General features: G+C 58.9%; 107 protein-coding genes and 2 tRNA genes (2 of these 109 running past the window's edge). 41 read left to right on the forward strand and 68 right to left on the reverse strand.

The window, feature by feature from the left end:
* The 3 genes in view from FBY12_RS18645 to FBY12_RS18655 are tightly spaced (each overlapping or abutting the next) and all read left to right on the forward strand, a layout consistent with a single transcriptional unit that may run on beyond the window.
* Positions 1-180, forward strand: partial view of an efflux RND transporter periplasmic adaptor subunit gene (locus tag FBY12_RS18645; RefSeq protein WP_145254796.1) — the final stretch only. 924 nt of this gene lie to the left of the window's left edge; the window shows 180 of its 1,104 coding nt (coding positions 925-1,104); the start codon falls outside the window, past its left edge; its stop codon occupies positions 178-180.
* The gene (locus FBY12_RS18650) at positions 177-1,244 is read left to right on the forward strand and encodes an efflux RND transporter periplasmic adaptor subunit (RefSeq protein ID WP_145254799.1); all 1,068 of its coding nucleotides are present in this window, start codon (positions 177-179) and stop codon (positions 1,242-1,244) included. The genes FBY12_RS18645 and FBY12_RS18650 overlap by 4 nt, the downstream gene beginning before the upstream one ends.
* The gene (locus FBY12_RS18655; protein ID WP_145254802.1) at positions 1,241-4,294 is read left to right on the forward strand and encodes an efflux RND transporter permease subunit; all 3,054 of its coding nucleotides are present in this window, start codon (positions 1,241-1,243) and stop codon (positions 4,292-4,294) included. The genes FBY12_RS18650 and FBY12_RS18655 overlap by 4 nt, the downstream gene beginning before the upstream one ends.
* A 95-nt stretch (positions 4,295-4,389) precedes the next feature.
* Here the strand turns inward: FBY12_RS18655 and FBY12_RS18660 are convergent, their stop codons facing one another.
* The 12 genes from FBY12_RS18660 to FBY12_RS18715 form a co-directional block, all read right to left on the reverse strand.
* Complete coding sequence (locus FBY12_RS18660) at positions 4,390-5,019, reverse strand: bifunctional 2-polyprenyl-6-hydroxyphenol methylase/3-demethylubiquinol 3-O-methyltransferase UbiG (RefSeq protein ID WP_145254805.1); 630 nt, start codon at positions 5,017-5,019, stop codon at positions 4,390-4,392.
* A 112-nt stretch (positions 5,020-5,131) separates the two neighbouring features.
* The gene (locus FBY12_RS18665; RefSeq protein ID WP_092275030.1) at positions 5,132-5,776 is read right to left on the reverse strand and encodes a methionine ABC transporter permease; all 645 of its coding nucleotides are present in this window, start codon (positions 5,774-5,776) and stop codon (positions 5,132-5,134) included.
* Positions 5,766-6,887, reverse strand: a complete 1,122-nt coding sequence (locus tag FBY12_RS18670) for a methionine ABC transporter ATP-binding protein (protein WP_145254807.1) — start codon at positions 6,885-6,887, stop codon at positions 5,766-5,768. Before FBY12_RS18670 ends, FBY12_RS18665 begins: the two co-directional genes overlap by 11 nt.
* 2 nt (positions 6,888-6,889) lie before the next feature.
* A complete protein-coding gene (locus FBY12_RS18675; protein WP_145254810.1) occupies positions 6,890-7,699 on the reverse strand; it encodes a MetQ/NlpA family ABC transporter substrate-binding protein in 810 nt (269 codons plus the stop codon).
* A 121-nt stretch (positions 7,700-7,820) separates the two neighbouring features.
* On the reverse strand, positions 7,821-9,179 hold the full coding sequence (locus tag FBY12_RS18680; RefSeq protein WP_145254813.1) for an LLM class flavin-dependent oxidoreductase: 1,359 nt from the start codon (positions 9,177-9,179) through the stop codon (positions 7,821-7,823).
* Positions 9,179-10,372 (reverse strand): SfnB family sulfur acquisition oxidoreductase, encoded by a 1,194-nt coding sequence (locus FBY12_RS18685; RefSeq protein ID WP_145254816.1) that lies wholly within the window; start codon positions 10,370-10,372, stop codon positions 9,179-9,181. Before FBY12_RS18685 ends, FBY12_RS18680 begins: the two co-directional genes overlap by 1 nt.
* A 34-nt stretch (positions 10,373-10,406) precedes the next feature.
* Positions 10,407-11,648, reverse strand: coding sequence for an SfnB family sulfur acquisition oxidoreductase (locus FBY12_RS18690; protein WP_121731700.1), 1,242 nt, complete (start codon positions 11,646-11,648; stop codon positions 10,407-10,409).
* 448 nt (positions 11,649-12,096) lie between these two features.
* Entirely contained in the window at positions 12,097-12,861 is a 765-nt protein-coding gene (locus FBY12_RS18695) for a hypothetical protein (RefSeq protein ID WP_145254819.1), read from the reverse strand.
* 498 nt (positions 12,862-13,359) lie between these two features.
* On the reverse strand, positions 13,360-14,115 hold the full coding sequence (gene tcyN, locus FBY12_RS18700) for an L-cystine ABC transporter ATP-binding protein TcyN (RefSeq protein WP_121731698.1): 756 nt from the start codon (positions 14,113-14,115) through the stop codon (positions 13,360-13,362).
* Positions 14,116-14,119: 4 nt separating this feature from the next.
* Positions 14,120-14,785 (reverse strand): cystine ABC transporter permease, encoded by a 666-nt coding sequence (gene tcyL, locus FBY12_RS18705; protein ID WP_145254824.1) that lies wholly within the window; start codon positions 14,783-14,785, stop codon positions 14,120-14,122.
* A complete protein-coding gene (gene tcyJ / locus FBY12_RS18710) occupies positions 14,785-15,585 on the reverse strand; it encodes a cystine ABC transporter substrate-binding protein (RefSeq protein WP_121757466.1) in 801 nt (266 codons plus the stop codon). The genes tcyL and tcyJ overlap by 1 nt, the downstream gene beginning before the upstream one ends.
* Positions 15,586-15,845: 260 nt before the next feature.
* The gene (locus FBY12_RS18715) at positions 15,846-16,838 is read right to left on the reverse strand and encodes a D-cysteine desulfhydrase (RefSeq protein WP_145254827.1); all 993 of its coding nucleotides are present in this window, start codon (positions 16,836-16,838) and stop codon (positions 15,846-15,848) included.
* 191 nt (positions 16,839-17,029) lie between these two features.
* Here FBY12_RS18715 and epsC point away from each other — a divergent pair, with 191 nt between their 5' ends.
* The 3 genes from epsC (at position 17,030) to FBY12_RS18730 (ending at position 21,162) form a co-directional block, all read left to right on the forward strand.
* A complete protein-coding gene (gene epsC / locus FBY12_RS18720; RefSeq protein ID WP_121731696.1) occupies positions 17,030-17,968 on the forward strand; it encodes a serine O-acetyltransferase EpsC in 939 nt (312 codons plus the stop codon).
* 418 nt (positions 17,969-18,386) lie between these two features.
* Positions 18,387-20,342 carry a choline transporter BetT gene (betT, locus tag FBY12_RS18725; RefSeq protein ID WP_178111783.1) on the forward strand — a complete coding sequence of 652 codons (1,956 nt, stop codon included), beginning with the start codon at positions 18,387-18,389 and terminating at the stop codon, positions 20,340-20,342.
* Positions 20,343-20,760: 418 nt separating this feature from the next.
* Complete coding sequence (locus tag FBY12_RS18730) at positions 20,761-21,162, forward strand: type II toxin-antitoxin system HicB family antitoxin (protein ID WP_145254832.1); 402 nt, start codon at positions 20,761-20,763, stop codon at positions 21,160-21,162.
* Positions 21,163-21,278: 116 nt separating this feature from the next.
* Here the strand turns inward: FBY12_RS18730 and FBY12_RS18735 are convergent, their stop codons facing one another.
* Positions 21,279-22,319, reverse strand: a complete 1,041-nt coding sequence (locus FBY12_RS18735; RefSeq protein WP_145254835.1) for a LacI family DNA-binding transcriptional regulator — start codon at positions 22,317-22,319, stop codon at positions 21,279-21,281.
* Positions 22,320-22,526: 207 nt separating this feature from the next.
* Between FBY12_RS18735 and FBY12_RS18740 the strand changes: the two genes are divergently transcribed.
* From FBY12_RS18740 to mgrA, 3 genes are all read left to right on the forward strand, one after another.
* A complete protein-coding gene (locus tag FBY12_RS18740; protein ID WP_145254838.1) occupies positions 22,527-24,773 on the forward strand; it encodes a TonB-dependent receptor in 2,247 nt (748 codons plus the stop codon).
* A gap of 1 nt (position 24,774) precedes the next feature.
* Entirely contained in the window at positions 24,775-26,094 is a 1,320-nt protein-coding gene (locus tag FBY12_RS18745) for an LLM class flavin-dependent oxidoreductase (protein ID WP_145254841.1), read from the forward strand.
* Between the two features lie 152 nt (positions 26,095-26,246).
* Complete coding sequence (gene mgrA, locus FBY12_RS18750) at positions 26,247-27,284, forward strand: L-glyceraldehyde 3-phosphate reductase (protein ID WP_145254843.1); 1,038 nt, start codon at positions 26,247-26,249, stop codon at positions 27,282-27,284.
* A 705-nt stretch (positions 27,285-27,989) separates the two neighbouring features.
* Here mgrA and tauD read toward each other — a convergent pair.
* From tauD to FBY12_RS18785, 7 genes are all read right to left on the reverse strand, one after another.
* The gene (gene tauD / locus FBY12_RS18755) at positions 27,990-28,832 is read right to left on the reverse strand and encodes a taurine dioxygenase (protein ID WP_145254847.1); all 843 of its coding nucleotides are present in this window, start codon (positions 28,830-28,832) and stop codon (positions 27,990-27,992) included.
* Between the two features lie 142 nt (positions 28,833-28,974).
* Positions 28,975-29,808 (reverse strand): taurine ABC transporter permease TauC, encoded by an 834-nt coding sequence (gene tauC / locus FBY12_RS18760; RefSeq protein ID WP_121731689.1) that lies wholly within the window; start codon positions 29,806-29,808, stop codon positions 28,975-28,977.
* Positions 29,805-30,599 (reverse strand): taurine ABC transporter ATP-binding subunit, encoded by a 795-nt coding sequence (gene tauB, locus FBY12_RS18765; protein WP_109504347.1) that lies wholly within the window; start codon positions 30,597-30,599, stop codon positions 29,805-29,807. The genes tauC and tauB overlap by 4 nt, the downstream gene beginning before the upstream one ends.
* Positions 30,600-30,614: 15 nt before the next feature.
* The gene (tauA, locus tag FBY12_RS18770) at positions 30,615-31,592 is read right to left on the reverse strand and encodes a taurine ABC transporter substrate-binding protein (protein ID WP_145254850.1); all 978 of its coding nucleotides are present in this window, start codon (positions 31,590-31,592) and stop codon (positions 30,615-30,617) included.
* A gap of 546 nt (positions 31,593-32,138) precedes the next feature.
* Positions 32,139-33,722, reverse strand: a complete 1,584-nt coding sequence (gshA, locus tag FBY12_RS18775) for a glutamate--cysteine ligase (protein WP_121731687.1) — start codon at positions 33,720-33,722, stop codon at positions 32,139-32,141.
* A gap of 271 nt (positions 33,723-33,993) precedes the next feature.
* Positions 33,994-34,377, reverse strand: a complete 384-nt coding sequence (locus FBY12_RS18780) for a PaaI family thioesterase (RefSeq protein WP_092274967.1) — start codon at positions 34,375-34,377, stop codon at positions 33,994-33,996.
* Positions 34,377-36,701: a Tex family protein gene (locus tag FBY12_RS18785; protein ID WP_145254853.1), complete on the reverse strand. Its 2,325-nt coding sequence runs from the start codon at positions 36,699-36,701 to the stop codon at positions 34,377-34,379. Before FBY12_RS18785 ends, FBY12_RS18780 begins: the two co-directional genes overlap by 1 nt.
* Positions 36,702-37,060: 359 nt before the next feature.
* Between FBY12_RS18785 and ompR the strand changes: the two genes are divergently transcribed.
* Both ompR and FBY12_RS18795 read left to right on the forward strand, forming a co-directional pair.
* The gene (gene ompR / locus FBY12_RS18790; RefSeq protein ID WP_092274961.1) at positions 37,061-37,801 is read left to right on the forward strand and encodes a two-component system response regulator OmpR; all 741 of its coding nucleotides are present in this window, start codon (positions 37,061-37,063) and stop codon (positions 37,799-37,801) included.
* A gap of 102 nt (positions 37,802-37,903) precedes the next feature.
* Positions 37,904-39,217, forward strand: coding sequence for an ATP-binding protein (locus tag FBY12_RS18795; RefSeq protein WP_092274958.1), 1,314 nt, complete (start codon positions 37,904-37,906; stop codon positions 39,215-39,217).
* Between the two features lie 404 nt (positions 39,218-39,621).
* Here FBY12_RS18795 and rimK read toward each other — a convergent pair whose 3' ends face one another.
* The 3 genes from rimK to FBY12_RS18810 form a co-directional block, all read right to left on the reverse strand.
* Complete coding sequence (gene rimK, locus FBY12_RS18800; protein WP_121731683.1) at positions 39,622-40,527, reverse strand: 30S ribosomal protein S6--L-glutamate ligase; 906 nt, start codon at positions 40,525-40,527, stop codon at positions 39,622-39,624.
* On the reverse strand, positions 40,524-40,943 hold the full coding sequence (locus FBY12_RS18805; RefSeq protein WP_371927498.1) for an ATP-dependent zinc protease: 420 nt from the start codon (positions 40,941-40,943) through the stop codon (positions 40,524-40,526). The genes rimK and FBY12_RS18805 overlap by 4 nt, the downstream gene beginning before the upstream one ends.
* A gap of 77 nt (positions 40,944-41,020) precedes the next feature.
* The gene (locus FBY12_RS18810; RefSeq protein WP_145254856.1) at positions 41,021-41,800 is read right to left on the reverse strand and encodes an EAL domain-containing protein; all 780 of its coding nucleotides are present in this window, start codon (positions 41,798-41,800) and stop codon (positions 41,021-41,023) included.
* Positions 41,801-41,915: 115 nt separating this feature from the next.
* Between FBY12_RS18810 and FBY12_RS18815 the strand changes: the two genes are divergently transcribed.
* On the forward strand, positions 41,916-42,323 hold the full coding sequence (locus FBY12_RS18815; RefSeq protein WP_092274946.1) for an RNA-binding S4 domain-containing protein: 408 nt from the start codon (positions 41,916-41,918) through the stop codon (positions 42,321-42,323).
* A 45-nt stretch (positions 42,324-42,368) separates the two neighbouring features.
* Here the strand turns inward: FBY12_RS18815 and FBY12_RS18820 are convergent, their stop codons facing one another.
* Entirely contained in the window at positions 42,369-43,169 is an 801-nt protein-coding gene (locus FBY12_RS18820; RefSeq protein WP_145254859.1) for a phosphatase PAP2 family protein, read from the reverse strand.
* A gap of 102 nt (positions 43,170-43,271) precedes the next feature.
* Here FBY12_RS18820 and hslO point away from each other — a divergent pair, with 102 nt between their 5' ends.
* Both hslO and FBY12_RS18830 read left to right on the forward strand, forming a co-directional pair.
* Positions 43,272-44,174 (forward strand): Hsp33 family molecular chaperone HslO, encoded by a 903-nt coding sequence (gene hslO / locus FBY12_RS18825; RefSeq protein WP_145254862.1) that lies wholly within the window; start codon positions 43,272-43,274, stop codon positions 44,172-44,174.
* 182 nt (positions 44,175-44,356) lie between these two features.
* A complete protein-coding gene (locus FBY12_RS18830; protein ID WP_092274937.1) occupies positions 44,357-45,898 on the forward strand; it encodes a phosphoenolpyruvate carboxykinase in 1,542 nt (513 codons plus the stop codon).
* Positions 45,899-45,972: 74 nt separating this feature from the next.
* Here FBY12_RS18830 and FBY12_RS18835 read toward each other — a convergent pair whose 3' ends face one another.
* The 5 genes from FBY12_RS18835 to FBY12_RS18855 all read right to left on the reverse strand — a co-directional run bounded on the left by FBY12_RS18835 (position 45,973) and on the right by FBY12_RS18855 (position 49,057).
* Positions 45,973-46,245, reverse strand: coding sequence for a type II toxin-antitoxin system RelE/ParE family toxin (locus FBY12_RS18835; protein ID WP_121731679.1), 273 nt, complete (start codon positions 46,243-46,245; stop codon positions 45,973-45,975).
* Entirely contained in the window at positions 46,245-46,688 is a 444-nt protein-coding gene (locus FBY12_RS18840; RefSeq protein WP_145254865.1) for a hypothetical protein, read from the reverse strand. Before FBY12_RS18840 ends, FBY12_RS18835 begins: the two co-directional genes overlap by 1 nt.
* A gap of 147 nt (positions 46,689-46,835) precedes the next feature.
* Positions 46,836-47,132, reverse strand: a complete 297-nt coding sequence (locus FBY12_RS18845; RefSeq protein WP_145254868.1) for a hypothetical protein — start codon at positions 47,130-47,132, stop codon at positions 46,836-46,838.
* Between the two features lie 375 nt (positions 47,133-47,507).
* The gene (locus FBY12_RS18850; protein ID WP_145254870.1) at positions 47,508-48,638 is read right to left on the reverse strand and encodes a hypothetical protein; all 1,131 of its coding nucleotides are present in this window, start codon (positions 48,636-48,638) and stop codon (positions 47,508-47,510) included.
* Positions 48,639-48,775: 137 nt separating this feature from the next.
* On the reverse strand, positions 48,776-49,057 hold the full coding sequence (locus FBY12_RS18855) for a hypothetical protein (RefSeq protein WP_121731676.1): 282 nt from the start codon (positions 49,055-49,057) through the stop codon (positions 48,776-48,778).
* Positions 49,058-49,521: 464 nt separating this feature from the next.
* Here FBY12_RS18855 and FBY12_RS18860 point away from each other — a divergent pair, with 464 nt between their 5' ends.
* The 3 genes from FBY12_RS18860 (at position 49,522) to FBY12_RS18870 (ending at position 53,408) form a co-directional block, all read left to right on the forward strand.
* Positions 49,522-51,450, forward strand: coding sequence for an ATP-dependent DNA helicase RecQ (locus FBY12_RS18860; RefSeq protein ID WP_145254872.1), 1,929 nt, complete (start codon positions 49,522-49,524; stop codon positions 51,448-51,450).
* Between the two features lie 171 nt (positions 51,451-51,621).
* The gene (locus FBY12_RS18865; RefSeq protein WP_145254875.1) at positions 51,622-52,848 is read left to right on the forward strand and encodes a 3-hydroxyacyl-CoA dehydrogenase; all 1,227 of its coding nucleotides are present in this window, start codon (positions 51,622-51,624) and stop codon (positions 52,846-52,848) included.
* Between the two features lie 140 nt (positions 52,849-52,988).
* A complete protein-coding gene (locus FBY12_RS18870) occupies positions 52,989-53,408 on the forward strand; it encodes a thioesterase family protein (RefSeq protein WP_101209297.1) in 420 nt (139 codons plus the stop codon).
* A 66-nt stretch (positions 53,409-53,474) separates the two neighbouring features.
* On the opposite strand, the gene FBY12_RS18875 is transcribed toward FBY12_RS18870, so the two are convergent.
* The 4 genes from FBY12_RS18875 to FBY12_RS18890 form a co-directional block, all read right to left on the reverse strand.
* Positions 53,475-53,960, reverse strand: coding sequence for a glycine zipper domain-containing protein (locus tag FBY12_RS18875; RefSeq protein WP_092274912.1), 486 nt, complete (start codon positions 53,958-53,960; stop codon positions 53,475-53,477).
* 346 nt (positions 53,961-54,306) lie between these two features.
* Entirely contained in the window at positions 54,307-56,655 is a 2,349-nt protein-coding gene (locus FBY12_RS18880; RefSeq protein ID WP_145254878.1) for an FdhF/YdeP family oxidoreductase, read from the reverse strand.
* Positions 56,652-57,491: a formate dehydrogenase accessory sulfurtransferase FdhD gene (gene fdhD / locus FBY12_RS18885; RefSeq protein WP_145254883.1), complete on the reverse strand. Its 840-nt coding sequence runs from the start codon at positions 57,489-57,491 to the stop codon at positions 56,652-56,654. The genes FBY12_RS18880 and fdhD overlap by 4 nt, the downstream gene beginning before the upstream one ends.
* 94 nt (positions 57,492-57,585) lie before the next feature.
* A complete protein-coding gene (locus tag FBY12_RS18890; RefSeq protein WP_145254886.1) occupies positions 57,586-58,473 on the reverse strand; it encodes a LysR family transcriptional regulator in 888 nt (295 codons plus the stop codon).
* A gap of 136 nt (positions 58,474-58,609) precedes the next feature.
* Between FBY12_RS18890 and lysM the strand changes: the two genes are divergently transcribed.
* Complete coding sequence (lysM, locus tag FBY12_RS18895) at positions 58,610-59,053, forward strand: peptidoglycan-binding protein LysM (protein WP_145254889.1); 444 nt, start codon at positions 58,610-58,612, stop codon at positions 59,051-59,053.
* A gap of 58 nt (positions 59,054-59,111) precedes the next feature.
* Here lysM and yrfG read toward each other — a convergent pair whose 3' ends face one another.
* A complete protein-coding gene (gene yrfG, locus FBY12_RS18900) occupies positions 59,112-59,774 on the reverse strand; it encodes a GMP/IMP nucleotidase (protein WP_092274894.1) in 663 nt (220 codons plus the stop codon).
* A gap of 233 nt (positions 59,775-60,007) precedes the next feature.
* Between yrfG and nudE the strand changes: the two genes are divergently transcribed.
* Positions 60,008-60,574, forward strand: a complete 567-nt coding sequence (nudE, locus tag FBY12_RS18905) for an ADP compounds hydrolase NudE (protein WP_092274891.1) — start codon at positions 60,008-60,010, stop codon at positions 60,572-60,574.
* Complete coding sequence (gene cysQ / locus FBY12_RS18910) at positions 60,571-61,398, forward strand: 3'(2'),5'-bisphosphate nucleotidase CysQ (RefSeq protein ID WP_145254892.1); 828 nt, start codon at positions 60,571-60,573, stop codon at positions 61,396-61,398. The genes nudE and cysQ overlap by 4 nt, the downstream gene beginning before the upstream one ends.
* Positions 61,399-61,535: 137 nt before the next feature.
* On the opposite strand, the gene FBY12_RS18915 is transcribed toward cysQ, so the two are convergent.
* The 7 genes from FBY12_RS18915 to rfbB are packed head-to-tail and all read right to left on the reverse strand — an operon-like array spanning position 61,536 to position 68,629.
* Positions 61,536-61,991, reverse strand: coding sequence for a YiiD C-terminal domain-containing protein (locus tag FBY12_RS18915; RefSeq protein WP_145254895.1), 456 nt, complete (start codon positions 61,989-61,991; stop codon positions 61,536-61,538).
* A 39-nt stretch (positions 61,992-62,030) separates the two neighbouring features.
* Positions 62,031-63,425 (reverse strand): sigma-54 dependent transcriptional regulator, encoded by a 1,395-nt coding sequence (locus FBY12_RS18920; protein ID WP_121731666.1) that lies wholly within the window; start codon positions 63,423-63,425, stop codon positions 62,031-62,033.
* Positions 63,422-65,230 carry an ATP-binding protein gene (locus FBY12_RS18925; RefSeq protein WP_121731665.1) on the reverse strand — a complete coding sequence of 603 codons (1,809 nt, stop codon included), beginning with the start codon at positions 65,228-65,230 and terminating at the stop codon, positions 63,422-63,424. Before FBY12_RS18925 ends, FBY12_RS18920 begins: the two co-directional genes overlap by 4 nt.
* A 36-nt stretch (positions 65,231-65,266) precedes the next feature.
* Positions 65,267-66,136 (reverse strand): dTDP-4-dehydrorhamnose reductase, encoded by an 870-nt coding sequence (rfbD, locus tag FBY12_RS18930; protein WP_145254898.1) that lies wholly within the window; start codon positions 66,134-66,136, stop codon positions 65,267-65,269.
* The gene (gene rfbC, locus FBY12_RS18935) at positions 66,133-66,678 is read right to left on the reverse strand and encodes a dTDP-4-dehydrorhamnose 3,5-epimerase (RefSeq protein ID WP_145254900.1); all 546 of its coding nucleotides are present in this window, start codon (positions 66,676-66,678) and stop codon (positions 66,133-66,135) included. The genes rfbD and rfbC overlap by 4 nt, the downstream gene beginning before the upstream one ends.
* A complete protein-coding gene (gene rfbA, locus FBY12_RS18940; RefSeq protein ID WP_145254903.1) occupies positions 66,675-67,550 on the reverse strand; it encodes a glucose-1-phosphate thymidylyltransferase RfbA in 876 nt (291 codons plus the stop codon). Before rfbA ends, rfbC begins: the two co-directional genes overlap by 4 nt.
* Positions 67,547-68,629, reverse strand: coding sequence for a dTDP-glucose 4,6-dehydratase (gene rfbB, locus FBY12_RS18945; RefSeq protein ID WP_145254906.1), 1,083 nt, complete (start codon positions 68,627-68,629; stop codon positions 67,547-67,549). Before rfbB ends, rfbA begins: the two co-directional genes overlap by 4 nt.
* Positions 68,630-68,804: 175 nt before the next feature.
* Here rfbB and FBY12_RS18950 point away from each other — a divergent pair, with 175 nt between their 5' ends.
* The 4 genes from FBY12_RS18950 (at position 68,805) to FBY12_RS18965 (ending at position 74,417) form a co-directional block, all read left to right on the forward strand.
* The gene (locus tag FBY12_RS18950; RefSeq protein WP_145254910.1) at positions 68,805-71,717 is read left to right on the forward strand and encodes an aminotransferase; all 2,913 of its coding nucleotides are present in this window, start codon (positions 68,805-68,807) and stop codon (positions 71,715-71,717) included.
* Between the two features lie 249 nt (positions 71,718-71,966).
* Positions 71,967-72,845, forward strand: a complete 879-nt coding sequence (gene aguB / locus FBY12_RS18955) for an N-carbamoylputrescine amidase (RefSeq protein WP_145254913.1) — start codon at positions 71,967-71,969, stop codon at positions 72,843-72,845.
* 5 nt (positions 72,846-72,850) lie between these two features.
* On the forward strand, positions 72,851-73,957 hold the full coding sequence (aguA, locus tag FBY12_RS18960; RefSeq protein WP_145254916.1) for an agmatine deiminase: 1,107 nt from the start codon (positions 72,851-72,853) through the stop codon (positions 73,955-73,957).
* Between the two features lie 247 nt (positions 73,958-74,204).
* Positions 74,205-74,417 carry a hypothetical protein gene (locus tag FBY12_RS18965; protein WP_145254919.1) on the forward strand — a complete coding sequence of 71 codons (213 nt, stop codon included), beginning with the start codon at positions 74,205-74,207 and terminating at the stop codon, positions 74,415-74,417.
* Between the two features lie 131 nt (positions 74,418-74,548).
* On the opposite strand, the gene FBY12_RS18970 is transcribed toward FBY12_RS18965, so the two are convergent.
* Positions 74,549-76,651: a TonB-dependent siderophore receptor gene (locus FBY12_RS18970; protein WP_145254922.1), complete on the reverse strand. Its 2,103-nt coding sequence runs from the start codon at positions 76,649-76,651 to the stop codon at positions 74,549-74,551.
* A 502-nt stretch (positions 76,652-77,153) separates the two neighbouring features.
* Between FBY12_RS18970 and FBY12_RS18975 the strand changes: the two genes are divergently transcribed.
* The 5 genes from FBY12_RS18975 to FBY12_RS18995 all read left to right on the forward strand — a co-directional run bounded on the left by FBY12_RS18975 (position 77,154) and on the right by FBY12_RS18995 (position 80,882).
* The gene (locus tag FBY12_RS18975) at positions 77,154-78,440 is read left to right on the forward strand and encodes an OprD family porin (protein WP_121731656.1); all 1,287 of its coding nucleotides are present in this window, start codon (positions 77,154-77,156) and stop codon (positions 78,438-78,440) included.
* A gap of 229 nt (positions 78,441-78,669) precedes the next feature.
* On the forward strand, positions 78,670-79,416 hold the full coding sequence (locus FBY12_RS18980; protein WP_092274851.1) for a 2OG-Fe dioxygenase family protein: 747 nt from the start codon (positions 78,670-78,672) through the stop codon (positions 79,414-79,416).
* A gap of 13 nt (positions 79,417-79,429) precedes the next feature.
* Complete coding sequence (locus FBY12_RS18985; protein WP_178111784.1) at positions 79,430-79,867, forward strand: GNAT family N-acetyltransferase; 438 nt, start codon at positions 79,430-79,432, stop codon at positions 79,865-79,867.
* Positions 79,864-80,580 (forward strand): AzlC family ABC transporter permease, encoded by a 717-nt coding sequence (locus tag FBY12_RS18990; RefSeq protein WP_092274848.1) that lies wholly within the window; start codon positions 79,864-79,866, stop codon positions 80,578-80,580. The genes FBY12_RS18985 and FBY12_RS18990 overlap by 4 nt, the downstream gene beginning before the upstream one ends.
* Positions 80,559-80,882, forward strand: coding sequence for an AzlD domain-containing protein (locus FBY12_RS18995; protein ID WP_092274846.1), 324 nt, complete (start codon positions 80,559-80,561; stop codon positions 80,880-80,882). Before FBY12_RS18990 ends, FBY12_RS18995 begins: the two co-directional genes overlap by 22 nt.
* Here FBY12_RS18995 and FBY12_RS19000 read toward each other — a convergent pair.
* The gene (locus FBY12_RS19000; RefSeq protein WP_092274843.1) at positions 80,793-81,719 is read right to left on the reverse strand and encodes a LysR family transcriptional regulator; all 927 of its coding nucleotides are present in this window, start codon (positions 81,717-81,719) and stop codon (positions 80,793-80,795) included. The two genes, FBY12_RS18995 and FBY12_RS19000, sit on opposite strands and share 90 nt — an antisense overlap.
* A gap of 488 nt (positions 81,720-82,207) precedes the next feature.
* On the opposite strand from FBY12_RS19000, the gene FBY12_RS19005 reads away from it, so the two are divergent.
* The 4 genes from FBY12_RS19005 to FBY12_RS19020 all read left to right on the forward strand — a co-directional run bounded on the left by FBY12_RS19005 (position 82,208) and on the right by FBY12_RS19020 (position 84,000).
* A complete protein-coding gene (locus FBY12_RS19005; RefSeq protein WP_145254925.1) occupies positions 82,208-82,498 on the forward strand; it encodes a type II toxin-antitoxin system RelB/DinJ family antitoxin in 291 nt (96 codons plus the stop codon).
* Positions 82,464-82,778, forward strand: a complete 315-nt coding sequence (locus tag FBY12_RS19010; protein WP_121731653.1) for a type II toxin-antitoxin system YafQ family toxin — start codon at positions 82,464-82,466, stop codon at positions 82,776-82,778. Before FBY12_RS19005 ends, FBY12_RS19010 begins: the two co-directional genes overlap by 35 nt.
* 134 nt (positions 82,779-82,912) lie before the next feature.
* Positions 82,913-83,323 carry an MbcA/ParS/Xre antitoxin family protein gene (locus tag FBY12_RS19015; RefSeq protein ID WP_145254928.1) on the forward strand — a complete coding sequence of 137 codons (411 nt, stop codon included), beginning with the start codon at positions 82,913-82,915 and terminating at the stop codon, positions 83,321-83,323.
* Entirely contained in the window at positions 83,323-84,000 is a 678-nt protein-coding gene (locus FBY12_RS19020) for an RES family NAD+ phosphorylase (protein WP_145254931.1), read from the forward strand. Before FBY12_RS19015 ends, FBY12_RS19020 begins: the two co-directional genes overlap by 1 nt.
* 136 nt (positions 84,001-84,136) lie before the next feature.
* Here FBY12_RS19020 and FBY12_RS27685 read toward each other — a convergent pair whose 3' ends face one another.
* A complete protein-coding gene (locus FBY12_RS27685; protein ID WP_178111775.1) occupies positions 84,137-84,277 on the reverse strand; it encodes a hypothetical protein in 141 nt (46 codons plus the stop codon).
* Here FBY12_RS27685 and FBY12_RS28030 point away from each other — a divergent pair.
* The 5 genes from FBY12_RS28030 to FBY12_RS19045 all read left to right on the forward strand — a co-directional run bounded on the left by FBY12_RS28030 (position 84,230) and on the right by FBY12_RS19045 (position 86,795).
* Entirely contained in the window at positions 84,230-84,523 is a 294-nt protein-coding gene (locus FBY12_RS28030; protein WP_371927499.1) for a transcriptional regulator, read from the forward strand. The two genes, FBY12_RS27685 and FBY12_RS28030, sit on opposite strands and share 48 nt — an antisense overlap.
* Positions 84,513-84,797: a DNA-binding transcriptional regulator gene (locus tag FBY12_RS19030; RefSeq protein WP_178111776.1), complete on the forward strand. Its 285-nt coding sequence runs from the start codon at positions 84,513-84,515 to the stop codon at positions 84,795-84,797. The genes FBY12_RS28030 and FBY12_RS19030 overlap by 11 nt, the downstream gene beginning before the upstream one ends.
* Before the next feature lie 374 nt (positions 84,798-85,171).
* On the forward strand, positions 85,172-85,393 hold the full coding sequence (locus FBY12_RS19035) for a 4-oxalocrotonate tautomerase family protein (RefSeq protein WP_145254937.1): 222 nt from the start codon (positions 85,172-85,174) through the stop codon (positions 85,391-85,393).
* Positions 85,390-86,046 (forward strand): DsbA family oxidoreductase, encoded by a 657-nt coding sequence (locus FBY12_RS19040; RefSeq protein WP_145254940.1) that lies wholly within the window; start codon positions 85,390-85,392, stop codon positions 86,044-86,046. Before FBY12_RS19035 ends, FBY12_RS19040 begins: the two co-directional genes overlap by 4 nt.
* 38 nt (positions 86,047-86,084) lie before the next feature.
* On the forward strand, positions 86,085-86,795 hold the full coding sequence (locus FBY12_RS19045) for an SDR family NAD(P)-dependent oxidoreductase (RefSeq protein WP_145254943.1): 711 nt from the start codon (positions 86,085-86,087) through the stop codon (positions 86,793-86,795).
* Between the two features lie 125 nt (positions 86,796-86,920).
* On the opposite strand, the gene FBY12_RS19050 is transcribed toward FBY12_RS19045, so the two are convergent.
* The 4 genes from FBY12_RS19050 to FBY12_RS19065 form a co-directional block, all read right to left on the reverse strand.
* Positions 86,921-87,241, reverse strand: coding sequence for a helix-turn-helix domain-containing protein (locus FBY12_RS19050; protein WP_109503230.1), 321 nt, complete (start codon positions 87,239-87,241; stop codon positions 86,921-86,923).
* A 438-nt stretch (positions 87,242-87,679) separates the two neighbouring features.
* A complete protein-coding gene (locus FBY12_RS19055) occupies positions 87,680-88,366 on the reverse strand; it encodes an MAE_28990/MAE_18760 family HEPN-like nuclease (protein ID WP_145254946.1) in 687 nt (228 codons plus the stop codon).
* A gap of 3 nt (positions 88,367-88,369) precedes the next feature.
* The gene (locus FBY12_RS19060; RefSeq protein ID WP_145254948.1) at positions 88,370-89,512 is read right to left on the reverse strand and encodes a DUF262 domain-containing protein; all 1,143 of its coding nucleotides are present in this window, start codon (positions 89,510-89,512) and stop codon (positions 88,370-88,372) included.
* Positions 89,513-89,574: 62 nt separating this feature from the next.
* The gene (locus tag FBY12_RS19065) at positions 89,575-90,909 is read right to left on the reverse strand and encodes a site-specific DNA-methyltransferase (protein WP_145254952.1); all 1,335 of its coding nucleotides are present in this window, start codon (positions 90,907-90,909) and stop codon (positions 89,575-89,577) included.
* A gap of 198 nt (positions 90,910-91,107) precedes the next feature.
* Here FBY12_RS19065 and FBY12_RS19070 point away from each other — a divergent pair, with 198 nt between their 5' ends.
* Positions 91,108-91,707: a BRCT domain-containing protein gene (locus tag FBY12_RS19070; RefSeq protein WP_145254955.1), complete on the forward strand. Its 600-nt coding sequence runs from the start codon at positions 91,108-91,110 to the stop codon at positions 91,705-91,707.
* A 179-nt stretch (positions 91,708-91,886) separates the two neighbouring features.
* Here FBY12_RS19070 and FBY12_RS19075 read toward each other — a convergent pair.
* The 7 genes from FBY12_RS19075 to FBY12_RS19105 form a co-directional block, all read right to left on the reverse strand.
* A tRNA-Thr gene (locus tag FBY12_RS19075) sits at positions 91,887-91,962 on the reverse strand.
* Between the two features lie 77 nt (positions 91,963-92,039).
* On the reverse strand, positions 92,040-92,864 hold the full coding sequence (locus tag FBY12_RS19080; protein WP_145254958.1) for an FkbM family methyltransferase: 825 nt from the start codon (positions 92,862-92,864) through the stop codon (positions 92,040-92,042).
* 332 nt (positions 92,865-93,196) lie between these two features.
* The gene (locus FBY12_RS19085; protein WP_145254961.1) at positions 93,197-94,429 is read right to left on the reverse strand and encodes a methyltransferase; all 1,233 of its coding nucleotides are present in this window, start codon (positions 94,427-94,429) and stop codon (positions 93,197-93,199) included.
* On the reverse strand, positions 94,410-95,099 hold the full coding sequence (locus FBY12_RS19090) for an ABC transporter permease (RefSeq protein WP_145254964.1): 690 nt from the start codon (positions 95,097-95,099) through the stop codon (positions 94,410-94,412). The genes FBY12_RS19085 and FBY12_RS19090 overlap by 20 nt, the downstream gene beginning before the upstream one ends.
* A complete protein-coding gene (locus FBY12_RS19095; RefSeq protein WP_121731642.1) occupies positions 95,096-95,791 on the reverse strand; it encodes an ABC transporter permease in 696 nt (231 codons plus the stop codon). The genes FBY12_RS19090 and FBY12_RS19095 overlap by 4 nt, the downstream gene beginning before the upstream one ends.
* Before the next feature lie 77 nt (positions 95,792-95,868).
* Positions 95,869-96,633, reverse strand: a complete 765-nt coding sequence (locus tag FBY12_RS19100) for an ABC transporter substrate-binding protein (RefSeq protein ID WP_145254967.1) — start codon at positions 96,631-96,633, stop codon at positions 95,869-95,871.
* Positions 96,634-96,646: 13 nt separating this feature from the next.
* Positions 96,647-97,420, reverse strand: a complete 774-nt coding sequence (locus FBY12_RS19105; RefSeq protein WP_092274801.1) for an ABC transporter ATP-binding protein — start codon at positions 97,418-97,420, stop codon at positions 96,647-96,649.
* 562 nt (positions 97,421-97,982) lie between these two features.
* Between FBY12_RS19105 and gabP the strand changes: the two genes are divergently transcribed.
* Entirely contained in the window at positions 97,983-99,374 is a 1,392-nt protein-coding gene (gabP, locus tag FBY12_RS19110; RefSeq protein ID WP_145254970.1) for a GABA permease, read from the forward strand.
* Between the two features lie 73 nt (positions 99,375-99,447).
* Here gabP and vapC read toward each other — a convergent pair whose 3' ends face one another.
* From vapC to FBY12_RS27930, 13 genes are all read right to left on the reverse strand, one after another.
* A complete protein-coding gene (gene vapC, locus FBY12_RS19115) occupies positions 99,448-99,855 on the reverse strand; it encodes a tRNA(fMet)-specific endonuclease VapC (RefSeq protein ID WP_145254974.1) in 408 nt (135 codons plus the stop codon).
* Positions 99,855-100,085, reverse strand: coding sequence for a type II toxin-antitoxin system VapB family antitoxin (gene vapB, locus FBY12_RS19120; RefSeq protein ID WP_121731638.1), 231 nt, complete (start codon positions 100,083-100,085; stop codon positions 99,855-99,857). Before vapB ends, vapC begins: the two co-directional genes overlap by 1 nt.
* Positions 100,086-100,263: 178 nt before the next feature.
* Positions 100,264-100,740 carry a hypothetical protein gene (locus FBY12_RS19125; protein WP_145254977.1) on the reverse strand — a complete coding sequence of 159 codons (477 nt, stop codon included), beginning with the start codon at positions 100,738-100,740 and terminating at the stop codon, positions 100,264-100,266.
* Positions 100,741-100,746: 6 nt separating this feature from the next.
* A complete protein-coding gene (locus tag FBY12_RS19130) occupies positions 100,747-101,157 on the reverse strand; it encodes a hypothetical protein (RefSeq protein WP_121731636.1) in 411 nt (136 codons plus the stop codon).
* Between the two features lie 37 nt (positions 101,158-101,194).
* On the reverse strand, positions 101,195-102,169 hold the full coding sequence (locus FBY12_RS19135; RefSeq protein ID WP_145254980.1) for an alpha/beta fold hydrolase: 975 nt from the start codon (positions 102,167-102,169) through the stop codon (positions 101,195-101,197).
* Between the two features lie 55 nt (positions 102,170-102,224).
* Complete coding sequence (locus FBY12_RS19140; protein ID WP_256663337.1) at positions 102,225-103,877, reverse strand: ATP-binding protein; 1,653 nt, start codon at positions 103,875-103,877, stop codon at positions 102,225-102,227.
* A gap of 34 nt (positions 103,878-103,911) precedes the next feature.
* On the reverse strand, positions 103,912-104,952 hold the full coding sequence (locus FBY12_RS19145) for a YhcG family protein (protein ID WP_145254983.1): 1,041 nt from the start codon (positions 104,950-104,952) through the stop codon (positions 103,912-103,914).
* A 269-nt stretch (positions 104,953-105,221) separates the two neighbouring features.
* Positions 105,222-105,572, reverse strand: a complete 351-nt coding sequence (locus tag FBY12_RS19150) for a hypothetical protein (protein WP_145254986.1) — start codon at positions 105,570-105,572, stop codon at positions 105,222-105,224.
* 124 nt (positions 105,573-105,696) lie between these two features.
* Positions 105,697-105,772: transfer RNA gene (locus FBY12_RS19155), tRNA-Phe, on the reverse strand.
* Between the two features lie 103 nt (positions 105,773-105,875).
* On the reverse strand, positions 105,876-106,148 hold the full coding sequence (locus FBY12_RS19160; RefSeq protein WP_145254989.1) for an oxidative damage protection protein: 273 nt from the start codon (positions 106,146-106,148) through the stop codon (positions 105,876-105,878).
* Positions 106,145-107,212: an A/G-specific adenine glycosylase gene (mutY, locus tag FBY12_RS19165; RefSeq protein WP_123511222.1), complete on the reverse strand. Its 1,068-nt coding sequence runs from the start codon at positions 107,210-107,212 to the stop codon at positions 106,145-106,147. Before mutY ends, FBY12_RS19160 begins: the two co-directional genes overlap by 4 nt.
* Positions 107,209-109,440 carry an AsmA family protein gene (locus FBY12_RS19170; RefSeq protein WP_145254992.1) on the reverse strand — a complete coding sequence of 744 codons (2,232 nt, stop codon included), beginning with the start codon at positions 109,438-109,440 and terminating at the stop codon, positions 107,209-107,211. Before FBY12_RS19170 ends, mutY begins: the two co-directional genes overlap by 4 nt.
* Before the next feature lie 71 nt (positions 109,441-109,511).
* Positions 109,512-109,640: a hypothetical protein gene (locus FBY12_RS27930; RefSeq protein ID WP_256663338.1), complete on the reverse strand. Its 129-nt coding sequence runs from the start codon at positions 109,638-109,640 to the stop codon at positions 109,512-109,514.
* 221 nt (positions 109,641-109,861) lie between these two features.
* On the opposite strand from FBY12_RS27930, the gene FBY12_RS19175 reads away from it, so the two are divergent.
* Positions 109,862-111,384, forward strand: partial view of an OFA family MFS transporter gene (locus tag FBY12_RS19175; protein ID WP_121731629.1) — the 5' portion only. 142 nt of this gene lie beyond the right edge of the window; 1,523 of the gene's 1,665 nt are visible here — the first part of the coding sequence; the start codon lies at positions 109,862-109,864; its stop codon lies beyond the right edge, outside the window.

Genomic DNA, 111,384 nt, shown 5'->3' on the forward strand with positions numbered 1-111,384 from the left:
AAAGCGCAATTGCACAACGTCACTGTCGGCCGCTACCTGACCGGCAAAGTCATCGTCAGCGACGGCCTCGACGCCGGGCAGAAAGTCATCATCGCTGGCGGCCAACTGCTGCACCCGGGAATGAAAGTGGAAATCGCCGAAAACACCTACAAGGATCTGGCACCGGGGGCCGACCAATGAAGCGCCTGATGCTGCTGTCTGCCGGCCTGCTGCTGGCCGCGTGCTCGAAAGAAGAGGCGCCGCCGGAGCCGGTGCGCCCGGTGCTGTCGATTGAAGTCAAAGCGCTGAATCAGGAAGATCTCGGGCGGTTCGCCGGGAGCATTCAGGCGCGTTACGAAAGCAATGTCGGTTTCCGCATTCCGGGGCGGATCGCCAGCCGCGAGGTTGATGTCGGCGCCGAAGTGCAGAAGGGCGCGTTGCTCGCCACCCTCGACCCGACCGATCAACAGAACCAGTTGCGCGCCGCCGAAGGTGATCTGGCGCGGATTCGCGCGCAGTTCATCAACACTCAGGCCAACGCTCGGCGGCAGCAGGAATTGTTTGATCGCGGGGTAGGCGCGCAGGCGCAACTGGACATCGCCCAGACTGACCTGAAAACCACCCAGGCCTCGCTCGATCAAGCCAAGGCGTCGGTCGATCAGGCCAAGGACCAGCTCACCTACGTGCAACTGCGCGCCGATCACAAAGCCATCGTCACCGCGTGGAACGCCGAGGCGGGGCAGGTCGTCACTGCCGGCCAGCAAGTGGTGACGCTGGCGCAACCGGACATCAAGGAAGCGGTGATCGACCTGCCCGACAGCCTCGTCGATCAGTTGCCGACGGACGTGGTGTTCCAGGTCGCCTCGCAACTGGACCCGAGCATCACCAGCACCGCGATCATTCGTGAAATCGAACCGCAGGCACAAAGTGCGACCCGTACCCGCCGCGCGCGGCTGACGCTGACCGACACGCCGCCAGGCTTCCGCCTCGGTACGGCGATCAGCGTGACAATCAGCTCGGCGATCAAACCACGCCTCGAACTGCCGATCAGTGCGCTGCAAGAGGTCGATGGCAAAACCCGCATCTGGGTAGTCGATCCGCAGAGCCAGACCGTTGCCCCGCGTGACGTCAGCCTGATCAGCCGCACCGATTCCACCGTGGTCCTGGCCAACGGTGTGAAGTCCGGTGAGCGCGTGGTCAGTGCCGGTGTGAACAGCCTGAAACCCGGGCAAAAAGTCAAAATCGACGAGGAAAGCCCGCGATGAAAGGGAGTTTCAACTTATCCGAATGGGCGCTCAAACATCAGTCGTTCGTCTGGTATCTGATGTTCGTCGCGCTGCTGATGGGCGTGTTCTCGTACATGAACCTTGGCCGCGAGGAAGACCCCTCGTTCACCATCAAAACCATGGTCATTCAAACCCGCTGGCCGGGCGCGACCCAGGAAGAAACCCTCAAGCAGGTCACTGACCGCATCGAGAAAAAACTCGAGGAACTCGATTCCCTCGACTACGTGAAAAGCTACACGCGACCCGGTGAATCGACGGTGTTCGTGTACCTGCGCGACACCACCAGCGCCAAGGACATCCCGGAAATCTGGTACCAGGTGCGCAAGAAGATCAACGACATTCGCGGCGACTTCCCGCAGGGCCTGCAAGGGCCGGGGTTCAACGACGAGTTTGGCGATGTCTTCGGTTCGGTGTATGCGTTTACCGCCGACGGCCTGTCGATGCGCCAGTTGCGCGATTACGTCGAGCAGGTGCGCGCGGCGATTCGCGATGTGCCGGGGTTGGGCAAAGTCGAGATGATCGGCGAGCAGGATGAAGTCCTGTACCTGAACTTCTCGACGCGCAAACTCGCGGCGTTGGGCATCGATCAGCGTCAAGTGGTACAGAGCCTGCAATCGCAGAACGCGGTGACCCCGGCCGGCGTCATCGAGGCCGGGCCGGAGCGCATTTCGGTGCGCACTTCCGGGCAGTTTGCTTCCGAGAAGGACCTGGCCGACGTCAACCTGCGGCTCAATGATCGCTTCTATCGACTGGCCGATATCGCTGAAATCAGCCGTGGTTATGTCGACCCGGCGACTCCGCAATTCCGCTTCAACGGTCGCCCGGCCATCGGTCTGGCGATTGCGATGAAGAAGGGCGGCAACATTCAGGAATTCGGCAAGTCGCTGCACCAGCGCATGACCGACCTGACCGCCGACCTGCCGGTGGGCGTCGGCGTCAACAACGTCTCCGATCAGGCTGCGGTGGTGGAAAAAGCCGTCGGCGGGTTCACCAGCGCGTTGTTTGAAGCCGTGGTGATTGTGTTGATCGTCAGCTTCATCAGCCTCGGCGTGCGCGCCGGTCTGGTGGTGGCGTGCTCGATTCCGCTGGTGCTGGCGATGGTTTTCGTCTTCATGGAATACAGCGGCATCACCATGCAGCGGATTTCCCTCGGCGCGCTGATCATCGCCCTCGGCCTGTTGGTGGACGACGCGATGATCACCGTCGAGATGATGGTCACGCGCCTGGAAATGGGCGAAACCAAGGAGCAGGCGGCCACGTACGCCTACACCTCGACCGCGTTCCCGATGCTCACCGGCACGCTGGTGACCGTCGCCGGTTTTGTGCCGATCGGCCTCAACGCCAGTTCCGCCGGTGAGTACACCTTCACGTTGTTCGCGGTAATCGCCGTAGCGATGCTGGTGTCGTGGGTGGTCGCGGTGTTGTTCGCCCCGGTGATCGCCGTGCACATCCTCAGCGCCGAAGTGAAGCCGCATTCCGCCGAGCCTGGGCGCATTGGCCGCGCGTTCAACGCGAGCATGTTCTGGGCCATGCGTCATCGCTGGTGGGCCATCGGCATCACCATCGCGTTGTTCGCAGCGTCGGTGTTTTCCATGCAATTCGTGCAGAACCAGTTCTTCCCGTCCTCGGACCGGCCGGAGATTCTGGTTGACCTCAACCTGCCGCAAAATGCCTCGATCGAGGAAACGCGCAAGGCTGTGGACAGGCTCGAAGCGACGTTCAAGGACGACCCGGACATCGTGCGCTGGAGCACTTACATCGGCGAAGGTGCGATCCGTTTCTACCTGCCGCTCGACCAGCAATTGCAGAACCCGTACTACGCGCAATTGATCATCGTCAGCAAAGGCCTGGAGTCGCGCGCCGAGTTGAGCCAGCGCTTGCGCGAGCGGCTGCGCAAGGACTTCGTTGGTATCGGCAGTTATGTGCAGGCGCTGGAAATGGGCCCGCCGGTAGGGCGGCCGATCCAGTACCGGGTCAGCGGCAAGGACATCGATCAGGTGCGCAAACACGCCATCGCACTGGCCACCGCGCTGGATCAAAACTCGCACATTGGCGAAATCATCTACGACTGGAACGAGCCGGGCAAAGTCCTGCGCATCGACATCGCCCAGGACAAGGCGCGGCAACTGGGGCTGTCGTCGGAAGACGTGGCCAACCTGATGAACAGCATTGTCGTGGGCTCGCCGATCACTCAGGTGGACGATGACATTTACCTGATCAACGTCGTCGGGCGCGCCGAGGATGCCGAGCGCGGCACGCCGGAAACCCTGCAAAACCTGCAGATCGTCACGCCGAGCGGCACTTCGATTCCGCTGCTGGCGTTCGCCACGGTGCGTTATGAGCTGGAACAACCGCTGGTGTGGCGTCGCGACCGCAAACCGACGATCACCATCAAGGCTGCGGTGCGCGACGAGATCCAGCCGACCGATCTGGTGAAACAGCTGCAACCGACCATCGACAAATTCGCTGCCGATTTGCCGGTTGGTTACAAGGTCGCCACCGGCGGCACCGTCGAGGAAAGCGGCAAGGCGCAAGGGCCGATTGCCAAGGTTGTGCCGCTGATGCTGTTTTTGATGGCGACGTTCCTGATGATCCAGTTGCACAGCGTGCAGAAGCTGTTCCTGGTCGCCAGCGTCGCGCCGCTCGGGTTGATTGGCGTGGTGTTGGCGCTGATCCCGACCGGCACGCCGATGGGCTTTGTGGCGATCCTCGGGATTCTCGCGTTGATCGGCATCATCATCCGCAACTCGGTGATTCTGGTGACGCAAATCGAGGCGCTGGAGAAGGAAGGCCTTGAACCGTGGGATGCGGTGTCGCAAGCCACCGAGCATCGTCGTCGGCCGATTCTGCTGACGGCGGCGGCGGCGAGTCTGGGGATGATCCCGATCGCCCGCGAAGTGTTCTGGGGGCCGATGGCCTACGCGATGATCGGCGGGATTATCATCGCGACGCTGCTTACGCTGCTGTTCCTGCCGGCGCTCTACGTTGCCTGGTACAAAATCCGCGAACCGAAGAAAGACGCGCAATAGGCGAGCGCTTCGCGCTTATCGCGAGCAAGCTCGCTCCCACAGTTGCCTGCATTCCTCTGTGGGAGCGAGCTTGCTCGCGATGGCGTCTTTTCAGGCTACGCCGGCTTACGCCAGACACTCGCCAACCATGGCTGTTGCTCGCGCGGCAATCCTGCCGGCCGGTAGTAATGCTCCAGTTCGACAAACCCGGCCTCGGTCAGCAACGCCTGCCATGCCGGCAAATCGTGATAAGCGCCGTAACGCGGACCGTTCCAGCCTTCCTGATTGGCCCCGCGCGGATTGGAGCTGAACAACACGCCAGCCGGTTTCAACGCCGCATGCAGCTCTTTCAATACTCGCGGCAATTCCTGGCGCGGGATATGAAACAGCACGGCATTGGCGAAAATCCCGTCGAAGCGTTCGGCCGGCAGATCGAGCTTGAGAAAGTCCTGCTGCCAGACCTCGCAACCGCTGTCCTCGCGGGCCATCTGCGCAAATTTTTCCGAACCGTCGAGGCCGACGGCGATGTGACCCATGCGCGTGAACGTCTGCAAATCCCGCCCCGGCCCGCAGCCGAAATCGAGGATGTTCAACGGTGCGTCAGCCTGAATATGCCGCAGCAGCGCATCGATGTTCTGCCGCACATCATGGTCGCGCGTGCCCTCGCGAAAACTCTCGGCCACCGAGTTGTAGTGGCCGAGCGTCGTGGAAGTGATTTGCTGGAGGTCGTCGGGGGACTGTTTCATGGTCGGCTGCGCAGGCAATTGGGATTTGCCGAATATACGCCATCAACCTTGGGGCTGCTGCGCCGCCGAACGGGGGCAAGCCCCCTCGCCACAATCAGTGTTTGCAACGGGGCTAGCGTTTATTCAGCCCTTTCGCCAAGCGATCCCCGCCGAGCTGAATAATCGCCACCAACACCACCAGCAGCACAATCACCGTCAGCATGATCTGGCTGTCAAAACGCTGATAACCGTAGCGATAGGCAATGTCCCCCAGCCCGCCAGCGCCAATCGCCCCAGCCATGGCCGAGGAGTTGATCATCGTCACCAGCGTAATGGTGAAACCGCCAACAATCCCCGGTAGCGCTTCGGGCAACAGCACGTGCCAGACGATGTGCCAGCGACGGCAACCCATGGCTTGCGCAGCCTCGACCAAACCGTGATCGACTTCGCGCAAGCTGACTTCGGCGATGCGCGCAAAAAACGGCGTGGCGGCAATGGTCAGCGGCACCACGGCGGCCCAGACGCCATACGTGGTGCCGACGATCAGCCGGGTGAACGGGATCAGTGCGACCATCAGAATCAGGAACGGAATAGAGCGGAACAGGTTCACGAACGCGCCCAGCACGCGGTTCAGCGTCGGTGCTTCGTAGATGCCGCCCCTGGAGCTGGTGACTAGAATCACCGCCATCGGAATCCCCGCCAGCAGCGCAATCAACGACGACACGCCGACCATCAGGAAGGTGTCGATAAAACCTTGCAGCAAACGATCAAACCACATAACCGACGACCTCCACGTGCTGCGCCCACTGACTGGCGCGCTGGCGTAATTGCTCGGCGCTGGCCGACGCGCCTGTCACCGCCAGCAGCAATTGCCCCAGCGCATGTCCCTGAATCCGCTCGACGCCGCCCTGCAGCAAGCGCACGCGGCCACCGAGCGCGCCGAACAGCGCCGCCAGGTCCGGCTCATCGGTGGCACTGCCGGTGAATTGCACACGCAACACCAGCGCCGCGTCTGCCGACTGCGGTTGTGCGCTCAAACGGCTTTGCAATTCTTCCGGCAGCGCGTGTTGCAGCGGCGCGAGCAAGGTCTTGCTGACTTCGTGCTGCGGGTTGCCGAAAACCTCCCACACCGGGCCTTGCTCGACGACGCGGCCATGTTCCAGGACGACGACGCGGTCGCAGATATCGCGGATCACCGCCATTTCGTGGGTAATCAGCACGATGGTCAAACCGAGGCGCTGATTGATCTCGCGCAGCAGGCCGAGGATCGATTGGGTGGTTTCCGGGTCGAGCGCCGAAGTCGCCTCGTCGCACAGCAGAATCTGCGGGTCGTGCACTAACGCGCGGGCGATGCCGACACGTTGTTTCTGCCCGCCGGACAGCTGCGCCGGGTAGGCCTTGTGTTTCTCTTGCAGGCCGACCAGTTCGAGCAATTCGCGGACTTTCTTTTCGCGTTGATCCTTGGGCACACCGGCCACTTTCAGCGGCAATTCGACGTTCTGCCAAACGGTCTTGGCCGACATCAGGTTGAAGTGCTGGAAGATCATGCCGATGCGCCGACGCAGCGCCACCAGGCGGTCTTCGTCGAAGTCGCCGATGTCGATCTGATCGATCAACACGCGGCCGCTGCTCGGTTGCTCCAGACGATTGATTGTGCGAATCAGCGACGACTTGCCAGCGCCGCTGCGGCCGATAATGCCGAACACTTCACCGCGCTGGATCGCCAGGTCGATGCCGTGCAACGCCGCCACCGGACCTTGCTTGCCGTTGTAGGTTTTGCCCAGGCCGATGAAGCGCACGTGGGCACTATTGAGGTCCGGGTGCAGTTCGGTTTGTGCGGCTTTTTGAGGCTCCGGAATATCCAGTCGCCGTTGGATCGCGGCCGTCATGCTCAGCTTTCCCAACCGGCTTGATAGAGCTTGCCGTGGGCCTTGTCGAGCGCAGCGCGGACGGCCGACGAATGCTGGTAAATGTCGACAAATTTGATCAGGCGCGGGTCGGTTTTGCTTTTCGGCTGGATCACGAACTGGATCACGTATTCCTTGTGATCGAGGCCATCAAACAGCAGCGCCGAACCGGCATCGAAAGTCTTCGCCAGGCGAATGTAGGCCGGGTAACCCTGAACCAGATCGGCGTCGTCGTAAGCGCGTACCAGTTGCACGGCTTCGACCTGGAGGATTTTGATTTTCTTCGGGTTGGCGATGATGTCTTCTTCGGTGGCTTTGTAGCCGACGCCCGGTTTCAGCGTGATCAAACCGGCCTTGGCCAGCAGCTGCAAACCGCGACCACTGTTGATCGGGTCGTTGGCGATGGCGACGCTGGCGCCTTCCGGCAGCTCGTCGAAGCTTTTGTATTTTTTCGAGTAGAGGCCGACGTTGTTGATGATCCCCGGTGCAAACGGCACCAGGTCAAAACCGGCAGCGGTTTTCGCGTTTTCGAGGAACGGGATGTGCTGGAAGTAGTTCACGTCGATGTCGCCGGCAGCGAGGCTGACGTTCGGTGCGATCCAGTCGGTGAACTCGACCAGCTCGACTTTCAGGCCTTGTTTGGAAGCCTCTTCGACAGCGGCTTCCAGCGGAATAGCGAACGCCGCAGTGGTGCCGACTTTCAGCGGCGCGTCGGCGGCGAACGTGATGGAGCTGAAGAGGCCGAGGGCCATGGCCAGTGCTTTGACTGGGTGGGAGAGGAGCTTCTTGGTCATGATGGTTATTCCAGTCAGGGCATTGAATTTTTGGTGTTTGGTAGGGCCTCTTCGCGGGCAAGCCTCGCTCCTACAGGGGATTGCGGTGCCCTTGTAGGAGCGAGGCTTGCCCGCGAAGCTTTTAGCGGCGGAACGCGGCGCCGGTGTGTTGCTGCGGCAGATGCGCTTCACCGTGGAACAGCTTCTCGCGCAGGCTGCCGCTGTCGTAGGCGGTTTTGTACGAGCCACGACGCTGCAACTCGGGGATCACCAGGTCGATGAAATCGACGTAACTTTCCGGCGTGACAATCCGCGTCAGGTTGAAGCCGTCCAGGCCGGTTTCGGCGATCCACGATTCCAGCTCATCCGCCACTTGCTCAGGCGAGCCGACCACGGTGATATAGCGGCCACCGAGGGCGTGTTGCTCAAGCAATTTGCGTCGGGTCCAGTCATTGTTTTGCAGATTTTTGGTCGCCGACTGAATCGCGTTGCTCTTCACGTACTGGATCGGTTCGTCGATCGCGTACTCGGAAAAATCGATCCCGGTCGACGCCGAAAAGTGCGCCACACCGGCCTCCGCACTGGCGTAGCTCAGGTACTCGGCGTGCTTCTTCCAGGCCAGTTCTTCGGTGGCGCCGACAATCACGTTCAACCCCATGAACACCTTGACGTCCTCGGGATTGCGCCCGGCCTCGACCGCGCTGGCGCGGACCTTGTCCACCTGTACTTTGGTCGACGGTTTGTTCTGGCCGCTGATGAACACGCATTCGGCATGGCGCCCGGCGAACAGCAAACCGCGCTCCGAACTGCCGGCCTGAAATAACACTGGCGTGCGCTGCGGCGACGGTTCGCAGAGGTGATAACCCTCGACCTCATAGAACTCGCCTTTGTGCTCGACCTTGTGCACTTTCTCCGGTTGCGCATAAATCCGCTGCTTGGGATCGTTGAGCACTGCGTCGTTTTCCCAACTGCCTTCCCAGAGTTTGTAGAGCACTTGCAGGTATTCGTCGGCCTGATCGTAGCGACGGTCGTGTTCGACCTGTTCGCTCAAACCCATGGCTTTGGCGGCGCTGTCGAGATAACCGGTAACGATGTTCCAACCGACCCGTCCACGGCTCAAATGGTCCAGCGTCGACATGCGTCGGGCGAACAGATACGGCGGTTCGTACGTCAGGTTGGCGGTGAGGCCGAAACCCAGGTTTTTCGTCACTGCCGCCATCGCCGAGACCAGCAACAACGGGTCGTTGACCGGCAACTGGATCGACTCTTTCAACGGCACGTCCACCGAGTTTTGATAGACGTCGTACACGCCGACGATGTCGGCGATAAACAACCCGTCGAATAGTCCGCGCTCGAGCAACTGCGCCAGTTCGGTCCAGTATTCGAGGGTTTTGTATTGGGTCGAGGTGTCGCGTGGATGTGTCCACAAACCGTGGTTGATATGGCCGACGCAGTTCATGTTGAACGCGTTGAGCAGGATCTTCTTTTTCGCCTCGGCCATCAGATAGTCCCCCGCAGCGGCGGGTTTTCATCGTTGAGGTAGTAATTGCCCACCGCGTGATATTTCCAGCGCACCGGGTCGTGCAGCGTGTGCACCCGCGCGTTGCGCCAGTGGCGGTCGAGGCCATGCTCGATCAGCGTTGCCTGGCTGCCGGCCAGTTCGAACAAGGTGCTGCCGGCGGCGAGGGAGATTTCGGTGCTGATGGCGCGAGCCTCGGCGACTGCAATCGAGGCGGCGGCCACGGTTTGCGCGTTGGGGTTGGCTTGCGCCTGGTCGAGAAATTCACCCGAGCGTTCGAGCAGCGCTTCGGTGGCGTGCAGACGAATGCTCAAGTGGCCGAAGCTCTTGATCGTCAGCGGATCGTCGATGGCTTTTTCGTGGGTGGCGTCGATCCACGGCCGGGTTTTGGTGCGCACAAAGTGCAGCGCATCTTCATACGCGGCGCGGGCGATGCCGGTGTCGATGGCGGCGTGAAGGATCTGCGCCAACGGGCCGACGGTGGTCGGGCGTTCGTAGGCGCTTTGAAACGGAATCACGTCTTCGGCGGCGACGTAGACGTCTTCGAACACCACCGAACCGCTGCCGGTGGTGCGCTGGCCGAAGCCGCTCCAGTCATCGATCACGGTCAGGCCTTTACTATCGCGCGGCACGAACGCCAATTGCTGCACGCCGTTTTCATCCACCACTGAAGTGGGGATGCGCTGCGCGTAGATCGCGCCGGTGGCGTAGAACTTGCGGCCGTTGATGCGATAGCCGTCACCGTCGCGTTTGAGGCTGGTTACGCGGTCGTGCGCGGTTTTGGTCCCGAGTTCGGCGAGCGCATTGCCGAAGCGCTGACCGGCCAATACTTCGGCGTACAGGCGTTTTTTCTGTTCTTCGTTGCCGTTTACGCGCAGCACTTCGAGGGCATAAAAATGGTTCTGCGGGATCTGTCCGAGCGAGCCATCCGCCTGGGCAATCAGCGCGATGACTTTGGCCAGCGTGACGTTGGAAACCCCGGCGCCGCCGTACGCTTTGGGCACGCTGATGCCCCACAGGCCCGAGCGTGAAAACACTTCGAGTTCGGGGTGCGGCAAACGGCGCTCGCGGTCGCGCAGGGCGCTGTCACGTTTGAAATCGTCGGCCAGATCGCTGGCGACAATCAGGGCTTGCTCATCGCTGGTTATGACCGCGACGTGGTGAGAAAGAGGCATGTGTTTCTCCAGAGGTCTGGTTAAAAGTGTCTGGTCAAATCCAGGAATGGCGAGCCGGCAACGTGCCGTTGAGGTGGTAGCTGCCGACCGCGTGATATTTCCAGCGCACCGGGTCGTGCAGGGTGTGCACGCGGGCGTTGCGCCAGTGGCGGTCGAGGTTGAATTCGGCGAGGGTGGCGCGGCTGCCGGCGAGTTCGAAAAGCTTTTCGCTGGCGAGCAGGGAGATTTCGGTGGTCAGCACTTTGGCTTCGGCCACGGCAATCGAGGCGCGCGCGGCGGACTCGGCGGTGAGCGGCGCGGCGTTGACCTGGTCGAGCACGTGCCCGGCCTTGCGCAGCAGCGCTTCGGCGGCGTGCAGCTCGATTTTCAGTTTGCCGATGTCGGCGATCACGTAGAGGTCATCGCTGGCGCGTTCGACTTTTGCATCGATCCACGGACGCGCGCGGGTTTTGACGAATTCGATGGCGTCGTCGATAGCGCCGCGAGCGATGCCAGCGTCGATGGCCGCTTGAATCAATTGCGACACCGCGCCCTGGGTGTTCGGGCGCTCGTTGATCTTCCAGTTATCCACAACGAGCTCGGCATCGACCCGCACGTTGTTGAGCAAAATGGTGCCGCTGGCGGTGGTGCGCTGGCCGAATCCGGACCAGTCATCGACGATGCGCAGGCCCGGCGTGCCGCGCCGGACGAAGGCCAATACTTGCTTGCCGTCGTCGTTCAACGCCTTGACCGCAACCCAGTGCGCGAACAGTGCGCCGGTGGAGTAAAACTTCTGCCCGTTGATCACGTAGCCGTCACCGTCCGCGGTGATTCGGGCCTTGAGTTCGAGGGTGTTTTTGGTGCCGCGCTCAGGCCCGGCATTGCCGATGCGCCAGCCTTCGAGCACGCTTTTGAACAGCTGCTTTTTCTGCGCCTCGGTGGCGCTGCCGAGCACCAGATTGATAATGCCGAACTGGTTTTGCGGGATCTGCCCGAGGGCTGGATCGGCGGCGGAAATGATCGCGAACACCTCGGCAATGGTGACGAATGAAACCTGCGGCCCACCGTACTCGCGCGGGATCGCAATGCTGCCGAGGCCGCTGCGGGTGAACTGTTCGATTTCCGACCACGGCAACTTGCGCTGCTTGTCGCGTTTGGCCGCTTGCAGGCGCGCGACGTTTGCCAGCTCGTGGGCAGCCTTGATGGCTTGGGCGTCGTTGCGCAAAACCTGCGCGGGCAACAACAGCGGGGCGATGTCCAGATCACTCTGAACGATTGCATCTGCCAGACTGGACATCAGTGCCGCTCCTTGGCTGCACGCAATGCCCTGGCGATCTGCACTGGGGTGATTGTGTTCCGGACCATACCTACCTCACATCTCATGAAAAACGCCGCATGGGTGGCGGCGAGCGAATAACAAGAATGTCCGGTGGTCCGGTGCATATACCCTAAGCGTGTATAAAAAATTAATAAACTAACTTTTGGGAATATGCATAGAAGGGCGTCTGTCCGCAGAGCAACAGTTGTTTGTGGGGCAACAGTCGGGAGCTGAGTCCGGCCGTCAAAATGATTCGCAACCCCTGTGAGAGCGAGCTTGCTGTGGCGAGGGGGCTTGCCCCCGTTCGACTGCGCAGCAGGCGAGAACCAGGTCAATCGCAATCGCCGATAAGGGGCGCTTCGCCCCCCAACGGGGGCAAGCCCCCTCGCCACAGGAGCTCATCACCCACAGGGTTTCGGTGATGGTTTTAGTTTTTGCGGGTTTCGGCGGCTTGGAGTTGTTCTCGCAGCGGCACTTTCAGATACGGATTGGCGCAGCCGATTTTCAGCGTCCGGGGTGGTGCCCAGCGCGAGTTGTTGCCGACGCGGTCGAGGATGCAATAAGTCACTTCCAGACGCAGGTCTTCGCCGGCCTCGAGGATGATCGCCGGCGGCACCCAGACCTGAATCGGCTGGCCGATATCGCCCGCCGTCAGAGTCGGCAAATCCATGCGCACATCGCCCCAACGCAGCGTAATTTCATCGTCGATGGCCATGTTCAAATACGGCTCGATAGTCAGCGGCACGCCGCGTTTGATCTGGTTGGGGTTCACGCCTTGGCGGCGGATTGTCTCGGGCAGGCTCACCGGTGCAAGGCTCTGGTTCTCGTCGCCACACAGGGCCGGCGCATGGCCGCCGGGGCAATCGAGTTTGATCCGCACCAGCGTCGTGGGCGATAGCGCCGGGTTTTGTCCGACCTGCATCACGCGGTAGCGAATCTGCGCAATGCCGTTGCTGACGAAGCTCTCCGGCACGCGTAGCTGCAAGGTTTGGGCAACATCGCTCGCGATCACGGTGGTGCACGCGACATAGCAGTCGTCCCAGTACAACTCGATCAGGTCGCCAGCCTCCATGCCGGAGTAGGGCGCGACGTCGATCAGCAGGTGCGCGGCGGCAGCGTTGTTGATGCCGCTCTTGTGCGATTGCGCCAAGGTCGGGGCCGCAAGTTCGGATATGTTCGAGGTACTGGTCATGGTGCTCTCCTTGAGGTCTTGCAGCGAAGTCCGTTTCTGGAAGATCAATCAGCGTGAATTACGGCGCAACAAAGTGGGTAGTCAATGTCGAATGGTTAAATGTTGATTAGTTGCGATTGGCATTGGCTGGCGACTAGATAAGAGTGCGCCTGATTGCCTGTCAATAGAGTTAGTTAGTTGGCGGATCAATTTCCGCTTAATCAGAAATGTCCTACACGGTGAAGTTAGAAAACCTCAGCGCCGCGTCGAATAATCTGCATTTTTTCACTGAAACAGGCTACGCGCATGGCGAAGCACACGCGGAGCTTACCTGCGCACCCGTCCGACTTTAAGCTGAATAAATTTATTGCAGAACATATATATGTACCGCACGAACCGACGCGAAGTTATATAGCTTGGCTTCGAGACAAGTCAAAAGTATTGAGAAGTTGGGAATCTGCGTGGGGAGGGTGAATGCAACTTCCATCCATGGAAGTTAACAATCGGTGTGGCGGAGTTTTAATGCTGGGTGTTATTCAGAAACTTGCTGAGAAACTGTTTGGTTCGTTCTTCTTGCGGATTGGCAAACAATGCCTTGGCTTCACCTTGTTCAACAATCACACCCTTGTCGAAAAACACCACACGGTTCGCCACATCACGGGCAAAACCCATTTCGTGAGTGACGATGACCATGGTGCGGTTCTCTTCGGCGAGGCTGCGAATGGTCGACAACACTTCGCCGACCAATTCCGGATCGAGCGCCGAGGTGGGCTCATCGAACAGGATCACTTCCGGCTCCATCGCCAACGCTCGGGCAATCGCCACGCGCTGTTGCTGACCACCGGAAAGGCGTCGCGGGTAAGCGTCTTCCTTGCCCGCCAGACCAACCCTGGCCAGAAGCTTTTTGCCCAGGGCAATCGCTTCGGCCTGGGGCATTTTCTTCACCACGATCGGGCCTTCGATGACGTTTTCCAACGCCGTGCGATGCGGGAACAGGTTGAAGTTCTGGAACACGAAACCGACGTGCTGGCGCAAACGCCGCACCAGGCTTTGCTGCTGGTTCAGCGGGCGGTTGCCATCGATCTCGATGTCGCCGACCTTGATCCGGCCGCTGGTTGGTTCTTCGAGGAAATTCAGGCAACGCAGGAACGTAGTTTTACCCGAGCCGCTGGGGCCGATAATCGCCACAACCTCGCCTTCCTTCACTTGCAGATCGATGCCGTTGAGCACCACTTGACCCTTGAATTGCTTTGTCAGTTTTTCCACGACAATCATGGGGTCAGGACTCCTGGTCGTGCCGATTGACCCGCTCTTCCAACTTGTTCTGCAGGTGCGACAGCACCGTGGCCAGAATCCAGTAGATCAGCGCGGCGGCGAGATACATGGTGAAGACTTCGAAAGTCCGGGCGGTGATCAATTGCGCCTGACGGAACAGCTCCGGCACCTGAATAGTGGCGGCCAGCGCGGTGTCCTTGACCAGCGAAATGAAGCTGTTGCCCAGTGGCGGCAGCGCCGTGCGCATCGCTTGCGGAATGATCGCCCGGCGCAAAGTCTGCGTGCGGGTCATGCCGATACTGGCGGCGGCTTCCCACTGGCCGCGCTCGATGGAGCTGATCGCGGCACGGAGGATTTCGCAGGCGTAGGCGGCCATGTTCAGCGAGAAGCCGATCAGGGCGGCCGGCAGCGGATCAAGTTCGAGGCCCAATTGCGGCAAGCCGTAATAGATCACGAACAGTTGCACCAGCAACGGCGTGCCGCGAAAGAACGACACGTAGATGCGAGCAATCCAGCTCACCAGTTTGAAGCGCGACAAGCGCATCAACGCCAGGCCGAAGCCCATTACCAGGCCGAAAAACATCCCGCCCAGGCTGAGGATCACCGTGTAATACGCGCCCTTCAGCAGGAAGGGCGCGGAGTCCAGTGCGAGTTGGAAAGCTTCTTCCATTATTTAGTGACGTCAGCTTGGAAATATTTTTCCGAGATCTTCGCCAGGGTACCGTCGGCACGCAGCTCGTCGAGAGCCTTGTTCACCGCTGCCAGCAGTTCTGGCTCGCCTTTGCGCAGGGCAATGCCGGATTCCTGACGGGAGAATGCTTGGCCGGCAGCCACGGTTTTCGGAGCTTTCTTCGCGTATTCAAGCGCAGCCAGGCGGTCGATCAGGATGGCGTCGGTACGGCCATTGTTCAGGTCCGCGAATTTGGTCGGATCATCGTCGTAGGTGCGCACGTCTGCACCCGGCACGTTGGCTCGGACCCATTGTTCGTAGTTGGTGCCAAGGCCTACACCGACTTTCTTGCCGCTCAGGTCAGCGGCGGTCTTGATGTTCAGCGCGGCTTCCTTGCTCTTCAGCACCAGCGCTTGAATCCCGGAGATGGTGTACGGCTCGGAGAAGTCATACTTCTTCTTGCGCTCGTCGGAGATAGTCACTTGGTTGACCACGAGGTCCAGGCGCTTGGATTCCAGAGCAGCGAGGATGCCGTCCCATTTGGTTGGCTGAATCTTGGCTTTCACGCCCAGCTTTTTGGCCAGGGCTTCGGAGAGCTCGACTTCGAAGCCGGCCAGTTTGCCGTCGGCGTCGACGAAACTGAACGGTGGATAAGTGCCTTCCAGGCCGACGTTGATCACGCCAGCGTCTTTGATTTTTTGCAGTTGCTCACCGGCAACCGCTTGCCCCATCAGGCCGGCGCTGAGTGCCAGGCCCAGCGAACCTACCAGCAGATTTCGACGTAGTGCGGAAAAATTCATGACAAGCCCCTGTTTTTTTGAAAGACGTTTTTTTATGAAAGACGGTTTCTTGTGAACGATGCTATTGGCAATGTTGGCAAAATCGGGATTTGGACGACTGCGATATCCTGCCCTAAAGCCGCTTATGCGTCTGCGCCAAATTCGCCTGCGGCGCGACTATATGACGATGTTGTTAGATAGGAAAATACTAAATAACAATTCTGTTATTCCCTTAAAGAATAAGCGCCCGGCGTGATGACCTGTGGCCACAGGGTGTTCGTTTACAGGAAATCTTTATAGGCAAACAACGCCGGCGCGCCGCCGGTGTGCAGGAAGATGATCGGGCCGTCGTCAAAACGTCCGCGCCCAATGCCGTCGAGCAGCCCGGCCATGGCTTTGCCGGTATACACCGGGTCCAGCAACAAGCCTTCCTGACTCGCCAGTAACTTGACCGCAGACAACGTCCCGGCGTTCGGTTCGCCGTAACGCGGGCCGAAATATTCGTCCCACAATTCAACCTTGAAATTCGCCGGCAGGCTCACACCCAGCAACTCCGCGGTGCGCTCGGCCAGGCCTTGAACCTTCGGTCGCTGATCTTCCTCGCTGCGCGAAACCGTCACGCCAATCACTGGCAGATCCGGCAAAACTTCATTCAACGCCAGCGCCAGGCCGCTGTGAGTGCCGGCACTGCCCGAGGCCAATACCACCGCAGCGAATTGCAGGCCGCTGTCCTTGATCTGCTCGGCCAGCTCCAGGCCGGCGCGCACATAACCGAGCGCGCCCAACGCGTTGGAGCCACCAATCGGCACCACATACGGATTTTTACCGCTGTTGCGCAGCCGATCAGCCAACGCCTGCAATTGCTCGTCGGCATTATCGAGGTTCTCGACCAATTCGACTTTGGCGTCGAACAGATCCAGCAACAGCCGATTGCCGTTGCCGACATAGTTGGCGTCGTCGGTGCCCAGCGGGTTTTCCAGCAGCGCCACGCATCCCAGGCCCAACTTGGCGGCAATCGCCGCCGTCTGGCGCACGTGATTGGACTGCAGCGCGCCAGCGGTAATCAGCGTGTCCGCGCCCTGCGCCAGCGCATCGGCGGCAAGGTATTCGAGCTTGCGCAGCTTGTTGCCACCCATCGCCAGCGGCGTCAGGTCATCGCGTTTGACGTAAACATCGCGGCCCAGCCAGGTCGACAGACGTTCGAGTTTTTCCAGCGCGGTAGGGTGGCCGAGCAAGTCGAGGCGGTTGAAGCGGGCGAGCGAATTTTTGATCATGGGTCCGTACTGGCGCAGGAGAATCACAGGACTATAGGCACGCCCATTTGTTCGGGCAACCGCCAGTCGCTTATATCCATCAGTTCTGAAGACAGCACAATTGGTTCTTAATTCGCCCTCCGGACGTTGCCGTAAAGTGATCGCCGTCAGTGCGGCCAGACAGTCCGGCCGCCCGTGAGGAGTTTTCTACCGTGAGCGAGCGTTCCAGCCATTGGCAATTGCACACCATCGTCAGCCAACTGCGCACGGCGCGGGATCAGTGGCGCACGCAAAATGGCCGTGTCAGCGGCGAGCAGGGTGGCCGCGAGTTGCCGTCCCGCGCGGCGATGGCGGAGATTCTTGAAGCCTTGTGCGGCGCGCTGTTCCCGATGCGTCTGGGGCCGGTGGACTTGCGCGAAGAGAGCGAAGATTTCTACGTCGGCCACACTCTGGATGTCGCATTGAATGCGTTGCTGGCGCAGGCGCGACTCGAACTGCGCTACGCCGCGCGGCACAGTGCAGCAACCGATCACCAGCTCGACACTGAGCTCGAAGCGAAGACGATTTCGATCATTCAGGATTTCGCCCTCGCGTTGCCGGGGCTGCGCAGCCTGCTCGACACCGATGTGCTGGCGGCCTATCACGGCGACCCGGCGGCGCGCAGTGTCGATGAAGTGCTGCTGTGCTATCCGGGGATTCTCGCGGTGATTCACCACCGCCTCGCCCATCACTTGTACCGCGCCGGTTTGCCGCTGCTGGCGCGGATCAGCGCGGAGATCGCGCACTCGGCCACTGGCATCGACATTCATCCGGGCGCACAGATCGGCCGCAGTTTTTTTATCGATCACGGCACGGGCGTGGTGATCGGCGAGACCGCGATCATTGGCGAGCGCGTGCGGATTTATCAGGCTGTGACTTTGGGCGCCAAGCGTTTCCCGGCGGACGAGGACGGCCAGTTGCAGAAGGGCCATCCGCGCCATCCGATCGTCGAGGACGATGTGGTGATCTACGCCGGCGCGACGATTCTGGGGCGCATCACCATCGGCAAGGGTTCGACGATTGGCGGCAACGTGTGGCTGACCCGCAGCGTGCCGGCGGGGTGCAACCTGACGCAGGCGAACTTGCAGCATGATGACGGGACGCAGAAGTAAGCCCTGAATCTTGGTTGACTGGACTGGCCTCTTCGCGGGCAAGCCTTGCTCCTACAGGTTTTGCGCCATTTTCAGGTCGGCGCAGGGACCTGTAGGAGCGAGGCTTGCCCGCGAATGGATTCAAGCCGCGCCGCAATAATGGCATTTAGCTCACTGAGCACTGAACGAATCCCCCAAACCCCACGTCATACGCATCCTTGAGCTAGCGTAGTCAGGCGACCGCCGAGCCCTGCGATTAGTCCCCGGCGCCCGATTCATGTTTAACTTGAACGCTCATTCAAGTTAAACCGCCGGTTTGCTGCCCGCTCACAACAGGAGGCTTGCCCTTGCCGAGTCCGTTATTGATTGCCCGGTTACACCCCTTTGAGGCGCACGTTTCATGAGTGCTCCGACTGCCCCACCTAGCGGCCAGGTCCGCATGAACCCGCCAGTGTTCTACTTCGCTGCGGGTTTTATTCTGTTATTCGGCATCATCGTCATCGCCATGCCCGCGCAGGCCGGTGCCTGGCTGCTCGAAGCGCAAAACTGGGCGGCCAACACGGTCGGCTGGTATTACATGCTCGCGATGACGCTTTATCTGGTCTTCGTGGTGGTCACCGCGTTATCCGGCTACGGCAAGATCAAACTCGGTGCCGACCACGACGAACCCGAATTCAGTTATCTGTCCTGGGCCGGCATGCTGTTCGCCGCTGGCATCAGCATCACGCTGTTCTTTTTCTGCGTGTCCGAACCGCTGACGCATTTGGCGCAACCGCCGCAAGGCACCGCCGGTACGCCGGATGCGGCGCGCCAAGCGATGCAGATTCTGTTTCTGCACTGGGGCCTGCATGGCTGGGGCGTGTTCGCGTTCGTCGGCATGGCGCTGGCCTACTTCGCCTATCGGCACAACCTGCCGCTGGCCCTGCGTTCGGCGCTGTACCCGCTGATCGGCAAGCGCATCAACGGCCCGATCGGCTACGCGGTGGACGGCTTCGGCATCATCGCCACGGTGTTCGGCCTCGGTGCCGACATGGGTTTCGGCGTGTTGCACCTCAATTCGGGCCTCGACTACCTGTTCGGCATCGCTCACACGCAGTGGATTCAGGTCGGCCTGATCACGCTGATGATGGGCGCGGCGATCATTGTCGCGGTGTCCGGCGTCGATAAAGGCGTGCGGGTGATGTCCGACATCAACATGCTGCTCGCCTGCGCGCTGCTGCTGTTCGTGTTGTTCGCCGGTCCCACTCAGCACTTGCTCAACACCTTGATCCAGAACATCGGCGACTACCTCGGCGCGTTGCCGATGAAGAGTTTCGACCTCTACGCCTACGACAAACCGAGCGACTGGCTGGGCGGCTGGACGGTGTTCTACTGGGCCTGGTGGATTGCATGGTCGCCGTTCGTGGGCCTGTTCATCGCACGGATTTCCCGTGGCCGCACCATCCGCGAATTCGTCTTCGGCGTGCTGTTGATTCCGCTCGGTTTCACCCTCGCGTGGATGTCGATCTTCGGCAACAGCGCCATCGATCAAGTGCTCAACCACGGCATGACCGCGCTGGGTATGTCGGCGGTCGAAAATCCGTCGATGACCCTGTACCTGCTGCTGGAAACCTACCCGTGGAGCAAAACCGTGATCGCGGTCACGGTGTTTATCAGCTTCGTGTTCTTCGTCACCTCTGCCGATTCGGGCACTGTGGTGCTGTCGACCCTGTCCGCCAAGGGTGGCAACCCGGATGAAGACGGGCCGAAATGGCTGCGGGTGTTCTGGGGCGCGATGACTGCGCTGGTGACCAGCGCGCTGCTGTTCTCCGGCAGCATTGATGCGCTGAAGTCAGCGGTGGTGCTGACCTCGTTGCCGTTCTCGATGATCTTGCTGCTGATGATGTGGGGGCTGCACAAGGCGTTCTATCTGGAGTCGCAGAAGCAGATTGCGCAGATGCATTCACTGGCGCCGGTCTCCGGTTCGCGCCGTGGCGGTTGGCGTCAACGCTTGACTCAGGCTGTGCATTTCCCGTCGCGCGATGAGGTTTACCGCTTCCTCGACACGACGGTGCGCCCGGCGATTGAAGAGGTGAGCGCGGTGTTCGTCGAGAAAGGGTTGAAGGTGGTCACTCAGCCGGACCCGGCCAACGACAACGTCAGCCTGGAAATCGGTCACGGCGAGGAGCATCCGTTCATCTATCAGGTGCAGATGCGTGGCTACTTCACGCCATCCTTCGCGCGCGGCGGCATGGGTTCCAAGCAACTCAACAACCGCCGCTACTACCGCGCCGAAGTGCATTTGAGTGAGGGCAGTCAGGACTACGATCTGGTCGGTTACACCAAGGACCAGATCATCAACGACATCCTCGACCAATACGAACGGCACATGCAGTTCCTGCACCTGGTGCGCTGATCAGCCGCCGGTGGCGCCCGGGTTTTGCTCAGCACCCTGAACAAAACCAGCGCCGCCACCGGCACGCGCAGGAGCGAGCCTGCGGCTTCCTGCGAACATCATCAAACCTCACGCTGACGATCAATCCGCATGACGGCAGCGCTACACGGATTGTCGGCCTGACGCCAATCCCTGTAGGAGCGAGCCTGCTCGCGATGGCGTCACCGCGCTAGCCCGGTTACTCCCCTTAAACCGACCGCTTTGTCGGCAATGCACACCGCATCGCCAGGCAGGTGCTGTGCGTATGAACGCCGAAGCCTGAACAAAAAAATTCGTACCTGGATGCCTGTGATCTTTTGCAGGATATGTCCCGCGGGCGTGGATTAGTCCGGTCTGCTTTACAGTGCCTTGAATCCAATCACAGGAAGGATTCATTCACATGAAATTTCCGGTCGTTCTGCACAAGGATGCCGACTCAGAATACGGTGTGATTGTCCCGGATGTGCCGGGCTGTTTTTCTGCTGGCAGCACCGTCGGGCAGGCTTTTGAAAACGTTAAAGAAGCGCTGTCACTGCACTATGAAGGCCTGGTGGCCGATGGCGATCCATTGCCTCAAGTGCGTGAGATTGATGCTCATCTCGATAACCCCGATTACGCCGGCGGGGTGTGGGGTGTGGTCGAATTTGATATCACGCCTTACTTTGGCAAATCCGTTCGCTTCAATGCGACGTTGCCCGAGCAATTGCTTGAGCGCATCGACCAGACGGTCAGGCGCGACCAGCGCTACAGTTCAAGGTCCGGATTTCTGGCGGCGGCAGCGCTACGCGAATTATCAGCCTGACGCCAATCCCTGTAGGAGCAAGGCTTGCCCGCGAAGGCGTCACGTCATCCGCCAGAGATGTCTCTGAAAGATCGCTTTCGCCGGCAAGCCTCGCTCCTGCGAAGGGGAGCGGTGGTTCAGGCGCTTTCGCGTTCGATCACTTGGCATTCCAGCAGGTTCAGTCGTTGCACTTCGTCCTCCACCGGTAAAACCCCCAGGCTTTGCAGCACGCGGGTGGCGGCGAGTACGCCGATTTCCAGTGCCGGGGGTTTGATCGTGCTGAGGCTCGGCAGGAGCATTTCGGCGAAGGGGTAATCGCCGAAGCCGAGCACGGCGCAGTCTTCGGGGATGTTCAGGCCGGCGCGCTGCCCGGCGAGCAAACCGCCGGCAGCGAGGTTGTCGTTGGCGAAGATGATCGCGTCGGGGCGCGGCGAGGTGTTCATTAGCGCCTCCATTGCCTGTTTGCCAGCCTCGAACGGCGCTCGATCAACATCCGGCGCGAACACCCACGGCGCCAGTCCCAACTCGGCAACTGTCGCGGCGTAACCGTCGCGGCGCTCCAGCGCACTGAAGTCACCCGGCGCGCTGTTCTGCACAAACGCGATGCGCCGATAACCTTTGCCATGCAGATAACGCGCAGCGGTCACGCCGACTTCAAAATGCGAAAACCCGATCTGCACAGGCTCGCGCTCAGGCTGGTAATCCCAGGTTTCGATCACCGGGATATCCGCTTCGGCGATCATTTTTTCCGTGCCGGCGCTGTGAAAATGACTGGTCAGCACCAACGCCGCCGGCGCCCAGCCGAGGAACGCGCGCACCGCATTTTCTTCCTGCTCGGCGCTGAAATAACTCGAGGCCAATAACAACTGATAACCGTGCTGGCTCAGCGTGTCGCTGAAGCCCTGGATCGTATTGGCGAAGATCGGCCCGGAGATGTTCGGAATGACCATGCCGACAATCTTCCCGCGTGCCGACGCCAGCCCGCCGGCCACCAGATTCGGCACGTAACCCAACTCGGCAACCACCGCTGCAATGCGCTCGCGACGCTCCGGCGAAACCTGTTCCGGCTGATTGAAATAGCGCGACACGGTGATCGCCGAAACCCCGGCCTCACGCGCCACAGTATTGAGCGTGACGCGGCCGGCGCCACGGCGTTTGCGAGGCTTGTCTGCACTCAACGGGCGATTCCTCTTAAAAACCAAAAAGCATATAAAAGTAATTTTTCAGTATTGGACGGTCTATGGCTGGCTTGCCGATACTGGCGATGTTAGCGCTAACAAAGCGTTCTGTCTGCTACTCGCTCGAGCGAATGCCCAAGACACATTCACCGTCGCTGCTTTCACAGAAGGGCAGCGGTTCAGGGCACATTTTCGAGCGGGCAGACCATGCACAGCATTCCTGGGGAAACACAAAAACTGGCGCGATCGATTCGTGCTGCCACGCCACGCCGAGCGCATCTGGGCTGGTTGCTCGCCGGATTGAGCGCGCTGCCGAGCGCAGGCGCGTTTGCCGTCGAGACTGCGGATCAGGAACCAACGCTCAAGTCGGTCACAGTCACCGCTACCCGGCGCGAAGAGTCATTGCAGAAAGTCCCGGTGGCGGTCTCGGTGCTCGATGGCGAACAGCTCGAACGCGACAATCGCAACGGCGTCGCGAGCATCGTCCAGCAAGTGCCGTCGCTGAATTTCCGCACCGGCGCGTCGAACAAAGACACCTCGCTGTTCGTGCGTGGCGTCGGCACCATTTCCACCTCGCCGGGCGTCGAACCGACCGTGGCCACGGTGATCGACGGCGTGGTGTATGCGCGTCCGGGACAAGCGACGCTGGACCTGCTCGACCTCGAGCGCATTGAAGTGCTGCGCGGTCCGCAAGGCACGCTGTTCGGCAAGAATGCTTCGGCCGGCGTGCTCAATATCACCAGCAAAGCACCGACCGCCGAGACCCACGGTTTCATCGATCAGTCGTACTACAGCGGCAACGAAAGCCGCACCCGTTTCGGCCTCGGCGGCAGCCTGATTCCGGACACGTTGAAGGGCTCGATCACCACGTTGTTCGGCAGCTACGACGGCAATGTCGACAACCAGCACAACGGCCAGGAGGTCAACGGCTACAACCACCGAGGCGCGCGCGGCAAACTCGAATTCACGCCGAATGACGAGCTCAAATTCACCGTCATTGCCGACTACATGCAGTCCCACGACGACGGCCCGAACGGCGTCGTCAGCAAGTCCCTGGCCCCAGCGTTCACCAATGCGCTGAGCCCGGTGCGGCCATCCAGCGACAACCGCGACATCAATACCGACACCCGCAGCCACGTCGAAGACGTCAACAAAGGCCTGTCCGGCCAGCTCGACTGGAACCTCGGCGATTACACCCTGACTTCGATCACCGCGTGGCGCGGCTGGGACAACACGCAGTATCAGGATGGCGACCGTCTCGGCAGCGTCACCGCAGCGTTTCCCGGCACCGCCGACAAGGGCGACCTGGCGTTCGATCAATACTCGCAAGAGCTGCGCCTGGCATCGCCCAAAGGCGAGTTTCTCGAATACGTCGGCGGCTTGTTCTACATGCACGGCAAGGACGACGAAACCTATCAGCGCACCTTGACCACCCCAACCGCCGTCAACCGGGGCGTCGCCGATTACAGCACCACCAGCGACAGCTACGCGGTGTTTGGCGAAAGCACGCTGAACTTCACCTCGAACTTTCGCGGGATCGCCGGCCTGCGCTGGACCCATGACGATCTGGAGTACGATCACCGCCGCGTTTCCACCTCCGCCACCACCGTCAGCGGCATTCAACCGGCCACCCGCAGCTCGGGATCGGTGGACGAGGACGGCTGGTCCGGACGCCTCGGCGTGCAGTACGACTTGAGCGATACGGTGACCACCTACCTGACCTATTCGCGCGGCTACAAAGGCCCGGCGTACAACGTGTTTTTCAACATGCAGCCGCGCGATACCGAGGCGCTGAAACCGGAAACCTCCAACACCTGGGAGGCCGGCATCAAAGCCACCGCGTGGAGCAATCGGCTGACCACCAACCTCGCGGTGTTCCACAGCGATTACGACAACTATCAAGCGAACTTCTTCGACACCGTCGCCGGCCAAGTGGTGACGCGGCTGATCAACGCCGGCAGCGTCAGCACCGAAGGCGTCGAGCTCGATTACGCGCTGCAAGCAACCCAGCAATTGAAGTTCTCCGGCGCGCTGGCGTACACCCGCGCGCGCATCGACGAATTCGCCTGCCCGGCGGGTGCCGCGGCTTCGTGCAACGTCAACGGCAAGCCACTGCCGTTCAGCCCGGACTGGAAAAGCTACGTGCGCGCCGACTACACGATTCCGCTGGATAACGGCCTCGATGTCGAATTCGGCACCGACTACAGCTGGCAGAGCGAAGTGCAGTACGACATCAGCCAGAACGCCGACACCAAGCAGGGCGCCTACGGCTTATGGAACGCCAGCGTCGCGCTGGCCGATTACAGCAATGGCTGGCGCGTCGCGCTGCTCGGCAAGAACCTCGCCGACAAGTCCTACTCGCCGCTGCTGGCGAGCGGCGGCAACTACATCTATCGCGCCGTGCCACGCGATGACGAGCGCTACTTCGGCGTGCAATTGCGCAAGGATTTCTGACATGCCTCGACAGCTCAAACTCGGCGCTTTCCTGATGGCCACCGGGCACCACGTCGCCGCATGGCGGCACCCCGAAGTGCAGGCCGACGCCGGTCTCGACTTCGCGCATTACAAACACCTGGCGCAGATCGCCGAAGCGGCGAAGTTTGACGCGTTGTTCATCGCCGACAGCCTCGCGGCGCCCATCGGCGACATTGCCAGCCGCATGGCGCGCTCAGAGCACTTTGAACCCCTGACTTTGCTCTCGGCGTTGAGCGTTGTTACAGAGCGCATCGGACTGATTGCCACCGCCACAACCAGCTATAACGAGCCGTACCACGTAGCACGCAAGTTCGCCTCTTTGGAGCATCTTTCGGGTGGGCGCTCGGGGTGGAATCTGGTCACTTCCGACAATGCCGCCGAAGCGCAAAATTTCGGCCGCGACCAGCATATCGGCCACGCAGACCGCTACAGCCGGGCGCGGGAGTTCCATCGTGTGGTGACGGGTTTGTGGGACAGTTGGGAGGATGACGCTTTCGTACGGGACAAGCTCGGCGGTACGTACTACCAGCCGGAAAAAGTACACGTGTTTGATCATGTCGGTGAGCACTTTCGGGTCAAGGGACCGTTGAACGTCGCGCGTTCGCCGCAGGGGCAACCGGTGATTGTCCAGGCCGGTTCTTCAGAAGCGGGGCGTGAACTGGCGGCGGAAACGGCTGAAGTGGTGTTCACCGCGCAAACATCCCTGGCCGCCGCCCAGGCATTTTATGCCGACCTCAAGGGACGTCTGGGCCGTTACGGGCGCAGCGCCGATTCGCTGAAAATCATGCCGGGGGTTTTTGTCGTGGTCGGGCGCACGGAGAGCGAAGCCCAGGAGAAATATGAAACGTTTCAGCAATTAGTCGAACCCGAGGTTGGCGTCGCATTACTTGGGCGTATGCTGGGCAACTTCGATTTGTCGAAGTACCCGTTGCACGGGCCGCTGCCGGAGTTGCCGCTGACCGACAGCGGTCAGCAAAGCCGTCAGGCGCTGCTTACCGAACTGGCGGGGCGGGAAAACCTCAGCCTCGCCGAACTGGGCCGCAAGATCGCCGGTGGCCGTGGGCATTACAGCGTGATCGGGACGGCGCAACAGATTGCCGACCGCTTGCAGGAATGGTTCGAGCACGGCGCGGCCGATGGCTTCAATGTGCTGGTGCCGCATCTGCCGGGCGGTCTGGAGGATTTTGCCAGTGAGGTGGTTCCGGAACTGCAACGGCGTGGGTTGTTCAGAACAGAGTACGAGGGCCGGACCTTGCGCGAAAACCTCGGATTGCACAGGCCCGGGAACAGATTTGTGTAGCGCCCCTGTGGGAGCAAGGCTTGCCTGCGATGGCGATCTTGAGTCCGCCATCGCGAGCAAGCTTTGCTCCCACAGGTCCGTGCGCCATCGCGAGCAAGCTTTGCTCCTACAGCGCCTACAGATTCCAGAAAAAACAGACAAGAGAGGATTCGATGACTTACACCGCTGCCGAAAACCGCTATGACTCCATCCCTTACCGCCGCGTGGGCCGCAGCGGTCTGGTGCTGCCGGCACTGTCGCTGGGGCTGTGGCACAACTTCGGCGACAGCACGCCGATCGACACCCAGCGCTCGTTGCTGCGCACCGCGTTCGACCTGGGCATCAACCACTTCGACCTCGCCAACAATTACGGCCCGCCTTACGGCAGCGCCGAAACCAATTTCGGCCGTTTGCTGCGCGAAGACTTCAAGCAGTATCGCGACGAACTGATCATCTCCAGCAAGGCCGGTTGGGACATGTGGCCAGGCCCGTACGGGCAGGGCGGCGGTTCGCGTAAATACGTGCTCGCCAGCCTCGACCAGAGCCTGCAACGTCTGGGCCTCGACTACGTCGACATCTTCTATTCGCACCGTTTCGACCCGGACACCCCGCTGGAAGAAACCGCCAGCGCCCTCGCTACTGCCGTGCAGCAGGGCAAGGCGTTGTACATCGGTATCTCGTCCTATTCCGGGGTGAAAACCCGCGAAATGGCCGCGCTGCTGCAAGAGTGGAAAGTGCCGCTGTTGATCCATCAACCGGCGTACAACCTGCTCAATCGCTGGGTCGAAAAAGATTTGCTGGACGTCACCGACGAACTCGGCGCCGGGGTGATTGCCTTCACGCCGTTGGCTCAAGGGTTGTTGACCGACAAATACCTGAATGGCGTTCCGAAAGACGCGCGGGTCAACCGTCCGGGTGGCGGTTCGCTGCAGCAATCGCACTTGTCCGAAGCCAACATCGCGCACGTGCGCGGGCTCAACGAAATCGCCAAGCGCCGCGGTCAGAGCCTTGCGCAACTGGCACTGGCCTGGACCTTGCGCGACCCGCGCGTGACCTCGGCACTGATCGGCGCGAGCCGGCCGGAGCAGATCATCGAGAACGTCGGGGCGTTGAAGAATCTGAGCTTTAGCGCGGAAGAACTGGCGGAGATCGACCGATTTGCTCAAGAGGGCGGGATCAACCTTTGGGAGAAGCCTTCGACGGCTGAGTGATGCTTGGATTGGGGTGGGTCAGTTAGATCCACCCCTCACCCCAGCCCTCTCCCCAAGGGGGAGAGGGGAAAGGGAGCCGATCTTTATGCTTTTCAAAGCCTGAGTTCGACTCAGGTCTTTCTGGTCGCTGTATCCGACAAACACCTCGGATCCACCCCTCACCCCAGCCCTCTCCCCAAGGGGGGGAGGGGAAAGGGAGCCGATCTTTATGCTTTTCAAAGCCTGAGTTCGACTCAGGTTTTTCAGGTCGCTGTATCTCGACCAAACACCTCGGATCCACCCCTCACCCCAGCCCTCTCCCCAAGGGGGAGAGGGGAAAGGGGGCCGATCTTTATGCTTTTCAAAGCCTGAGTTCGACTCAGGTCTTTCAGGTCGCTGTATCTCGACCAAACACCTCGGATCCAGCCCTCACCCCAGCCCTCTCCCCAAGGGGGGGAGGGGAAAGGGAGCCGATCTTTATGCTTTTCAAAGCCTGAGTTCGACTCAGGTCTTTCAGGTCGCCGTATCTCGACCAAACACCTCGGATCCACCCCTCACCCCAGCCCTCTCCCCAAGGAGGAGAGGGGGAAGGGGGCCGATCTTTATGCTTTTCAAAGCCTGAGTTCGACTCAGGTCTTTCAGGTCGCCGTATCTCGACCAAACACCTCGGTCAGTCCCCTCTACCCTTTGGGGAGAGGGTTAGGGTGAGGGGGCGGTTCCAAAATCTCAGCGAAAAAACGGCACATCCCCCAACACCGTAGCCCGCTGCATCACACGCCGCGCCGGGCGATAGTCGTCCACCGCGTAATGCTGCGTCACGCGGTTGTCCCAGAACGCTACGTCATCCTTCTGCCAGCGCCAGCGAATGGTGAATTCCGGCCGCGTGGTGTGGGCGAACAGAAACTTCAGAATCACCTCGCTCTCGGTTTCCGACAGCTCGTTGATCTTCGACGTGAAGCCCTCACTGACGAACAATGAACGCCGTCCGCTCACCGGGTGTGTGCGAATCACCGGGTGCGACAGCGGCGGATTTTTGCGCCGCGCTTCCTCCCACTGCGCCAGCGCTTCGGGCGTATTGCCGTAGCGCTCGAGCGGAAATGACCGGGTGAAATCGTGAGTAGCGGTCAGCCCTTCCAGCAGGGTTTTCATCGGCGCCGACAACGCTTCATACGCAGCAATTCCGCTGGCCCACAACGTATCGCCGCCAAACTCCGGCAGCAGTTTGGCGCTGAGCACCGCGCCCATCGCCGGGGTCGGCAGGAAGGTCACGTCGGTGTGCCAGATCGCGTTGTCGCGCACGTCGGTGACGGCGGTGTCGAGGATCAGCACTTCCGGTTGCTCGGGCACATTCGGGTAGATCGGATGAATGTGCAGATCACCAAAATTCGCGGCGAAACGCGCTTGTTGCTGCGGCGTGATCGGCTGTTCGCGGAAGAACAACACCTGATGCTTGAGCAACGCTTGTTCGATCGCGTCGCGTTGTTCGGCGCTCAGCGGCTGGCTGATATTGATGCCGCTGATTTGCGCGCCGAGGGCTGAGCTGAGAGGAACGATGGTCAGGTTGCTCATGGTGGTTCTCTTCAATCCGGGGTGTCGAGCTGTTGTAGGAGTGAGCCTGCTCGCGATAGCGGTGGATCCGCCACAACGATGTCGCCTGCACTGCGCTATCGCGAGCAGGCTCACCCCTACAGGTTGCTTCACATGAAAATTTTCAATGTGCCTGGCCGTGCCACGGCACCAGTTTGCGTTGCAGTGCGCGCAGGCCCATTTCCATGGCGAAGGCGATCAGCGCGATCACCAGAATCCCCAGCACCACCACATCGGTGACCAGAAATTGCGCCGCCGACTGCACCATAAAACCCAAACCGCTGGTGGCAGCAATCAACTCAGCGGCGACCAACGTCGACCAACCGACGCCCAAGCCAATGCGCACACCGGTCAAAATATCCGGCAGCGCGCTCGGCAAAATCACGTGCCGAATCAGCTGTGCGCGAGTCGCGCCCAGCGACTGCGCGGCGCGCAGTTTTGCCGGATCAACCGTGCGCACGCCGGTCGCGGTGGCGATGGCAATCGGCGCGAAGATCGCCAGGTAAATCAGCAAGACTTTCGACAGCTCGCCAATGCCGCACCAGATGACGATCAGCGGCAGGTAGGCCAGTGGCGGGATCGGCCGGTAAAACTCGATCAGCGGATCGAGAATGCCCCGAGCGATACGGTTGTGGCCGATGGCGATGCCGACCGGCACCGCCGTCAGCACCGCGAAACCGAGCCCCAGACCGATCCGGCTGAGGCTCGCGCCCAAGTGCTGCCACAAGGTTGAATCCATGTAACCCGTGGTCGCCAGCAGCCAGCCCTTTTGCAGCACGGCGGACGGTGGCGGCAGGAACAGCGGCTCGATCATCCCGCTGGCCGTCACCGCCCACCACAGGAATACCAACGCAAACAGCGTCAACACACTGATCCAGCGCGTGCCGAGGCTGCGCCGCGCAGGCACTGCGGTCGAAGCGGGTTTCACCGTGACGGCGGGGATTTCATAGCTGCTCATGCGCGCTCCTGCCGCGTGGCGGCGCTGCGTTGCGAGAACACTTTGGCGAGCACGTGTTCGCGGGTTTCGATAAAACGCGGGTCGGATTTGATCGCCCGTGCCGACTCGCCGGCGGCGTAACGCTGGCCGAAATCCAGGCTCAGGCGCTCGACGATTTGCCCGGGATTCGGCGCCAGCAGAATCAGGTCGGTGGCGAGGAACACCGCTTCTTCGATGTCGTGAGTAATCAGGAATACCGGTTTGGCGGTGCGCTGCCAGACTTGCAGCAACAGCTCTTGCATCTGTTCGCGGGTGAAGGCATCGAGCGCGCCGAACGGCTCGTCCATCAGCAACACGCGCGGGTCGGCGGCGAGGGCGCGAGCGAGGCCGACACGTTGCTTCTGGCCGCCCGAGAGTTGCCAGATGCGCCGATTCTCGAAACCGGAAAGGTCCACCAGTGCGAGCATTTCGCGCGCGCGGATTTCGCGTTTTTCTTTGGTTATACCGGCCAGCTCCAGACCGAAACCAACGTTGGCCAACACGTCCTGCCACGGCAGCAGCGCGTCGTCCTGGAACACCACGCCGCGTTCGGCGCTCGGGCCTTTGACTGGCACGCCGTCAAGAGTGATGCGCCCGGCGCTGGGTTCGACGAAACCGGCAATCAGGTTCAACAGCGAAGTCTTGCCACTGCCGGACGGGCCGAGCGCCACCAGCAATTGCTGGGGCCCAAGGCTCAGGGAAATATCTGCCAATACCGGTTCCGGACTGCCGGGGTACTGTGCGCTGATGCGCTCCAGCTGAAGCAAAGCCATCGCAGTTAACTCCGATCAGTTGGTGATGAATTTGGCGCTGACGTACGGGGCGTAGTCCGGCAGCACGGCCTCGACTTTGCCTTGTTCCTTGAGGAACACGGCGGTGTCGGTGATGGCTTTGGTGGTCGGCGCGCCGAGGGTGGTGACTTGATCAGCCGCCAGCGGGTAGACGTTGCCTTGCAGCAGCAATGGAATATCGCTGGCCTTGGCGCCGGAGAGCTTCACCAGTTTGTCGACGTTGCTCTGGTTGGCGAGCCAGGCTTTCGGGTCTTTGCGGTAATCGGCGTAGGCGTCGAGGGTGACTTTGGCGAATGCGGTGACGATTTCCGGGTGCTTCTCGGCGAAGTCTTTACGCACGATCCAGGCATCGAAAGTCGGCGCGCCGAACTTGGCCAGTTCGCCGGAAGTGATCAGCACTTTGCCGTTCTCCTTGGCCACGCCGAGCGCCGGATCCCAGACGTACGTGGCGTCGATGTCACCGCGTTTCCACGCAGCGATGATCGCCGGTGGCGCGAGGTTGAGCACAGTGACTTTCGATGGGTCGATGTTCCAGTGTTTCAACGCCGCGAGCAGGCTGTAGTGGCCGGTAGAAACGAACGGCACGGCGATTTTTTTGCCGATCAGGTCTTGCGGCGAGTTGATTCCGGATCCGTCACGCGCCACCAGCGCTTCGGCGGCGCCGATCTGCGTGGCGATGAGGAAGGTTTCAACCGGGACTTTGCGCGTGATTGCAGCAGTCAGCGGGCTCGAGCCGAGGTAGCCGATCTGCACATCGCCGGAAGCGATGGCGGCGATGATGTCGGCGCCGTTGTCGAATTTGCGCCAATCGATTTTGGCGTTGGTGGCTTTCTCGTAAGCGCCGTCGGCCTGGGCGACTTTGGCTGGGTCAACGGTGGTCTGGTAGGCGACGGTGACGTCAGCCGCTTGCGCAAAGAAGCTCGCCGCCACCACCGACGCGGCCGCCAGGAGGCGAAGAGGGAAATGCAGTTTCATTGGAGAAGCTCCTTGTCAGGCGGCCGAGGATCGGCGTGAAAGGAGACTAAATGATCTAAGAATACGAAAATAAATAACTTTTTCGAATGAGCTTATGTGCGGAAAAATCTAAGGGATGGGTGGGAGGGTAGTGGAGAATTTGCCATTGTGTGCGTTCAGGTGGATCGACCCCTCACCCCAGCCCTCTCCCCACGGGGGAGAGGGGGAAAGGGGGCCGATCTTCGTGCTTTTCAAACCCTGAGTTCAACCCGGTTTCTCAGGTCGATGTAGCTCTAAGAGCAACTCGGCCAGTCCCCTCTTGCCCGGGGGAAAGAGAGCCGATCTACATGCTTTTCAAACCCTGAGTCCAACTCGGTTTTTCAGGTCGATGTAGCTCCAAGAACAACTCGGTCAGTCCCTCTATCCACGGGGGAAAGGGGCCGATCTACATGCTTTTCAAACCCTGAGTTCAACCCGGTTTTTCAGGTCGATGTAGCTCCAAGAACAACTCGGTCAGTCCCCTCTACCCCTTGGGGAGAGGGTTAGGGTGAGGGGCGGACCTTGATCCTAGTTACTAATCGCCAAAATACTCGCCTGATAAGACCCGACAAACACGTCGAAATCACCGACTTCGTTCTGTTCCAGCTCAGACTGTTCGGCCAGCGAGGTGCGGGCGCGCTCTTCGAATTTGCTCTGCAGCTCGGCGCTCAACGGTTCGCTGCGGAAGTACTCCGCGTGGGCCTGGCTCTGACGCAGCGAGAACTGGGCGAAGCTTTCCTTGTGCTCGGCCATCGCCGCCAGCACTTGAGCGGACGGGGTGCGGGACGGGTCTTTGACCTTCTCCAACTGCACGTCCAGCGCTTTGCTGTGCGCATCGCCGCCATGGCTCTGGTCGAGCAGCGCCGCCAGTGGCGCGATCTCTTCGAGCAGTTCGGCGGCCCATTCCTTCATGTCCACCGGTTGCCCGTCGCGCTGCAATTGCAGGCCCGGACGGCGACCTTCCTTGACCACGCTGAGGAAGTTCGAGGTCGCGTTGCCGCAGCTGCCATTAGTCAGCAACGGGCTGTCATTCAGCGCGCAGAACAGCAAAAACGCATCGAGGAAACGCGATTCAGTCAGGTCGATGCCCATCGGCAGGAACGGGTTGATGTCCAGGCAACGCACTTCGACGTACTGAATGCCGCGCGCCACCAGCGCCTGAATCGGCCGCTCGCCGGTGTAGGTCACGCGTTTCGGGCGGATGTTGGAGTAGTACTCGTTTTCGATCTGCAGGATGTTGGTGTTGAGCTGCACCCACTCGCCGTCCTTGTGCGTGCCGACTTCAACATACGGCGCGTACGGCGTGGCCACCGCTTTGCGCAGGCTGTCGGTGTAGCTCGCGAGGTCGTTGTAGCACGGTGTGAGGCCGGCCTGGGCGTTGCTCTGATAACCGAGGTCGCTCATGCGCAGGCTGGTGGCGTAAGGCAGATACAAAGTGTCCGGGTCGAGTTGTTCGAGTTGGTGCGAACGCCCGCGCAGGAAACCGGCGTCCAGCGCTGGCGAGGCACCGAACAGGTACATCAACAGCCAGCTGTAGCGACGGAAGTTGCGGATCAGCGCGATGTAGGCGCTCGACTGATAATCGCGGTCGGTGCCGACAAAACCTTCGGATTCCTTGAGCAGCGGCCAGAGCTTTTCCGGCAGGGAAAAGTTGTAGTGGATCCCGGCGATGCACTGCATGGTCTTGCCGTAACGCAGGGCCAGGCCCTTGCGGTAAACGTACTTGAGCTGACCGATGTTGGAGGTGCCGTAATAGGCAATCGGGATGTCTTCCTCGGCCGGCAACGGGCACGGCATCGATGGACTCCACAGGTACTCGTTGCCGAGCTTGCTGTAGGCAAAACGGTGAATGCTGTCGAGGCTCGCCAAGGTGTCTGCCGGGTCGGGCAGGGCCGGGGTGATGAACTCCAGCAGCGATTCGGAATAATCGGTGGTGATCTGTTCGTTGGTCAGCGCGGAACCCAGTTCTTCGGGGTGCGGCGTTTGCGCAAGGCGACCTTCGCTGGTCACGCGCAGGCATTCACGTTCGATGCCGTGAAGGCACTGTTCGAGCAGAGAGAGGTTAGCGCGCTCGCCGAGCATAGCCAGGCGGCGGTTGAGAAGTTCGCTCAAGTTGGATTCCTTCACGCGTCAGTCGCCCCAATATGGGGGTGGGCAAGACGGTCTACAAGGGTGAAGTTAAAACTGGCGTTTTCGCCTGGTTTTTGAGCAGCACAGACCTCATGCCGGTCAATAAAGAACTGCGTAATTCTTGTAGGAGTGAGCCTGCTCGCGATGACGGTGTGTCAGACGATGCATCGGTTATTGACACACCGCCATCGCGAGCAGGCTCACTCCTACAGGTTTCGTTGCGCTGAAATTAACTCAAATCGGTGACGTCTAGCTACAGCACAGCGAACGTGCCTTGTGCTTTTGCGACCAGTTTGTCGCCCTGCATCACGTCGGCTTCGACCACCAATGTGCGCCGGCCCGGGTGAATAACCCGCGCCGTGCACAGCACTTCGCCCTCAGCCACGGCGCGAATGTAATTGATCTTGCATTCGATGGTCGCGCTCTGCTGATCAAAGCCGTGGGTGCTGGAACAGGCCAGCCCCATGGCAATGTCGACCAGACTGAACAACGCCCCGCCGTGCAGTTTGCCGCCGCGATTACGCAGCTCCGGTGCCAGTTCCAGGGCGACTTGCGCCACCCCGGTTTCAAGGCTGTGCAAGCGGCACCCGAGCAACTTGAAAAAAGCGCTTTCGGTCAGCCCGGCAGGGATTTCCATCAGCGCTTCTTCAACTGCTTGGCGTTGGCGAACAGCGAGGCCATGGCGTTGTTGGCCGGGGCCGCTGCCGTGGTTTCCTTGCGCGGCGCAGTGTTCTGCGACTGACGCGAGGACGAACCCGGACGCGCACCCCGCGCACCGTCAATCTTCTCGCCCGGCGTGTCGCTCATGCGCATCGACAAACCTACGCGTTTGCGCGGGATATCAACTTCCATGACCTTCACTTTGACCACGTCACCGGCCTTCACCGCTTCACGCGGGTCCTTGATGAACTTCTCCGAAAGCGCAGAGATATGCACCAAACCGTCCTGATGCACGCCGATGTCGACGAACGCGCCAAAGTTGGTCACGTTGGTCACCACGCCTTCGAGGATCATCCCCAGTTGCAGGTCCTTGAGGTCTTCGACGCCTTCCTGGAACTCGGCAGTCTTGAACTCCGGACGTGGATCGCGGCCCGGTTTTTCCAGTTCTTGCAGAATGTCGGTAACGGTGGGCAGACCGAAGGTTTCGTCGGTGTATTTCTTCGGGTCGAGGCGCTTGAGGAAACTCGCGTCGCCGATCAGCGAACGAATATCGCGGTCGGTTTCAGCGGCAATACGCTGCACCAGCGGATAGGCTTCCGGGTGAACCGCCGACGAATCCAGCGGGTTGTCGCCGTTCATGACACGCAGGAAACCGGCAGCCTGTTCGAAGGTTTTTTCGCCCAGACGCGCGACTTTTTTCAACGCTGCGCGAGTCTTGAACGCGCCGTGCTCGTCGCGGTGGCTGACGATGTTCTGCGCCAGCGTCGAGTTGAGGCCGGAGATCCGCGCCAGCAACGCCACGGAAGCGGTGTTGACGTCGACGCCGACGGCGTTCACGCAATCTTCGACTACCGCATCGAGGCCGCGCGCCAGTTTCAGCTGCGAAACGTCGTGCTGGTACTGGCCGACACCGATCGACTTCGGATCAATCTTCACCAGTTCGGCGAGCGGATCCTGCAAGCGACGGGCGATGGACACCGCGCCACGGATCGACACGTCCAGGTCCGGGAATTCCTTGGAGGCCAGTTCGGATGCCGAGTAAACCGATGCGCCGGCCTCGGAGACCATGACTTTGGTCATCTTCATCGCTGGATACTTTTTGATCAGCTCGGCGGCAAGTTTGTCGGTTTCACGGCTGGCGGTGCCGTTGCCGATCGCGATCAAATCCACCGAGTGCTTGGCGCACAGAGCCGCTAGGATCGCGATGGTCTGGTCCCACTTGTTGTGCGGCACGTGCGGGTAAACCGTGGCGTGATCCAGCAGCTTGCCGGTGGAATCGACCACGGCGACCTTGCAACCGGTGCGCAGGCCCGGGTCGAGGCCCAACGTGGCGCGCGGGCCGGCCGGTGCCGACAGCAGCAAATCGTGCAGGTTGTGCGCGAACACGTTGATCGCTTCGGTCTCGGCGCCGTCGCGCAGTTCGCCCAGCAGATCGGTTTCCAAATGCGTGTAAAGCTTCACTTTCCAGGTCCAGCGCACCACTTCGCTCAGCCATTTGTCGGCGGCGCGGTTCTGGTTCTGAATGCCGAATTGCTGACCGATCATGCCTTCGCACGGGTGCATGGTGCCCGGCAGCTCATCGCCGACTTTCAGCGCGGAGCTGAGAATGCCTTCGTTGCGGCCACGGAAAATCGCCAGCGCGCGGTGCGACGGCATGCTTTTCAGCGGTTCATCGTGTTCGAAATAGTCGCGGAACTTGGCGCCTTCCTCTTCCTTGCCGGCGATCACGCGGGCGCTCAGCGTGGCTTCCTGCTTGAGGTAGCTGCGCAGTTTGTCGAGCAAACCGGCGTCTTCGGCGAAGCGTTCCATCAGGATGTACTTGGCGCCTTCCAGGGCAGCCTTGACGTCGGCCACGCCTTTTTCCGCGTCGACGAAGCGCGCGGCTTCGGCGTCCGGGGTCAGGCTCGGGTCGTTGAACAGGCCGTCGGCCAGCTCGCCGAGGCCGGCTTCCAGGGCAATCTGACCCTTGGTGCGGCGCTTCTGTTTGTACGGCAGGTACAAGTCTTCGAGGCGGGTCTTGGTGTCAGCGAGTTTGATGTCGCGCTCGAGTTGCGGCGTGAGTTTGCCTTGTTCCTGGATGCTCGCGAGGATGCTGATGCGCCGTTCGTCGAGTTCTCGCAGGTAGCGCAGGCGTTCTTCCAGATGACGCAACTGGATGTCATCGAGGCTGCCGGTCACTTCTTTCCGGTAGCGGGCGATGAAGGGCACGGTCGAGCCTTCATCGAGTAGCGCGACGGCCGCTTCGACCTGTTGTGGGCGTACACCGAGTTCCTCGGCGATGCGGCTGTTGATGCTGTCCATAAAACCACCTGACAAATTGTGAAAGCAGCTCGCGGGCGCGCAAATAAAGGCCCGGCGAGTCTGGTTGAGCGGCCTGACCTGCGCCGCTGCCTGGGTCGACAGGCATCCCGTTGACCCGTGAAATCGAACTATTACTGCGCGCGCCGGGAAAATAAAAAGTGGCCGCAGCGCGTAACGATCAAACGTTGCCTGACACAAAACGCCGCGCATTATACCCAGCGTTCCATGATTGCGGGACATTGCGCCCGGCAGGCGCGGAGTCGGTTCTATGGCGGTGAAGGAAAAATCTGCTAACAATGCACACGGTGCGTATAACGACAGCTACGCCATAATGCGCGCCGAGCTAAAAGGAGCATCTAATGAGCAGCACTGCAAACAATGCTGAAGGCGAAAAGATTCTGATTGTTGATGACGATCCAGGGCTGAGCAGCCTGCTGGAACGCTTTTTCGTCAGCAAGGGCTACCGTGCCCGCGCCGTACCGAACACCGAACAAATGGACCGTTTGCTGGCGCGCGAAGTGTTCAATCTGGTCGTACTCGACCTGATGCTGCCCGGCGAAGACGGTTTGACCGCCTGCCGCCGACTGCGCGGCGCGAACAACCAGATCCCGATCATCATGCTGACCGCCAAGGGCGATGAGCTGAGCCGCATCAAGGGCCTGGAGCTGGGCGCCGATGATTACCTGGCCAAGCCGTTCAACCCGGACGAGCTGATGGCTCGGGTCAAAGCGGTGTTGCGCCGTCAGGCCGCGCCGGTGCCGGGTGCGCCGGGCAGCGAAGACGAAAGCGTGACCTTCGGTGACTACGAACTGTCCCTGGCCACCCGCGAACTCAAGCGCGGCAACGAAGTGCACATGCTCACCACCGGTGAATTTGCGGTACTCAAGGCCTTGGTGATGAACGCGCGTCAGCCACTGACCCGCGACAAGTTGATGAACCTGGCCCGTGGCCGCGAGTGGGATGCGCTGGAGCGTTCCATTGACGTGCAGATTTCGCGTCTGCGCCGGATGATCGAACCTGATCCATCCAAGCCGCGTTACATCCAGACCGTTTGGGGCGTGGGCTACGTGTTCGTTCCGGATGGCGCCGCCACCAAGTGATCGGCGATTTGTAGGAGCGGGTTTGCGGATGAAGTTGTCCGCAGACTCGCGATCCGCAATGTGCGAGCATCGCTCGCTCCTGCAAGTGTGTAGCGGTTATTCATGAAAACCCCCGTTTGGTTCCCCCAGAGTTTCTTCTCTCGCACCCTGTGGCTGGTGCTGATCGTCGTGCTGTTTTCCAAGGCATTGACCCTGGTTTATCTGCTGATGAACGAGGACGTGCTGGTGGACCGCCAATACAGCCACGGCGTCGCCCTGACGCTGCGCGCCTATTGGGCCGCCGACGAAGAAAACCGCACGAAAATTGCCGATGCCGCGACGCTGATCCGCGTGGTGGGTGCCGGTGTGCCGGAAGGCGAGCAACACTGGCCGTACAGCGAAATCTATCAGCGGCAGATGCAAGCCGAATTGGGCGCCGACACCGAAGTGCGATTGCGCATGCATTCGCCGCCGGCGCTGTGGGTCCGGGCGCCGAGCCTGGGCGATGGCTGGCTGAAAGTGCCGCTGTACCCGCATCCGTTGCGCGGGCAGAAAATCTGGAACGTGCTCGGCTGGTTCCTCGCCATCGGTTTGCTCTCGACCGCGTCGGCGTGGATCTTCGTCAGCCAGCTCAATCAACCGTTGAAACGTCTGGTCTATGCCGCAAGGCAACTCGGCCAGGGTCGCAGTGTGCGCCTGCCGATCAGCGACACGCCGAGCGAAATGGCCGAGGTCTATCGCGCCTTCAACCAGATGGCCGAAGACGTCGAGCAGGCCGGTCGCGAGCGTGAATTGATGTTGGCCGGGGTCTCCCACGATTTGCGCACGCCGCTGACCCGATTGCGTTTGTCACTGGAATTGATGGGCGATCACAGCGATCTGTCGGACGACATGGTGCGCGACATCGAAGACATGGACGCGATTCTCGACCAGTTCCTCGCGTTCATCCGCGACGGGCGTGACGAGTCGGTGGAAGAAGTCGACCTCAGCGACCTGGTGCGCGAAGTGGCTGCGCCGTACAACCAGAACGAAGAAAAAGTGCGCTTGCGGCTGGAGCCGATCCAGCCGTTCCCGTTGCGCCGGGTGTCGATGAAACGCTTGCTCAACAACCTGATTGGCAACGCCTTGAATCACGCGGGCAGCAGTGTCGAAGTCGCGGCTTTTGTGTCCGGAGATATCAACGCACCTTACGTGGTGCTGAGCGTGATGGACCGTGGAGCGGGAATCGATCCGTCAGAGCTGGAGGCGATTTTCAACCCGTTTACCCGAGGCGATCGAGCGCGCGGCGGCAAGGGCACTGGGTTAGGGCTGGCGATTGTGAAACGGATTGCGTCGATGCACGGCGGCAACGTTGAACTGCGCAACCGCTCGGGCGGCGGATTGGAAGCGCGGGTGCGCTTGCCGCTTGGGTTGATGCTGCCGCGGGACGCTGTGTAGTCAAAAGCCACCCCTCACCCCAGCCCTCTCCCCACAGGGGAGAGGGGGAAAGGGAGCAGATCTCGGTTGTTTTCAAACTTGAGCTCGACTCGATTTTTCAGGTCGATGTAGCTCGAAAGAACATCACCGTCAGTCCCCTCGCCCCACAGGGGAGAGGGGGAAAGGGGGCAGATCTCGGTTGTTTTCAAACTTGAGCTCGATTCGATTTTTCAGGTCGATGTAGCTCGAAAGAACACACCGTCAGTCCCCTCTCCCCACAGGGGAGAGAGGGAAAGGGGGCAGATCTCGGTTGTTTTGAAACTTGAGCTCGACTCGATTTTTCAGGTCGATGTAGCTCGAAAGAACACCACCGTCAGTCCCCTCGCCCCTCTGGGGAGAGGGTTAGGGTGAGGGGGCTCTTGGCTTTAGCCCTTCCCTTTGGTGCGCGTCATGTTCGGCCCACCATTTTTCTCAAGATGCTCAATGATGATCCCGGCCACGTTCTTGCCGGTGGTGGTCTCGATCCCTTCCAGCCCCGGTGACGAGTTCACTTCCATCACCAGCGGCCCGTGGTTGGAACGCAAGATATCCACACCCGCCACCGCCAAACCCATCACCTTCGCCGCGCGCAATGCGGTCATGCGTTCTTCCGGAGTGATCTTGATCAGGCTGGCGCTGCCGCCGCGATGCAGGTTGGAGCGAAATTCACCCGGTTTGGCCTGACGCTTCATCGCCGCAATCACCTTGTCGCCGACCACAAAACAGCGAATGTCCGCGCCGCCGGCTTCCTTGATGTATTCCTGGACCATGATGTTCTGCTTCAAACCCATGAACGCTTCAATCACCGATTCCGCCGCTGTCGCCGTTTCACACAGCACCACGCCGATACCTTGCGTGCCTTCAAGCACTTTGATCACCAGCGGGGCGCCGTTGACCATCGCGATCAAGTCCGGAATATCGTCCGGCGAGTGCGCAAACCCGGTCACCGGCAAGCCGATTCCGCGACGCGAGAGCAATTGCAGCGAGCGCAATTTGTCCCGCGAACGGGCAATGGCCACCGACTCATTGAGCGGGAACACGCCCATCATTTCGAACTGGCGCAACACCGCGCAGCCATAAAACGTCACCGACGCACCGATCCGTGGGATCACCGCGTCGAAACCTTCCAGCGGCTTGCCGCGGTAATGGATCTGCGGCTTGTGGCTGGCAATGTTCATGTAGGCGCGCAAGGTGTCGATCACCACCATTTCATGGCCACGCTCGGTACCGGCTTCGACCAGACGACGGGTGGAATACAGACGCGGATTCCGCGACAGCACAGCGATCTTCATGCAACACCTGTGGAGGAGGTAGATACCGGGAACACCGGCTTGTCTTGTACGTATTTGATGCCCGGATTGACCACCAACTGGCCGTCGATCAAGGCTTTGGAACCGAGTAACAGGCGATAGCGCATGGATTTGCGGCAGGCGAGGGTGAACTCGACCCGCCAGACCCGATCACCGAGGGCCAGGGTGGTGCTGACCACATAACGCATCTGCGCGTGGCCGTTGGAGCTTTTGATGGTCTTCATTGTCACCAGCGGCGCTTCGCAACGTCGATGGCGCAATTGCACCACCGACCCCAGATGCGCGGTGAAACGCAGCCACTCTTGCCCGTCGCGCTCGAAGCGTTCGATGTCGGTGGCGTGCAGGCTGGAAGTGCTGGCGCCGGTGTCGATCTTCGCCCGAAGGCCCGCAACTCCCAGATCCGGGAGCGCCACCCACTCGCGCAGACCGACAACGGTCAAATGGTCAAATGTCTTCAATTAGGAACAACCGGCGATTAACGCGTCCAGGCCTCAGGGGCTACCTGGGCCAACGCTTTGAATGCAGGTTTGGCGAACCAGTAACCCTGCATCAGAAAAATTCCACAGTCCGCCAGGAAATCCCGTTCACCGGCCGTCTCAATGCCTTCGGCAATGACTGTAACGTTCAACTCCGCACACATTGTGACAACCCCCCGAACGATGGCCTGACGGACACGGTCGCGGTCGACATCGCGGATCAGCGCCATGTCGAGTTTGATCAGGTCCGGTTGGAAATCGGCGAGCAGATTGAGCCCTGAATAACCAGCACCGAAGTCGTCGATGGCGGTCATGAAGCCGAATTCGCGGTATTCACGCAGAATATTGGTCAAATGGCGATAGTTATCTACGTGCTCGCTTTCCAGTGTTTCGAAAATCAGTCGGTTGATCGGGAAATTGTGTTTCTTCGCAGCTTCCAGCGTGCTGCGAATGCACAGCTCCGGACGATAGACCGCGTTGGGCATGAAGTTGATCGACAAGTGTGTCTGCATATTTAGATTGGCCGCGCCTTCGATGGCGCGGGTCCGGCAGAGCTGGTCGAAGCGGTAGCGATTCTCTTCTGTAACTTGATCTAACACCGACATCGCGCCTTCACCGGCGAGGCCACGTACCAGCGCTTCGTGGGCGAAAATCGACTGGTCGCGCAGATCGACGATAGGTTGATAGGCGAAGGCAAAGTCAAAGCCCAGCGGTTCACTTTGCTGGCAGCCTTGGCATCCGGATTTAGCTGAGGTCAGGGAAGAGGGGAATATAGTCACTCGATCACTCCATGCCGGAAACCGGCCACGATCACAGTCTATCTGCCGGAGCGGATTGTTGCGCCCGACAGAAACGGTAGTACAGTTCCGACTACTGGCGGAATGAGGAATTCATATGGCACAAAAACAGGAAGAGGACGACAAGGTTCGCCTCGATAAATGGTTGTGGGCGGCGCGGTTTTTCAAGACGCGTGCGCTGGCCAAATCAGCCATCGAAAGTGGCAAGGTGCATTGCCGGGGCGAACGCTGCAAACCGGGCAAGGAACCGCGCATCGGCGATGAGTTTCAGATTCGCATTGGCTTTGAGGAGAAGACCGTGGTGGTGCAGGCGCTGTCGATCGTGAGGCGCGGCGCGCCGGAAGCGCAGACTTTATATGCGGAAACCGAAGCCAGCGTCGCCAAGCGCGAAGCGGCAGCGGCGATGCGCAAGGCCGGCTCACTGGGCGTGAGCACCGATGGCAAACCGAGCAAAAAGCAGCGCCGGGATTTGTTCAAGTTTCGTGGCAGCAGTAACGACGAGTAACCCGAAGATTGTTCCCACGCCGAGCGTGGGAACAATCTGACAATATCAGGCGCTACGCACCACGCTCATCCGCGAAACCACCGGCAATTTCCCCAGCAGCCCAAACACCGGCGTCGTCACTTTCAGGAAAAACTCCGAAACGTGATACGCAAACGGCGTGTAATAACCCCAGCCCAACGCCCACACCGCCAGCAGCACGCCGCCGATGTAATCGTCCTGGCCCCAATGCGCGCCGGCCACCAGGCGCGGCATCATGAACAGCAACGCCAGCCCCCAGATCGTCAGCGTTTGCCTGGTGCTGCGGCTGAACACGGTCATGAACATCGCCCAGATCAACAACACCGAAGCATGATCACCGGGGAAGCTCTGGCTCGAACGGTCCTTTAATTGCCACGTCTTCTCCAGCCCGGGGAAGTACTCGCTCATGTGCACCGCGCCATCGAGCATCATCGACGGGCTGCTGTGCTGCCAATCCATGTAGTCGGCGAATTTTGAAAACAGCATGCGGATAAACAGCAGCAACAACAGAATCGCCAGAAAACCGAAAAACGCGCGGCGCACGTTGATCGCTTCAAACACCCAGTCGCCGGTGATCAGCAGCGTCAGCAGAATTACCCCGACCACCGCGTCAAACGGCCGCAGACTTGCAATTGCCCAAATGTGGAGCCATATCGGGTTACTGGCCAACGGCGTATTGAGCAGACGGAACAGCCACTCGTCGAAAATCGTGCACAACATCTGACCCGTGGGCCATAACCAGAATGCCAGCAACGCTAAAGGCACGACATTGCACAAAACCAACCGGCGGAGGTTCCACCTTGCTTGGAACAAACCCGGATTGTTCATAAAATGCCTCCAATGGCGGAACATCGCGCACCAAAGTGGTGCCGCAAAGCGTAATTGTCACTTTTTGTAATCAAATTGTCATCACTTCAGATACCCAGACCTATGACCGATCTACCGGATTCCGACTTCACCCAACGCTTCATCTTCGATGACAGCGACACCCGCGGCGAGCTGGTGGCGTTGGAACGTAGCTATGCCGAAGTACTGGCCAAACACCCCTACCCGGAGCCAGTTGCGCAACTGCTCGGCGAACTGATGGCCGCCGCGTCGCTGCTGGTCGGCGCGCTGAAGTTTGACGGCTTGCTGATTTTGCAGGCGCGTTCCGATGGCCCGATCCCGTTGCTGATGATCGAGTGCTCCAGCGAGCGCGAAATCCGTGGCCTCGCGCGTTACGAAGCCGATCAGATTGCCCCCGACGCGACCCTCGCCGACCTCATGCCCAACGGCGTGCTGGCGCTGACCGTCGACCCGACTCAGGGCCAGCGTTACCAAGGCATCGTCGACCTCGACGGCGAGACCTTGTCCGAGTGTTTCACCAACTATTTCATCATGTCGCAACAGGTCGGCACGCGCTTCTGGTTGTACGCTGATGGCCGTCGCGCCCGTGGCCTGCTGCTGCAGCAATTGCCCGCCGACCGTCTGAAAGACGAAGAAGAACGCGCCGCCAGTTGGCAGCACATCACCGCGCTGGCCAGCACCCTGACCGCCGATGAATTGCTCAGTCTGGACAACGAAACCGTGCTCCATCGCCTCTACCACGAAGAGCAAGTGCGCCTGTTTGACGTGCAGCGACTGCGTTTTCGCTGCAGTTGCTCCCGCGAACGTTCTGCCAATGCTCTGGTCAGCTTGGGTCTGGAAGATGCCCAGTCGCTGGTGATCGAACATGGCGGCCACATCGAGATCGATTGCCAGTTCTGTAACCAGCGTTACCTGTTCGATGCCGCCGATATCGCTCAATTGTTCGCTGGAGCGGGCGTTGATACCCCGTCAGATACCCGGCACTAAAACGGTTCAGCGCAGGTAAATTCACTGGTAAGCGCCGGAATAACGCCGTTACGACGGGAGGGCCCTACTTTTTTTGGGCGTTTCTGGCATAATCCGGCCCACTTTTTGTCGCGGTAGTAGTGCACGACTTTCTACTACAAAACGTTTGGAGCACACTCGGCCACTGGCCGACGGGGAATCTCATGACGCAAGCCAATAACGCCGTGTACACCGATCTGAGTGTTGATGATCTGGTCAAAGAAGCCCTGAGTCGCGGTGAAGGCGAGCTTGCCGATACCGGCGCGCTGGTTGTTCGCACCGGTCACCGCACCGGCCGCTCGCCAGTCGATCGCTTCATTGTCGACGAGCCTTCCACACAGGCAGCCATTGCCTGGGGCCCGATCAACCGCAAGTTCCCGGCCGACAAGTTCGATGCCCTGTGGGACCGCGTCGAGGCGTTCAACAACGCGCAAGAGCACTTCGTTTCCCACGTGCATGTAGGTGCGTCCGCCGACCACTACCTGCCAGTGAAGATGACCACCCAAACCGCCTGGCAGAACCTGTTCGGCCGTTGCCTGTTCATCAACCCCGAGCAGTACAACCCGGCTGGCCGTGACGAGTGGCAAGTCCTCAACGTAGCCAACTTCGAATGTGTGCCAGAGCGTGACGGCACCAACTCCGACGGTTGCGTGATCCTCAACTTCGCACAGAAGAAAGTGCTGATCGCCGGCATGCGTTACGCCGGTGAAATGAAAAAAGCCATGTTCTCCGTGCAAAACTTCCTGCTGCCGGCCGCCGACGTGCTGCCGATGCACTGCGCCGCCAACATCGGCGAAGCAGGCGACGTGACCTTGTTCTTCGGTCTGTCGGGCACCGGCAAAACCACCCTGTCGGCTGACGAAAGCCGTTACCTGATCGGTGACGACGAGCACGGCTGGGGCGAAGGCGTGGTCTTCAACATCGAAGGCGGCTGCTACGCCAAATGCATCGACTTGTCCGAGAAGAACGAGCCGGTCATCTGGAAAGCCATCAAGCACGGCGCAGTCCTGGAAAACGTCGTCATCGACGACGCCAAGCACGCCGACTATGCCGATGTCAGCCTGACCCAAAACAGCCGCGCCGCTTACCCGCTGGAGCACGTTGCCAAGCGTTCCGAGAAGAACCTGGGCGGCGAGCCAAACGCGGTGATCTTCCTGACCTGCGACCTGACCGGCGTGCTGCCGCCAGTGTCGATCCTCAGCGAAGAACAAGCGGCCTACCACTTCCTGTCCGGCTACACCGCGCTGGTGGGCTCGACCGAAATGGGTTCTGGCAGCGGCATCAAGTCGACCTTCTCCACCTGCTTCGGCGCACCATTCTTCCCGCGTCCGGCCGGCGAATATGCAGAGCTGCTGATCAAGCGCATCCGCGGCTTCGGCTCCAAGGTCTACCTGGTCAACACCGGCTGGACCGGCGGTGGCTACGGTGTCGGCAAACGCTTCAACATCCCGACCACACGTGGCGTGATCGCAGCAATCCAGAGTGGCGCGTTGATCGGCGCTGAAACCGAGCACCTCGACACCATCAACCTCGACGTGCCATTGGCCGTGCCGGGCGTTGAAACTGGCCTGTTGAACCCACGCAACACCTGGGCTGACAAGGCTGCTTACGACGAGGCCGCCAAGGCATTGGCCGGGTTGTTCGTTGAGAACTTCAAGAAGTTCGAAGTGAGCGACGCGATCAAGGCTGCCGGGCCTAAGTTGTAAGGTTGCGTTGACGTTGTGAAAAAGCCGCCCTGTTGGGGCGGCTTTTTTGTGGGCGCTGCAAGCGGTGGAGTCAATTACGGCCAATGTTGTCGCGCATGCAGAATCCGCAACACCTCGACGTTTTTGTCCACAACCGTATAAACCATCACGTAGTTTGGAGTGGCCACTATCTCGTGAGTGCCGGAAATTCTTCCGTGTCGGTAGAGCCTGGGCTGATGGCGGGCCTGCTCTGCTTTGAGCTCAAAAACTTCGTCTAACGCGATGGCTGCGTCGGGATTATCCTGGCAAATGTAATTCATGATGTTGTCCCGGTCATTGAGAGCAGCCGGGCGCCAAATCACTCGCATTAGCGAGCCCGTTGGCGGATAGCATCACGTTTTGCGGCGAAGATTCTGCGCGCCTCTTCATCGCTCACGCTTGGGCGGGGATCATCAATACTTTCCTGAACCTGCTTCCTGAACCACTCATCATAGGCGGCCGATTCGTGGACTTGCTTAAGCGCTTCGGCCCGGTCAGGGCGCGAGTAAGTCTTTATTTGAGAGGGATCATAGTGCGACGTGTCGACATCGAAATGACTGATCCCTATTCCTTGCAGATAGATCACCAGCGTTTCCAGTCGCTTGAATAGCCGTATTTGCCGGCTGCGCTGAGCTGTAAGCGAAAGGACCTTCATGCCAGTTTGAATTTGGACTGACCAGCCACCTTGCTTGGGATGAATATGGGTTGCAGTCACAGCACCTTTTTCAAGCAATTTAATGAGCGTCGGATGATCAACCTTCTCAGTAGTCATTAGAAAGAGCCTTTGGTGGTTCATTGGCTCGTATGCTACGCAATCATTTATTGTTTGCAAATTTTGTCTCCATCAAGATGCGCGATTGGGTGGCCTTTTTTGTGGATCGCCAGCTCTATTCAGGCGGGCGATCCCCTGGCAGTTTGGTCAGGAGGATGCTTTCCAACCCATCATGCGTTGCTGGGCGACTTTTAACAGGTCGCAGCCGTCCTGGGTGAGCAGGTAGAGCGCGTGGGTGATGTGCGGGATGTCTTCGATGTCGCCGTGTTTGAAGCACAGGCAATGCAGGGTTTTTAGCAGGTCGCTGCCGGCTCGGATTCGCTGGAGCCCGCCTTCGAGAATGTCTTGGGGATCGGCCTCTGTGTCGATGATCAGCGGCGAGGTATTGGTGAGGTTGCTTTGGAGTGGGAGGTAACGATCGTTTGGCGGATTGCTGTTGTTCATTTATGTATTCCCAAATGCATCAGATGAACCGCTGCCATCGTGACCAAGCGATGGAGGCGGACTGTGTTCGGGTTGGTCAACCGGAGGAATACATAAGACCGGCACGCCATCAGACGTCCCAAACACAGCCACCATATAGCGTGCAGACACTTGAGGTGCCGGCAGCATACAACGGACGCGCTTATGTCTTCCATCGGGTGACCAAGCCCGAGCCGCTGTATTGGCAGCGACAGTCACGACTATAGGTGTCGGCACCACTGCGACGATAGAAGACAAGGCGCCGGACTCTGTAGGAAGTGGGCGAAATTTCTATAGGCCGTTCCTACGAATCCGCGAGCCTTTTAAACACATCGTTTCCCAGCATCATTGAGTCGTTCAACGAATGTGCAGATACGAGTCCTTTTCCATTTTCAAACCCGTCGTCAGCCCGGTCGCCGGCGCGAAGATCGTGCCTTTCACCGCAGAAAAATTAACCCCCTTGTTGCCCAGCGACACATGGCGCTCACCGAGATCCAGTTCGGTGAAATAGGTGTAGGAAATCTTACGCATCGCCACATATTTCGAGTCGTCGCGCCCCATCACGGTGTGCAGGTTTTCCAGTTGCGCGTGGGTCAGGTTCAGGGTTTTGTTCAGCGTCACGCCCCAGCGCTTGAGGCAGGCTTCAGCGAAATGACGGACGATCTGGCCTGGTTCGGCCAGGGTTTTCGGCCCGCTGACACCATCGGAGGCGGCGTTGCCCACCAGCGAGCCGTGGCGGCCAGGCATCGGGTAAATGTGGGTTTTGGTCAGTGGCGAAGTTTGCGGGATCACGCAACTGAAGCCTTTCGAACGCTCGTCGCGAGCATAAAACCCCACGTACTCTTTAACGTTCTTTTCCAGTTTGACTTTTTCGCTTTGAAAGTTGGACAAGCCCGGGACTGGATCAATCGCAAAAATGTTTACCGGAATATCGCGAAGCTGCACATCGTTATAAAGCGCGTTGGCCAACATATGGCAACTAATGCCGCCACGACTCCAGCCGACCAAGTTGATGCGAGTTGGAATAATTCCGTCCTTGCGGAAGGTCTTGATAATTTGCTCCTGCAATTTTTGCTGGGTCACACTACGGTCGCCGTAGTTATACTTGCGCCACATCCACGAACCCTCGACTTTTACATCGTCGATGGGAATGCCGGCGGCTTTCAGGCGGTTGTATTCGGCTTCAGTCAGTTTCTCGCGTTGCCAGTCACTACGACCGATGACGATGTTGACCGCGTGCTTGACGTTTTCTTCCCAGCCCTTGCCGAACAAGGTTCCGCTGAGGCAATAGTCCTTGGATTGGGTAAACAGTTCGTCGGCTTGCAGGTTGCTGGTGCCGGGGCCATCGATCACCACCCACTCGGCAAATTCGCGCCCGGCGTGATTGGAAGCAAGTGTGGCAACCAGTTCGCCGTTCCAGTAAGTGCTGTTCTTGTCATCAAATTTAGTCGAGCCGGTGCCGCAAAAGAACACAGTTAAAGTCGTCATGATGTTGCTCTTGTCTGATTGAAAGAGCGTGCAGACTAAGTTTGCCCAGTCGAATAAGAAAGCGCTCAGTTGTTGCCGCTTTTGTATTGCTGATTTGTTATTGCTGATTTGTTATTGCTCAGTTGTTAACGATGAGTTCAGCGCTTCAACTGCAACTTGGCAACTTCAAGTAATTGATTGCCATCCTGTGTTAACAAGTAAAGAGCGTTGATGATGTGCGGAATGTCTTTGATGTCAGCCTCTTTGAAACAATGGCACTGCAATGTTTCCAGCAAGTCGCTGGCCGCGCGAATGCGCTGGCGTGCGGCATCGAGAATCTCGTGCGGATCGGCCTCGGTGTCGATCACCAGCACCGCAGTCGTGCTGTAGCTGGATTTGAGCGGAAGATAACGACCGGGCTGCGGATGGAGCGTATTCATCGAGGTCTGTCCTGTGTGAAATCACTGCAACCGCAGAGTGCTGTTTCAGGCGGGGCTCGGACTATAAAAGGCCAGCCCGCGACGCGGCAATACGGCTTTGATGGACAGACTTTGTAGGGGATTTACCGGTGTTTTCAGATTTGCCCTACGCGGTTAGCAGGGCTTTTTACGGGAAAACGTTTGTCGGTAAATTCTCTTACAGGGCTGTCGGACATTGCGCAGCAAGGCTGTGGAAATCGAGCGCCAGAATGCGTGGGATTTTTCCTCGCGTCCTACCGGCCGGCCTAGAGAATCAGCGACAGCCGCCCGAGGAATTTTTACTCTCACGGCGGCTGGCGTTCCCTGCAAGTCGGGCATTGCATCCGCTGTATCATCCCGTATCGTTTTGGTCCCGACCTTTTCTCGACGCGCTGCGATTGCCGACTAGTCTTTGGGCTTCGCAGCGGTCAACGGAGTGACAGCTTATGCACAACACCCTGGAACAGGTTTTCGGTTATCCACAGTTTCGGCCCGGCCAGGAGGCGGCGGTCAGCGCGGTGTTGGCCGGGCGCTCGGCGGCGGCGATTTTCCCCACCGGTTCGGGCAAGTCCCTGTGTTATCAATTGTCGGCGCTGCTGCTGCCACACCTGACATTGGTGGTGTCGCCGCTGTTGGCGCTGATGCAGGACCAATTGGCGTTCCTGCAACGCCACGGCATCTCGGCGGGCAGCATTGATTCGGCGCAGAGCCGCGACGACGCCAGCGATGTAATGGCGCGCGCCAAGTCCGGCGAATTGAAGATCCTGATGATTTCCGTGGAGCGCCTGAAAAACGAGCGCTTCCGTAACTTTTTGCAGCAAGTGCCGATCTCGCTGCTGGTGGTCGACGAGGCGCACTGCATCTCCGAATGGGGCCATAACTTTCGCCCCGACTACTTGAAGCTGCCGGACTATCAACGCCAGTTCAACATTCCTCAGGCGCTGCTGCTGACCGCTACCGCGACGCCAAAAGTCATCGCGGATATGGAAGCGAAATTCGCCATCGCCCCCGAGGACGTGGTGACCACAGGTTTCTATCGGCCCAACCTCAATCTGCTGGTGGAGCCGGTTCGCGGCGCCGACAAACGCCGACGCCTGGTCGAATGGATGAGCGCGCGTCCCGGCCAGCCGAGCATCGTCTACGTCACGCTGCAGAAAACCGCGGAGCATATCGCCGAGCATCTGGTTCGCAACGGCATTCAGGCTGAGGCCTATCACGCCGGTTTGCCGCACGATCAACGCGAGGCGATCCAGAAACGCTTCATGGGCGGCCAGTCGAATTGCATCGTCGCCACCATCGCTTTCGGCATGGGCATCGACAAGAGCGATATTCGTAACGTGGTGCATTTCGATCTGCCCAAATCCATCGAAAACTACAGCCAGGAAATCGGCCGCGCCGGGCGTGACGGCCAGCCGTCGGACTGCCTGGTATTGGCCAACCGCGACAGCCTCAACGTGCTGGAAAACTTCGTGTATGGCGACACGCCGGAGCTCGATGGCATCCGTTGCGTGCTCGACGAATTGCAAGCGGCTGCGCCAGAAGGGCAGTGGGAGTTTCTGCTCGGGCCGCTGGCGGACCAGAGCAATATTCGCCAACTCCCGCTCAAGACCTTGCTGGTGCAATTGGAACTGCGCGCAATCATTGCCCCGCGTTACGCCTATTACGCCGAGTACCGTTTCAAATACTTGCAGGAACCGGAGGCGCTGCTCGCGCGGTTTGAAGGCGAGCGCAAAGACTTTGTCGCGGCGATCATCCAGACCTCTGCGCGCGCGCGGACTTGGGCGACGGTGAATTTCGATGCGCTGTACGAGCAACATTCGGCCGAGCGCAATCGAGTGGTCAAAGCGCTGGATTACTTCCAGGAGAAGGGCTGGGTCGAGCTCGAAAGCAAACAGATGACCGAGGTCTACAGCCTGCTGCAAAGCGGTTTTGACGCGCAGGCGTTGAGCGAAGAATTGCACGCCTACTTCACGCGGCATGAGCAAACCGAGATTGCGCGGATTCACGCGATGCTCGATCTGTTCGCCACCGAGCATTGTTTGGGTTATCGACTGGCCGAGTACTTCGGCGACGAAAATGCGCCGCGCCAGTGCGGGCATTGTTCGGTGTGCCACGGCGATGTGGCGCGGCTGCCGGCGCCACCGGAATTGCCGGCGCTTGTGGATAAAAATTTCCAAGCGCTGTGCGCTGACTTTATCCACAAGCACGAGCAGTACACGGGGAATGTCCCGACAGCGGAGCGGGTGACGCGGTTTTTGTGCGGGATCAGCGTGCCGCTGTTTACCAAGCTCAAGGCACGAGCGATTCCGGGGTTTGGTGTGCTGGAGGATTATCCGTATGCCGACGTGCGGGAGTGGGCGCAAGCGCACCTCTGATGGCTGAATCCCAAGAACCCCGCGCAGAGAGTGGGAACGACCCAAAAGAAGCAGTGCATCCATCCGCTGAATGTCGCCCATCACACGAATAAATTTCAAAAACCCGCGACGGCTGGCTATGGTGAAGCCTGTCTTTGCATCGCCAACCAGTGCACAACCAAGAGAACAAAAATGAGCCAGACGTCGTTCAATATTCAGCGCGCTGCGGTCATCGGCGCGGGCACCATGGGCCGTGGGATTGTCATGTGCCTGGCCAACGCCGGGGTGCCGGTGCAGTGGGTGGATAACAATCCGCAGATGCTTGAGCAGGCGTTGGCCACGGTTGCCGACACCTACGCGCACAACGTGCGTCAGGGCCGGATTGATCAGGCCGAAGCCGACGCACGCATCGCGCGAGTGACCAGCGCGGCGGATTACGCGGCGATTCGCGATGTCGATCTGGTGATCGAAGCGGTGTACGAGAATCTTGAGCTGAAGCAGAAAATCTTCCGCGAACTCGACGGCCTGCTCAAACCCGAAGCGATTCTGGCGAGCAATACCTCGGCGCTCGACATCGACGCGATTGCCGCCGCCACTCGCCGCCCGCAACAGGTGCTGGGCCTGCACTTTTTCAGCCCGGCGCACATCATGAAACTGCTTGAAGTGGTGCGCGGCGCGCAGACCGCTGCGGCGGTGCTTGAGGCCGCCCTGGACCTCGGCCAGCGCATGGGCAAAGTCAGCGTGGTGTCGGGCAATTGCCACGGTTTTATCGGCAATCGCATGCTGCATACCTACGTGCTCGAGGCGCGCAAGATGCTCCTCGAAGGCGCGTTGCCGTATCAGGTCGACGCCGCGCTGCAAGGTTTCGGTTTCGCCATGGGGCCGTTCCGCATGTACGACGTGGTCGGCATCGATCTGGAATGGCGCGCCCGCGAACTGGCCGGTAAAGGGCAGGATGCGCCTGAGGTGCAGATCGACAATCGGCTGTGTGAGCTAGGGCGTTTCGGTCAGAAGAGCGGCAACGGTTATTACCACTATGAGCCGGGCAGTCGCCAGGCTGAGCACGATGTAGAGGTCGATGCGCTGGTGCTGGAGGTCAGCGAGCGGCTGGGCTTCCAGCGCCGTGAAATCGGTCCTGAAGAGATTCTGGAGCGCTGCTTGCTGGCGCTGGTCAACGAAGGCGCGAAGATCCTCGAGGAAGGCATCGCCGGTTCGGCGCATGACATCGATCTGGTTTACATCAACGGTTATGGTTTCCCGGCTGACAAGGGCGGGCCAATGGCCTGGGCGGATCAGCAAGGGCTGGCGGAGATTCATCAGCGTTTGCTGGCGTTGGAAACGCGGCAGGGCGATCAGTGGAAACCTGCGCGGCTGATTGGCGAGTTGGCGGAGGCGGGTAAGGGGTTCGCTGACCGTTAGAATTCACTGCTGTGATCGTTCCCATGCTCGGCGTGGGAATGCAGCAAGGGACGCTCGGCGTCCCAAAGGCGAACGCAGAGCGCCCCTTGAGCCATTCCCACGCGGAGCACGGGAACGATCCTTCAGAATGAGAGCAATCAATGAATCAACGCACCGACTACCCGCACTTCCAGCCCATCACCACGCGCTGGCACGACAACGACGCCTACGGTCACGTCAATAACGTCACTTACTACAGCTTCTTCGATACGGCAGTGAACACTTACCTGATCGAAGTCGGCGGGCTGGATATCCATGACGGCGAGGTGGTCGGTTTTGTCGTGAGTTCGGCGTGCGATTACTTTGCGTCGATTGCTTTCCCGGATCGCATCGAGATCGGCCTGCGGGTCGGCAAGTTGGGCAACAGCTCGGTGCAATACGAACTGGCGGTGTTCAAGCACGGCGAGGACGAAGCCTGTGCGGCTGGGCGCTTCGTCCACGTGTTTGTTGATCGGGCATCGAATCAGCCAGTGGCGATTCCTGCCGGGCTGCGCGACGCGCTGGAACGGTTGGTAGTTTGAAACGCAAAAAAAATCGCAGCCCGAGGGCTGCGATTTTTATCTAGCGGACCGCTAAGCCTTCAGGCCTCAGCGATGACGATAGTTTTTGTGATGCTTGCGGTGGCCATAGGCATGACCCCGGCCAGGGTGGCCGTCGCGGTAGTAACGACGATCATCACGGCCACGATAGGAGCGACGGTCGTCGTCCTCATCGCTTTTGTTGCCCATGTAGTTGCCGAGCGCGCCGCCAGCACCACCGCCGGCTGCGGAGCCGATCAGGCTGCCGGTGCCGCCGCCGAGGCTGCGACCGACTACGTTGCCGCCAGCTGCGCCCAACGCACCGCCAATGGCGGCTTCGCCACGGCTGCGTTTGTCGGCGCCGACTGCGCTACCACCCGCGCCGCCCAAGGCTGCGCCGATGGTGGAACCTGTATTGCCGCCTAGTGACTGACCGACGACCGAGCCCAGAACTCCACCCAATGCGCCGCCCACACCTGCTTCGGTGGTGCCTCCGGCAGAAGCGAAGCCACTGACCAGGCCAAGGGACAACAAGAGAATCGAGGAGAACTTCATAGAGGAACCTCAAGGGGATGACGACGCGATCCTGAGGTGGTGGGTGGATTGTGACAATCAAAATCCGACGAGTAACACGACTTGTACACAATTCGGTAAGTTACTGTTTTATCTAGGGAACTTAAGTGATTTTTGCTGGTCTTTAGCTACTTCGGATAGGCCGTTTTTGCGAGAAAACGGCCTTTTTTGTGGGCGTTTGGAAAGTACCCGAAGCCTATGTTGTCCGGGCAGACGCCTTCGCGGGCAAGCCTTGCTCCTACAGATCAGAGTCGTCCGCGAATTATCCGAACGACGCGAACCCGCGGGCGCGAGGCTTGCCCGCGAAGAGCGCGGACCTGCTGACGCCCTAAGCCGACTTGGCCATGATCAAACCAGTCTCACTGGCCATTTCCAGCCGAATCGCCACAAACTTCGAAGTTGGCGTATGGCTGCCGTCCCCGGTGCTTTCCAGCGGCACCAGCGGGTTCACTTCCGGGTAATACGCCGCAGCCTGTCCCGCAGGAATATCAAATGCCAGCAGCGTAAAACCTTTCACCCGACGCTCGCGGCCATCGTCCCAGATCGACACGATGTCGGCTTTCTGCCCAGGCTTGAAGCCCAGACGAATGATGTCCGCCTCGTTCACAAACAACACATCGCGCTGACCCTTGACCCCGCGATAACGGTCATCCAGACCATAAATCGTGGTGTTGTACTGATCGTGGGAACGCATTGATTGCATGATCAAATCCGGCAATACGCCAGTCGCGCGCGTGCGTTCGTGCACCAGATCTTTGGGCAGCATGTTGGCGCGGAAGTTGGCGCGGCCCGACGGCGTGTTCCACTTGCGTGCGCCAGCGCTGTTGCCGAGGTAGAAACCGCCCGGATTTTTCACCCGCTCATTGAAGTCACGGAAGCCCGGAATGGTGTCGGCGATCAAGTCGCGGATGCGCGAGTAATCGGCCACCAGCCAGTTCCAGTCCACCGGTTTGCTGCCCAACGTTGCGGCGGCGATGCCGGCAATGATCGCTGGCTCCGAACGCATTTGGTTGGACAACCGCTGCAACTGGCCGTTGGAGGCGTGGACCATGCTGAACGAATCTTCCACGGTGACCGCTTGCGGGCCTTCGGTCTGGATATCGATGTCGGTGCGGCCCAGGCACGGCAGGATCAGCGCTTCTTTACCGTGGGCCAAATGGCTGCGGTTGAGCTTGGTGCTGATCTGCACGGTCAGGTCGCAATTGCTCAGCGCCTGGAAAGTGCGCGAGCTGTCCGGGGTCGCTTGAGCGAAGTTGCCGCCCAGGCCGATAAAGACTTTGGCGCGACCGTCGGCCATCGCGTGAATCGCCTCGACCACGTTGTGCCCGTTGTCGCGCGGCACTTTGAACTGAAAACGCCGTTCCAGCGAATCGAGGAACGCCACTGGCGGACGCTCGTTGATGCCCATCGTGCGGTCGCCCTGCACGTTGCTGTGGCCGCGCACCGGGCACAACCCGGCGCCCGGCCGGCCGATGTTGCCGCGCAGCAGCATCAGGTTGGCGATTTCCTGAATCGTCGCCACCGAATGGCGGTGCTGGGTGATGCCCATCGCCCAGCACATGATGACGTTCTTGCCTTTGGCGTACATGCGCGCCGCTTGCTCGATTTCCACCAGGGTCAGGCCGGACTGCTCGACGATCTGCTCCCACGGCGTGTCGTCGATAGTGCCCAGATATTCCAGGACGTTGGCGCTGTGTTCGTTGAGGAAGTCGTGATCGAACACCGCCGGCGTGCCAGCCTTCTGCGCATCGCGTTCCCACAACAACAGGAATTTCGCCATGCCGCGCAGCAGCGCCATGTCGCCGCCCAACGCCGGGCGGAAATACGCGGTGTTGGTGGGTTTGTCACCGTTGGTGAGCATTTCGATCGGGTGTTGCGGATGCTGGAAACGCTCGAGTCCGCGTTCTTTCAGCGGGTTCACGCACACCACCTGAGCGCCACGCTTCACCGCTTCGCGCAGCGGTTCGAGCATCCGTGGGTGGTTGGTGCCGGGGTTCTGGCCCCAGACAAAAATCGCGTCGGCGTGTTCGAAATCTTCGAACGTCACGGTGCCTTTGCCGACGCCGACACTTTGCGCCAACGCCACACCGCTGGCCTCGTGGCACATGTTCGAGCAGTCGGGGAAGTTATTGGTACCGAAGCTGCGCACGAACAATTGATACAAATACGCCGCTTCGTTGCTGGCACGGCCCGAGGTGTAGAACTCAGCCTGATTGGGGCTCGACAGACCCTGCAAATGCTTGGCGATCAAGGCAAACGCGGCTTCCCAACTGATCGGTTTGTAGCGATCGGTTTCAGCGTCGTAGCTCAATGGCTCGGTCAAACGGCCCTGATATTCGAGCCAGTAATCACTTTGATCGAGCAGCGCGCTGACGCTGTGTTTGGCGAAGAACGCGCCATCGACACGGCGTTTGGTCGCTTCCCAGTTCACCGCTTTGGCGCCGTTCTCGCAGAACGCGACCATGCCGGCTTCCTTGGAATCGCCCCAGGCACAGCCGGGGCAGTCGAAACCGCCGTTCTTGTTGGTCTTGAGCATCATGCGCAGGTTTTTCAGCGCGTTGTCGCTGGTCAACCAGGCCCGGGCAACGCTGGCCAGCGCGCCCCAACCGCCGGCCGGCCCTTTATATGGCTTGTAGCGCGGGACGGGGGTCTGATCGGCTTGATTGTGTTGGCTCACGCTTGATTCTCCATCGCTGGGCTGTAAACCCGCGGCGCACTTTTCTGCGGCAGGTGGATGAGATTGAGGTTGTGGCGGCGCGCCCATTGCACGGCGAGGCCGGTGGGCGACGACAGGCTGACGAGGGTCTGAATGCCTGCGCGCAGTACTTTCTGGATCAATTCGAGGCTGCAACGGCTGGTGACAATCGCCGCGCCGCCAGCGGTCGGGATGTTCTGGCGGATCAGGCCGCCGATCAGCTTGTCGAGCGCGTTGTGCCGGCCAATGTCTTCGCGGCCCAGCAACAATTCACCTTGGCTGTTCATGAACACCGCCGCGTGCACCGCGCCGCAATGCTGGCCCAATGGCTGGAACGCGCCGATGCGCTGGCGCAAACCGTCGAGCCATTGCGCGGGAGGCAGCGGTGCGCCGGGCAACACTTTGAGGTCCGGCAAGGCCTGCTCGACCGCTTCGACGCCGCAGAGCCCGCAACCGCTGGTGCCGGCCAGTTGCCGACGTTGTTGCTTGAGGTTCCAGAACGCGCGGTTGGCGATGGTCACTTGCGCGTATTGCGCCGAACCCGCGCCGCTGAGTTGCAGGTCATAGATGTCGCTGGCGTCTTCGATGATGCCGCTGCCCAGGCTGAAACCGACGATAAAATCTTCCAGATCCGTCGGCGTCACCAGCATCACCGCTTGGCTGATGCCGTTATAGGCGATCGCCAACGCCACTTCCTCGGCCAGCGCGGTGCTGGTCGATTCTGCGTAGGTCAGATCGCTGTAACTGTAGGTGTGGCTGGCGGCAGGCGCGGGCGTTTCGAGTGCGGGCGCCGCGCTGGTTGGGCGCTTGGCGTTCATGGGACATCACCGACGGTTTGGTCAGCTCCTAGCCTAGGCGCGTCAACTTGTCGCGTCTAATCGCTAATACTGATCCGCCGATAGATGACGTCGATCAAGACTCGCTCGGCGATTTCTGATAGATCGCAAAACACGCCTCGGCCAGTGCCGAACGTGGCGCCGCGCGGCGCATGATCAGGCCCAGCCGACCGAGGGTTTGCGCATTGTCGATCGGTTGCAGGCGCAGGTGGTCGGTGAGGTTTTCCAGGCCTCCTTCGAGCGGCATCACCGCGCAACAGAATCCGCCGTGCACCGCTTGTAACAATTGGTGCACCGCGTCGGTTTGCAGCAACGGTTGCGGCGTCAGCCCGCGACTGTGGAAGTTGTGGTCGATGGACTGGCGAAAGTGCATGCCGCTGGTGAGCATGCCCAGCGGCAGCTCGATCAGCGCTTCCCAACTCAGCGGCGCCTCGCCGAAGTCGTAAAACCGCTGATCGTAGAGCAGGCCCATGCGCGTGGTGCTGAACGCCAGCGAATCGAAGCGGTCGCCATCGAGGCGTTCGAGGTAGGACACGCCGAGGTCGAGGCGGTTGTTCGCGAGTTGCTCGAGGATTTGCTCGGAGCTCAGCGCCGAGAGTTCGAAACGCAGGTTCGGGTGTTCCTTGTGCAGGCGTTGCATCAGCGGCAACGGATCGAAACTCGACAGCGGCACCACGCCGAGGCGCAATGTCCCGACCAGATTGCCGCGACACGCCGCCGCTTCAGCCTGCAAACCGTCATACGCCGCGAGCACCGTGCGCGCCCAAGCCAACACGCGCTCGCCCGGCGCGGTGAAACCTTCGAAACGCTGGCCACGATTGACCAGCGGCAACTCAAGTTCTTCCTCAAGGCTGCGCAGGCGCATGGACAAGGTCGGCTGGGTGATGTGACACCGCGCCGCCGCTTGGCCGAAATGCCGGGTTTCGTCGAGGGCGATGAGGAATTTCAGTTGCTTGATGTCCATCTTCGCTCCAGGGCGCGGTGAGGTCGGGGATTTTAGCGCTTGCGGCGGACCGACGTCATTGGTCGGGTTGGAACCGCGCGTTGCCGGGCTGGTCTAGTCTTTTGCGTCTGGACCCTTATCCCATGGAGAGAACACGATGAGCCTTTTGAGTTTTGTGAAAGAAGCAGGCGAGAAACTGCTCGACCTGCTGACACCCGGCAACGCCAATGCCAGCGAACAATTGAAGGAGCACATCAGCAAGGTCGGTCTGGGTAATCCGAATGTGCAGGCCACTGTGGACGGCGACAAGGTCACCGTCACCGGTGAAGTCGCGTCCCAGGAAGAAAAAGAAAAGATTCTGCTGGCGGTGGGCAATATCGCCGGCGTTGGTAGTGTTGATGATCAGATCACCGTGACCGGTGCGGCAACGCTCGTAGCCGCGAAATTTGTCGTGGTCGAGAAGGGCGACACCCTCAGCGCGATTTCCCTGCGCGTTTACGGCGATGCCAACAAATACCAGAAAATCTTTAAAGCGAACGAACCGCTGCTCAAAGACCCAAACAAGATCTATCCGGGCCAGTCGTTGCGTATTCCTGAGTAACCACAAACCCGTGGCGAGGGGGCTTGCCCCCTCGCAACATTAGGCCGACGTGCTCGGCTCAGAGGCCTTCGATCAGGTCGCGATAATCGCCGACCGCCGCAAATTCGGCGGTGTCTTTCGGCCCTTTGCGGCTGTCTGGTTCGCTCACGGCCAGCAAATGCGCCACGCCAAAATCTCGCGCACTGCGCAGGATCGGCAGCGTGTCGTCGATGAACAGGCTGCGCGCCGGGTCAAAACCGATATCGGCCTGTAGCGCGTCCCAGAACTGCGGATTTTCCTTGGCGAACCCGTAATCGTGGGAGCTGATCAAACGCTCGAAATAGGGCGCCAGTTCAATCCGTTCCAGTTTCAGCGACAACGAATCGCGGTGCGCATTGGTGATCATCACCACGCGCTTGCCAGCTCGTTTGATCGCAGCCAGAAACGTGTCGGCGTCGGGACGCAAGGCAATCAGATCGGCGGTTTCCAGTTTCAGTTCGCGCACTGGAATCTTCAGCTCGGCGCTCCAGAAATCCAGGCAATACCATTGCAACTGACCGGCATTGCGCTCGAACAGCGGCTGCAACTCCATCTCCGCCATCGCCCGACTGACGCCGTGCAACTCGGCATATCGCTGCGGCAGGTGTTCCATCCAGAAATGGTTGTCGTAATGCAGGTCCAGCAGCGTGCCGTCCATGTCCAGCAGCACAGTGTCGATGTCGCGCCAGGGCAGCAGGGACATAAAAAACTTCTCCAGCGGTAAAAAAGATATCCGAGGTCAACAATCAGGATAGGCCGGGTACAGGCTGGTTTGAAAGCGTCGCGAGCGAAGAGAGTGCAAGGAAAAGACAGGCGAGGACGGGGAGTTTACGTGTTGTAAATGACCCGTCCGAGCCTGTTTTTGACGAAGCAATCTCGAGCGCAGCAGCTTTCAAACAGCCTGTATAGTAACGCGTTCACGCCAAGGAGCCGTCTATGCGCCAGAAACCCACCGTACTTGCCCGCGAGATCGTCGCCACTAGCCGTTTATTCTGCGTCGAAGAGCTGAAGCTGCGCTTTTCCAATGGCGTCGAGCGCACTTACGAGCGTCTGGTCGGCAAGGGCGCCGGGTATGGCGCGGTGATGATCGTGGCGATGCTCGATGCCGACCACGCGGTGCTGGTCGAGGAATATTGCGGCGGTACTGACGAGTACGAATTGTCGTTGCCCAAGGGCTTGATCGAGCCGGGCGAGGACGTGCTGGCAGCGGCCGAGCGCGAGCTCAAGGAAGAGGCCGGGTATGGCGCGCGGCAACTGGAACATCTGACCGAGCTGTCGTTGTCGCCCGGTTATATGAGCCAGAAGATCCAAGTGGTGCTGGCCACCGACTTGTACGAAGAAAGTCTGGAGGGCGACGAACCCGAGCCGATGGGCGTGGAGAAGATCAACTTGCGTGAATTGTCCGGTTTGGCGCAAAACCCGAAATTCACCGAGGGCCGTGCCTTGGCGGCGCTGTATCTGGCCCGTGACCTGCTGACCCAGCGCGGAGTGTTTCTGCCATGAATTTCCCGCATCCGTTGATGGCGCCAGTGATCGAATTGGCGCTGCAGGCTGGCGACGCGATCCTGCCGTTCTGGCGCACCGGCACTGCGGTGACGGCGAAGTCGGATGATTCGCCGGTCACGGCCGCCGATTTGGCGGCGCACCATTTGATTCTCGACGGGCTGACGGCGCTGGACCCGAGTATTCCGGTGTTGTCCGAAGAAGACGCCAACATCCCGCAGAGCGTGCGCGCCGGGTGGCAGCGTTGGTGGCTAGTGGATCCGCTGGACGGGACCAAGGAATTTATTGCCGGCAGCGAAGAATTCACCGTCAACATCGCGTTGATCGAGCAGGGCCGCGTGGTGTTTGGCGTGGTGTCGATGCCGACCAACGGGCGTTTCTACGTCGGTGGCGCGGGATTGGGCGCGTGGCGCGGCGACAAGGATGCGGCGCCGCTGCCGATTCACGTGCGCGACGTGCCAGCGGCGGGCGAGGCGTTTACCGTGGTTGCCAGCCGTCGGCATTCCAGCCCTGAGCAGGAGCGTTTGCTGGCCGGTTTGAGCGAAAGCCTCGGCGAATTGCGCCTGGCGAATTTCGGCAGTTCGCTGAAATTTTGCATGCTGGCCGAAGGCGCGGCGGATTGTTATCCACGTCTGGCGCCGACATCGCAGTGGGACACGGCAGCTGCGCAAGGCGTGCTCGAAGGCGCGGGCGGTGAGGTGCTGGAATTGAGCGGCGCACCGTTCAGCTATCCGGCGCGGGAATCGCTGTTGAATGAGTTTTTCCTGGCGCTGCCGGCCAAGGCTAAGTGGTGCGAAAAGTTGTTGGAGCTTGCACGCGGATAACGCCGCTACTCGAAACCCATGTGGGAGCGAGCTTGCTCGCGATGGCGGTGAGTCAGTCAACATTGATGTTGAGTGTGATGCCGCTATCGCGAGCAAGCTCGCTCCCACAGGTTTTGGGGGTCAGATCAAACTGATGCTTAGCGGTGCAGCACGTATTGCCCGCTGAACGTCACCGCCGCTTCTTCGCTTCCGGTATTCACAATCCGCGAATTCAGGGTCAATCGCGCCCGGCCATAGCGCTGATACATCGCCAGAAACTTCTTCCACGCCGCCGCGCTCGGTGCCTGGCAAATCGCAATCGCATCGCTGGTCACCGGCAACGGGTAGCTGATCTGCCCTTCCTGAATCACGATGTGGCCGTCTTCAATCCCTTCTTCGCGCAAACGCAAATGCAGCCAGCCCCAACCCGCCAGCACCGCGCCGCAGTACAGACTGCCGCCGAACATGGTGCTTTTGTGATTGACGTTGGCCTCCAGCGGCAACTGCAAACGCAGTTGCTGGTCGTGCCAGTCGAGCACTGTCAGGCCCATGTCCCGCGTCAGGGGAATGTCGTGGTGGAGGATCGATTGCAGGTGACGACTGTCGCGGCTCATGCACGGCCTCTTGTTTGCTGAAATGGGAAAAACGCTGGCTCAATCGAGCTCGTCGGTGTGGCTGTGTGCGCCGCCGTCGGCGAAGTTCAAACCGTGCTTGCGCAACTTGTCGTGCAAGGTTTTACGCGGGATGCCCAAGGCTTCGGCGAGGCTGCGTACCGAGCTGTGCGAGCGCGCGAGCTCGGCGGCGATCAGGGTTTTCTCGAAGTTCTCGACCTGCTCGCTGAGCCCGCCGCTGACCATTTCCACCGTGGTCCCGGCACCGCCCTCAAAGGCACTGTTATCCAGCGCCAATTCCAGACCGAGGGCGAACCGTTCAGCGGCGTTTTGCAGTTCGCGGACGTTGCCCGGCCAGTTGTGGCGCAGCAACAACGCGCGTTGCCCCGGTTGCAGCTCATGCGGCGGCAAACCGTGGCGGGCGCTGGCCTCGTCGGCGAAATGCTGGAACAGCATCAGCGCATCTTCGCCACGTTCGCGCAGCGGCGGAATGCGCAGCGGCGCGACGTTCAAGCGGTAATACAAGTCGGCGCGAAAACGCCCTTGATCGGCAGCCTGGCGCAAGTCCTCCTTGGTCGCGGCGATCACGCGGATGTCCAGCGGAATCAGCTGATTGCCGCCCAAGCGCTCGACCACCCGTTCCTGCAACATGCGCAGCAATTTGACCTGCACGTCGAGGCTCATGCTTTCGATTTCATCGAGGAACAGCGTGCCGCCATTGGCGAATTCGAACTTGCCGATACGGCGTTTTTGCGCGCCGGTAAACGCGCCGGGTTCGTGACCGAACAGCTCGCTCTCGACCACCGATTCGGCCAGCGCGCCGGCATTGATCGCGACAAACGGACCGTTACGCCGGCTCGACAAATCGTGCAGCGCCCGCGCTACGACTTCTTTGCCGGCGCCGGTTTCGCCGAGGATCAGCACGTCAGCCTTGGTCGCCGCAAGCGCGCCGATCTGCTCGCGCAAACGCAGCATTTGCGCCGATTGCCCGACCAGTCGGGTGCTCAGTTCATTGCGGTCGCTGAGGGCCAGGCGCAGGCTGCGGTTGTCCAGCACCAAGCGGCGCAAGTCGAGGGCGCGGCGCACGCTGTCGAGCAGGGCGTCGCTGGCGAAGGGTTTTTCGAGGAAGTCATACGCGCCGGCGCGCATCGCCTGCACCGCCAGCGGCACATCGCCGTGGCCGGTGATCAGCAGCACCGGCAGCTCCGGGTCCTGGGCGTGCAGCTCGGTCAGCAATTCGAGGCCGTCCATGCCCGGCATGCGGATGTCGCTGACCACCACGCCCGGCCAGTCGCGCTCCAGTTGCGCGGCCAGGCCCTTGGCTTCGGCCAGCGGCAGAATCTTCAGGCCGGCGAGGTCCAGCGTCTGGCTCAGGGCTTGGCGCAGGTGCGGATCGTCGTCGATCAACACCACCTGAATGCGGTTATCGATGGTCATGCACTTCGGTCCTCGGACGGTTGCAGGCTCACGCCGGGTGCGCCTGCGCGCAGCTTCAGGGTAATCAGGGCGCCGCCCTCCTTGTGGTTGGCGAACGACAGTTCACCGCCGAAGGCGCGCATCAGGGTTTCGCAAATCGCCAGGCCCAGCCCGAGGCCCTGAGTGCGGGTTTTGGTCGTGTAAAAAGGCTCGCTCGCGCGGCCGAGGGCTTCCATGCAAAACCCCGGGCCGTTGTCGCGAATGTACAGGTTGACGCCGTCGCTGGTGGATTGGGCACTCAGCCAGAGTTTGCGCGGCGGGCCTTTTTCGGTGAGGGCATCGAGGGCGTTGGCCAGCAGGTTGCCGAGCACTTGGCGCAAACGGGTTTCGCCAGCCTCGACCCACAACGTCGCCGCCGGCAGATCGCGGATCAACTCGACTTCCATGCTGCGTCGGCGCTTGGCCAGCAGCGCCAGCGCATCGTCGAGCGCCGGTTGCAGGGCAACGCTTTCCGGGGCGTGGCGGTCGCGGCGGGCGAAGGCGCGCAAGTGGGCGATGATCGAGGCCATGCGCCCGGTCAGTTCACTGATCAGTTTGAGGTTGCCGCGCGCATCGTCGGTGCGCTGATGATCGAGCAACACCTCGGCGTTTTCCGCGTAGCTGCGAATCGCCGCCAGCGGCTGATTGAGCTCGTGGCTGATGCTCGCCGACATCGTCCCCAGCGCCGACAGTTTGCCGGCCTGAACCAGATCATCCTGCGCGCGGACCAGTTCCTGTTGCGCCTGTTCGCGCTCCAATACTTCCTGTTTCAAGCGGCGGTTGAGGCCTTCGAGGTCGCTGGTGCGCTCGGCGACCCGACCTTCGAGCTCGCGGCGGGCCTTGGCTTCGAACGCGATGCGCTCCAGGTAATGCCGACGGCGCTGCATCATCAGACCGAGCAGCAACATCAGCACCAGTAACGTCGCGCCGCCGATCGCGACGACGGTGCGCACCGGGCGGTCAATCAAGGTGCGCGGCGCGAGAATGCTGACGTTCCAGCCGGTTTCTTCAATCTGTTGCGTCTGCGTCAGCCAGGCGTTGGGGTTGAGCCGCAGCGGCCGTGGATCGCGCGTCGGGTACGGCTGAATCGCGCTGATGGCTTTGTTCTCTGCCTCGTTCAAGGTGCGCGTCGAACGAAAGCGCCACTCCGGCCGCGAGGTGAGAATGACCACGCCGTTGTGATCGGTCAGCAGCAGTTGTTCCGGGGTTTTGCCCCACAGGCTTTCGGTGTGGTCGAGGTCAACCTTGACCACCAGCACGCCGATGATTTTTTCGCCCTCGCGCACCGCAGCGGCGAAGAAGTAACCGCGTTTGGCCGAGGTCGTGCCCAGCCCGAAGAAGCGTCCGAGGCGCCCGGCCATGGCTTCGCTGAAGTACGGCCGGAAGGAGAAATTGCGCCCGACAAAACTGTCGTGTTTGTCCCAATTCGACGCCGCGAGCGTCTTGCCGCTGGTGTCCATCAGGTACATGACTTCGGCGCCGGACTGCGCGCTGATGTTTTTCAGCAAACGGTTGGCGTTGCCTTGGGTGACGCCATCGTCGGGCGCGCCGAGCACCGCGCGCAGCGCCGGCAGGTCGCCGAGAATCTGCGGCAGCACTTCATAGCGATGCAGCGTGCCCAGCAGGTTGGCGACGTAGAGGTCGAGGGTCTGACGATTCTGCCCGGCCAGTTCGCTGCGGTAATAACGCTCGGCCAGATGCTGCAGCGGCCACAGCAAAGGTGCCAGGCACAGCGCCAGCAGGGCCAGACTGCGCCAGCGAGGTCTGCGGGGGAGGGTCGGAGTCATGAGCATCGAGCGCCTGGGGGGACAGGCGCATTATGCCTAGGGTTGCTCGGCAAGACACTCGCGCAGCGCGGTTTGCCAATCCGCCTGGCTGACGCCCCACTCGCGTTGCAGCCGCGAGCAGTCGAGCCGCGAGTTCAACGGGCGCGCGGCCGGCGTCGGGTAAGCGCTGGACGGAATCGGCAGCAGGTTCGCGCACGGCTTGCCTTGTTCGCGCAGCGCTGCGCCGATGGCCTGGGCGAAACCGAACCACGAGGTTTCACCCTGCGCAGTCAGGTGATAAGTGCCCCACGCTCCGGCATTCCCGGCCTGCCAACGCTCGATCAGCGCCAGCGTGCTGCGGGCAATCGTGCCGGCCCAGGTCGGCGCGCCGATCTGATCGGCGACGATGCGCATTTCCGGTTTTTCCTGGAGCAAGCGCTGCATGGTCAACAGAAAATTGCGCCCGTGGGTCGAGTAGACCCAACTGGTGCGCAGGATCAAATGCTGGCCCTGCACCGCGCTGATCGCCTGTTCGCCCGCCAGTTTGCTTTTGCCGTAGACGCCGAGCGGATTGGGCGCGTCGTCCTCGGTGTAGGGCGCGGGTTTGCTGCCATCGAACACGTAATCGGTGGAGTAGTGAATCAACGGGACGCCCAGCTCAAGCGCTTGTTCGGCGAGAATCCCCGGCGCGCGGGCATTGATCGCAAACGCCAGTTGCGGCTCACTTTCCGCTTGGTCGACGGCTGTGTGTGCGGCGGCGTTGATGATCAGGTCTGGGCGAATGCTTTGTACTTGTTGGCGGATCTGTTCGGGTTGCGCAAGGTCGAGCTGTTCGCGACCGAGCACGACCAGCTCGCCGAGGTGGCTCAAACGCCGCTGCAGTGCTTGCGAGACTTGCCCGTGCTGGCCGTTGATGAGGATTTTCATGGGAACAGATCAGCCTCAACCAGACTTTTGCCGTTCTGATCCTTGGCCGACAGTTGCGGCGCGGCGTGCAGTTGCCAGTCGATGGCCAAGGTTGGGTCGTCCCAGCGAATGCAGCGCTCAGCGGACGGCGTGTAGTAATCGGTGGTTTTGTAGAGGAATTCGGCGACGTCGCTGAGCACCACAAAACCGTGGGCAAACCCTTCAGGCACCCACAGTTGCCGGTGATTATCGGCAGATAGACGCACCGCCACCCACTGGCCGAAATGTGCCGAGCTGCGGCGAATGTCCACCGCCACGTCGAGCACTTCACCGGCAGTGACGCGCACCAGTTTTCCCTGAACGTTTTCCAACTGATAGTGCAAGCCGCGCAGCACGCCGCGCTGCGAGCGCGAATGGTTGTCCTGAACGAACTGCGTGTCGAGGCCGGTGGCTTCGGCGAAGGCTTTGGCGTTGAAGCTTTCGTAGAAGAAACCACGCTCGTCACCGAAGACTTTCGGTTCGATGATCAGCACGCCGGGCAGAGCGGTTTCAATCACGTTCATTGCGCTTCTCCGGCGAGCATGAACAGGTATTGGCCATAACCGGTCTTGCCGAAATAAGCCGCGCGTTCGAGCAACAGTTCGCGGCTGATCCAGCCATTCTCGTAGGCGATTTCTTCGAGGCAGGCGACTTTCAGACCTTGGCGGTGTTCGATGGTCTGCACGTACTGCGACGCTTCGAGCAGGCTGTCGTGGGTGCCGGTGTCGAGCCAGGCAAAACCACGGCCGAAACGCTCGACCTGCAAGTCGCCGCGCGTCAGGTAGGCGTTGTTGACGTCGGTGATTTCCAGTTCGCCGCGCGATGACGGCTTCACTGCTTTGGCGATCTTGATCACGTCGTTGTCGTAGAAATACAGGCCAGTCACGGCATAGCTGGATTTCGGGACTTTCGGTTTTTCTTCAATCGACAGCGCGCGTCCTTCGCTGTCGAAATCAATCACGCCGAAGCGCTCCGGATCCTTGACCCAATAGCCGAACACCGTGGCGCCGGAAGGGCGTTTTGCGGCGTTCTTCAATTGGTCGCCAAAGTGCTGGCCGTGAAAGATGTTGTCGCCGAGGATCAGGCACACCGGGTCGTCGCCGATAAATTCTTCACCGATCAGAAAGGCCTGCGCCAAGCCGTCCGGCGAGGGCTGCTCGGCGTAGCTGAAGTTCACCCCGAACTGGCTGCCGTCGCCCAACAGGTTGCGATATTGCGGCAGGTCCTGCGGCGTCGAAATCAGCAAAATGTCCTTGATGCCCGCCAGCATCAGCACCGAGATCGGGTAATAGATCATCGGTTTGTCGTACACCGGCAGCAGCTGTTTGGACACGCCCAACGTGATCGGGTGCAGGCGCGTGCCCGAGCCGCCGGCCAAAACAATACCTTTCATCATGCGAGCAATTCCTTGATGTCGAGGGCGCCCAGGCGTTGGCCCTGATAGCTGCCATCCTGCACGCGGCGGCACCATTCAAGATTATCCAGGTACCACTGCACAGTTTTGCGCAGGCCGGTTTCGAAGGTTTCTTCCGGTACCCAGCCGAGCTCGCGTTCAATTTTGCTGGCGTCGATTGCGTAACGCAGGTCGTGGCCAGGGCGGTCCTGAACAAACGTGATCAGGTCGGCAAACTGCGCAACGCCTTCAGGTTTGTTCGGTGCCAATTCTTCGAGCAGCGCACAGATCCCGCGCACCACGTCGATGTTCTTCTGCTCGTTGTGGCCGCCAATGTTGTAGGTCTCGCCGACCACGCCTTCGGTCACCACTTTGAGCAGCGCGCGGGCGTGATCTTCGACAAACAGCCAGTCGCGCACTTGCAGGCCGTTGCCGTACACCGGCAGCGGCTTGCCCGCCAGCGCATTGAGGATCACCAGCGGAATGAGTTTTTCCGGGAAGTGGAACGGCCCGTAATTGTTCGAGCAATTGGTCAGCAACACGGGCAACCCGTAGGTGCGCTGCCAGGCGCGAACCAAGTGGTCGGACGCGGCTTTGCTGGCGGAGTACGGCGAGCTTGGCGCGTAGGGCGTGGTTTCGGTGAACAGGTCATCGACGCCGTGCAGGTCGCCGTACACCTCGTCGGTGGAAATGTGATGGAAGCGGAAGGCGCTTTTCTCGGCTTCGTCCAGGGTCAGCCAGTAGGCGCGAGTGGCCTCGAGCAGGCTGTAGGTGCCGACAATATTGGTCTGGATGAAATCCGACGGACCGTCGATGGAACGGTCGACGTGGGATTCTGCCGCCAGGTGCATGATCGCGTGTGGCTGAAAGCGTGCCAGCACCGCGCTGACGGCGGCCTGATCGACGATGTCGGCCTGGACGAATTCGTAGCGGGTATCGGTGGCAATGCTGGTCAGCGATTCGAGATTGCCGGCGTAGGTCAGCTTGTCGAGGTTAAGCACTTCGTGCTCGGTGTGCCGAATCAGGTGGCGGATCAGGGCCGAGCCAATGAAACCGGCACCGCCGGTGATGAGAATACGCATGTTGGCCAACCTTTTTCCGTAAGACGATAAAACGAATGAGCATAGCTTGTCGGCAGGAGCGGGGTGGTGCAAGAGGGTTGTTGGTCGTATTTGGCTTTTGCCGCCGCAGCAGGGGTTGATTATCCCCCGAGGCAATGGCGATATAGGCGCCAAATCACATTTCAGGGGTCGTTGTATGCCGCTCGCCACGTTGATTCACCGCGCCAGTTTGCCCAGCCCGCAAGTGTCTGCGGCGCAGGCGCTGGCGCTGCTGCAGCGGCATTACGACTTGAGCGGGACGCTGCGGGCGTTGGGCAGTCAGCAGGACCTGAACTACCGCGTCGACACTGAGCGCGGGCGATTTGTCCTGAAAATCTGTCGGGGCGATTACGCGAAGATCGAATTGCAGGCGCAACACGCCGGGCTCAAACATCTGGCCGAGCATTCGCAGGTGCCGGTGCCACGGGTAATCACGGCCAATGGCGGCGAGGAGATTCTTTCGCTGGATGTCGATGGGCAGCCGCTGCATGTGCGGTTGCTCGACTACATCGAAGGCCAGCCGTTGACGCAACTTGCGCACCTGCCGGGTTCGGTGGTCAGTGGTTTCGGGCGGCTGTGCGCGGACATGGACCTGGCGCTGGCGACGTTCGAGCACGCCGGGCTTGAGCGCACGCTGCAATGGGACGCGCGCCACGCCCACGCGCTGATCGCGCATTTGCTGTCGGTGATCGTTGATGAGGCGCAGCGCACGTTAGTCGCCGAGGCTGCCGCACACGCCGAGCAACGCCTGCTGCCACTGATCGACAAACTGCCGGTGCAGGCGATTCACATGGACATCACCGACGATAACGTCGTGTGGCAACGCGATGCGCAACGGCAGTGGCAGTTGCAGGGTGTGATCGATTTCGGCGACCTGATTCGCACTTGGCGCATCACCGATTTGTCGGTGACCTGCGCGGCGTTGCTGCATCACGCCGAGGGCGATCCGTTTTACATTTTGCCGGCGGTGCAGGCGTATCACGCGAGCAATCCGTTGCAGCCTGAAGAGCTGCAAGCGCTGTGGCCGTTGATCGTCGCGCGGGCGGCGGTGCTGGTGCTCAGTGGCGAGCAGCAGGTCAGCATCGACCCGGGCAATCAATACAGTTGCGACAACTTGAGCCACGAATGGGAGATTTTCCGCGTCGCCACTTCGGCGCCGCTGGAGCTGATGGAAGCAGCGATTTTGACGGCGGTCGGCCAGTCTTTGCCGAGCCTGAACCATGAAGGTTTTGCGCCGTTATTGCCGAGTCTGGTCGGGCGCGAATTTGCCTTGATCGACCTCGGCGTCCTCAGCGCTCATTTCGAGGCTGGGAATTGGCAGCAGGCAGGTATCGATCAGCGTTTGCTCGACGAAGCGGCGGCGGTGCATGGCTTGGCAGCGAGTCGTTATGGCCAATATCGTTTGTCGCGCACCGAGCCGGACAGCGCCGCTGAACCGGATACCTGCCCGTTGCACGTCGAATTGCGCGTGCCCCACGGCACAGCGGTCGCCGCGCCGTTTGCCGGGGTTGTGCAGCAGCCGTTTGCGGGCGTGTTGCAGCTTGATGGCGAGCAGTTGAGCGTGCGTTTGTGGGGGGTAAATTGTTCGCTGCTCGGTGGCACCGAAGTGGTCAAAGGTCAGGTGCTGGGCGCAGTCAACGGTCCGCTGCTGGTGCAGTTGTGCCGTGGCCGTTCTTTCGAAGCGCCGCTGTTTTGCTCGCCGTCGCGCGCGTTGGCCTGGCAAGCGCTGTGCCCGTCCCCGGCGGCGCTGCTCGGCCTGGCGTGTGATGCCGAACCGGAGCTGGATTCGCAGACCTTGCTCGCGCGCCGCGACGCCAGTTTCGCCCGCACGCAAAAACACTATTACGCCGACCCGCCACGCATCGAGCGCGGCTGGCGCAATCACCTGATCGACATGCAGGGCCGCTCCTACCTCGACATGCTCAACAACGTCGCGGTGCTCGGCCACGGGCATCCGCGCATGGCCGCCGTCGCCAGCCGTCAGTGGTCGCTGCTCAACACCAATTCGCGCTTCAACTATGCGGCGGTCGCGGAGTTTTCCGAACGGCTGTTGAAGTTGTCGCCGGACGGCATGGATCGGGTGTTTCTGGTCAACAGCGGCAGCGAGGCCAATGACTTGGCGATCCGCTTGGCGTGGGCTTACAGCGGCGGTCGCGACATGCTCAGCGTGCTGGAGGCCTATCACGGCTGGACGGTGGGCGCGGACGCGGTGTCGACGTCGATTGCCGACAACCCGCAAGCTCTGAGCAGCCGCCCGGACTGGGTGCACCCGGTGGTGGCGCCAAACACCTATCGCGGCGAATTTCGCGGCGCGCAAAGCACGGCCGATTACGTGCGCAGCGTCGAGCACAACCTGGCGAAAATCGCCGAGCAGAATCGGCAGTTGGCCGGGTTTATCTGCGAACCGGTGTACGGCAACGCCGGCGGCATTTCGTTGCCGCCCGGTTATCTGCAACAGGTGTACGCGCTGGTCCGCGCGCGCGGCGGCGTGTGCATTGCCGATGAAGTGCAGGTCGGTTACGGGCGCATGGGCGATTTTTTCTGGGGTTTCGAGCAGCAAGGCGTGGTCCCGGACATCATCACCATGGCCAAAGGCATGGGCAACGGTCAGCCATTGGGCGCGGTGATCACTCGCCGGGAAATCGCCGAAGCGCTGGAGGCCGAGGGTTACTTTTTCTCCTCGGCGGGCGGCAGTCCGGTCAGTTGCCAGATCGGCATGGCGGTGCTCGATGTGATGGAAGAAGAAAAACTCTGGGAAAACGCGCAGATCGTCGGTGGCCATTTCAAGCAGCGGCTCGAAGCGCTGATCGACATTCATCCGCTGGTCGGCGCGGTGCACGGTTCGGGTTTTTACCTCGGCGTCGAGTTGATCCGCGACCGGCAAACGCTGGAACCGGCGACCGAAGAAACCACGGCGCTGTGTGAGCGCTTGCGTGAATTGGGGATTTTCATGCAGCCGACCGGGGATTACCTAAACGTGCTGAAAATCAAACCACCCATGGTCACCTCGCGCCGCAGCGTGGATTTTTTTGTCGACATGCTCTCGAAGGTGCTCGCTGAAGGTTTATGAAACACCCCTATCCCTTGTAGGAGTGAGCCTGCTCGCGATCGCGATCTTCCATTCATCATTTATGGTGGCTGGACTGGCGTGATCGCGAGCAGGCTCACTCCTACAGGGGGGGAGGGTGTTAATTCGATTGTTATCGGTGTTTTCTGCTTGTTTTTAGACGGAAGGGCTTAATTCGACTTTTAAAGCCGATATTTATCGGCTATAAAGTCGCCACTTGCCTCCCTATAAAAATGATTCAGGAGATGATTCATGAGCCGTATCGTTACCGTCGCCGCCACCCAGATAGCTTGTTCGTGGGACCTTGAAGCCAACATCGAGACCGCGGAAAAACTGGTCCGTGAGGCGGCGGCCCAAGGTGCGCAAATCATTCTCCTGCAGGAATTGTTCGAGGCGCCGTACTTCTGCCAGAAGCCGAATGCGGATTACCTGCAATTGGCGACCACGGTTGAAGACAATGTTGCGATCAAGCATTTCCAGAAAATCGCCAAGGAACTGCAAGTGGTGTTGCCGATCAGTTTTTATGAACTGGCGGGTCGCGCGCGGTTCAATAGCATCGCGATCATCGATGCCGACGGCAGCAACCTCGGGATTTATCGGAAAAGCCACATCCCGGACGGCCCTGGCTATCACGAAAAGTATTACTTCAACCCCGGCGACACCGGTTTCAAAGTCTGGAATACCCGTTACGCGAAAATCGGCGTGGGCATCTGCTGGGACCAGTGGTTCCCGGAATGCGCGCGCAGCATGGCGTTGCTCGGCGCGGAAATTCTGTTCTACCCGACCGCGATCGGCAGCGAGCCGCACGACAAAACCATCTCGTCCCGCGACCATTGGCAGCGCGTGCAACAGGGCCATGCCGGCGCGAATTTGATGCCGCTGATTGCCAGCAACCGCATCGGCAACGAAGAGCAGGACGGCTACGACATTACGTTTTATGGTTCTTCGTTCATCGCCAACCAGTTCGGCGAAAAGGTGCAGGAACTCGATAAAACTGAAGAAGGCGTGCTGGTCCAGCGCTTTGACCTCGACGAACTTGAGCACATCCGCAGCGCGTGGGGCTCATTCCGCGATCGTCGCCCGAACCTATACACTGCGCTGAAAACCCTCGACGGTTCCCTGGAGTCCTGATTCTGATGACCACTTTAAACAGCACCCCGCGCGCCGATGGCTTCTACATGCCAGCCGAGTGGGCGCCGCAAACCCAAACCTGGATGATCTGGCCCGAGCGCCCGGACAACTGGCGCCTGGGTGGCAAACCGGCGCAAGCCGCACACGTCGCGGTGGCCAAGGCTATCGCGCGGTTTGAACCGGTGACGGTGGCGGTGTCCGCCGGCCAATACGAAAACGCCCGCGCGCGCCTCGATGTACCGAATATTCGCGTGGTCGAAATGTCCAGCGACGACGCCTGGGTCCGCGACACTGGCCCGACGTTCGTGATCAATAACAGCGGCGAAGTGCGTGGCGTGAACTGGGATTTCAACTCCTGGGGCGGTTTTGACGGCGGGTTGTACGCGCCGTGGAATCGCGATTCGCAGGTTGGCGGCAAGATCCTCGAAATCGAGCGCAGCCAACGTTATCGCACCGAGGGCTTCGTGCTCGAAGGCGGTTCGATTCACGTCGATGGCGAAGGCACGCTGATCACCACCGAAGAATGCCTGCTGAACCGCAATCGCAATCCGCACCTCAAGCGTGCCGACATCGAAGCGGTGCTCAGCGCAAATCTGGCTGTGGATAAAATCATCTGGCTGCCGGACGGTTTGTTCAACGACGAAACCGACGGCCATGTGGATAACTTCTGCTGCTACGTGCGTCCGGGCGAAGTATTGCTGGCCTGGACCGATGATCCGCAGGACCCGAACTACCCGCGTTGCCAGGCTGCCATGAAAGTGCTGGAAAGCAGCACCGACGCCAAGGGTCGCCCGTTCACGGTGCACAAAATGCCGATTCCGGGGCCGCTGTACGCGACCGAAGAAGAATGCGCCGGGGTCGATCCGGTGGACGGCACGCAGGAACGTAATCCGACCGTGCGGCTGGCGGGTTCCTACGTGAACTTCCTGATCGTCAACGGCGGCATCATCGCGCCGAGCTTCGACGATCCGTTGGACGGCCCGGCGAAAGAGATCCTGCAAACGCTCTTCCCGCAACACGAAGTGGTGATGGTGCCGGGTCGCGAACTGTTACTGGGCGGCGGCAATATCCACTGTCTTACCCAACAGCAGCCTGCGCCGCACAACGAGTGAGTGCAGTTGTAACAGCTTGAGTTGCCTGCAAATTCAGTCGGGCAACGATTGCTGAGCAGCGCTGAAACAGCGAACCCGCAGCCCGTAAGGATTGCGGGTTTTTTTCTGCCCGCACGGCTCTCGATCCAGCACCTTGGCATAGCTCTTGTATCTGTTATCTGGCAAGTCAGGGAGGGCGGGGGACGGCGACGTTCTGTCACAAACCTTGGATACGTTAGCCGCTCACAATCCGGGAGAGAGCGCCGAAATGAACGCCGTAGTGAATGTCGCGAGCAAACGGGCACTGCATCCCCTGGCAGTCAATAGCGAATCGCTGCAGGTCCTTGCGCACTGGTTGAAGTCCAATGGAACGCGTCAGATCAGGCAACCTGATCCGCGCCGGATGATGATCGAGCGCTACCCCGCTGGTTTACTCAGCGAAGCGGAACTGCAAGCGTTGTGGGATGTGCTGGAAGGATAAAAACAATAGCCAGGGATTGCCGAAAGCGCTGCCGGGAGGGCGGCGCTTTTTTTTGGGTGAAATTGCGCGACCACTGAAGATCTGAAAATGTGCGAGTGAGCAGGCTCACTCGCACAGCGATTGCTACGGATTCAGAAGCTGTAAGTCCCGGTCACGACCACGCTACGTGGCGCACCTGGCTGGATCTGAAACTGGCTGGTCGCCGATGAGTAATAGGTTTTGTCGCTGATGTTGTTCAGCGCCGCGCGCAAATCCCAATCCTTCTGGCGGAACCCGGCCAGCGCGTCCCAGCGGCCGTAACCGGGCAACACAACCGTGTTGAGGTTGTCGGCATACCGGTCGCCGACCAGGGTCAGACCGGTCTCGGCGTACCAGCCCATTTCCGGTTTCCACGTCAGGAACAGGCTGCCGTTACGCTTGGCCACGTTGCTCACGCGTTTGCCTTCAAAACCGTTGTTGTCCTTCTCCACCGTCGCGTCCTGCAAACCGACGCCACCGCGCACGTACCAATTGCCGCCGAGCTTGCCGCTGGCGGTCAGTTCGATACCGCGCGAGCGTTGTTCGCCAGTCAACAGCGTCACGGTCGGATTGAGCGGATCACTGGTGCGACGGTTGTACAGTTCCAGTTCGTAGATCGCCAACGTCGTGCTCAAGCGCTCATCGAGCCAGTCGCTTTTCACGCCGATTTCTTTTTGCTTGGTCAGCTCCGGGCTCAAGTCGTTGCTGTTGCCGGTCGCGCCCGGCGTGATGCCGATCAAGCCACCGCCGACCGGCGAAAATGTCTTGGTCCACGAGGCGTAGAAGGAGTGATTGTGCAGCGGCGTCCAGACAATGCCGACACGCGGACTGGTGCTGTGGCTGTCGCGATCTTCGGAAATGTTTCGCAGTTTGTTGGTCGACTCGATGTCGAACGTGTCGTAACGCAAACCGCCGAGCAACTGCCATTGATCGTTCAGGCGCAACTGATCCTGCACGTACACCGCGCGGCTTTCGACTTCGGTGTGGTTGTCGCTGGAGAGCTGCAGGCGCCCGGTGTGGCGCAAGTCGCGATTGGGGTTGTACAAGTCCAGCGCCGGCACCGCTTGAATGCCGGGGCCGCGTCCGGTCACAGCGTTGTAAAGCTTCGGGTCGCGGCGCTGGCTGCCGATTTCGACGCCGGTCAGCAAGCGATGCTCCAGACCAAAAGTGTCGAAACCACCTTCCAGTTCGACGTTGTTGAAAACGTTGCGAGTGCTCAGGTCCTGCTGCCAGTGCTGGCGTAAAACGCTTTGGTTCGCCGCGGAGTAACCGGTCAGGTAAGTGTTATCGAAATCGCTGTCGAGCTTGAACACGCCTAGGGTATGGCGCAGTTGCCAGTTATCGCTCAGCTCATAAGTGAGTTTGGAGCGTAGGGATTGTGACTTGTCGTCGATGAAATCGTGCTCGCTGCCGTAGGTCGTATCCCGTCCTACATCCGCCGGGCGACCATTTACACCGGGGATTCCGCGATCCGGCGTTCGGTTGTAACGGCTGTATTCGTACTGCACCAGCCAGTTCAGGTCTGGCGTCAGTTGCCAGCTCATCGACGGCGCGAACAATTGGCGATTGCCGCTGACGCCATCGCGAAAACTGTTTTCATCCATGTTGCCCATGTTCAGGCGCAGGCTGATGTCGTCGCTGACGTCGGTGCTCAAGTCCGCATAAAGACTGCGCAAATCCTCGCTGCCGCCCTGCGCCTCAATGGTCGAGCGGCGGCCGAATTCCGGCAGTTTGCTCACCCGATTGACGATTCCTCCCTGGCTGCCACGGCCGTACAACACGGCGGCCGGGCCTTTGAGCACTTCGATGCGCTCGATGTTGTGCAAGTCGCGCACGTATTGGCTGTCGTCGCGAATGCCGTCGAGGTAGAAGTCGTTGCTGGCGTCAAAACCTCGAATGCGCAAACTGTCGAAACGCGTGTCGGCGCCGCTGCTGACGTTGGGAATGCCGCTGAGCGCCGTGCCGAGGTCGTTGGTGCCGTAATCCGCTACGTTGGCGGTTTTGATCGAATCGATGGCTTGCGGCACGTAACGCACCGCAGTGGCGGTGCGTGTAGCGGTGCTGGTTTCCTTTACGCGTGGGTCGTCGGTTTCAGTTTCGATTTCGGCGCTGATCGACGTGGCGGGCAGAACAGTGGTCGCGGCGCCGGCAAATCCGGCAGACAACAAGGCAGAGAGCCCAAGGGTAACGGGCGAAAAACGCAAAGGGGCAGGCATCTGGAGCGCATCCGAAAGGGTGAAGGAATTCGAGCGCGCGAATGGTAATGCTTGTTATTTACTTCCGTTAATCATTCTTGGTAAGTGTTTGTGAATGATTGTTTCCAGTTGTGTCTGGGTTGATACACGGTTTAACAGTCATGTTTGCCGGACTTGCAAACGCGCCGCGCACTGCCTGCTTCTCTCACCAAACGCGGGTCCTCGACGGTTGTATCCACTGATTTACAGGTATTCCCTGCAACAAACTGTCGTGCACAAGCAGTTTCTTAGACGATTTTTGCCTATTCTCAGACGATTCATGAAATTGACACGGCGTTAAGCGCGCGGCTAGGATCCATGCCAACGCCTGTGGCCAACCGCCATGACCCACAAAACAATAAAAAGGCCCGCCACGAATTGCTCGTGGGCGGGCCTTTTTGTTTCGAGGTGAAAAAAGAGCGCAACAGCGCCATTTCCGCCGTTCGGCACAGTGCGTATCAACCCGTAATAAGGAAAAAAACAAATGTTGAATAAGCGCATCAGTTTGATCGCTCTGGGGATGTTGAGCGCTACACACGCCATGGCTAACGACCAGGCAGAATCCAAGGGTTTTGTTGAAGACAGCAGCCTCAAAGTGCTGTTGCGCAACGCCTACATCAATCGTGATTACAAGGACGGCAACCCGGACAAAGCCGAGTGGGGCCAAGCGGCCATCGGTACTTACTCGTCCGGTTTCACCCAGGGCACTGTCGGTGTCGGCGTTGATGCTTTCGGTCTATACGCACTGCGTCTGGACGGCGGCAAGGGCCGCACTGGCGCCCAAGGCATCGACTTCTTCAAACAGGGCGCCAGCGGCAACGCGGCGGACGACTTGTCCAAGTTCGGCGGCGCGGTCAAATTCCGCATCTCCAGCACTACGCTGACCTACGGCGACCAGATGCCGGAGTTGCCGGTGTTGAACTACGACAACTCGCGCCTGCTGCCGGAAAGTTACACCGGTACCTTGATCACCTCCAAAGAAGTCAAAGGCCTGGTGCTGAACGCCGGTCGCTTCACCGCCGAATCGCGCAAGAGCGCTGAAGGTCGTGACAGCGGTGGCTTGAAGTCGATCAACGTGTTGGGCGGTAGTTACCAGTTCACCGAGCAATTCAAAGCAGCGGTCTACGCGTCCGACGTTGAAGACGTATTGAAGAAGCAATACGTGAACGCCAACTACGTGCTGCCGTTCAACAAAGATCAATCGCTGACGCTGGACTTCAACGGTTACCGCACCAAGTTGGATAACTCGTACGTGCGCGAAAACGGCGTGACGGGCGACGACAACAAGATCTGGAGCCTGGCCGCGACGTTTGCAACTGGCGCGCACACGTTCACCCTCGCGCACCAGCGCAGCACTGGCGACAGCAACTTGGGTTACGCGTACGGCGGTTATCAGCGCGGCCAAAACCGTGTCGGCGACGGCGGCAACACCATCTACCTGGCGAACTCCTACTGGTCCGACTTCAACGCCGAAGACGAGCGCAGCTGGCAGTTGGGCTACGGTCTGGACTTCAGCACTTATGGCATTCCGGGCCTGAGCTACAACTTCGCTTACGTGCGCGGTGACAACATCACCACGTCCACCAGCGAGGGCGGCACCGAGCGCGAGATCTTCAACCAGTTCAAGTACGTCGTGCAAAATGGCCCGGCCAAAGACCTGAGCGTACGGTTGCGCAGTTCGGTTCTGCGTGTATCGCAGAAGTCCAGCGAGTACAACGTCAGCGGCAACGAGCTGCGTGTGTTCGTCGACTACCCGATCAACATCTTCTGATGATCGGCTGAGCTAAAAACTCAGAAAAAACCCCGACTGGTTCGGGGTTTTTTTTCGCCTGCATTTTGCTCAAAACGATCTAAAGCTGTTCTTTTCGGCATAAAAAACTGCGTTCAAGGCAACTTGTTGCGCCGCTTCAAGCAACGCTTGAGATGCCTGAAATTCTTTCTCATGGGCCGAAAATCCCGCACCTAATAGATTAGGTCGCTCAATGCAGCGGAGCCTAGTAATGATCGTTTTAAACAGAGAAGTTGGCGAATCGCTAAGGCGCGACAAATTTGTCAACGTCCAGGGTGGTGACTTCAATCTCTACGGTCATTTCGCCGACTTCGTTCGACTGACCAAGAGTTGGGAAAACATGGAGCCGGACAGTTACTACGGTCAGGCCGAATCCGGTATGCGTTTCCGCCGTTACAGCGACTTCGAATACAACCCGGTAACGCGCGACTTGAAGCAACTGGAACACCGCGCGTATGTGCAATCCAAAGCCAACAACAGTTACGTTGGCGGCATGGTTCGGCACTTTCAGGATTTCTCCGAAGAAGTGATCAACTCGCCGGTGATGCGCAGCCTCATCGACATCGATTTCGAAGTGTACAAAAACGTCTTGCCGCCGGAGTTGCACGATGAAATCTGGCAATGCCAGATCCATCAGATCCGCATCGAAATCAAACCCGGCAAACAACTGGAAATCACCCCTGAAGGTATTCACTGCGACGGTTACCCGTTCAGCGGCGTGCACTTCTGGGGACGCAATAATGTTGATGGTGCCGAGAGCCGTTTGTACTCCGCGCATCAGGAACAACTGGCGTCGACGACTTACCAGGAAATCCTCGACACCACGTTTTTCCTTGATCGCGACATGCGCCATTACGTAACGCCTGCGCGCAATACCCATTCGCACGACATGGCGTATCGGCAGATTCTGGCGATTTCCTTCTCGCGGCCCGGGACCGCTTTCGACATTGTTCGCTGAACAGCTCGACCCCATGGATGGCGCCTCGGCATCGGTGATGCTGTGGCGCGCGAACGCCAAAGATGCGCTGCGTTTGGAGCGCTTTTTTCGGCAGTTCGACGAAGTGTCGTTTTGCGACTGGCAGGACGCCAAATGTTTGCGCGGTGTGTTGATGCAGAAAACCACCACCGCGTACCTCGCGCTCGACCTGAAGGGTGAAGTGGTCGGCGCGGTGCTCGGCGGCATGCTCGGCAGTCGCGGCACCATCAATCACTTGGCCGTGAGCCCGCTGTACCGCGCGCAAGGCGTGGGTCAACGGTTGGTTGAAGCGGCGTCGGCAGACATGAAACGCGTGGGCGTGCTGCGGATGTTCCTGTTCGTCGACGATGCTAACCTTGCCGGCAAGCGTTTTTGGACTGCCCAGGGTTTTTGCGAGCCGCGTGGCGAAACGACCTTTGAGAGGGACCTATGAATGAGACGTCCAGCAGCCCGCCGCTGATGGTCGAGCCACAGCCATCGCGCACCTTTGCAGAAGCCAGCCCGGTAGTGGCCGGTTACTTCACGGTGTCGTTCGTGTTTGGTTTGATGGCGGTCAACGCCGGGTTGCCGGTGTGGCTGCCGGTGGCTATGTGTCTGTTTGTGTACGCGGGCGCTTCGCAGTTCGCGGCGTTGGCGCTGATCACCAGCGGCGCCTCGCTGACCACGATCATTCTCACCACGTTTTTGATCAACGCGCGGCACATGCTGATGTCGGTCTATATGGCGAAAGCCCTGCGCGCATTGGGCCTCAGCCGATTTGAACGCTGGTGTTACGCCGGTGGCCTGACCGATGAATCGTTCGCTTTTCACAGCGTGAAACTGGGCAGCGGCGCACCAGTAAACGTGCGTTACCTGATCGGTTTCAACTTGTTTTGTCACACTTCCTGGGTGCTCGGCGGTTTGCTCGGGGCGATCTGCGCGCAGTACGCGGCGCACTTGATCAAGTACCAACTCGATTACGCCTTGACCGCGATGATGCTGTATGTGCTGGTTTCGCTGTGCAATACCCGCAACAAGCTGATTGCCGCAGCGGCCGCGGTGGTGTGCATGGGCGCGCTGAGCCTGGTCGGCAGCTCGCCGTTTAACGTGTTTATCGCCACATTTGTTGGCTGCGGGGTGGGCGTATGCCTGACCAAACGTTCCTGATTCTGGTCGTCGTGTTGATGATGGCCGTGACCTTCCTGCCGCGCGCGTTGCCGCTGCAAATCAACACCGAGCATTGGCCGCCGTTCGTTGCCCGCGCGCTGGAATATCTGCCGGTGGCGATCGTCGCTGCCATCAGCGTCACGCCCTTGTTGATCAAGGACCAGCATGTGCAGCTCGATCGCCCGGAATTCTATGCGGCAATTCCGACGTTGTTATGTGCGTATTTCAGCAAAAACCTCTTTCTCAGTGTGGCGGTTGGGACGGCTGCGTACATTGCGCTCGGCGCGTTCATGCAGGCGTAAATCGACCACATCGCTCAACGCCTGGCTGGACAACTCAGGGTTATTCACCGCCAGACGCACTTCGAGGTAATCCTCGAAACCTGGGAAAATAGTCAGGCCATTTTTTTGCGCGGCGGTGCGCGAAACCATGCCGATGCCGTCCATTTGCGGGATCAACGACAGCGTCAGGGTTTCGCTGCACGAATAAATCATCCGTTGGCCAGACTCGTTATTGCCGAGCCCGGCGTCGAGAAAACGCAAAAAGCTGTGGGAATACGGACAATCGTCTGCAGGACGAACCTGAAACTTGTCCCCCAGCAACACCAGCGGATCGTTCTCCTGACCGCAATGCGCGCCGACCACTTGAACCTGCACATCCGGCAACAAAATGCTCGGCATGCCTGGTTTTTGCGGACCGATCAGCACCGCCAGGTCAAAGTCTTCATTCTTCAACTTGCTGAGGTTTTCCATCGACTCGGCGTAGGAAAACTCCAACTGATGGTCAGGAAACACCTCGAACAGGCGTCCGATCATGCGCCGGTTGAAGTCTTCCGACAGCGTGGTGTTCAACGCCACCTTCAACGTGCGCTGCCCCGGCGCTTTCAACGCCGCGACTTTCTCTTCCATCTGCCGCGTCGCCACCAGGACTTTGTCCATGTACGGCGTGAGCTCGGTGCCCTGCGCCGTCAGGGTCAAACCCTTGTTGGAACGTCGAAACAGGCGAAAACCAAACTGCTCTTCGACCTTGTTCAACTGTGCGGCCAACGCCTGCACGGTCAGGCAGGAATGCTCCGCCGCCGCCGACAACGAGCCGGTCTGCACGATGCGCATAAGGTTGCGTAAGGTTCTGCTATCCATGGGGTAATGCCCTCTAAAGTGGGCTGGCAATTGTTGTGTACCTTGCGACCGATCCGGCGCCTGTGCCGGCTATATTCCTGCACCTGAGCATAGTTGTCGCGGGTTTAGTAGCGAATTGATTCCGCAGCCGATGGCTGGAGGCTTACACAGGATCGGGGTTTTTGGTGGGGTGGGGGTGATTGGGGTCAAATAATGTGTTGGGTGTGCGGGAGGTTTTTGGGTTTAGGGGCAGGCGGTAAGGCTACAGCGGGCAGGGATTTTTCCCGCAGTGGTCTCGGAAGGGGCGACGGGAAGGTTGGGATTTGGCTGATACCCCTCGCCTGCATTGGCGGCTGTAATAGTCAGGAAATATTATTCGGTCGCCAAGGATCTTTAATTAGGCCGGTCGTAGCCCGCTTATCAATTTGCCATTGACTGAAAATTAGGCACCCGATCACAATGCCGAGGTAGCGCCAATGTAGCTACAAATTAACAATGAGGTTATAGCGATGGCAGCATTATTGAAAACCACTGATGTACGCTGCCGAATTGAAGAGGATTTGAAGATGCGTGCCACAGAGGTGTTAAGCGCATGCGGCTTGAGCATCAGTGACGCCATGCGTCTCTTCCTTCGTCAGGTTGTAGCGACTCAAGGCCTTCCGTTTGAAGTGCGCGTTCCGTCTGAGAAGACTGCCCGTGCCATGACGGAGGCGCGGGAGATTCGCCAGCGTTTCGGCTCTATAGACGACATGCTGAGGGACGCTGATGGCGAAACCGGAGAAAAAGGAAAAACGCGCTGAATTGCCGAAACAGTGCGCTCAGACGTCGGAATTCAAGAAATCGTGGGAGCGTTACAAGCGAGCTGGGCGTCGAGACATGAACGAGGTTTGCCAGGTAATGGTGATGCTATTCCTGGGCGTGCAACTGCCAGCGGAGTACTTGGATCACGCTTTGACTGGCGATTGGCTGGGATTCCGAGAATGTCACATTGGTGGTGACTTCTTGTTGATCTATGAGGTTACGCGTACCGATTTGATTACGTTCGTGGATCTTGGAAGCCACTCCGAATTGTTCCGATAAAAGTCGCAGATACGGTTATTTGCTGAAAGAAGCAGTCGAAAGCTGCTTTATCGTTCGCTTCTGAATTAAATCAACATAATCATCCGTTTCTGTACTAGTCTCAGTTCACGATATTCCAAAAACAGGCCCATCAAATGCCTACCTCCTCCACAGCCCAAACCCCGGAACAACAACTCGACACTGCCGACGCCGGCCGTGTTGCGCTCAAGTTCTTCTTCAATCTCATGGAGCGCTGGGGCTGCAGCGCCGAGCAGCAGCGCACGTTGCTGGGCAAAGTCGGCAATACCACGTTCTACAAGTACAAACACCTGCCGCCGAATGTGCGGTTGCCCCGTGACACGCTCGAGCGTATTTCCTATCTCATGGGCATTCACAAGGCGTTGAGCATCATCTTCAGCAACAGCCGCGAGCGCGTTTACAAATGGGTCAGCAGCCCGAATACCGCCGCGCCGTTCAATGGCCAAACCGCGCTGGATTACATGCTGGTGGGCCGCGTCGTCGACATCGCTGACGTGCGCCGCTACCTCGACGGAGTGCGCGGTTGATGGCGCCGGAACTGCTCGAGCCGCAGTGGCCGCGGGCCTATCGGATCGTCAACAGCTGCTTCCCGCCGATCTCCTTGTTCGAAGACGTGCTCGATCCCGAAGACCTGCCCACGGCCTACGCCCTCGAAGCGCTGACCAACGATCGATTGATGGAAGAGGCCGGCGTGCTGTCGCGCGTTCGTCCCGAAGACCGAATCTCCGGCCCCGGCTCCACGCCGGTCATGGCCGCGTTCACCCACATCGGCAAAAGCAGCCGCTTCACCGACGGCACCTTCGGCGTTTACTACGCCGCGAGCAGCCAGGCTGCGGCGATTGCTGAAACGAGCTACCACCAGGAACGGTTTCTCGCCGCCACCAACGAGCCGGACCTTGAGTTGACCATGCGCACTTACGTCAACAAAGTGGTGAAACCGTTACACGACATTCGCCAGAACTACCCGCAGCTGCATGATCCGGATACCAGCGCTTATGGACCGTCGCAGGCCTTCGCCCGCCAACTGCGCGAAACCCTCTCCTGGGGGTTGCTGTACAACAGCGTGCGCTTGCCGGGGCATGAATGTGTTGCAGCGTTTCGCCCGCCGGCGGTATCGATTCCGAAGCAAGGGAAGCACATTAGGTATGTGTGGAGTGCGAGCAGCCGGAGGATTTCGTTTGTGTTTGAGGTGAGTGAGGTTTGAGTTTTATCGGCGAGATAGTTGTGGGCAGGGGAGGAGCGGGTGGTTCGATAATCGTTTTTATGAAACAAATCTTTTATTTAGCGCTGTGTAAAAGAGCCCCGATCAGTTCGGGGCTTTTTCATGCGGGCAGAAAGATTTACGAAACGACGTCAGCGCCGCGATTATTCCCCGGCGCTTCGAGCACCTTCACCACGTCATCAATGATCGCTTTGCTCATATCGAAACCGAAATTTTCAAGCGCTATGCTGAGTCCATCTGGGACGATGGCGAACGTCATGAATTCATTACCTGGCTGGCGGCTAATCCGTTGGTTGGCGATGTGGTTCCCGGTACCGGAGGCCTGCGCAAGGTGCGTTGGTCCCGTAGCGGGATGGGTAAGCGAGGTGGTACGCGTGTCATTTACTACAACACGCTTTCAGAAGGCTGTATCTGGTTGCTGATCGCCTACACCAAGGCGAAATTCGACAATTTACCCGTAGCCTTCCTCAAGCAACTGAAGGAGGAAATCAGCGATGATCAATGAACTGGAGCAGTTCCAGCAGGACTTGCTGGATTCTGTACGTCAAATGAAGGCCGGCAAAGCGGCCCGTGTGACAGAAGTGCCGTTGTCAGCGGCTGCCGAAGCGCGTGCCAAAGTGGGGGTTTCCCAGAGTGCATTTGCGAAGCTGATTGGAGTTAGTTTGCGGACGTTGCAGGATTGGGAGCAAGGGCGTCGCCAGCCGACGGGAGCGGCGCAAACGCTGCTGCGGGTTGCGAGTCAGCATCCTGAGGCGTTACGTGACCTGCAGGCATTCTAGGATTAGCAGAGGACAGATCTTTTGAATGAAACGAAATAGATCTGTCCTCTAGGACACAAGACGGGCATGCATATTGAGACCTCAGATTGATTTCTACATCGATTCGAGTTCTCAGGCCCGGTCGCTGAATTGGCAGCGGCGGTTGAAAATAGACGCGGGGCAGGGGATGCGCAATCGTGGCCAAGTGGTGGTTGTGTTACTGAATCTTGCTCTCTTCATCCGCCTGTGAATACGCACTACCCAGCCCCGATACTCATTACACCAAGTAACTAATGAAGTACCCGCCCCCACCTTTATCCCCCTGACCCAACCCCCTACATTCATCTCCAACGCCTACCCATCATCCCGAAGGGCTGGCCACTGGAGATTTCCTCATGCCTTTCGTAAGCGTGCGCATCACCCGCGATGGCGTTACCTCCGAGCAGAAAGCTCAGGTGATCGCCGAAATCACTGCAACCCTGCAGCGCGTCCTCAACAAGGACCCGCACCTGACCCACATCGTGATCGAGGAAGTCGACACCGATAACTGGGGTTACGCCGGGATGACCACCACTCAGTACCGAAAACAACTGGCCGACGCGCAGGGCAAGTCATGACTGCGTCCGTCGCCATCGACTTCATCTCCGACGTGGTCTGCCCGTGGTGCGCGTTGGGCGCGACGGCCTTGGAGCAAGCGATCGAAAACGTGGCTGGCGAAGTTGCGGTGGAGTTGACCTACAAGCCGTTCGAGTTGAACCCGGACATGCCGGCCGAAGGCGAGCACGCGGTCCAGCACTTGATGCGCAAGTACGGGCGCACTGCCGAAGACGTCGCGGCCGGCAAAGCGCTGCAGATCGCTCGCGGCAAGGCCATCGGTTTCAAGTTCGACCTGGAGAAACGCAGCCACTTCTACAACACCTTTGATGCCCATCGATTGCTGTTATGGGCATTGCAGCAAGGACGGCAAGTTGCACTCAAGCGAGCCTTGATGCGCGCTTACTTCAGCGACGGCCAGAACCCGAGTGATCGCGAAACACTGGTTCGACTGGCGGCAGAAGTTGGACTGGATGCGCAAGCCGCGCGGGAAGTATTGGCGTCCAGCGCATTCGCCAGCGAAGTGCGTGAACTTGAAGCGTTCTATCGCCAACGCGGAATCAACTCGGTCCCGGCCATGGTGTTGAACGGTCGTCACTTGGTCTCCGGTTCGCAATCAGTCGAGTACTACGAACAGATGTTGCGGCAAATGGCGCAGGCGCCTGCTGAAGCCTGATCAATCTTCAAACCATCATTTATTAGTTGAGGTTCATCATGAGCAATTCGAGAAAAGTCATCGTTATCACCGGTGCGTCGCAAGGTCTGGGCGCAGGAATGGTCAAGGCATTCCGTGAACTCGATTACCAGGTGGTCGCCACCTCGCGTTCGATCAAACCGTCCACCGACCCGGACATTCACACGGTAGCCGGCGACATTGGCGACCCCGCCGTCGCCCAGCGCGTAATCCGCGAAGCCATCGAGCGCTTCGGCCGCATCGACACACTGGTCAACAACGCCGGAATCTTCGTCGCCAAACCGTTCACCGCTTACACCCAGGAAGACTACGCCGCCGTGCTGTCGGTGAACTTGAATGGCTTCTTCTACATCACCCAACTTGCAATTGCCGAGATGGAAAAACAGGGCAGCGGGCATGTCGTCAACATCACCACTAGTTTGGTGGACCACGCGATCGATGGCGTGCCGTCGGTGTTAGCGTCGTTGACCAAGGGTGGCTTGAATGCGGCGACCAAGTCCCTTGCGATTGAATACGCCAAGCGTGGGATTCGGGTGAATGCAGTTTCGCCCGGGATCATCAAAACACCGATGCATGGTGAAGAAACACACGCCGCGTTGGGCGCACTGCACCCGGTTGGGCATATGGGGGAAGTGCACGATATTACTCAGGCGATCGTGTATCTCGACAGCGCGAAATTTGTCACAGGGGAGATTTTGCATGTTGATGGCGGGCAGAGTGCGGGGCACTGAGGGCTGATTTACAGATGTCGGAAACAGCGAAGCCCTCGTAGTTCTACGAGGGCTTCTTTTTCGAAAAGATGCGCGCAACGGGGTAAAAATTCCTGCAACACAGTTTTACTGTCGTTCGTGCTCGTCTAAGCAAACACAACTTCAACACGCCCTTCCCGGCGAGAGCGGGGTGCCGCTTTCACCACAATTTGAACGTCGCGGCCCAATCGGGATAAACAGTCCATCATCTTCGCCTCACTGATGCCTCTGAACTTCCCGCGCAGCATCTCGGATACTTTGGGCTGCGGCAACGCCAGAAGCTCAGCAGCCTGGACCTGAGTGAGATGCCGGGCTTTGATAATCTCGCCGATCTTGCTGGCCAACTGAGCTTTGACCAGCATCTCCTTCGCGTCAGTGCGGCCAAGGTCGGCATAAACGTTACCGCTACTTTCTTCAATCTCGATCATTTTTTTGATCCCTTTGCATGTGCTTCCGCGTCTTTCACCTGTACGTCTTCGGGCATATCCCAGAGGTCCTTCTTACTACTGCCCACCCATCGCAATGGTTTCACTACCGAATCGCTTAACTAATTTCGCGGCAAAGAGGCTATACCTGTTTGGATATAAAATCTTGGATGGTTTGTCGGTGGATATTATTCTCATGCACGCGCGCAGTGGGGGTATAAGGGGAGCTTGATGACAACAGTGATCATGCCTTAACGGTAATGGCGAATCTTTTACCAAAATCCAGAAACAACGAGGCTCTGTATTCTTAGGGGTGCTTCGTTTTGTATGGCGCGGCAACGGGAGTCGAAAAACCTGCTAACACGAGGTGAGTTAATAGTTTATTTTTTTTAGCTCACGTACTATCTAAAAACAACCTTTTTAAACTTTTGTAGTGGGTTCTTATGGTTGAGAGAACTCCGCAAGGCGGACGCCAATCGCCATGTCTATACATCCACCTAGCGTTCTAAACTTATCGATATAATCTAATAAGTCGGCGCCGGAAGGCGGTGTCTGATGGCGCCCTGTATGAGCACAGACATTTCGCATCTCGATGAAGGATGTTAAAAACATATCGAGCCGACCGTGAGATTTATTCAAGTCGTTTATCAAGTTCCATCCTTTTTCAATCTCAAGCCCGGAAAACAGCATCGATATTGTCTCAGCTCCGGGGTTGGACTTTGTATTGGCAAAAGATTCCCAAGCAAGATAGTATTTAGACTGGTCAAGCGAACCAAGCCGTCTAGTGAGGTCTTGGGATATGGATGTTGATTTTAGTTTTTTGTCTTTTTTACTCGCTGAAACTAAAGCGTCTGCTCCTCCAGAATAGTGTTTTAACTGCATGTTTAGCGGTATTATAGTTAGTGGCTTGTTTAGGTCATTGATTGACTCAATATGCTCTTTGATAATATTCTTTAAGTAGCTTTCAAAATAACCGGACAGCAATACGATAATAGAGCAGCTAATTGCGTTTGTGCTGGCAAGTTGGCTAGGTTTCAGAGCCGCTGGAGATGAGAGCGATTGGGCAACTGTCTCAATGGTGTCTAAAGAAGATAAAAACTCATCTGTAGCAACAAAGCAGTTAGTCATAACTCATGCTTTCTTAGTTAAGTGCGAGCTGAACATCGCTCTTGCTTTATTGATTCTTGTTTTAATTGCGCCTTTTCCATTTGTGCCACTCGATATGGATTTAAGGAACTCTGCGTCATTGCATAGCTTTGAAAAATCGGCCTTTATATTTTTGGCTATTTCTTCAGTGATTAAGGAAGGGTCATAATCTGAGAGGCCAATCATTATTGCTTCTGCAATAGGAAGAGATGGAGGGCCTTTCATCATCTTTGAGGGGTTTCTGAAAGAGTTGGTTCCGAAAACAGTAACGCTGTTCAATACTGCGCGTTCGAAGCGTTCTGCATCTTTTGCCGCTAGGTTCGGATCTGCAATGTAAAGCTTATTACGATCTTCCATGAACTCACCAAGGAAGTCCTTAAATGTGGTATCCATTTTATCAGGATCAGATAGTGCGAAAAATCGTAAAACAATCGAAAGATCAATCATTTTTTGATAGATAGGATTCGATTGAGCTTCAATTGCGTCAACAGGAATTTCCCATGCTTTACAGAACTCTGGATGTCGTGAAAGCTTATGTAAAGCGTCAGTGAACGGCCCCCTAAAAATAGCATTCCTAACTTCCATCTCGTTAGCTTTGACACCACCTGTATTTAGGCGGTCGAAGACGTCATATTTAATGGCTGATGAGGATTCATTAAGTAGGGCAATAGCTGACAGAAAGCGTCTCGTGAGATGTTTGTCCAATCCTCTTTTGACGAGGTCATTGAATCGAAGTCCATTTAAGTCATCCCAGACGACCAACCCTTTTAAGGCTAACGTATTGTCTAAAAAATTTTGTATTGCTGTAAGCCGCTGTCTACCATCTAAAACGACATAAAACCCGTAATCGTCCTCTCCCAAAAACACTGGTGGAATCGGGACGTTCATTAGCAGTGATTCAATCAAGCGTGATTGACGTTCCTCATCCCAACGATCACGGCGTTGGAATTCAGGATTGATTTTAATGTTGTCAGCAAGCATTGAAGGTAGGGTGGAAATAGGAATATCAAGTTTTTGGGTGACAATCTGCCGCATCTGAGCTTTATATTTTTTTTCGAAGCCTGAAAGCCCTTCTCCTTCTGGTTCCATGTCAACAATATCATTGTCTGCAATGTTTGAATCGTCCATCTTCTTCCTCTCTTTAACTGCAGTAATTGGATGACGAGCTTCATAAAAATAATATTAATGCATTAATTGTTTTGAAAGCACAGCACGCTTTCAGTTGTACTTCTACTATTAAGGTATTTTTTTGATTTAAGATTCACTCCAACCATGGAGCGTGATGTTTTAAAGTCTTCGCGGCGGACAATTTCTAATCCGAACGCGTTTGCCATTTCAGATGTTATCGTTGGGACATCATTATGGACTTCCTTATAATAGGAGTCTTGTGAAACCAAGAAACAGAGCTTTCCAGGTTTCAAAACTCTGGATATTTCGCTGAGCGAACGCGATAAAGAAGCGAAATACTGTAAGTGATTTTTGAAGTAGTATCCTTTCGACGCTTTAGAAGGATGACTATATAGGGCGTCTAGGAAGTTAACGCATGTCGCTCCCCATTTGGCATCAACGGGGGTTGCAGTTCGTTCGACAGTTGAGGTGCCTGTAAGGCCTCTGCGTAGTAGGTCGAATTCCGTTTGTCCACATCTAATGACTGCTAATTCGATAGTAGTGGATACGGCATAGTCAATTCTAGTGCAATATGGTGGTGAGGATATGATTGCGTCAACTGAACTGTCATGCAGTGTAATATTTTCCGCGTTACCTATCTGAAGCTTAATGCTCGATTCCGAATCTCTGGAGGTGGCTTCGAAAGAGCTTTCCCGGGAAATCAAAATTTTGACTTCTTCTATAAAAGCCGTGAAGATAGAATCCGGCGAAGTACGCTTACGATTAAGCTTTGTTTTCGGATGTTTTACCCATGTTGGGTTGGAGGGAATGAAGTCGATAAGCAGTTTTCTCACAGTCCGGAACAGCGACACGTAGAAAAAAGCGGCTAGCGGGGAAACTAAATCCATGGCCAGATTGTTATCTAATTTCACATATGCGTTATTTGAAACAAGTAAGTTATTGATTTTTGACTCTAAGTTTCGAATAGGTATCGCGCTACACGCTGCGAACCATTTTAATAGCGGATCGTATGGATCGCTCGTACTGCCATTGCACGAAGTAGTAGGGATGCGTGCTTGTTCAACTAGCGATTTCGCTATTGCAACTAGGCAGGGGTGCTCAAGCGGCGACAGTAATCGTGCTTTAGCAACCAAAACCATAGAAGGGTTTAAGTCAAAGCCAATAGAATCAAAGCCATTAGTAAATGCCGAGCGTGTGGTCGTTCCGCTTCCATTCCAAGGGTCGAAAATAATGGAGTTTTGGCTCAATCCGAGTGTTGCAAGCAAATTATTTGAGAACTCGCTGGAGTATCCCGCGTAGTACGGAAATATCCTTGACTCTTTCGATGACTTGGGATCTTTATAAAGTTTAGGGTTCGATATCGCTATGCTGTCGATGGAGGTCGAGTGGAGTTGCATGGGATACGACTCTTCATGTGCAAGGTGGGGCATTGACCAGATTAAGTAGCAGTGATGGGCCTTGTGTCTGGGATCCGCAATTTTTGATCTTACGCCACACAGTGCAGGATTTCCACATAGGACTGTCAGTCGGGATGGAGCCTAATTGCCATGGTCGCATGACCAAGACTCACGGTTTCCCCAAGCTTCGAGCTACCGATGTTACGGATCATTCGTAGCGCCGCCGATGCCTTGGTGGGGTTGGCCGCGGGAATTACTGCCGACGGTATCGTTAACATCACAGAAGCGGTTTTTCTAAAGCAGTGGTTGGAAAACAATCTCGCGCATCTGAACGATCCGGTGATCAATCTGCTGTATTCGCGTTTGGCGTCCATGCTTCAGGACAATGTTCTAGACATAGATGAGTCTTTGGAGCTGCTTAACATCCTGCGTGGTTTTTCTGGGATGGGCATCGAAAGACCGAAGGTCGGCGGTGCTGTTGCCATTGCTCCTACGGATCTTCCTTTCAATTCACCAATCCCTGATTTGGTGTGGGACGGCCGGATGTTTGTCTTTACCGGCGTTATGGCGTTTGGGCCGCGCAAGGATTGTCAGAAGCTGGTCGAAGAAAGAGGCGGTTTGATTGGGGGCGGTGTGAGTAAGAAGGTGCATTACTTGGTGGTTGGTAGCGTGGGTAATGAGCAGTGGCGCCACAGTACTTATGGAACGAAGATCATGAAGGCAGTGGAGTTGCGGGAGGCTGGCGCTTCAATTGCCATTGTGGGTGAGGATCATTGGCAAAAAATGCTGTTTTGTTGAGATTGCTTCGTCGTTTGGGTTTGGATTAGGCCGCCATTCAACTTGACCAGCGGATCGCCGAAGGGTTTGGCGGCCTCATCGCGAGCAAGCTCGCTCCCACGAGTTTCGGAGTTTGGGCGGAATGTGGGCACTCCAGAAACAACAAAGCCCCTGCATTTCTGCAGGGGCTTCGTTTTGTATGGTGCCGGCACCAGGAGTCGAACCCGGGACCTACTGATTACAAGTCAGTTGCTCTACCAACTGAGCTATACCGGCGTGTTGGGCGACGATTATAGCGATTGGAATGCTTCTGTAAACCCCTGAATTCAGACTATTTTTGCGCGGGTGTCTGGTCAGGTGCGCAGGAGGGTTTTCTTGAGTTTGTGCAGGGCCTGCCAAGTGCGGCTATTTTGCATGGCGCGCAGCTGCGCTTCGGCGTGTTCGGCGCGTTGCAGCGCGGCGGCGAGTTGCTGGTCGACGTCGCTCACAGGGTGGCTGAAGGCGTGGCCGCGGCACAGTTGAAAGTTGTCGAGGTTGCACGGTGGGATGTCGAAGGCGGGTTTGAGGTCGAGGTGTTCGTCGGCCAGAAACCAGGTGTTAATGCCGTCGAACAGGATCGCTTGGTAGCCGGCGTCGGTGACGAGGTGTTCCCAGGTGTGGTCGCGCGCCCATGGGGTTTCGATGAGGATGATCCACGGGCGCCAAGTGGCGAAGTCCATGCCGCGCAGGACGGTTTCTTCGTGGCCCTCGACGTCGATTTTGAGGAAGTGGATGGCGCGGTTTCGCGCGTATTGCTCGCAGATCGAGCTTAGGGTGCGGGCCTTGACCGTTTGGCGGTGCACGTCCATGCCCAGCGCGGTGCGTTCCTCGGCGGTGGCCGGGTCGACGGTGGAGAGGCCGGTGCCGGGAATGCCAAAGAGGGTGAGATCGTCGGCGCTGTCGCTGGCCACGCATTGCAGGTTGCTGTCGTTGGGGCGTTGTTGGCGCAGGGCGTCGTAATAGGCTTGCATCGGTTCGACGTTGATGCCGGTCCAGCCGCGATCGTAGAAGGCTTTGGTCACGGAGTCGTGGGTAGGGTCGTTCGCGCCGATGTCGATGTAGAAGCCGTTTTCGAACTGTTTGAGGGCGCGCCACAGGCGAATGTCTTCGAAATTCTGGGCGTAGGAAATGAAGGTCACAGTGGCGTCCTGTCAGTTGTTCCTGGCTGCGCTGGCGGCACCCTTGGCACCTTGTATAACAAGGGCGGATGCGCGGCGCAATTTTCCGCTGATAGTGTCCGGGAATCGGCGGTTATGTCGTTTGCATTGGGTGCTTATGCACAACGCGACAGTTGTTATGAGTGACGAGAGGCGCGTTTGTGGACTCGTTCTCATTTGTTCGCAAATCCCTGTTTTTAGGGTTTTTTATTTATATGTACGAAAAATGAACAGTTCTGTTTCAGTCGCGAAACAGCGGATTTATTGGATCCACGATAATTTAATCAACAGAGTTATCCACAGGCTGGCGCTGTTTAAGAACGTTCGGCCAGTAGCAGGAAATTTCGCGGTGTGAGCGGGGTTTCGCAGAAGGTGCCGAGCCGAATGCGGTAACCCTGCTCGGCGAGGAAAAGTGCTCGATCCAGTACCAGCCATAGCTCCAGCGGTCGCCGGAAAAGGCCTCGCAGCAGCTCAAGATTGCGCACTTCGGCCAATCGTTGCCAACCGGCGGCTTCGAGTGCGGGCCAATCTTGCGGGCCGATTGTGGATAACTGCTTCAACGCGGCCAAATGATGGCAGTAGTCGGCGAAGGATTTATCCAGCCAGGCGCTGGGCAACGACGGCGTTGGCAGGTATTCGTCGATGCCGCGCAGTTGACGTTGCAGTACGTCGAAACCCAAGCGTCGGGCCATGGAGGTATCGCGTTGACGTCGGACGCGTGCCCCGGCGGTGACGGTTTCGCTCATCGGTAACGCGAGATCTTCGAGTGACAGCTGTAGGCCAGAGCGCGAGCCTGCCGAGGAAAGCGCCTCATACGCCGTCAGACTGATCCGGTTGTAACAGCAAGGTGTGATGGCCAGTTGCTTGCAGCCAGCGCCGCTGGCGAGTTGCATCAGCCGCACATGCAGATCGCCACACGCGTGCAGCGCCACCGGCGTGTGCTCGGCGGTCAATAGGGAAGCCGTATCTGCCGCGAGCACATCTTGCTCGACATGCAGCGCGCGCAACTGATGGCGCTGGCTGAGTGCCTGGCCGCTCAATACCAAAGAAGGGTCATATTCCAGGCAGGTCAATTGTTGCCCGGTTTGCAGCAGGCGCCGCCCCAGATGGCCCTTGCCCGAACACCAATCCAGCCAATGGGTCGGCGATGCGGCGAACGACAAGCAACTGGCAAACGCCTCGATCTGCTGCCATTTGCGCCCCGGCACATCGACGTTCAATCGATGGCCAGCCGCTTCCAACGCATGAGTGGGCAAGGCGCCGACTGAACTCAGCTCACGCGACAACGCCGCCAATGAAGCAAACGGCTGCGGCGCATCCAGCAGACAAGGTTGGTTGTGACTGGTTTCCGCGTCTTCCAGCGACCGGCTACGTAGCCAGGAAGACAACGAAGGGTAGGACGTTTCCCAAGGGAGCTGCAGATGGGTGAACGGTCGTGGTTTCCACAGCGCTTGATGCTCGATCAGGAAAGCATCCAGCGCGGTGAAGCGGGCGAGTAGGGCCTCGCCCGTCAGCACGTAGGAACAATCAGCGTCCTTGGCAGGCATCGACGCGCAGCCAACGCTCCAGCAGCTTGAAGCCGCGCACCAGCACGTAAGCCATCACCAGGTAGAACATGCCGGCGGCGAAGAAGATTTCCACCGGCAAATAGGTCCGGGCAATGATCGTGCGCGCCATGCCGGTCAGTTCCAGCAAGGTCACGGTGCTGGCCAGGGCGCTGGCCTTGAGCATCAGAATCACTTCGTTGCTGTAGGCCGGCAGGCCGATGCGCGCGGCGCGCGGCAGAATGATGTAGAACAGCGCTTTGGGTCTGGACATGCCCAGCGCCCGCGCGGCTTCGATTTCACCCGGCGGAATCGCCTGGATCGCGCCGCGCAGAATCTCGGCGATGTAAGCGGCGGTGTGCAACGTCATGGTCGCGGTGGCGCACCAGAACGGATCGCGCAGGTATGGCCACAGTGAACTGTTACGCACCGCATCGAATTGCGCCAGGCCGTAGTAGACGAGGAACAGCTGAACAAGCAACGGCGTGCCACGGAAAAAGAAGATGTACGCGTAGGGCAATGACCGCACGTACCAGCGCCGTGAAGAGCGGGCGATGCCCAGCGGAATCGCCAGCAGCAACCCGGCTATCACGGCGATGGCCACCAGTTCCAGGGTCAGCGTCGCGCCCTGGGCCAGTTTCGGCAGCCATTTGATGATGACTTCCCAGTTCATGAGTCGCTCCTCGCGAAACCGCGCGCGGCGCGTCGTTCCAGAAAGTACATGGCGGTCATGGCCACGATGGTCAGCCCCAGGTACATCAGCGCGGCGACCATAAAGAAGGTGAACGGCTGCTTGGAAACAGTCACGCCGATTTGCGCGTGACGCATGATTTCTTCCAGGCCGATGACGGACACCAGCGCGGTGTCTTTCATCAGGATCATGAACAGGTTGCCCAGGCCGGGCAGGGCGATGCGCCACATCTGCGGCATGATCAGCTTGGTGAAAATGCGAAATTTCGACAGGCCAAGGGCCACGCCGGCTTCTCGATGGCCTTTGGGGATCGCCAGAATCGCGCCGCGAAACACTTCCGTGGCGTAGGCGCCGAAGCACAGCCCCAGTGCGATCACGCCGGCGGCGAAGGCGTTGAGGGCGAGGTCGGGCGTGCCGAAAAACTCGCCCAGGGCACGCATAAAATTGACCGTGCCGAAGTAGATCAGCAGCACCCAGAGCAATTCCGGAATCCCGCGAACCAATGTCGAATACGTGCCGCCCAGCCATTGCAACGGCTTGAGTGGGGAGGTTTTGGCCAAGGCGCCGAGCAGACCGAGCACCAGTCCCAGACACAGGGCCGAGAGGGCCAGTTTTACAGTCATCAGCGCGCCAGCGGCGAGCGCCGGGCCGAATCCGTAGAGGTCGATAATCATGGATTTCTTTTCAATCGCGGCAGGCAATGCCAAGGACGGGCGCCGTCAGCGAACGGCGCCCGTCAGGCAGGTCAGGATCAATAGATGCTGAACGGGAAGTACTTGTCGTTGATTTTTTTGTAGGTGCCGTCTTCGACGATTTCTTTCAGAGCAAGGTTAAGCCTCGCGCGAATCGTGTCGCCTTTTCGTACAGCGATCCCGATCTTGTCGCTTTCTTCCACTGGGTCGCCTTTGAATTCATAAGCGCGGCCGGCTTCGGTTTTCAGCCATTCATAGTTGGCGTACTTGTCGGCCAGGATGCCGTCCAGACGGCCGGAAGTCAGGTCCAGGTAGGCGTTTTCCTGAGTGTCATAGAGACTGATGGAGATGTTTTTCTCCATACCATCTTCATTAATCTCTTTATCCAGCCAGATACCGGCCAAGGTCGAGCGTTGTGCGCCGATCACTTTGCCTTTCAGCGAGGCCTTGTCGGTTTTGAAGTCGACGTTTTTCGGCGCGATGAACTGCAGCTTGTTCGAGTAGTACGGGTCGGTGAAATCCACTACCTGCTTGCGCTCGTCGGTGATCGACATCGAGGAGATCAGGAAGTCGAACTTCTTCGCGTTCAGGGCCGGGATGATGCCGTCCCAGTCGGAGGTGACCACGGTGCATTCGACTTTCATCTTGGCGCACAGGGCGTCGCCGATTTCTTTGTCGAAGCCGACGACATTGCCACTGGCATCTTTGTTGTTGAACGGCGGGTAGGCCGCTTCGATGCCCATCTTCAGGGTCTCGGCGGCGGCACCGGCGCTGAACGCCAGGGTGACGGCAGCCGCCAGGAAGATTCTTTTGTAGTTCTGCATGTGGGTAGCTCCGTTAGCGGTTGCTGGACATGAATTGTTTGCAGCGCGCCGAAAGCGGGTTGTCGAACACCTGCTGTGGCGATCCTTGCTCTTCTATAAGGCCTTGGTGAAGGAACACCACTTCGCTGGACACCTGACGGGCAAAGCCCATTTCGTGGGTGACGAGCAACATGGTGCGGCCTTCTTCGGCGAGCGCGCGGATGACATTAAGTACTTCCTGGACCATTTCCGGGTCAAGCGCGGAGGTCGGTTCGTCGAACAGGATAACCTTCGGCTGCATCGCCAAGGTGCGCGCGATCGCGGCACGTTGTTGCTGGCCGCCGGACAATTGCGCCGGGTAAGCGTGGCGCTTGTCGGCGATGCCCACCTTCGCCAACAAGGCTTCAGCGACTTCGGTGGCCTCGGCTTTGCTCATGCCGAGCACGCGACGCGGGGCTTCGATGATGTTGTCGAGCACGCTCATGTGCGGCCACAGATTAAAGTTTTGAAACACAAAACCAATCTCGCTGCGCAGGCGATTGATCTGTTTGCCGTCGGCGGCAACCAGTTCGCCGTTCTTCGCGGCTTTGAGCTTGAGTTCTTCGCCGGCGACCAGGATCTGCCCCTGATGCGGGTTTTCCAGCAGGTTGATGCAACGCAGGAACGTGGACTTGCCGGAACCGGAGGAACCCAGGATCGAGATCACGTCGCCGTCGCGGGCGGTCAGCGAGATGCCTTTGAGCACCTCAAGCTGTCCGTAGCGTTTGTGCAAGTTGCGGATTTCAAGCGCGGGCGTGGCCTCAGCCATGTGCGTTCCTCATAGTGTTTCGCTTGTGCTGCAGGCGGCATTCCTGACGAGGCGGCCAAGCTAGCATAGCGTTCGAATGGCAGCCAACAGCGCTTCGGGCGGTAAACGGATGGCGTGTGGCAGGTTGTCGCATTGGTGCAGCAGGCTGTCGCGCTGCTATCAACCGAACAGACGTTTGGTCCTGCTCTCAATCACAAATGTCGTGAGTGTCGCGTAAAAAAAGGCGCGATGGTGCCAGCTTTGACGGGGTGTTGGAAGCGCTAACCGGACAAACGTTCATGTTCTGCACTTTTATTGTGCAACCCGCAATTTCCGAGTGTGTTTCCGGTGCGCTGAAACGTTCTATAAGTGGGTCGCAGGGTAACGCTCGGGCGAATAGCCATTAATCTCAATGACTTGCGATGACTGTCCGGTCATGCGGAGAGCCGCGGTTCTCGGGACCTCGTAACATTTTGGCGCAATTATTGCGTGCAGAATAAGGAACGCCCCGTTGGTTTCTTTTTACGAGAAAGAAATGCCAGACATGGCGGACTGAATCGCTTTCCTTGCAAAGGTAGTTTCAATGAGCAGTACCCAAAGCTCCAATGGCCTCGAACAGGGGCTCAAACCGCGTCATGTGACCATGTTGTCGATCGCCGGGGTTATCGGCGCCGGGCTGTTTGTCGGCTCGGGTCATGCCATTGCCGCTGCCGGCCCAGCCGTGCTGCTGGCGTATGCCGCTGCCGGCGCTCTGGTGGTTTTGGTTATGCGCATGCTTGGCGAAATGGCCGTGGCGTCGCCGGATACCGGTTCTTTCTCGACCTATGCCGATCGCGCGATCGGGCACTGGGCCGGTTTCACTATCGGCTGGTTGTATTGGTGGTTCTGGGTGTTGGTGATTCCGCTGGAAGCCAACGCCGCCGCGACCATCCTGCATGCCTGGTTCCCCGATGTCGCAATCTGGGCCTTCACACTGGTGATCACGTTGCTGTTGACCGTGACCAACTTGTTCAGCGTGAAGAACTACGGTGAGTTCGAATTCTGGTTCGCCCTGATCAAAGTCATCGCGATCATCGGTTTCATCGGCCTCGGCCTCGCGGCGATTTTCGGCTTCTTGCCGAACAGCCAGGTCAGCGGCGTTTCGCATCTGTTCGACACTCAAGGCTTCCTGCCAAACGGCATGGGCGCGGTGCTCGGCGCGATCCTGACCACCATGTTCTCGTTCATGGGCACCGAGATCGTGACCATCGCCGCCGCCGAATCGAAGAATCCTGGCAAGCAAATCTCCAAGGCCACCAACTCGGTGATCTGGCGGATCGGCTTGTTCTACCTCGTCTCGATCTTCATCGTGGTGGCGCTGGTGCCGTGGAATGATCCGGTATTGGCCGCGGTCGGTTCCTACCAGACCGTACTTGAGCGCATGGGCATCCCGAACGCCAAGTTGATCGTCGACATCGTCGTGTTGGTTGCCGTGACCAGCTGCCTGAACTCGGCGCTGTACACCGCTTCGCGCATGATGTTCTCCCTGGGTAAACGCGGTGACGCACCGGCCGTTTCCCAGCGCACCAACAAAAGCGGCACGCCTTACTGGGCTGTCATCCTGTCCACCGGCGCGGCGTTCGTCGCGGTTTTCGCCAACTACGTGGCCCCGGCCGCCGTGTTCGAATTCCTGCTGGCCAGCTCCGGCGCGATCGCGCTGCTGGTGTACCTGGTAATCGCTTTCTCGCAACTGCGTATGCGCAAAAAGCGCATGGAAAACGGCGAGGAAATCGAGTTCCGCATGTGGCTGTTCCCAGGCCTGACCTACGCAGTGATCTTCTTCATCATCGCGGCCCTGACCATCATGCTGTTCCAGGAAGCCCACCGCGTGGAAATCCTCGCCACTGGTTTCCTCAGTTTGATGGTGGTTGCAGCCGGGCTGTTCGTGGCGCGTCGCCGCAAGCAGCAGAAGATTGGAGCGCCAGTGTTGGTGTGATTGGCACTGGGTAATGCAAAACGGCCGCCGTCAGTGATGACAGGCGGCCGTTTTTGTTTGTGCAGGTGTAGCGTCAGGCGGGATGTACCCAATCCTCAACGCGCAAACCGGATACTCGCTCGAATTCCCGAATATTGTTTGTGATCACGGTGAAACCTCGTGAGCGGGCGTGGCCGGCGATCATTTGGTCGTAAGGACCAATGGGTGTGCCTGCTTTAGCCAGCTCCGAGCGAATCATTCCAGTGTGTGCCGCAGCATCGTTGTCGAAAGGGAAGATTTCGAGTCGAGCAGCGAAACCCTCAATGACCGCCAAATTTTTTTCAGGTGCCGCGGATTTTTCCGCGCCGTAGATCAGTTCCATCAGCGTGATAGCACTGATGCATAGCTGCCCGTGTTGACGATTAAATGCCTCGCGGACGACTTGAGGTTTGTTCTTGATGGGAAGTCTGCAGATGTTTGTATCGAGCGTGTATTTGATCATCAGAACGATTCACGCTCCTGATCCGCAGGTTGCTCGCGGTCGATCATGAAATCCGGAGTCACGCTTTCACCATCGAACCAACTGTCCCACGCTTCGCCCGCGGGAGTAATGATTCGGGTTCGGCCAATTGCGATCACTTCCACTCGCTTCACATTTCCAGGCATTGCTACGGCTTTCGGCAGTCGAACTGCCTGGCTGCGGTTACTCATAAAAAGGGTCGTCTGTTCCATACAGATCTCCTATAAGACCGGTGCTTGGATTAGAGAGAAGAGTGTCGAAATGGGATATGTCAACGGGATATACATCAGCTCTGATGAAGGGTGGAATATCTGGTGGGCATGCCGGCTAGCGCAAAACGGCCGCCGTCAGTGATGACAGGCGGCCGTTTTTGTTTTCCTCGAAAGCTGGTTACTGAGCGTTCTCTTCCTCGGCATCCACCGTCGCGCGGTAGGTGTCGAGCGCAGTGCCGAAATCGGTGATGAATTGCGGATCGGTCAGCCAGGCCTGCGCGGCGTCGCGGTCCATGCCATCGGCCCACATGCGGTAGTCGATCAGCATGTCGGCAGCCAGGTGGGTGGCAGCCATGGCTTCGTTGTCGGCGTTTTCCATGTCCAGCAGTTCCGGCTGGTCGCTGATGATCTCGGCAAGGTTCGACAGCAAGGTCACCAGCATTTCGTTGCGGCTGACGGCTTCGGCGTCGCGCATTTTGCTGAACATCGCCAGGGTGTATTCCGGGATCGGCTCGCCGATTTCGCCCAGTTCATCACCCAGCTCGTTATCCAGTTCTTCGTCCTGCTCGAGCGGCTTACGCCCGTGGATGTTGATTTGCTTGGTTTTGATTTTGGCGCGCTTGGCGCGTTTCTGCTGTTTGTTCAGGGAGGCCATGGGAACTCAGTTCTGTTGGTTTTGGTCTGCGATGGCTGCGGAGGCCGCCACGTAATCAGCCTGGAAGGCTGGGGATTCGATCCACGCCAGGGCGCTGGCTTCGTCGGCTTCGGTGGACCACTGACGATATTCGAGCAGTGCGCCGATGATGAAGTCGGTCGCTGTTTCTTCACCTTCCTGCTGCAGCACCAAAGCCAGCAACGGGTGTTCGAGGAACGCCGTGCACATCGCCTGTTGGCTGATTTTTGCGGCGTCGAGCATTTCTTTGAACAGCTCGGTCAGGTCCACTGATTCGAAGTCGATGCGATCATCGTTCGGGTCCAGCTCGACCGGCGCGGCGGCACGTTGGCTGCGGTTCTGTTTGGCCTTGGCTTTGGCGCGGGTGGCGCGTTTTTGCTGCTTGTTGGCGGAGGCCATGGGCATTGTTCCGTATTTCGTTGAGAGGGCAGGTCACTCAACTGCGCGGCACTCGCCGCCCGGGGGTATCGGGGGCCAGTTCGCCGGTCTGCAGCCAGGACAGTGCAATGGGCCATAGTGTGGCTTGGTATCGGCTGCGAAAAAAGGCGAAATGTCCGACTTCTGCTTCGCCGATGTTTTTTGGCTCGATTCGCAGATGGGTGGTCGTGCTGCCCGAGAAGTAGCCGAGCAAGCGTTCGATGGCTGCAACGGTGCCGTACGGATCGTCGCTGATGCTGATCGCCAGGATGTTCGCGGTGACATTGGCGAACGGCAGTCGACCGCTTTTAGCGAGAATCTGGCGACCGCTGGGGCGCTTCTCGTAGCGTGCGGTCGGCGTGCTCCAATCGCGGACGACGCCCGCCGGTGTGTCCTCCAGCCAGCCAAGACGTTTGCCGGGGAAATAACCGCACAGCTTCGTCACCAGCGGCATGACCACGTGCCACTTGCCGAACATCCGCCAGCGCTGGGCCGGCGCATAGTCGCGCCAATAGGCGAACTGCGCGCCGACTGTCAGCAGACGCCGGATCAGCCGCCCCGAATCCGCCAAACCCGCCGCGCAGCCGCCAAAACTATGCCCCACCACATCGATGGGCTGGCCGGGGAATTCACGATGCGCCCGTCGCAGCATCGCTTCGAAATCCAGCGCACCCCAATCCGACCAAGTCGCGTTGAGGGTTTTCAATGACGCCGGCCGAGATTCACCTATGCCTCGGTAGTCGAAAGTGATGACGTCGAAACCATTGGCGAACAGGTAATCGGCGAAGCGTGAGTAGTGCCGGCAGCGAACAGACGTCGCGGCGTTGATGATCACTACTGGGCGGGTGGGGTCATGGCGGGTGTGGCGCCAGGTGAAACCACCGAGGGGGTAGCCGTCGGGGGCGGGTTCGTTGAAGGGTTCGCCGGGAGTGCCGGTCGACGAATATTCGGCTTGGCCTGGTGGAGGTTGCGTGGATGAGATTTGTTGACTCATTGGCGCTCCGTTTGCGACCAAGCTCTTTCATGGGCAGAGTTTGTCTAGAGTTTGTCTAATTCTTTAGATCAGAAGATTGCCTGAGTATCCAAAGACCTTTGTGCAAGCCGCCTGATTTTTCAATGCTTTGGTCGCGAGTCGACATCGAATGCAGCAGGTTGCGAAATTTATTCTGTTTCTGTTTTTCGTCTAAAGCATCTGAGAGTTTGTCTAGAATCAGCGCTACCAACTCTAGGCGTGATGCGGATCCATACTGCCTCAGATAATCGAGGACCAAGTCTTTGTAGTAGACATCATTGAATGCCCGGTTGCGAATGTAGTCGATTTGGTTGCCAGTGCTGCGTGCTACCTGCGCTGCTGCATAAAAGTTCGGTTTGCGTCCCTCGATCAGCCCTCGTTTGCGTAGCAGGCCAGCGTCAGCCTCGGTGATAGGTTGTTTTTTCTGCACTCGATCCAGAAGCATCACAGTGGTCAATGGCAGGTCCTGGTTCTCCAGCAAGAGACGGGTGTAATTTTCGTCAATTACGTGCCCGTAGATTTCCAGCACCACTTTGTTTTCCTCGGACTTGCTGTAGTCAGGCAGGGGGAAATACCGGTTGCGTTGGGACAGTGTCATGGTGGAAATGCCAAACCCCATTGTGTCGATCATGCTCAGGCTGACCATGGCTTGGGTAAGCCAAGGATTACGATAGCGGCTCGGAGTGTGCTCACCGCTGAAATAATGCTCAGGCTTGCCTTCAAAAAAACCGCCGGCGTTTTCGAATGCCAATCGGTCCAGTCGCTCAGTGACGATGACACGTGAACGCAATCGGTAATCCTGATGCGCGATGCAGTTATGCAAGGCCTCCAGAATGACCCGGGTATCGTATTTACTGACTACGGTGGCCAGTAACTGATTCTGAGGAAAAAGCTTGTAATCGAGATTGCGTATTCGATGCAGAACTTGCGTTGTGGTCAACAGGAATGGGGGGCTGAAATGCTCATAAGCCTGTTCCTCGCCTGCGAGTTTCCAGGTTATCTGCGCCAGCGTCGGCAAGTGATGACATGCCTCTCTTTTGCCTACCAGCAATAGCGTTGTATGAGTGATGCTGCCTTGAATAGTCAGTTTTGACTTGTCGAGAAAAGTCGCAAGATTCCAAGTCGCAATTTCATCGGAAAATGATGAGTTGCGGTACTTCTCTGAAAACTTTTCTCGTGCAACGTGCAAAGCCTGCTCATCCAAATCATCGAGTGTTGCGCTCCTTACCTTTTCAGCAGACCAGTCTTGGTTAAGCATCGGCTCATTTAGGATAGCTTCGAGCCGCTCTTGCCTTATTTCGACCAGGGCGTCGTCCAGTCGCTGCCAGGCTTTGTCGTGTGCATAAACCGGCAATCTGGGGCGATGTATTGGAATGTGGATAATCCAGACGGTTTTGCGCGTATCGCAGGTCGTTACACTTTCGACAACAAAGCCCTCGGAATTCAAGTTGGTGCATCTGCCGAGCAGCCGTTGGCGGATATTCTCCGGTGTGTAGTCGTGAAACTGCCGAATTCCAACGATGTGCAACGATTCATCCTGGACGCCGATAATCAGGTGGCCGCCGGCCATGTTGGCAATTGCGGAAAGGTAACTCGCGATATCTGCGCCTTTTCGCCCAGACACTGCATGAGTGAGGTTCTTGAATTCCTTCCATTCACAGGCAACTCCTTCTCTCGGATATTTCGCCATTAGATAACTCTGCAGGGCGGCTTCGCTTATAGAGCTAAGCATGCAGCGGCACTTCGATCAGCACTCGATCCAACTCCCCCCGCAACTCCTCCACACTCGGCAACACCACTCTGTACCTCTGCGCCAATACCTCTTCACTGCCCTCCTGAACCGAGTAACGCACCACCGACTCATCTTTCTGCGCACAGAGAATGACGCCAACGGTCGGGCCGTCGTTCGCGTCGCGTTTGAGGTCGTCGTAGATGCGCACAAACCTGTCCATCTGGCCAATCGCCTGCTGGGTCAGTTCGCCGCGTCGCAGATCACAGATGACGAAGCACTTGAGTCGGTAGTGGTAGAACACCAGGTCGATGTAGAAGTCTTTGCTCAGGGAATTGATGCGTTGGTGGCTGGCGATGAACGCGAAGCCTTTGCCCGGCTGAAGCAGGAAAGTTTGGATTTGCTCGATCAGGGCCTGTTCAAGATCGATTTCCCTGATGACGTCAGCATGGGGCAGGCCCAGGAATTCCAGCACGACCGAGTTACGGGCGAGGTCGTGAGGCGCCGCATCCATCAGTTGAATATTGGTCGCGGCTTCCTGTTTGACGGCATTGCGGTCGCGGCTGGCGAGCAGGCGTTCGTAGTAGAGGGTGTTGATCTGGCGGTCGAGGGCGCGGCTTGACCAGCTCTGGATCGCCGATTCGTTCATGTACCAGTGGCGCGCGTTGGTGTTGTCGATGCGCAGCAAGCGCCGATAGTGCGCCCAACTGAGTTCGTGGCGCCAGGCCTCCCAGTTCGGGAATGCTTCAAAGAACAGTCGCATGTAGCGCAAGTTGGTCGCGTCAAAACCTTTGCCGAATTGCCCCGTCAACGCTTTCGCCAGCGTCATCAGCAGATGCTTTCCATAAACGGCGCGCGGTGCCGGCTGCTGTTCGAACTCGACGATATGCCGACCGATCTGCCAGCAGGTTTGTACTTGAGTGCTATCGACCGCGCTGAGGATTTTCTGGCGTGCCTGGCGGGTCAGTTCGCCCAGATGCCCGAGCAATGCCGCGATTTGTGGATCTTGCGTGTTATCGGGGTTGGGGACGCTCATAAAGTCTTCCGCAGCTGGATTAACTGACGGAAAGCATGGCAATGAACGCCTTGTCGGCGATGCCGGGCGATGCGACAAATCCGGAAGGAAATGCCTACTGATGTTGCAGGATCCTGCCCACCGCGTCTGACGTTTGGAGAATACGGCGTGTAGTCCGATTCGCAGGACCGCACGTTTCATACAGGCTGAAATTGCGCGATGTAGTCCCAGTCGCGTCGCACACTGCTTTGCTGGAAGCGCCTGTAACGCCGCCAGACGCGCTCACAGGTCTATCGGCGAGTGCGTTTGCGCGTTGGCTTCTCCGGCGCCGCTGCGACGATTCTGTGCAGCCAGAACGCTGCGCCAGCCATCACCAGCAAACCGATCGCCTCAACGCTGTGCCAGGCGATCAGAAACCAATACATCTTCGGTTGTTGCGCCAGTTTGTAAGTAACGTTTGGCGCGCGGCGGTTCATCTCGCTGATCGAGCCGTGGATCAATCCGTCGATCACGGCATAGATCAGCAGCCCGGCAGAACAGATGATCAGCACGTAAACAAGGTTCATCAGCCAGAACACGGTTCGGCTTTCGCGGTACGGCGGCGGGTGGGGCAGGGGGACGCGGGTTTTCTTCTGGCTCATGAGGTTGGTTACCCTTTTCCGTAAGGGGAGGCAAAAGTACCGTGGACTGGACGGTTGAGCCGCCGCTGAATAAATCGCGGGCATAAAAAAACCCTGAATCTTGCGATTCAGGGTTTTCGGTATTTGGTGCCCAGAGACGGAATCGAACCGCCGACACGGGGATTTTCAATCCCCTGCTCTACCGACTGAGCTATCTGGGCAACGGGGCGCATTAAACTGGTTTTTCAGGGGGTCGTCAAGAAAGTTTTGAAAAAAATTTTAATTATTACCGTCGCTTACGATCCGACCCCCGTCGAATCGGGATTATTCCGCTGGCGGAACATAGCCTTCAGCCTGAGCGTATTCCTCGCCGGAAAAGAACTTGTCCATCTCGCCCTGCAGATATTTGCGATCTTCGCCATTCATCATGCTCAGGCGTTTTTCATTGATCAGCAGGGTCTGGTGTTTCTGCCAGTCGGCCCAGGCTTTGGCGGAAACATTGTCGAAAATGTCCTGGCCTTTTTCGCCGGGGAACGGTGCAAACTCCAGGCCCGGCAGTTCTTCTTTGTACTTGCGGCACTTGATGGTGCGGGTCATGACGACTCTCCTGCGTTCAATACGGCTGCCGCGCGCTCCAGCAATGTCTTGACCGGGGCGGCAAGGCCCAGGCGCGGCGGGGTGGCGAGGTTATACCAGAGCCAGTCGGCCTCGGCCACGTGATGGCCGGCCTCCTGAACCTGAACCAGCCAGGGTTCTATGGACAACTGAAAATGGCTGAACGTGTGGACCAGACTCGGCAGCGCCTGTTGGCTGCCCAGTTCCAGCGAATGCTGTGTGGCGAGATGTTGCAGATCGTCGAGGTCGTCGAGCTCCGGCAAACTCCACAAACCGCCCCACAGCCCCGTGGACGGGCGGCGGTAAAGCAGAATCGCGCCTTCGCCGTTGGCCAGCATCGGCATCAGCGTGCGTTTCTGCGGCACGGCTTTGCGCGGCTTGGGAATCGGGTAGCGGGTTTCGAGGCCGAGCATGTGCGCTTCGCAGCCCTTTTCCAGCGGACACAGCAGGCAGCTCGGTTTGCTCCGGGTGCACAGCGTGGCGCCGAGATCCATCATTGCCTGGGTGTAGGCGTTGACGCGGTCATGCGGGGTGAAGCGCTCAGCGTTGGCCCACAGCTGCTTGGCGACTTTCGGTTCGCCGGGGTAACCCTCTTGCGCGGTAAAGCGCGCCAGCACGCGTTTGACGTTGCCGTCGAGGATCGGCGCGCGCAGGCCCATGCTCAGGCTGGCGATGGCGCCGGCGGTGGACAGGCCGATGCCCGGCAGTTCAACAAGTTTTTCCACGTCGCGCGGGAATTCGCCGCCATGTTCAGCGACGACGATCTTCGCGGTTTTCTGCAGATTGCGTGCGCGGGTGTAATAGCCCAGCCCCGTCCACAAGTGCAGCACTTCGTCTTCCGGCGCAGCGGCCAGCGCTTCGACCGTCGGCAACGATGCCATGAAACGGTCGAAGTAATTGAGCACGGTGCTGACCTGGGTCTGTTGCAGCATGATCTCCGAGACCCACACCCGATACGGCGTGATGCCTTGTTGCCAAGGTAAATCGTGGCGGCCGTGGCGGTCGTACCAGTCCAGCACCGCCGAGGAAAACTGCTCCGCTCTCATCGTTTGAACAGCCCCTTCAATGCGTTTTTCAGTTCAGGGCTGACCTTGTCGCCGAGCTTCTCGTCAATTTTGTCGCTGAGTTTGTCGCCCGCCAGTTTCGCCGCGACCTGGCCCATGCGCTCGTTGTCGAGACGGCAGGCCTTGGCGCCGAGTTCCAGCGGACCACGGCAGCGCAGCGGCCACTCGATGCCGACGAACTTGTCGCCGACCTGGCAGGCCGGGTCAGGCATGGCGCTGGTGTCGCCCTCGACGACGATGCCGACGCGATAGTCCATGCCGAGCACGCGCAGATCGACGTCGCCATTACCGTTGACGGTCATGCCGGGGATGCGCACTTTCAGGTCCGGGTTGCTGGCGACGCCGTTACGAAAGGTCAGGTTGCCCTTGAGTTCCTGGAACGGCGTGTCCTTGCCGCGCGGTTCGCCGCTCAGCGACTTGCGATTCAGCGTGGCGATGCCTTTGCACAGTTGCTGTTCAAGGTTGGCGTTGAGCAGCACGCCATTGTTGATCACAAAACTGGCGTTGCCGTTGAGGCTTTCGATCAGCGCACGCTGGCTGTTGCCGCTGCCGGTCAACGTGCTGTCAAGCGTCACCAGACCTTTGACCGGTGGGTTTTTGCCTTGGCTTTCGAGGATCTTTTCCGCCGGCACTTTGTTGATGCGCGTTTGCATGCTCAGCGCCGGCACTGGCTGGCGCACGTCCAGCGTGCCTTTGGCTTCGAAGTTGCCGTTGTACAAATCGCCGCGCAGGTTTTCCAGGGTCAGCAAGCCGCCCTGGCCGGTGGCTTTGAGCGCCGCGTTCTGGATCGGCAATTTGTCGAGGGTCAATTGGCCGAAGGTCAGGTCGGCGTCAACGTCGAGCTTGGCCAGGCGTTCAACCGGCAGCAGGCGTTCGGTGCTCCACGCGCCTTTGGTTGGTGAATCCGGCAGTGGCGTCGAGCCGGCGCCGGCCATCGCAGTGGCTTCGGTGTTGGCCACTTCGGCCTGACGCACTTGGGTGGCGCTGTTGGCTTCGGCGGATTTTGGCGGCAGGTAACGGTCGACGTTGAACGTGTCAGCCTTGAGGATCGCGCGCAGCGATTGCTTGGCGAAATCTTCGATGGCGATGCGCCCGCTGAAGCTGCTGTCATCGACTTTCAGGTTGATATTGTCGAACGACAGGCTGTTCGGCGTGCCCGCGACGCGGCTGACCAGTTCGACTTTGCTCAGGCTGCCCTCGGCCATGGCCGGGAGTTTCTGGCCGATGCTGTCGACGAATTTCGCCAGGTCGAACTGCGCAATCGACAACCCGCCGTTGATTTGTGGGGTCTTGTCGAGGTCGTTGACCTTGAGTTCGCCCAACGCACGCAATTGGTTGGCGGAGATCTTGATCCCGGTCCATTCGGCGACGTTGGCAGCTTTATCCAGCAACAACTGCCCTTGTGCGGCGAAGGTCATGGTCTTGCCTTGCAGCGGGTCGCCAGTCACTTCGCCCGAAAGCTTCATGTCTTCGAACTGATAACGCTGCAGCGCCCGCGCGATCCGCAGTTCGCCGTTCAGCTCGGTGCGCACCCGCACCGCCGGTTGGTTGGAGGACAGGAACGCCGTGAGTTTGAGCGGAATATTGGTCGAATCGTGGACCGCGCCGGTGCTCATCTGGATGCTCTCGGCGGTGTAGATTTTGCCGGACTTCTCGTCGTTGTATTCAACCCGCGCGTTGTTCACGGTCAGGCTGTCGATGTCGAGGCGGATCGGCTGCGGCGGTTTTTCCGCCACCGGTGGTGTCTGCGGCGCAGGTTCGCCGGCAGCAACGGTTGGCGCAGGGTTGGCAGCGTCGGCCGGCGCAGGGACCTTGCCGATGTCTTCCCAGTTGCCGTGGCCATCCTTGTCGCGGTTCAGGCGCAGGTTCAGGCCTTCGACGCGCACATCGCTCATCTGCACTTCGCGGCGCAACAGCGGCAGCACGCGCACCGAGAGGCCGAGCATCTGCAAATCGGCAAACGGTTCGGCAGGTTTGACCAGGGTCGCGACACTGGCTTCGTGCAATTCCAGGCCTAGCCACGGGAACAGGCTCCAGCCGATGTCGCCATTGAGCGTCAGCTCGATGTGGGCCTTGTCGCGGGCAATCTGGCGAATCTCGTCTTTATAGTCGTTGGGATCGAAGAGGTGGGTCAGGGCAAAGCCCAACGCCACAATGATCAGCAACAGCCCGAGAAGTACCAGACCCAGGATTTTGCCGAACGCTTTCATGGGCGAGTCCTTGTAGTTAGTCGAATTCAAAATTTAGCCGGGGAGTATAGCGCCCCGAAACGGACGACCGGTCAGTTCATATGGGCAGCGCGTGCAGCGGCGCGTTCAGTCTGGCGGACGGCGGGCATCCCGAAGGTCTTTCGCAGGGCTTGCTGATCCTGATAAGTGGCTGGTTTCAGCGGCTCGACGATGATCGGCATGACCGCTTCAACGGTCGGACAGATCAGGTGACCTGCAAAAGGTGATATCAGTTTGGTTTTTCTGTCACGAGCAAATGGTAACCTCTGCGCGTTCGTCCGTCCTTCTGCGACTTTACGTCGCGCCCTTATGGAGCTTCACTCAAAAAAAGGTCATGCCTGCGTGCATAAGGCTAAGGGTGAGGAGTGGCTGGCGAACCATACTAATAATTGGGGGATACACAATGAGCACGAGCATTACGGCGGACGGCGCTCACGCCGGCCAGCCTTCGTTCCTGTCCAAGGAACGCATCATCGCCAAGCCCGGTTTCAACCGTTGGCTGGTACCACCGGCCGCATTGGCCATTCACTTGTGCATCGGCATGGCCTACGGCTTTTCGGTGTTCTGGTTGCCGTTGTCCAAGGCGCTGGGCGTCACTGCCCCGGTCGCTTGTGCACCGGACATGAGCTTCATCTCGCAAGTTTTCTCGTCGAATTGCGACTGGCCGATCTCGATGCTCGGCTGGATCTACACCCTGTTTTTCATCTTCCTCGGCTGCTCGGCAGCGATCTGGGGTGGCTGGCTGGAACACGCCGGGCCGCGCAAGGCTGGCGTGGTGTCGGCATTGTGCTGGTGCGGCGGTCTGCTGATTTCGGCGCTGGGGATTTATACCCACCAGATCTGGCTGATGTGGATCGGCTCCGGGGTCATCGGCGGTATCGGCCTGGGCCTCGGTTACATTTCGCCGGTCTCGACCCTGATCAAGTGGTTCCCGGACAAGCGCGGCATGGCGACGGGCATGGCGATCATGGGTTTCGGCGGCGGCGCGATGGTTGGCGCACCTCTGGCGGCCGCATTGATGAGCCATTTCGCTTCGCCAACCGGCGTCGGCGTGTGGCAGAGCTTCCTGGTGATGGCGGCGATTTACTTCGTGTTCATGATCGGCGGCGCGCTGTCGTATCGCGTCCCGCCAACCGGCTGGAAACCTGAAGGCTGGACCGCTCCGGCGAAAAAAACCGCGAACGCGATGATCACTCATCGCCACGTTCACGTGAACGTTGCCTGGAAAACTCCGCAATTTCGTCTGGTGTGGCTGGTGCTGTGCCTGAACGTTTCTGCCGGTATCGGCATTCTCGGCATGGCCTCGCCGCTGTTGCAGGAAGTGTTCGGCGGAAAATTGCTTGGCGTTGATGTGCCATTCGGTCAACTGGATGCCGGGCAACTGGCTTCGATTGCAGCGATTGCTGCCGGTTTCACCGGTTTGCTGAGCTTGTTCAACATCGGCGGTCGCTTCTTCTGGGCCTCGTTCTCCGATTACCTGGGACGCAAAAACACTTACTTCGTGTTCTTCGCATTGGGTTTTGCGCTGTACGCGCTGATCCCGAACCTCGGTCACTTGGGCAACGTTGCGCTGTTCGTGGCGGCGTTCTGCATCATCCTGTCGATGTACGGCGGTGGTTTTGCCACGGTTCCGGCATATCTGGCGGACCTGTTCGGTACGCAAATGGTCGGCGCGATCCACGGTCGTCTGCTGACGGCATGGGCGGCGGCGGGCGTGTTGGGTCCGGTGTTGGTCAACTACTTGCGTGAATATCAGCTGAGCATCGGCGTTGAACGTGCCGCCGCTTACGACATCACGCTGTACATCCTCGCGGGCCTGCTGGTGCTGGGTTTCCTCTGCAACCTGCTGGTGCGTCCGGTGGCTGACAAGTACTTCATGACCGACGCTGAACTGGCCGCCGAACAGGCGCTGGGCCACGACAAAGG

The sequence above is a fragment of the Pseudomonas sp. SJZ131 genome (genome assembly GCF_007828705.1).
Taxonomy (GTDB): Bacteria; Pseudomonadota; Gammaproteobacteria; order Pseudomonadales; family Pseudomonadaceae; genus Aquipseudomonas; species Aquipseudomonas prosekii.

What these genes read in the sequence shown, in the direction of transcription:
- FBY12_RS18970 (WP_145254922.1), bottom strand. Translation starts at nt 76,651, where the DNA reads ATGCCTGCCCCTTTGCGTTTTTCGCCCGTTACCCTTGGGCTCTCTGCC.
- FBY12_RS18740 (WP_145254838.1), top strand. Translation starts at nt 22,527, where the DNA reads ATGCACAGCATTCCTGGGGAAACACAAAAACTGGCGCGATCGATTCGT.
- FBY12_RS18925 (WP_121731665.1), bottom strand. Translation starts at nt 65,230, where the DNA reads ATGACTCCGACCCTCCCCCGCAGACCTCGCTGGCGCAGTCTGGCCCTG.
- hslO (WP_145254862.1), top strand. Translation starts at nt 43,272, where the DNA reads ATGACCGATCTACCGGATTCCGACTTCACCCAACGCTTCATCTTCGAT.
- rimK (WP_121731683.1), bottom strand. Translation starts at nt 40,527, where the DNA reads ATGAAGATCGCTGTGCTGTCGCGGAATCCGCGTCTGTATTCCACCCGT.
- FBY12_RS19055 (WP_145254946.1), bottom strand. Translation starts at nt 88,366, where the DNA reads ATGACTAACTGCTTTGTTGCTACAGATGAGTTTTTATCTTCTTTAGAC.
- FBY12_RS19070 (WP_145254955.1), top strand. Translation starts at nt 91,108, where the DNA reads ATGTTACGGATCATTCGTAGCGCCGCCGATGCCTTGGTGGGGTTGGCC.
- FBY12_RS18870 (WP_101209297.1), top strand. Translation starts at nt 52,989, where the DNA reads ATGAATCAACGCACCGACTACCCGCACTTCCAGCCCATCACCACGCGC.
- FBY12_RS18815 (WP_092274946.1), top strand. Translation starts at nt 41,916, where the DNA reads ATGGCACAAAAACAGGAAGAGGACGACAAGGTTCGCCTCGATAAATGG.
- FBY12_RS19005 (WP_145254925.1), top strand. Translation starts at nt 82,208, where the DNA reads ATGGCAGCATTATTGAAAACCACTGATGTACGCTGCCGAATTGAAGAG.
- FBY12_RS18715 (WP_145254827.1), bottom strand. Translation starts at nt 16,838, where the DNA reads ATGATCAAAAATTCGCTCGCCCGCTTCAACCGCCTCGACTTGCTCGGC.
- FBY12_RS19060 (WP_145254948.1), bottom strand. Translation starts at nt 89,512, where the DNA reads ATGGACGATTCAAACATTGCAGACAATGATATTGTTGACATGGAACCA.
- rfbD (WP_145254898.1), bottom strand. Translation starts at nt 66,136, where the DNA reads ATGAAAATCCTCATCAACGGCCAGCACGGGCAAGTCTCGCAAGCACTG.
- FBY12_RS18660 (WP_145254805.1), bottom strand. Translation starts at nt 5,019, where the DNA reads ATGAAACAGTCCCCCGACGACCTCCAGCAAATCACTTCCACGACGCTC.
- FBY12_RS18650 (WP_145254799.1), top strand. Translation starts at nt 177, where the DNA reads ATGAAGCGCCTGATGCTGCTGTCTGCCGGCCTGCTGCTGGCCGCGTGC.
- tauC (WP_121731689.1), bottom strand. Translation starts at nt 29,808, where the DNA reads ATGAGCAGCTATGAAATCCCCGCCGTCACGGTGAAACCCGCTTCGACC.
- FBY12_RS18785 (WP_145254853.1), bottom strand. Translation starts at nt 36,701, where the DNA reads ATGGACAGCATCAACAGCCGCATCGCCGAGGAACTCGGTGTACGCCCA.
- cysQ (WP_145254892.1), top strand. Translation starts at nt 60,571, where the DNA reads ATGAATTTCCCGCATCCGTTGATGGCGCCAGTGATCGAATTGGCGCTG.
- FBY12_RS27930 (WP_256663338.1), bottom strand. Translation starts at nt 109,640, where the DNA reads ATGCCGATCATCGTCGAGCCGCTGAAACCAGCCACTTATCAGGATCAG.
- yrfG (WP_092274894.1), bottom strand. Translation starts at nt 59,774, where the DNA reads ATGTCCCTGCTGCCCTGGCGCGACATCGACACTGTGCTGCTGGACATG.
- FBY12_RS19000 (WP_092274843.1), bottom strand. Translation starts at nt 81,719, where the DNA reads ATGGATAGCAGAACCTTACGCAACCTTATGCGCATCGTGCAGACCGGC.
- FBY12_RS18985 (WP_178111784.1), top strand. Translation starts at nt 79,430, where the DNA reads ATGGATGGCGCCTCGGCATCGGTGATGCTGTGGCGCGCGAACGCCAAA.
- betT (WP_178111783.1), top strand. Translation starts at nt 18,387, where the DNA reads ATGAACCCGCCAGTGTTCTACTTCGCTGCGGGTTTTATTCTGTTATTC.
- FBY12_RS19170 (WP_145254992.1), bottom strand. Translation starts at nt 109,440, where the DNA reads ATGAAAGCGTTCGGCAAAATCCTGGGTCTGGTACTTCTCGGGCTGTTG.
- FBY12_RS18990 (WP_092274848.1), top strand. Translation starts at nt 79,864, where the DNA reads ATGAATGAGACGTCCAGCAGCCCGCCGCTGATGGTCGAGCCACAGCCA.
- FBY12_RS19085 (WP_145254961.1), bottom strand. Translation starts at nt 94,429, where the DNA reads ATGCCTGCCAAGGACGCTGATTGTTCCTACGTGCTGACGGGCGAGGCC.
- FBY12_RS19010 (WP_121731653.1), top strand. Translation starts at nt 82,464, where the DNA reads ATGGCGAAACCGGAGAAAAAGGAAAAACGCGCTGAATTGCCGAAACAG.
- FBY12_RS18965 (WP_145254919.1), top strand. Translation starts at nt 74,205, where the DNA reads ATGAACGCCGTAGTGAATGTCGCGAGCAAACGGGCACTGCATCCCCTG.
- aguA (WP_145254916.1), top strand. Translation starts at nt 72,851, where the DNA reads ATGACCACTTTAAACAGCACCCCGCGCGCCGATGGCTTCTACATGCCA.
- FBY12_RS19135 (WP_145254980.1), bottom strand. Translation starts at nt 102,169, where the DNA reads ATGAGTCAACAAATCTCATCCACGCAACCTCCACCAGGCCAAGCCGAA.
- FBY12_RS18920 (WP_121731666.1), bottom strand. Translation starts at nt 63,425, where the DNA reads ATGACCATCGATAACCGCATTCAGGTGGTGTTGATCGACGACGATCCG.
- vapB (WP_121731638.1), bottom strand. Translation starts at nt 100,085, where the DNA reads ATGGAACAGACGACCCTTTTTATGAGTAACCGCAGCCAGGCAGTTCGA.
- rfbB (WP_145254906.1), bottom strand. Translation starts at nt 68,629, where the DNA reads ATGCGTATTCTCATCACCGGCGGTGCCGGTTTCATTGGCTCGGCCCTG.
- FBY12_RS18855 (WP_121731676.1), bottom strand. Translation starts at nt 49,057, where the DNA reads ATGAATACGCTCCATCCGCAGCCCGGTCGTTATCTTCCGCTCAAATCC.
- tcyJ (WP_121757466.1), bottom strand. Translation starts at nt 15,585, where the DNA reads ATGAATTTTTCCGCACTACGTCGAAATCTGCTGGTAGGTTCGCTGGGC.
- FBY12_RS27685 (WP_178111775.1), bottom strand. Translation starts at nt 84,277, where the DNA reads ATGACGTTCGCCATCGTCCCAGATGGACTCAGCATAGCGCTTGAAAAT.
- FBY12_RS18890 (WP_145254886.1), bottom strand. Translation starts at nt 58,473, where the DNA reads ATGGACATCAAGCAACTGAAATTCCTCATCGCCCTCGACGAAACCCGG.
- ompR (WP_092274961.1), top strand. Translation starts at nt 37,061, where the DNA reads ATGAGCAGCACTGCAAACAATGCTGAAGGCGAAAAGATTCTGATTGTT.
- FBY12_RS18795 (WP_092274958.1), top strand. Translation starts at nt 37,904, where the DNA reads ATGAAAACCCCCGTTTGGTTCCCCCAGAGTTTCTTCTCTCGCACCCTG.
- FBY12_RS19030 (WP_178111776.1), top strand. Translation starts at nt 84,513, where the DNA reads ATGATCAATGAACTGGAGCAGTTCCAGCAGGACTTGCTGGATTCTGTA.
- FBY12_RS18655 (WP_145254802.1), top strand. Translation starts at nt 1,241, where the DNA reads ATGAAAGGGAGTTTCAACTTATCCGAATGGGCGCTCAAACATCAGTCG.
- FBY12_RS18745 (WP_145254841.1), top strand. Translation starts at nt 24,775, where the DNA reads ATGCCTCGACAGCTCAAACTCGGCGCTTTCCTGATGGCCACCGGGCAC.
- FBY12_RS18695 (WP_145254819.1), bottom strand. Translation starts at nt 12,861, where the DNA reads ATGACCAGTACCTCGAACATATCCGAACTTGCGGCCCCGACCTTGGCG.
- FBY12_RS18835 (WP_121731679.1), bottom strand. Translation starts at nt 46,245, where the DNA reads ATGCGAGTGATTTGGCGCCCGGCTGCTCTCAATGACCGGGACAACATC.
- tauB (WP_109504347.1), bottom strand. Translation starts at nt 30,599, where the DNA reads ATGGCTTTGCTTCAGCTGGAGCGCATCAGCGCACAGTACCCCGGCAGT.
- FBY12_RS18670 (WP_145254807.1), bottom strand. Translation starts at nt 6,887, where the DNA reads ATGACGGCCGCGATCCAACGGCGACTGGATATTCCGGAGCCTCAAAAA.
- FBY12_RS19050 (WP_109503230.1), bottom strand. Translation starts at nt 87,241, where the DNA reads ATGATCGAGATTGAAGAAAGTAGCGGTAACGTTTATGCCGACCTTGGC.
- tauA (WP_145254850.1), bottom strand. Translation starts at nt 31,592, where the DNA reads ATGAAACTGCATTTCCCTCTTCGCCTCCTGGCGGCCGCGTCGGTGGTG.
- tcyN (WP_121731698.1), bottom strand. Translation starts at nt 14,115, where the DNA reads ATGATTGTCGTGGAAAAACTGACAAAGCAATTCAAGGGTCAAGTGGTG.
- FBY12_RS18850 (WP_145254870.1), bottom strand. Translation starts at nt 48,638, where the DNA reads ATGACGACTTTAACTGTGTTCTTTTGCGGCACCGGCTCGACTAAATTT.
- FBY12_RS18860 (WP_145254872.1), top strand. Translation starts at nt 49,522, where the DNA reads ATGCACAACACCCTGGAACAGGTTTTCGGTTATCCACAGTTTCGGCCC.
- FBY12_RS18840 (WP_145254865.1), bottom strand. Translation starts at nt 46,688, where the DNA reads ATGACTACTGAGAAGGTTGATCATCCGACGCTCATTAAATTGCTTGAA.
- FBY12_RS18685 (WP_145254816.1), bottom strand. Translation starts at nt 10,372, where the DNA reads ATGCCTCTTTCTCACCACGTCGCGGTCATAACCAGCGATGAGCAAGCC.
- FBY12_RS19140 (WP_256663337.1), bottom strand. Translation starts at nt 103,877, where the DNA reads ATGGCGAAATATCCGAGAGAAGGAGTTGCCTGTGAATGGAAGGAATTC.
- FBY12_RS19035 (WP_145254937.1), top strand. Translation starts at nt 85,172, where the DNA reads ATGCCTTTCGTAAGCGTGCGCATCACCCGCGATGGCGTTACCTCCGAG.
- nudE (WP_092274891.1), top strand. Translation starts at nt 60,008, where the DNA reads ATGCGCCAGAAACCCACCGTACTTGCCCGCGAGATCGTCGCCACTAGC.
- FBY12_RS18865 (WP_145254875.1), top strand. Translation starts at nt 51,622, where the DNA reads ATGAGCCAGACGTCGTTCAATATTCAGCGCGCTGCGGTCATCGGCGCG.
- rfbC (WP_145254900.1), bottom strand. Translation starts at nt 66,678, where the DNA reads ATGAACGTGATTGAAACCGCTCTGCCCGGCGTGCTGATCATCGAACCG.
- FBY12_RS19145 (WP_145254983.1), bottom strand. Translation starts at nt 104,952, where the DNA reads ATGAGCGTCCCCAACCCCGATAACACGCAAGATCCACAAATCGCGGCA.
- FBY12_RS18875 (WP_092274912.1), bottom strand. Translation starts at nt 53,960, where the DNA reads ATGAAGTTCTCCTCGATTCTCTTGTTGTCCCTTGGCCTGGTCAGTGGC.
- FBY12_RS18975 (WP_121731656.1), top strand. Translation starts at nt 77,154, where the DNA reads ATGTTGAATAAGCGCATCAGTTTGATCGCTCTGGGGATGTTGAGCGCT.
- FBY12_RS18995 (WP_092274846.1), top strand. Translation starts at nt 80,559, where the DNA reads ATGCCTGACCAAACGTTCCTGATTCTGGTCGTCGTGTTGATGATGGCC.
- fdhD (WP_145254883.1), bottom strand. Translation starts at nt 57,491, where the DNA reads ATGAACGCCAAGCGCCCAACCAGCGCGGCGCCCGCACTCGAAACGCCC.
- FBY12_RS18690 (WP_121731700.1), bottom strand. Translation starts at nt 11,648, where the DNA reads ATGTCCAGTCTGGCAGATGCAATCGTTCAGAGTGATCTGGACATCGCC.
- FBY12_RS18675 (WP_145254810.1), bottom strand. Translation starts at nt 7,699, where the DNA reads ATGACCAAGAAGCTCCTCTCCCACCCAGTCAAAGCACTGGCCATGGCC.
- FBY12_RS19160 (WP_145254989.1), bottom strand. Translation starts at nt 106,148, where the DNA reads ATGACCCGCACCATCAAGTGCCGCAAGTACAAAGAAGAACTGCCGGGC.
- vapC (WP_145254974.1), bottom strand. Translation starts at nt 99,855, where the DNA reads ATGATCAAATACACGCTCGATACAAACATCTGCAGACTTCCCATCAAG.
- FBY12_RS18665 (WP_092275030.1), bottom strand. Translation starts at nt 5,776, where the DNA reads ATGTGGTTTGATCGTTTGCTGCAAGGTTTTATCGACACCTTCCTGATG.
- tcyL (WP_145254824.1), bottom strand. Translation starts at nt 14,785, where the DNA reads ATGGAAGAAGCTTTCCAACTCGCACTGGACTCCGCGCCCTTCCTGCTG.
- FBY12_RS19125 (WP_145254977.1), bottom strand. Translation starts at nt 100,740, where the DNA reads ATGGCCTCCCTGAACAAACAGCAGAAACGCGCCAAGCGCGCCAAAATC.
- FBY12_RS19150 (WP_145254986.1), bottom strand. Translation starts at nt 105,572, where the DNA reads ATGAGCCAGAAGAAAACCCGCGTCCCCCTGCCCCACCCGCCGCCGTAC.
- FBY12_RS19100 (WP_145254967.1), bottom strand. Translation starts at nt 96,633, where the DNA reads ATGCAGAACTACAAAAGAATCTTCCTGGCGGCTGCCGTCACCCTGGCG.
- FBY12_RS18830 (WP_092274937.1), top strand. Translation starts at nt 44,357, where the DNA reads ATGACGCAAGCCAATAACGCCGTGTACACCGATCTGAGTGTTGATGAT.
- FBY12_RS19095 (WP_121731642.1), bottom strand. Translation starts at nt 95,791, where the DNA reads ATGATTATCGACCTCTACGGATTCGGCCCGGCGCTCGCCGCTGGCGCG.
- FBY12_RS18950 (WP_145254910.1), top strand. Translation starts at nt 68,805, where the DNA reads ATGCCGCTCGCCACGTTGATTCACCGCGCCAGTTTGCCCAGCCCGCAA.
- FBY12_RS18915 (WP_145254895.1), bottom strand. Translation starts at nt 61,991, where the DNA reads ATGAGCCGCGACAGTCGTCACCTGCAATCGATCCTCCACCACGACATT.
- FBY12_RS19130 (WP_121731636.1), bottom strand. Translation starts at nt 101,157, where the DNA reads ATGGCCTCCGCCAACAAGCAGCAAAAACGCGCCACCCGCGCCAAAGCC.
- FBY12_RS19040 (WP_145254940.1), top strand. Translation starts at nt 85,390, where the DNA reads ATGACTGCGTCCGTCGCCATCGACTTCATCTCCGACGTGGTCTGCCCG.
- FBY12_RS19090 (WP_145254964.1), bottom strand. Translation starts at nt 95,099, where the DNA reads ATGAACTGGGAAGTCATCATCAAATGGCTGCCGAAACTGGCCCAGGGC.
- FBY12_RS19015 (WP_145254928.1), top strand. Translation starts at nt 82,913, where the DNA reads ATGCCTACCTCCTCCACAGCCCAAACCCCGGAACAACAACTCGACACT.
- rfbA (WP_145254903.1), bottom strand. Translation starts at nt 67,550, where the DNA reads ATGATGAAAGGTATTGTTTTGGCCGGCGGCTCGGGCACGCGCCTGCAC.
- FBY12_RS19065 (WP_145254952.1), bottom strand. Translation starts at nt 90,909, where the DNA reads ATGCAACTCCACTCGACCTCCATCGACAGCATAGCGATATCGAACCCT.
- FBY12_RS18980 (WP_092274851.1), top strand. Translation starts at nt 78,670, where the DNA reads ATGATCGTTTTAAACAGAGAAGTTGGCGAATCGCTAAGGCGCGACAAA.
- lysM (WP_145254889.1), top strand. Translation starts at nt 58,610, where the DNA reads ATGAGCCTTTTGAGTTTTGTGAAAGAAGCAGGCGAGAAACTGCTCGAC.
- FBY12_RS18730 (WP_145254832.1), top strand. Translation starts at nt 20,761, where the DNA reads ATGAAATTTCCGGTCGTTCTGCACAAGGATGCCGACTCAGAATACGGT.
- mutY (WP_123511222.1), bottom strand. Translation starts at nt 107,212, where the DNA reads ATGAGAGCGGAGCAGTTTTCCTCGGCGGTGCTGGACTGGTACGACCGC.
- FBY12_RS18780 (WP_092274967.1), bottom strand. Translation starts at nt 34,377, where the DNA reads ATGGAAATCCCTGCCGGGCTGACCGAAAGCGCTTTTTTCAAGTTGCTC.
- mgrA (WP_145254843.1), top strand. Translation starts at nt 26,247, where the DNA reads ATGACTTACACCGCTGCCGAAAACCGCTATGACTCCATCCCTTACCGC.
- FBY12_RS18680 (WP_145254813.1), bottom strand. Translation starts at nt 9,179, where the DNA reads ATGGCCGAGGCGAAAAAGAAGATCCTGCTCAACGCGTTCAACATGAAC.
- aguB (WP_145254913.1), top strand. Translation starts at nt 71,967, where the DNA reads ATGAGCCGTATCGTTACCGTCGCCGCCACCCAGATAGCTTGTTCGTGG.
- tauD (WP_145254847.1), bottom strand. Translation starts at nt 28,832, where the DNA reads ATGAGCAACCTGACCATCGTTCCTCTCAGCTCAGCCCTCGGCGCGCAA.
- FBY12_RS18845 (WP_145254868.1), bottom strand. Translation starts at nt 47,132, where the DNA reads ATGAACAACAGCAATCCGCCAAACGATCGTTACCTCCCACTCCAAAGC.
- FBY12_RS19105 (WP_092274801.1), bottom strand. Translation starts at nt 97,420, where the DNA reads ATGGCTGAGGCCACGCCCGCGCTTGAAATCCGCAACTTGCACAAACGC.
- FBY12_RS19045 (WP_145254943.1), top strand. Translation starts at nt 86,085, where the DNA reads ATGAGCAATTCGAGAAAAGTCATCGTTATCACCGGTGCGTCGCAAGGT.
- FBY12_RS18820 (WP_145254859.1), bottom strand. Translation starts at nt 43,169, where the DNA reads ATGAACAATCCGGGTTTGTTCCAAGCAAGGTGGAACCTCCGCCGGTTG.
- gabP (WP_145254970.1), top strand. Translation starts at nt 97,983, where the DNA reads ATGAGCAGTACCCAAAGCTCCAATGGCCTCGAACAGGGGCTCAAACCG.
- FBY12_RS19020 (WP_145254931.1), top strand. Translation starts at nt 83,323, where the DNA reads ATGGCGCCGGAACTGCTCGAGCCGCAGTGGCCGCGGGCCTATCGGATC.